General features: G+C 66.5%; 118 protein-coding genes and 2 pseudogenes (2 of these 120 running past the window's edge). 55 read left to right on the top strand and 65 right to left on the bottom strand.

The annotated features are described in order from the left end of the window. Window positions 1-849, bottom strand: partial view of a hypothetical protein gene (locus tag JOF42_RS02400; protein WP_307803511.1) — the 5' portion only. Its footprint begins 174 nt before the window's first position; the window shows 849 of its 1,023 coding nt (coding positions 1-849); the start codon lies at window positions 847-849; its stop codon lies off the left edge, out of view. Window positions 850-1,400: 551 nt separating this feature from the next. On the opposite strand from JOF42_RS02400, the gene dnaB reads away from it, so the two are divergent. Next, window positions 1,401-2,774, top strand: coding sequence for a replicative DNA helicase (gene dnaB, locus JOF42_RS02395; RefSeq protein WP_056311057.1), 1,374 nt, complete (start codon window positions 1,401-1,403; stop codon window positions 2,772-2,774). 152 nt (window positions 2,775-2,926) lie between these two features. Here dnaB and JOF42_RS02390 read toward each other — a convergent pair whose 3' ends face one another. Beyond that, a complete protein-coding gene (locus tag JOF42_RS02390) occupies window positions 2,927-4,279 on the bottom strand; it encodes an MFS transporter (protein ID WP_210096395.1) in 1,353 nt (450 codons plus the stop codon). 178 nt (window positions 4,280-4,457) lie between these two features. Next, the gene (locus tag JOF42_RS02385; protein WP_210096394.1) at window positions 4,458-4,913 is read right to left on the bottom strand and encodes a VOC family protein; all 456 of its coding nucleotides are present in this window, start codon (window positions 4,911-4,913) and stop codon (window positions 4,458-4,460) included. A 236-nt stretch (window positions 4,914-5,149) separates the two neighbouring features. On the opposite strand from JOF42_RS02385, the gene JOF42_RS02380 reads away from it, so the two are divergent. The 3 genes from JOF42_RS02380 to JOF42_RS02370 are packed head-to-tail and all read left to right on the top strand — an operon-like array spanning window position 5,150 to window position 7,286. Beyond that, a complete protein-coding gene (locus tag JOF42_RS02380; protein ID WP_210096393.1) occupies window positions 5,150-6,034 on the top strand; it encodes an NAD(P)-dependent oxidoreductase in 885 nt (294 codons plus the stop codon). A gap of 4 nt (window positions 6,035-6,038) precedes the next feature. Beyond that, the gene (locus JOF42_RS02375) at window positions 6,039-6,947 is read left to right on the top strand and encodes an NAD-dependent epimerase/dehydratase family protein (RefSeq protein ID WP_210096392.1); all 909 of its coding nucleotides are present in this window, start codon (window positions 6,039-6,041) and stop codon (window positions 6,945-6,947) included. A gap of 6 nt (window positions 6,948-6,953) precedes the next feature. Further along, window positions 6,954-7,286: an antibiotic biosynthesis monooxygenase family protein gene (locus tag JOF42_RS02370; RefSeq protein WP_210096391.1), complete on the top strand. Its 333-nt coding sequence runs from the start codon at window positions 6,954-6,956 to the stop codon at window positions 7,284-7,286. Between the two features lie 228 nt (window positions 7,287-7,514). On the opposite strand, the gene JOF42_RS02365 is transcribed toward JOF42_RS02370, so the two are convergent. Next, window positions 7,515-8,270 carry an SDR family oxidoreductase gene (locus JOF42_RS02365; RefSeq protein WP_210096390.1) on the bottom strand — a complete coding sequence of 252 codons (756 nt, stop codon included), beginning with the start codon at window positions 8,268-8,270 and terminating at the stop codon, window positions 7,515-7,517. Window positions 8,271-8,482: 212 nt separating this feature from the next. Here JOF42_RS02365 and JOF42_RS02360 point away from each other — a divergent pair, with 212 nt between their 5' ends. Then, entirely contained in the window at window positions 8,483-9,382 is a 900-nt protein-coding gene (locus JOF42_RS02360) for an RNA polymerase sigma-70 factor (protein ID WP_210099051.1), read from the top strand. Then, on the top strand, window positions 9,379-9,789 hold the full coding sequence (locus JOF42_RS02355; protein ID WP_210096389.1) for a sigma-70 family RNA polymerase sigma factor family protein: 411 nt from the start codon (window positions 9,379-9,381) through the stop codon (window positions 9,787-9,789). The genes JOF42_RS02360 and JOF42_RS02355 overlap by 4 nt, the downstream gene beginning before the upstream one ends. On the opposite strand, the gene JOF42_RS02350 is transcribed toward JOF42_RS02355, so the two are convergent. The 7 genes from JOF42_RS02350 to JOF42_RS02320 form a co-directional block, all read right to left on the bottom strand. After that, window positions 9,786-10,571: a DNA/RNA non-specific endonuclease gene (locus tag JOF42_RS02350; protein ID WP_210096388.1), complete on the bottom strand. Its 786-nt coding sequence runs from the start codon at window positions 10,569-10,571 to the stop codon at window positions 9,786-9,788. The two genes, JOF42_RS02355 and JOF42_RS02350, sit on opposite strands and share 4 nt — an antisense overlap. A gap of 102 nt (window positions 10,572-10,673) precedes the next feature. Then, on the bottom strand, window positions 10,674-11,570 hold the full coding sequence (locus JOF42_RS02345; protein WP_210096387.1) for an SDR family oxidoreductase: 897 nt from the start codon (window positions 11,568-11,570) through the stop codon (window positions 10,674-10,676). Window positions 11,571-11,663: 93 nt separating this feature from the next. Beyond that, entirely contained in the window at window positions 11,664-12,524 is an 861-nt protein-coding gene (locus tag JOF42_RS02340; RefSeq protein ID WP_210096386.1) for an SDR family NAD(P)-dependent oxidoreductase, read from the bottom strand. 55 nt (window positions 12,525-12,579) lie between these two features. Continuing rightward, entirely contained in the window at window positions 12,580-12,807 is a 228-nt protein-coding gene (locus JOF42_RS02335) for an RNA-binding S4 domain-containing protein (protein WP_210096385.1), read from the bottom strand. A gap of 79 nt (window positions 12,808-12,886) precedes the next feature. Further along, on the bottom strand, window positions 12,887-13,732 hold the full coding sequence (locus JOF42_RS02330) for a hypothetical protein (protein ID WP_245341413.1): 846 nt from the start codon (window positions 13,730-13,732) through the stop codon (window positions 12,887-12,889). A 66-nt stretch (window positions 13,733-13,798) separates the two neighbouring features. Beyond that, on the bottom strand, window positions 13,799-15,130 hold the full coding sequence (locus JOF42_RS02325) for a sensor histidine kinase (RefSeq protein WP_307803510.1): 1,332 nt from the start codon (window positions 15,128-15,130) through the stop codon (window positions 13,799-13,801). After that, the gene (locus tag JOF42_RS02320) at window positions 15,123-15,800 is read right to left on the bottom strand and encodes a response regulator transcription factor (RefSeq protein WP_210096384.1); all 678 of its coding nucleotides are present in this window, start codon (window positions 15,798-15,800) and stop codon (window positions 15,123-15,125) included. Before JOF42_RS02320 ends, JOF42_RS02325 begins: the two co-directional genes overlap by 8 nt. 159 nt (window positions 15,801-15,959) lie before the next feature. Between JOF42_RS02320 and JOF42_RS02315 the strand changes: the two genes are divergently transcribed. After that, complete coding sequence (locus tag JOF42_RS02315; RefSeq protein ID WP_210096383.1) at window positions 15,960-16,439, top strand: hypothetical protein; 480 nt, start codon at window positions 15,960-15,962, stop codon at window positions 16,437-16,439. Window positions 16,440-16,493: 54 nt separating this feature from the next. Here JOF42_RS02315 and JOF42_RS02310 read toward each other — a convergent pair whose 3' ends face one another. Both JOF42_RS02310 and JOF42_RS02305 read right to left on the bottom strand, forming a co-directional pair. Continuing rightward, entirely contained in the window at window positions 16,494-16,700 is a 207-nt protein-coding gene (locus JOF42_RS02310) for a CDGSH iron-sulfur domain-containing protein (protein WP_210096382.1), read from the bottom strand. Further along, window positions 16,697-17,737: an iron-containing redox enzyme family protein gene (locus JOF42_RS02305; RefSeq protein WP_210096381.1), complete on the bottom strand. Its 1,041-nt coding sequence runs from the start codon at window positions 17,735-17,737 to the stop codon at window positions 16,697-16,699. Before JOF42_RS02305 ends, JOF42_RS02310 begins: the two co-directional genes overlap by 4 nt. Window positions 17,738-17,882: 145 nt before the next feature. Here JOF42_RS02305 and JOF42_RS02300 point away from each other — a divergent pair, with 145 nt between their 5' ends. Next, window positions 17,883-18,062, top strand: a complete 180-nt coding sequence (locus tag JOF42_RS02300) for a hypothetical protein (RefSeq protein WP_210096380.1) — start codon at window positions 17,883-17,885, stop codon at window positions 18,060-18,062. Window positions 18,063-18,079: 17 nt separating this feature from the next. Here the strand turns inward: JOF42_RS02300 and JOF42_RS02295 are convergent, their stop codons facing one another. The 4 genes from JOF42_RS02295 to sigJ all read right to left on the bottom strand — a co-directional run bounded on the left by JOF42_RS02295 (window position 18,080) and on the right by sigJ (window position 21,840). Continuing rightward, complete coding sequence (locus tag JOF42_RS02295) at window positions 18,080-19,465, bottom strand: LLM class flavin-dependent oxidoreductase (RefSeq protein ID WP_210096379.1); 1,386 nt, start codon at window positions 19,463-19,465, stop codon at window positions 18,080-18,082. 145 nt (window positions 19,466-19,610) lie between these two features. Continuing rightward, the gene (gene pnuC / locus JOF42_RS02290) at window positions 19,611-20,342 is read right to left on the bottom strand and encodes a nicotinamide riboside transporter PnuC (RefSeq protein WP_210096378.1); all 732 of its coding nucleotides are present in this window, start codon (window positions 20,340-20,342) and stop codon (window positions 19,611-19,613) included. Further along, complete coding sequence (locus JOF42_RS02285; RefSeq protein WP_210096377.1) at window positions 20,339-20,866, bottom strand: GNAT family N-acetyltransferase; 528 nt, start codon at window positions 20,864-20,866, stop codon at window positions 20,339-20,341. Before JOF42_RS02285 ends, pnuC begins: the two co-directional genes overlap by 4 nt. A gap of 65 nt (window positions 20,867-20,931) precedes the next feature. Then, complete coding sequence (gene sigJ / locus JOF42_RS02280) at window positions 20,932-21,840, bottom strand: RNA polymerase sigma factor SigJ (RefSeq protein ID WP_210096376.1); 909 nt, start codon at window positions 21,838-21,840, stop codon at window positions 20,932-20,934. Between the two features lie 174 nt (window positions 21,841-22,014). Here sigJ and JOF42_RS02275 point away from each other — a divergent pair, with 174 nt between their 5' ends. Beyond that, a complete protein-coding gene (locus JOF42_RS02275; RefSeq protein ID WP_210096375.1) occupies window positions 22,015-22,782 on the top strand; it encodes an SDR family oxidoreductase in 768 nt (255 codons plus the stop codon). A 52-nt stretch (window positions 22,783-22,834) separates the two neighbouring features. Then, complete coding sequence (locus JOF42_RS02270; RefSeq protein ID WP_210096374.1) at window positions 22,835-24,184, top strand: HNH endonuclease; 1,350 nt, start codon at window positions 22,835-22,837, stop codon at window positions 24,182-24,184. 22 nt (window positions 24,185-24,206) lie between these two features. On the opposite strand, the gene JOF42_RS02265 is transcribed toward JOF42_RS02270, so the two are convergent. After that, window positions 24,207-25,124 carry a DUF808 domain-containing protein gene (locus JOF42_RS02265; RefSeq protein ID WP_210096373.1) on the bottom strand — a complete coding sequence of 306 codons (918 nt, stop codon included), beginning with the start codon at window positions 25,122-25,124 and terminating at the stop codon, window positions 24,207-24,209. A 151-nt stretch (window positions 25,125-25,275) separates the two neighbouring features. Between JOF42_RS02265 and msrB the strand changes: the two genes are divergently transcribed. Further along, complete coding sequence (gene msrB, locus JOF42_RS02260; protein ID WP_210096372.1) at window positions 25,276-25,764, top strand: peptide-methionine (R)-S-oxide reductase MsrB; 489 nt, start codon at window positions 25,276-25,278, stop codon at window positions 25,762-25,764. Then, window positions 25,761-26,306 (top strand): peptide-methionine (S)-S-oxide reductase MsrA, encoded by a 546-nt coding sequence (gene msrA, locus JOF42_RS02255; RefSeq protein ID WP_210096371.1) that lies wholly within the window; start codon window positions 25,761-25,763, stop codon window positions 26,304-26,306. The genes msrB and msrA overlap by 4 nt, the downstream gene beginning before the upstream one ends. A 23-nt stretch (window positions 26,307-26,329) precedes the next feature. Here the strand turns inward: msrA and JOF42_RS02250 are convergent, their stop codons facing one another. Together JOF42_RS02250 and JOF42_RS02245 are read right to left on the bottom strand one after the other, a co-directional pair. Further along, window positions 26,330-27,139 carry an alpha/beta fold hydrolase gene (locus JOF42_RS02250; RefSeq protein ID WP_210096370.1) on the bottom strand — a complete coding sequence of 270 codons (810 nt, stop codon included), beginning with the start codon at window positions 27,137-27,139 and terminating at the stop codon, window positions 26,330-26,332. Window positions 27,140-27,315: 176 nt separating this feature from the next. Continuing rightward, window positions 27,316-28,779 carry a catalase gene (locus tag JOF42_RS02245; RefSeq protein WP_210096369.1) on the bottom strand — a complete coding sequence of 488 codons (1,464 nt, stop codon included), beginning with the start codon at window positions 28,777-28,779 and terminating at the stop codon, window positions 27,316-27,318. Between JOF42_RS02245 and gvpH the strand changes: the two are divergent. Next, a pseudogene (gene gvpH / locus JOF42_RS18265) lies at window positions 28,778-29,053 on the top strand (gas vesicle protein GvpH); the annotation flags it as partial. The gene JOF42_RS02245 and the pseudogene gvpH sit on opposite strands and share 2 nt — an antisense overlap. On the opposite strand, the pseudogene JOF42_RS02240 reads toward gvpH, so the two are convergent. Then, window positions 28,973-29,266: pseudogene (locus JOF42_RS02240) on the bottom strand (Fur family transcriptional regulator); the annotation flags it as partial. The pseudogenes gvpH and JOF42_RS02240 sit on opposite strands and share 81 nt — an antisense overlap. 93 nt (window positions 29,267-29,359) lie before the next feature. On the opposite strand from JOF42_RS02240, the gene JOF42_RS02235 reads away from it, so the two are divergent. Beyond that, window positions 29,360-29,887, top strand: coding sequence for a hypothetical protein (locus JOF42_RS02235; protein WP_210096367.1), 528 nt, complete (start codon window positions 29,360-29,362; stop codon window positions 29,885-29,887). A gap of 17 nt (window positions 29,888-29,904) precedes the next feature. On the opposite strand, the gene JOF42_RS02230 is transcribed toward JOF42_RS02235, so the two are convergent. The 5 genes from JOF42_RS02230 to cycA all read right to left on the bottom strand — a co-directional run bounded on the left by JOF42_RS02230 (window position 29,905) and on the right by cycA (window position 35,029). After that, a complete protein-coding gene (locus tag JOF42_RS02230) occupies window positions 29,905-30,570 on the bottom strand; it encodes a histidine phosphatase family protein (RefSeq protein ID WP_307803508.1) in 666 nt (221 codons plus the stop codon). 211 nt (window positions 30,571-30,781) lie between these two features. Then, complete coding sequence (locus tag JOF42_RS02225) at window positions 30,782-31,711, bottom strand: DnaJ domain-containing protein (RefSeq protein WP_210096366.1); 930 nt, start codon at window positions 31,709-31,711, stop codon at window positions 30,782-30,784. A gap of 89 nt (window positions 31,712-31,800) precedes the next feature. Further along, a complete protein-coding gene (locus JOF42_RS02220) occupies window positions 31,801-32,454 on the bottom strand; it encodes an IMPACT family protein (protein ID WP_210096365.1) in 654 nt (217 codons plus the stop codon). A 31-nt stretch (window positions 32,455-32,485) separates the two neighbouring features. Next, entirely contained in the window at window positions 32,486-33,472 is a 987-nt protein-coding gene (locus JOF42_RS02215; protein WP_210096364.1) for an aldo/keto reductase, read from the bottom strand. A 96-nt stretch (window positions 33,473-33,568) separates the two neighbouring features. Further along, window positions 33,569-35,029, bottom strand: a complete 1,461-nt coding sequence (gene cycA / locus JOF42_RS02210) for a D-serine/D-alanine/glycine transporter (RefSeq protein ID WP_210096363.1) — start codon at window positions 35,027-35,029, stop codon at window positions 33,569-33,571. A gap of 145 nt (window positions 35,030-35,174) precedes the next feature. Here cycA and JOF42_RS02205 point away from each other — a divergent pair, with 145 nt between their 5' ends. Next, window positions 35,175-36,647, top strand: coding sequence for an MATE family efflux transporter (locus JOF42_RS02205; protein ID WP_210096362.1), 1,473 nt, complete (start codon window positions 35,175-35,177; stop codon window positions 36,645-36,647). 120 nt (window positions 36,648-36,767) lie between these two features. Beyond that, window positions 36,768-37,160: a hypothetical protein gene (locus JOF42_RS02200; protein WP_210096361.1), complete on the top strand. Its 393-nt coding sequence runs from the start codon at window positions 36,768-36,770 to the stop codon at window positions 37,158-37,160. A 29-nt stretch (window positions 37,161-37,189) separates the two neighbouring features. Here the strand turns inward: JOF42_RS02200 and JOF42_RS02195 are convergent, their stop codons facing one another. Beyond that, on the bottom strand, window positions 37,190-38,899 hold the full coding sequence (locus tag JOF42_RS02195) for an AMP-binding protein (RefSeq protein WP_210096360.1): 1,710 nt from the start codon (window positions 38,897-38,899) through the stop codon (window positions 37,190-37,192). A gap of 219 nt (window positions 38,900-39,118) precedes the next feature. Between JOF42_RS02195 and JOF42_RS02190 the strand changes: the two genes are divergently transcribed. Further along, window positions 39,119-40,915, top strand: coding sequence for a YhgE/Pip domain-containing protein (locus tag JOF42_RS02190; protein WP_210096359.1), 1,797 nt, complete (start codon window positions 39,119-39,121; stop codon window positions 40,913-40,915). A 161-nt stretch (window positions 40,916-41,076) separates the two neighbouring features. On the opposite strand, the gene ccsB is transcribed toward JOF42_RS02190, so the two are convergent. Together ccsB and JOF42_RS02180 are read right to left on the bottom strand one after the other, a co-directional pair. After that, entirely contained in the window at window positions 41,077-41,967 is an 891-nt protein-coding gene (gene ccsB / locus JOF42_RS02185; RefSeq protein ID WP_210096358.1) for a c-type cytochrome biogenesis protein CcsB, read from the bottom strand. Between the two features lie 132 nt (window positions 41,968-42,099). Then, a complete protein-coding gene (locus JOF42_RS02180) occupies window positions 42,100-42,567 on the bottom strand; it encodes an acyl-CoA thioesterase (RefSeq protein WP_210096357.1) in 468 nt (155 codons plus the stop codon). A 126-nt stretch (window positions 42,568-42,693) separates the two neighbouring features. On the opposite strand from JOF42_RS02180, the gene JOF42_RS02175 reads away from it, so the two are divergent. Both JOF42_RS02175 and JOF42_RS02170 read left to right on the top strand, forming a co-directional pair. Next, window positions 42,694-43,308: a ClpP family protease gene (locus tag JOF42_RS02175; RefSeq protein WP_210096356.1), complete on the top strand. Its 615-nt coding sequence runs from the start codon at window positions 42,694-42,696 to the stop codon at window positions 43,306-43,308. Beyond that, window positions 43,305-43,898, top strand: a complete 594-nt coding sequence (locus JOF42_RS02170; RefSeq protein WP_210096355.1) for a ClpP family protease — start codon at window positions 43,305-43,307, stop codon at window positions 43,896-43,898. The genes JOF42_RS02175 and JOF42_RS02170 overlap by 4 nt, the downstream gene beginning before the upstream one ends. Before the next feature lie 26 nt (window positions 43,899-43,924). Here the strand turns inward: JOF42_RS02170 and JOF42_RS02165 are convergent, their stop codons facing one another. Beyond that, window positions 43,925-44,281, bottom strand: a complete 357-nt coding sequence (locus tag JOF42_RS02165) for a helix-turn-helix domain-containing protein (RefSeq protein ID WP_210096354.1) — start codon at window positions 44,279-44,281, stop codon at window positions 43,925-43,927. 60 nt (window positions 44,282-44,341) lie between these two features. Next, entirely contained in the window at window positions 44,342-44,797 is a 456-nt protein-coding gene (locus JOF42_RS02160; protein ID WP_210096353.1) for an Lrp/AsnC family transcriptional regulator, read from the bottom strand. A gap of 111 nt (window positions 44,798-44,908) precedes the next feature. On the opposite strand from JOF42_RS02160, the gene JOF42_RS02155 reads away from it, so the two are divergent. After that, window positions 44,909-45,523 carry a LysE family translocator gene (locus tag JOF42_RS02155; protein ID WP_210096352.1) on the top strand — a complete coding sequence of 205 codons (615 nt, stop codon included), beginning with the start codon at window positions 44,909-44,911 and terminating at the stop codon, window positions 45,521-45,523. A 20-nt stretch (window positions 45,524-45,543) separates the two neighbouring features. After that, window positions 45,544-46,329, top strand: a complete 786-nt coding sequence (locus JOF42_RS02150; RefSeq protein WP_307803507.1) for a thioesterase family protein — start codon at window positions 45,544-45,546, stop codon at window positions 46,327-46,329. A gap of 9 nt (window positions 46,330-46,338) precedes the next feature. Here JOF42_RS02150 and JOF42_RS02145 read toward each other — a convergent pair whose 3' ends face one another. From JOF42_RS02145 to JOF42_RS02135, 3 genes are all read right to left on the bottom strand, one after another. Then, window positions 46,339-47,238 (bottom strand): helix-turn-helix transcriptional regulator, encoded by a 900-nt coding sequence (locus JOF42_RS02145; protein WP_210096351.1) that lies wholly within the window; start codon window positions 47,236-47,238, stop codon window positions 46,339-46,341. A gap of 126 nt (window positions 47,239-47,364) precedes the next feature. After that, entirely contained in the window at window positions 47,365-47,862 is a 498-nt protein-coding gene (locus tag JOF42_RS02140; RefSeq protein ID WP_210096350.1) for a MarR family winged helix-turn-helix transcriptional regulator, read from the bottom strand. Then, window positions 47,862-48,521 carry a GTP cyclohydrolase II gene (locus tag JOF42_RS02135; RefSeq protein WP_210096349.1) on the bottom strand — a complete coding sequence of 220 codons (660 nt, stop codon included), beginning with the start codon at window positions 48,519-48,521 and terminating at the stop codon, window positions 47,862-47,864. The genes JOF42_RS02140 and JOF42_RS02135 overlap by 1 nt, the downstream gene beginning before the upstream one ends. A 116-nt stretch (window positions 48,522-48,637) precedes the next feature. Here JOF42_RS02135 and JOF42_RS02130 point away from each other — a divergent pair, with 116 nt between their 5' ends. Beyond that, a complete protein-coding gene (locus tag JOF42_RS02130; RefSeq protein WP_210096348.1) occupies window positions 48,638-49,657 on the top strand; it encodes a zinc-dependent alcohol dehydrogenase family protein in 1,020 nt (339 codons plus the stop codon). A 41-nt stretch (window positions 49,658-49,698) separates the two neighbouring features. After that, entirely contained in the window at window positions 49,699-50,100 is a 402-nt protein-coding gene (locus JOF42_RS02125) for a (R)-mandelonitrile lyase (RefSeq protein WP_210096347.1), read from the top strand. Window positions 50,101-50,104: 4 nt separating this feature from the next. On the opposite strand, the gene JOF42_RS02120 is transcribed toward JOF42_RS02125, so the two are convergent. Next, complete coding sequence (locus JOF42_RS02120; RefSeq protein WP_245340696.1) at window positions 50,105-51,034, bottom strand: DMT family transporter; 930 nt, start codon at window positions 51,032-51,034, stop codon at window positions 50,105-50,107. Window positions 51,035-51,191: 157 nt separating this feature from the next. Between JOF42_RS02120 and JOF42_RS02115 the strand changes: the two genes are divergently transcribed. After that, window positions 51,192-52,028, top strand: coding sequence for a sulfurtransferase (locus JOF42_RS02115; protein ID WP_210096346.1), 837 nt, complete (start codon window positions 51,192-51,194; stop codon window positions 52,026-52,028). A 42-nt stretch (window positions 52,029-52,070) separates the two neighbouring features. Here JOF42_RS02115 and JOF42_RS02110 read toward each other — a convergent pair whose 3' ends face one another. Continuing rightward, window positions 52,071-52,979 carry a hypothetical protein gene (locus JOF42_RS02110; protein ID WP_210096345.1) on the bottom strand — a complete coding sequence of 303 codons (909 nt, stop codon included), beginning with the start codon at window positions 52,977-52,979 and terminating at the stop codon, window positions 52,071-52,073. A gap of 316 nt (window positions 52,980-53,295) precedes the next feature. Here JOF42_RS02110 and JOF42_RS02105 point away from each other — a divergent pair, with 316 nt between their 5' ends. From JOF42_RS02105 to JOF42_RS02095, 3 genes are all read left to right on the top strand, one after another. Then, on the top strand, window positions 53,296-53,946 hold the full coding sequence (locus tag JOF42_RS02105) for an acyl-CoA synthetase (protein ID WP_210096344.1): 651 nt from the start codon (window positions 53,296-53,298) through the stop codon (window positions 53,944-53,946). Continuing rightward, window positions 53,943-54,299, top strand: coding sequence for a hypothetical protein (locus JOF42_RS02100; protein ID WP_210096343.1), 357 nt, complete (start codon window positions 53,943-53,945; stop codon window positions 54,297-54,299). The genes JOF42_RS02105 and JOF42_RS02100 overlap by 4 nt, the downstream gene beginning before the upstream one ends. A 120-nt stretch (window positions 54,300-54,419) precedes the next feature. Continuing rightward, a complete protein-coding gene (locus tag JOF42_RS02095) occupies window positions 54,420-55,853 on the top strand; it encodes an MFS transporter (protein ID WP_210096342.1) in 1,434 nt (477 codons plus the stop codon). A 173-nt stretch (window positions 55,854-56,026) separates the two neighbouring features. Here the strand turns inward: JOF42_RS02095 and purB are convergent, their stop codons facing one another. Both purB and JOF42_RS02085 read right to left on the bottom strand, forming a co-directional pair. Further along, entirely contained in the window at window positions 56,027-57,409 is a 1,383-nt protein-coding gene (gene purB, locus JOF42_RS02090) for an adenylosuccinate lyase (protein ID WP_210099045.1), read from the bottom strand. Next, window positions 57,406-57,882, bottom strand: coding sequence for a low molecular weight protein-tyrosine-phosphatase (locus tag JOF42_RS02085; RefSeq protein WP_245340905.1), 477 nt, complete (start codon window positions 57,880-57,882; stop codon window positions 57,406-57,408). Before JOF42_RS02085 ends, purB begins: the two co-directional genes overlap by 4 nt. A gap of 231 nt (window positions 57,883-58,113) precedes the next feature. On the opposite strand from JOF42_RS02085, the gene JOF42_RS02080 reads away from it, so the two are divergent. Further along, the gene (locus tag JOF42_RS02080) at window positions 58,114-58,377 is read left to right on the top strand and encodes a hypothetical protein (RefSeq protein WP_210096340.1); all 264 of its coding nucleotides are present in this window, start codon (window positions 58,114-58,116) and stop codon (window positions 58,375-58,377) included. Then, window positions 58,374-59,684 (top strand): hypothetical protein, encoded by a 1,311-nt coding sequence (locus JOF42_RS02075; RefSeq protein ID WP_210096339.1) that lies wholly within the window; start codon window positions 58,374-58,376, stop codon window positions 59,682-59,684. Before JOF42_RS02080 ends, JOF42_RS02075 begins: the two co-directional genes overlap by 4 nt. Window positions 59,685-59,703: 19 nt before the next feature. On the opposite strand, the gene JOF42_RS02070 is transcribed toward JOF42_RS02075, so the two are convergent. Continuing rightward, on the bottom strand, window positions 59,704-60,108 hold the full coding sequence (locus JOF42_RS02070; RefSeq protein WP_210096338.1) for a phage holin family protein: 405 nt from the start codon (window positions 60,106-60,108) through the stop codon (window positions 59,704-59,706). Between the two features lie 58 nt (window positions 60,109-60,166). On the opposite strand from JOF42_RS02070, the gene JOF42_RS02065 reads away from it, so the two are divergent. The 4 genes from JOF42_RS02065 (at window position 60,167) to JOF42_RS02050 (ending at window position 64,805) form a co-directional block, all read left to right on the top strand. Further along, complete coding sequence (locus tag JOF42_RS02065) at window positions 60,167-61,234, top strand: histidinol-phosphate transaminase (RefSeq protein ID WP_210096337.1); 1,068 nt, start codon at window positions 60,167-60,169, stop codon at window positions 61,232-61,234. A 95-nt stretch (window positions 61,235-61,329) separates the two neighbouring features. Further along, window positions 61,330-62,457 carry a pyruvate dehydrogenase (acetyl-transferring) E1 component subunit alpha gene (gene pdhA / locus JOF42_RS02060; protein ID WP_210096336.1) on the top strand — a complete coding sequence of 376 codons (1,128 nt, stop codon included), beginning with the start codon at window positions 61,330-61,332 and terminating at the stop codon, window positions 62,455-62,457. Between the two features lie 11 nt (window positions 62,458-62,468). Continuing rightward, window positions 62,469-63,434 (top strand): alpha-ketoacid dehydrogenase subunit beta, encoded by a 966-nt coding sequence (locus tag JOF42_RS02055; RefSeq protein WP_210096335.1) that lies wholly within the window; start codon window positions 62,469-62,471, stop codon window positions 63,432-63,434. Between the two features lie 24 nt (window positions 63,435-63,458). Further along, the gene (locus tag JOF42_RS02050) at window positions 63,459-64,805 is read left to right on the top strand and encodes a dihydrolipoamide acetyltransferase family protein (protein ID WP_210096334.1); all 1,347 of its coding nucleotides are present in this window, start codon (window positions 63,459-63,461) and stop codon (window positions 64,803-64,805) included. Between the two features lie 379 nt (window positions 64,806-65,184). Here JOF42_RS02050 and JOF42_RS02045 read toward each other — a convergent pair whose 3' ends face one another. Next, window positions 65,185-65,946, bottom strand: coding sequence for a DUF8453 domain-containing protein (locus JOF42_RS02045; protein WP_210096333.1), 762 nt, complete (start codon window positions 65,944-65,946; stop codon window positions 65,185-65,187). Window positions 65,947-66,085: 139 nt separating this feature from the next. On the opposite strand from JOF42_RS02045, the gene JOF42_RS02040 reads away from it, so the two are divergent. Beyond that, a complete protein-coding gene (locus tag JOF42_RS02040) occupies window positions 66,086-66,700 on the top strand; it encodes a hypothetical protein (protein ID WP_210096332.1) in 615 nt (204 codons plus the stop codon). Between the two features lie 657 nt (window positions 66,701-67,357). On the opposite strand, the gene JOF42_RS02035 is transcribed toward JOF42_RS02040, so the two are convergent. Both JOF42_RS02035 and JOF42_RS02030 read right to left on the bottom strand, forming a co-directional pair. After that, window positions 67,358-68,215 (bottom strand): alpha/beta fold hydrolase, encoded by an 858-nt coding sequence (locus tag JOF42_RS02035; RefSeq protein ID WP_210096331.1) that lies wholly within the window; start codon window positions 68,213-68,215, stop codon window positions 67,358-67,360. 387 nt (window positions 68,216-68,602) lie between these two features. Beyond that, window positions 68,603-68,824 (bottom strand): hypothetical protein, encoded by a 222-nt coding sequence (locus tag JOF42_RS02030; RefSeq protein WP_210096330.1) that lies wholly within the window; start codon window positions 68,822-68,824, stop codon window positions 68,603-68,605. A gap of 259 nt (window positions 68,825-69,083) precedes the next feature. Here JOF42_RS02030 and JOF42_RS02025 point away from each other — a divergent pair, with 259 nt between their 5' ends. Then, on the top strand, window positions 69,084-69,797 hold the full coding sequence (locus JOF42_RS02025) for a GntR family transcriptional regulator (protein ID WP_245340902.1): 714 nt from the start codon (window positions 69,084-69,086) through the stop codon (window positions 69,795-69,797). After that, complete coding sequence (locus JOF42_RS02020) at window positions 69,794-70,471, top strand: GntR family transcriptional regulator (protein WP_210096328.1); 678 nt, start codon at window positions 69,794-69,796, stop codon at window positions 70,469-70,471. The genes JOF42_RS02025 and JOF42_RS02020 overlap by 4 nt, the downstream gene beginning before the upstream one ends. A gap of 481 nt (window positions 70,472-70,952) precedes the next feature. Here JOF42_RS02020 and JOF42_RS02015 read toward each other — a convergent pair whose 3' ends face one another. Continuing rightward, window positions 70,953-71,303 (bottom strand): SH3 domain-containing protein, encoded by a 351-nt coding sequence (locus tag JOF42_RS02015; RefSeq protein ID WP_210096327.1) that lies wholly within the window; start codon window positions 71,301-71,303, stop codon window positions 70,953-70,955. A 122-nt stretch (window positions 71,304-71,425) separates the two neighbouring features. Between JOF42_RS02015 and JOF42_RS02010 the strand changes: the two genes are divergently transcribed. Both JOF42_RS02010 and JOF42_RS02005 read left to right on the top strand, forming a co-directional pair. Further along, window positions 71,426-71,743 carry a hypothetical protein gene (locus JOF42_RS02010; protein ID WP_210096326.1) on the top strand — a complete coding sequence of 106 codons (318 nt, stop codon included), beginning with the start codon at window positions 71,426-71,428 and terminating at the stop codon, window positions 71,741-71,743. Then, window positions 71,731-72,147, top strand: coding sequence for a DUF1761 domain-containing protein (locus JOF42_RS02005; RefSeq protein ID WP_210096325.1), 417 nt, complete (start codon window positions 71,731-71,733; stop codon window positions 72,145-72,147). Before JOF42_RS02010 ends, JOF42_RS02005 begins: the two co-directional genes overlap by 13 nt. Window positions 72,148-72,243: 96 nt before the next feature. Here the strand turns inward: JOF42_RS02005 and JOF42_RS02000 are convergent, their stop codons facing one another. Further along, window positions 72,244-72,918 carry a GntR family transcriptional regulator gene (locus JOF42_RS02000; RefSeq protein ID WP_210096324.1) on the bottom strand — a complete coding sequence of 225 codons (675 nt, stop codon included), beginning with the start codon at window positions 72,916-72,918 and terminating at the stop codon, window positions 72,244-72,246. Between the two features lie 101 nt (window positions 72,919-73,019). Here JOF42_RS02000 and JOF42_RS01995 point away from each other — a divergent pair, with 101 nt between their 5' ends. The 5 genes from JOF42_RS01995 to JOF42_RS01975 all read left to right on the top strand — a co-directional run bounded on the left by JOF42_RS01995 (window position 73,020) and on the right by JOF42_RS01975 (window position 78,228). Then, complete coding sequence (locus JOF42_RS01995) at window positions 73,020-73,670, top strand: GntR family transcriptional regulator (RefSeq protein WP_210096323.1); 651 nt, start codon at window positions 73,020-73,022, stop codon at window positions 73,668-73,670. 463 nt (window positions 73,671-74,133) lie between these two features. Further along, window positions 74,134-74,682 carry a hypothetical protein gene (locus tag JOF42_RS01990; RefSeq protein ID WP_210096322.1) on the top strand — a complete coding sequence of 183 codons (549 nt, stop codon included), beginning with the start codon at window positions 74,134-74,136 and terminating at the stop codon, window positions 74,680-74,682. Window positions 74,683-74,834: 152 nt separating this feature from the next. After that, window positions 74,835-75,371, top strand: a complete 537-nt coding sequence (locus JOF42_RS01985; protein ID WP_210096321.1) for a signal peptidase I — start codon at window positions 74,835-74,837, stop codon at window positions 75,369-75,371. Beyond that, the gene (locus JOF42_RS01980; RefSeq protein WP_210096320.1) at window positions 75,368-76,024 is read left to right on the top strand and encodes a hypothetical protein; all 657 of its coding nucleotides are present in this window, start codon (window positions 75,368-75,370) and stop codon (window positions 76,022-76,024) included. Before JOF42_RS01985 ends, JOF42_RS01980 begins: the two co-directional genes overlap by 4 nt. Window positions 76,025-76,326: 302 nt before the next feature. Then, window positions 76,327-78,228: a hypothetical protein gene (locus JOF42_RS01975; protein ID WP_210096319.1), complete on the top strand. Its 1,902-nt coding sequence runs from the start codon at window positions 76,327-76,329 to the stop codon at window positions 78,226-78,228. A 592-nt stretch (window positions 78,229-78,820) separates the two neighbouring features. On the opposite strand, the gene JOF42_RS01970 is transcribed toward JOF42_RS01975, so the two are convergent. The 3 genes from JOF42_RS01970 to JOF42_RS01960 all read right to left on the bottom strand — a co-directional run bounded on the left by JOF42_RS01970 (window position 78,821) and on the right by JOF42_RS01960 (window position 81,301). Then, window positions 78,821-79,294 (bottom strand): GNAT family N-acetyltransferase, encoded by a 474-nt coding sequence (locus tag JOF42_RS01970; RefSeq protein ID WP_210096318.1) that lies wholly within the window; start codon window positions 79,292-79,294, stop codon window positions 78,821-78,823. An 82-nt stretch (window positions 79,295-79,376) separates the two neighbouring features. Next, the gene (locus JOF42_RS01965; protein WP_210096317.1) at window positions 79,377-80,639 is read right to left on the bottom strand and encodes a sensor histidine kinase; all 1,263 of its coding nucleotides are present in this window, start codon (window positions 80,637-80,639) and stop codon (window positions 79,377-79,379) included. After that, window positions 80,636-81,301, bottom strand: coding sequence for a response regulator transcription factor (locus JOF42_RS01960; protein WP_210096316.1), 666 nt, complete (start codon window positions 81,299-81,301; stop codon window positions 80,636-80,638). Before JOF42_RS01960 ends, JOF42_RS01965 begins: the two co-directional genes overlap by 4 nt. Window positions 81,302-81,446: 145 nt before the next feature. Here JOF42_RS01960 and JOF42_RS01955 point away from each other — a divergent pair, with 145 nt between their 5' ends. The 5 genes from JOF42_RS01955 (at window position 81,447) to JOF42_RS18260 (ending at window position 85,661) form a co-directional block, all read left to right on the top strand. Then, the gene (locus tag JOF42_RS01955) at window positions 81,447-81,977 is read left to right on the top strand and encodes a hypothetical protein (protein WP_210096315.1); all 531 of its coding nucleotides are present in this window, start codon (window positions 81,447-81,449) and stop codon (window positions 81,975-81,977) included. A 245-nt stretch (window positions 81,978-82,222) separates the two neighbouring features. Beyond that, complete coding sequence (locus JOF42_RS01950) at window positions 82,223-83,104, top strand: peptidoglycan-binding protein (RefSeq protein ID WP_210096314.1); 882 nt, start codon at window positions 82,223-82,225, stop codon at window positions 83,102-83,104. Further along, window positions 83,101-83,793, top strand: a complete 693-nt coding sequence (locus JOF42_RS01945) for an ABC transporter ATP-binding protein (RefSeq protein ID WP_210096313.1) — start codon at window positions 83,101-83,103, stop codon at window positions 83,791-83,793. The genes JOF42_RS01950 and JOF42_RS01945 overlap by 4 nt, the downstream gene beginning before the upstream one ends. Next, window positions 83,790-85,022 carry an ABC transporter permease gene (locus JOF42_RS01940; protein ID WP_210096312.1) on the top strand — a complete coding sequence of 411 codons (1,233 nt, stop codon included), beginning with the start codon at window positions 83,790-83,792 and terminating at the stop codon, window positions 85,020-85,022. Before JOF42_RS01945 ends, JOF42_RS01940 begins: the two co-directional genes overlap by 4 nt. A gap of 480 nt (window positions 85,023-85,502) precedes the next feature. Next, complete coding sequence (locus JOF42_RS18260; RefSeq protein ID WP_210099044.1) at window positions 85,503-85,661, top strand: helix-turn-helix domain-containing protein; 159 nt, start codon at window positions 85,503-85,505, stop codon at window positions 85,659-85,661. A 22-nt stretch (window positions 85,662-85,683) separates the two neighbouring features. On the opposite strand, the gene JOF42_RS01930 is transcribed toward JOF42_RS18260, so the two are convergent. The 8 genes from JOF42_RS01930 to JOF42_RS01895 all read right to left on the bottom strand — a co-directional run bounded on the left by JOF42_RS01930 (window position 85,684) and on the right by JOF42_RS01895 (window position 92,828). Further along, entirely contained in the window at window positions 85,684-86,823 is a 1,140-nt protein-coding gene (locus JOF42_RS01930; RefSeq protein ID WP_210096311.1) for an XRE family transcriptional regulator, read from the bottom strand. Further along, window positions 86,820-87,536: a hypothetical protein gene (locus tag JOF42_RS01925; RefSeq protein WP_210096310.1), complete on the bottom strand. Its 717-nt coding sequence runs from the start codon at window positions 87,534-87,536 to the stop codon at window positions 86,820-86,822. The genes JOF42_RS01930 and JOF42_RS01925 overlap by 4 nt, the downstream gene beginning before the upstream one ends. A gap of 99 nt (window positions 87,537-87,635) precedes the next feature. Continuing rightward, window positions 87,636-88,820, bottom strand: coding sequence for an ABC transporter permease (locus tag JOF42_RS01920; protein ID WP_210096309.1), 1,185 nt, complete (start codon window positions 88,818-88,820; stop codon window positions 87,636-87,638). Further along, complete coding sequence (locus tag JOF42_RS01915; protein WP_210096308.1) at window positions 88,817-89,491, bottom strand: ABC transporter ATP-binding protein; 675 nt, start codon at window positions 89,489-89,491, stop codon at window positions 88,817-88,819. The genes JOF42_RS01920 and JOF42_RS01915 overlap by 4 nt, the downstream gene beginning before the upstream one ends. Next, window positions 89,488-90,537, bottom strand: coding sequence for an efflux RND transporter periplasmic adaptor subunit (locus JOF42_RS01910; RefSeq protein ID WP_210096307.1), 1,050 nt, complete (start codon window positions 90,535-90,537; stop codon window positions 89,488-89,490). The genes JOF42_RS01915 and JOF42_RS01910 overlap by 4 nt, the downstream gene beginning before the upstream one ends. Before the next feature lie 48 nt (window positions 90,538-90,585). Next, window positions 90,586-91,563, bottom strand: a complete 978-nt coding sequence (locus tag JOF42_RS01905; protein WP_210096306.1) for a hypothetical protein — start codon at window positions 91,561-91,563, stop codon at window positions 90,586-90,588. 78 nt (window positions 91,564-91,641) lie between these two features. Then, complete coding sequence (locus JOF42_RS01900; RefSeq protein WP_210096305.1) at window positions 91,642-92,034, bottom strand: hypothetical protein; 393 nt, start codon at window positions 92,032-92,034, stop codon at window positions 91,642-91,644. 428 nt (window positions 92,035-92,462) lie between these two features. Beyond that, entirely contained in the window at window positions 92,463-92,828 is a 366-nt protein-coding gene (locus tag JOF42_RS01895) for a hypothetical protein (RefSeq protein ID WP_210096304.1), read from the bottom strand. 194 nt (window positions 92,829-93,022) lie between these two features. Here JOF42_RS01895 and JOF42_RS01890 point away from each other — a divergent pair, with 194 nt between their 5' ends. Continuing rightward, the gene (locus tag JOF42_RS01890; RefSeq protein WP_210096303.1) at window positions 93,023-93,580 is read left to right on the top strand and encodes a hypothetical protein; all 558 of its coding nucleotides are present in this window, start codon (window positions 93,023-93,025) and stop codon (window positions 93,578-93,580) included. Between the two features lie 385 nt (window positions 93,581-93,965). On the opposite strand, the gene JOF42_RS01885 is transcribed toward JOF42_RS01890, so the two are convergent. The 6 genes from JOF42_RS01885 to JOF42_RS01860 all read right to left on the bottom strand — a co-directional run bounded on the left by JOF42_RS01885 (window position 93,966) and on the right by JOF42_RS01860 (window position 100,906). Further along, window positions 93,966-94,370, bottom strand: a complete 405-nt coding sequence (locus JOF42_RS01885; RefSeq protein WP_210096302.1) for a hypothetical protein — start codon at window positions 94,368-94,370, stop codon at window positions 93,966-93,968. Between the two features lie 188 nt (window positions 94,371-94,558). Further along, entirely contained in the window at window positions 94,559-94,921 is a 363-nt protein-coding gene (locus JOF42_RS01880) for a hypothetical protein (protein WP_210096301.1), read from the bottom strand. Between the two features lie 57 nt (window positions 94,922-94,978). Then, on the bottom strand, window positions 94,979-97,087 hold the full coding sequence (locus tag JOF42_RS01875; protein ID WP_210096300.1) for a zinc-ribbon domain-containing protein: 2,109 nt from the start codon (window positions 97,085-97,087) through the stop codon (window positions 94,979-94,981). After that, the gene (locus JOF42_RS01870; protein ID WP_210096299.1) at window positions 97,077-98,126 is read right to left on the bottom strand and encodes a TniB family NTP-binding protein; all 1,050 of its coding nucleotides are present in this window, start codon (window positions 98,124-98,126) and stop codon (window positions 97,077-97,079) included. The genes JOF42_RS01875 and JOF42_RS01870 overlap by 11 nt, the downstream gene beginning before the upstream one ends. Window positions 98,127-98,149: 23 nt before the next feature. Then, complete coding sequence (locus JOF42_RS01865; protein WP_210096298.1) at window positions 98,150-100,141, bottom strand: TnsB C-terminal domain-containing protein; 1,992 nt, start codon at window positions 100,139-100,141, stop codon at window positions 98,150-98,152. A 27-nt stretch (window positions 100,142-100,168) separates the two neighbouring features. After that, window positions 100,169-100,906 carry a TnsA-like heteromeric transposase endonuclease subunit gene (locus JOF42_RS01860; protein WP_210096297.1) on the bottom strand — a complete coding sequence of 246 codons (738 nt, stop codon included), beginning with the start codon at window positions 100,904-100,906 and terminating at the stop codon, window positions 100,169-100,171. A 294-nt stretch (window positions 100,907-101,200) separates the two neighbouring features. Between JOF42_RS01860 and JOF42_RS01855 the strand changes: the two genes are divergently transcribed. The 3 genes from JOF42_RS01855 to JOF42_RS01845 all read left to right on the top strand — a co-directional run bounded on the left by JOF42_RS01855 (window position 101,201) and on the right by JOF42_RS01845 (window position 102,919). Further along, window positions 101,201-101,455, top strand: a complete 255-nt coding sequence (locus tag JOF42_RS01855; RefSeq protein WP_210096296.1) for a hypothetical protein — start codon at window positions 101,201-101,203, stop codon at window positions 101,453-101,455. 99 nt (window positions 101,456-101,554) lie between these two features. Continuing rightward, window positions 101,555-102,586 carry an antitoxin VbhA family protein gene (locus JOF42_RS01850; RefSeq protein WP_210096295.1) on the top strand — a complete coding sequence of 344 codons (1,032 nt, stop codon included), beginning with the start codon at window positions 101,555-101,557 and terminating at the stop codon, window positions 102,584-102,586. An 84-nt stretch (window positions 102,587-102,670) separates the two neighbouring features. Continuing rightward, on the top strand, window positions 102,671-102,919 hold the full coding sequence (locus JOF42_RS01845; protein ID WP_210096294.1) for an ABC transporter permease: 249 nt from the start codon (window positions 102,671-102,673) through the stop codon (window positions 102,917-102,919). A gap of 178 nt (window positions 102,920-103,097) precedes the next feature. On the opposite strand, the gene JOF42_RS01840 is transcribed toward JOF42_RS01845, so the two are convergent. From JOF42_RS01840 to JOF42_RS01825, 4 genes are read right to left on the bottom strand one after another with little or no spacing between them, the layout of a single operon-like run. Then, on the bottom strand, window positions 103,098-104,876 hold the full coding sequence (locus JOF42_RS01840; protein ID WP_210096293.1) for a DUF4209 domain-containing protein: 1,779 nt from the start codon (window positions 104,874-104,876) through the stop codon (window positions 103,098-103,100). A 22-nt stretch (window positions 104,877-104,898) separates the two neighbouring features. After that, window positions 104,899-105,879 (bottom strand): hypothetical protein, encoded by a 981-nt coding sequence (locus tag JOF42_RS01835; protein WP_210096292.1) that lies wholly within the window; start codon window positions 105,877-105,879, stop codon window positions 104,899-104,901. Further along, window positions 105,876-106,478, bottom strand: coding sequence for an RNA polymerase sigma factor (locus tag JOF42_RS01830; protein ID WP_210096291.1), 603 nt, complete (start codon window positions 106,476-106,478; stop codon window positions 105,876-105,878). Before JOF42_RS01830 ends, JOF42_RS01835 begins: the two co-directional genes overlap by 4 nt. Before the next feature lie 36 nt (window positions 106,479-106,514). Continuing rightward, window positions 106,515-106,970 (bottom strand): hypothetical protein, encoded by a 456-nt coding sequence (locus tag JOF42_RS01825; RefSeq protein WP_210096290.1) that lies wholly within the window; start codon window positions 106,968-106,970, stop codon window positions 106,515-106,517. Window positions 106,971-107,411: 441 nt separating this feature from the next. Between JOF42_RS01825 and JOF42_RS01820 the strand changes: the two genes are divergently transcribed. The 3 genes in view from JOF42_RS01820 to JOF42_RS01810 are tightly spaced (at most 43 nt apart) and all read left to right on the top strand, a layout consistent with a single transcriptional unit that may run on beyond the window. Then, the gene (locus tag JOF42_RS01820; protein ID WP_210096289.1) at window positions 107,412-108,218 is read left to right on the top strand and encodes a hypothetical protein; all 807 of its coding nucleotides are present in this window, start codon (window positions 107,412-107,414) and stop codon (window positions 108,216-108,218) included. A gap of 43 nt (window positions 108,219-108,261) precedes the next feature. Beyond that, entirely contained in the window at window positions 108,262-108,600 is a 339-nt protein-coding gene (locus JOF42_RS01815; protein ID WP_210096288.1) for a hypothetical protein, read from the top strand. Then, window positions 108,597-109,762, top strand: partial view of an SIR2 family protein gene (locus JOF42_RS01810; RefSeq protein ID WP_210096287.1) — the 5' portion only. The gene runs 205 nt beyond the window's last position; the window shows 1,166 of its 1,371 coding nt (coding positions 1-1,166); its start codon is at window positions 108,597-108,599; the stop codon falls past the right edge of the window. Before JOF42_RS01815 ends, JOF42_RS01810 begins: the two co-directional genes overlap by 4 nt.

Below are 109,762 nucleotides of genomic sequence, written 5' to 3'. Positions count from 1 at the left end.
ACCGACGGGCGGCGAGACGGGCGTGCCGCCCTCGGGTTCGGGCGCACTCGTGGCCGGAGCAGCGGGGGGAGCCACCGGCTGAGGAGTGGATGCTGAAGACCCGCCGGCGGCCTGCACACCCGCGGGCACAGGTGTCGCGGGCAGCGTCGAGATCGCGATGGCGGTGTCGACGGAGCCGCTCACGGCCGCGCCGGGAATCGACGGGCCGCGGTCGGGCGCCGTCGGGTCGAGGGATCCGAGTACCGGAGGAACGGTGTTCTCGACGACGTCGCCCACGATCTCCGTGGTGGTGTCGACGACGCCGACGACGTCATCCAGCAGTGTGTTGACGCCGAGTTCGTCGAGCAGGTGTCCGACGCCCGGGAGTGCTGCGAGAGCATCCTGCACCGGGGTGACGAGCTGAGAGGCCGGGGCATCGGTGAGAAGATCCGTCACGGGAGCGACGACCGCCTCAGCGGTGTCGGCGACAGCCTCCACGACGGGAGCCGCGGGAGGCCCGACGACGGGGACGTGGACGACGGCTTCAGAGACGTGTTCGACGACCGGGGGAGCGGCCTGCTGCACGGGGGCGACGACCTGCGTCACGACGGGGGCGACGACCTCGGTGACGACCGGCTTCACGACCTGCGTGACGACCGGCGAGGTCACGGCGGTGACGGTGTCGCCGACCGACGACACGGTCTGGCTCACGAGTGAGGTCACGCCGTCGAGCAGGGGAGCATCCGAGTTCTCGTCGGCGTGCGCAGAGGACCCTCCGGTGAGGACGGTGATCGCGGCCCACGCGATCGCGCCCAGGCCACCCCAGAGGGCGATGGCCGGTAGGCCGCGCCGGGTTGCCTGAGCGTTCACGTCGACTTCCCTCCCCCGAGAGACGATCGTTCGTCCGACGCACGTCGCGTCGATTGGGGGTGACGATACTCCCGGTATTCCGGCATGTCTAGAGTGATCTGCTCGAAAACGGCGACATCGCCCCCACATTTCCAGGGGTTGCGAAGTGTGACGCGCCCGGTGAAATCTCGGCTTGACTTTCCCCAAGTTCTACACATCCCGTACCGGATTCGATGAACCTTCAATGCTCAGTTGAAGCACTTTCCCATCCACAGGGTGGGGAAACTGAAAACCGCAGATCAACGCTAAAAAGAAAAATGCGATTCGACGTAGTCCACCGGGTTATCCACATGCGTTCTGCACAGACTCTCCGGACTTGTTCGCACGCTTTCCACAGAGTTATCCACAGGCTCTGTTGCGACCGAAAACCCTCGCTCGTAGCGTGGTCGAGCGACCCGATGTCGGAGGCTGCTGGTTCGCTGTGCAAGACGGCTACGAACGGCTTCGGCGGCGCAGTACGACACCACGGCAATGCCTCCGCCCCACCAGCTCGTCGCATCGAAGGGAGCACTGTGTCGATCGCTGACATCTCCGAGGATCGCCTCGGCGGCAAGCGTCCGCCCGAGCGGACTCCGCCGCACGACCTCCTCGCGGAGCAGAGCGCGCTCGGCGGAATGCTCCTCTCGAAGGATGCGGTCGCAGATGTGATCGAGACGCTCAGGGGCGCCGACTTCTACATCCCGAAGCACGAGCTGATCTTCGAGGCGATCCTCTCGCTGTACTCGCACGGAGAGCCGACCGACGTCGTGGCCGTCACCGACGAGCTCATCAAGACGGGTGAGCTCAGCCGCGCCGGCGGTGCCGACTACCTGCACACCCTCACCTCGATCGTGCCCACCGCGGCCAACGCCGGCTACTACGCGGGCATCGTGTCGGAGCGTGCCATCCTGCGTCGTCTGGTCGACGCGGGAACACGCATCGTGCAGCTCGGCTACGACGGTCAGGGCGACGCCACCGACCTCGTCAACAACGCGCAGGCCGAGATCTACTCGATCACCGGTTCGGAGACCACCGAAGACTACGTCCCCCTGCAGATCGCCGTCGACGCCGCCCTCGAGGAGATCGAGGCCGCCAGCGGTCGCGACGGGTCGATGACGGGTGTCCCGACGGGCTTCAAGGAGCTCGACGAGCTCACCAACGGCCTGCACGGTGGCCAGATGATCGTCGTCGCCGCCCGACCCGCCATGGGTAAGTCGACGCTCGCGCTCGACTTCGCGCGCGCGGCATCCATCGGTCACAACCTGCCCTCCGTCTTCTTCTCCCTCGAGATGGGCAAGAGCGAGATCGCGATGCGTCTGCTCAGCGCCGAAGGCCAGATCCCGCTGCAGAACATGCGCAAGGGAAACCTCGACCCTCGCGACTGGACCACGGTCGCGGCGACCCGAGGCCGCATCAACGATGCTCCGCTCTACATCGACGACAGCCCGAACATGACCCTGGTCGAGATTCGCGCGAAGTGCCGTCGTCTCAAGCAGCGCGAGGGTCTGCGCATGGTCATCATCGACTACCTGCAGCTGATGACGTCGGGCAAGCGCGTCGAGTCTCGTCAGCAGGAGGTCTCGGAGTTCTCCCGTAGCCTCAAGCTCATCGCGAAGGAACTCCAGGTTCCGGTCATCGCCCTGTCGCAACTGAACCGTGGTCCCGAGCAGCGTCAGGACAAGAAGCCCGCGATCAGCGACCTGCGTGAGTCCGGCTCGATCGAGCAGGACGCCGACATGGTCATCCTGTTGCACCGTGACTCGGTCTACGACAAGGACGTGCGTCCGGGCGAGGCCGACCTGATCGTGGCCAAGCACCGTAACGGTCCGACCGCGACGATCACCGTGGCCTTCCAGGGCCACTACTCGCGCTTCCACGACATGGCGCCGGGCGGCGACTTCAACTGAGTGGATCGCGTCCCTCGGGGACTCCACCGAGGAGCTGAGGCTGGTGATGCGTCAGGCCCTTTCGCCCCAGCCGACGGGACACAAGAGAGCGGCTGCGCAGAGGGAATTCTCGGCGCAGCCGCTCTCAGTCCGGTCGACGGCGAAGGGCAGTGTCAGCGGACCCGGTCTCGTTCTTCGGTCGCCGCTCGAGGTTCGAGAATCGCATTCACGCGGTCGCGCTCGGCCTTGCCCCAGGTCTCTCGGGTGACGAGGAGTCCGCAGAGTCCGATCACCCCGATGAGCATGTAGAACAGTGATCCGCCGACCCATCCGAACGTCGCGGCGAGCGATCCCGCGATGAACGGCGCGAATCCCGAGATGCTCGATGCGAGTTGGTACCCGAGAGAGACGCCCGAGTTGCGGGTGTTGGTGGGGAACAGCTCTCCGAACCACGCTCCCTGAACTCCCGCGAGCGATGCCCAGATCAAGCTGATGCCGATCACGTATGTGAGGACGATCAGCGCGGGGTCGCCACCGTTCGTGAGGAGGAACATCGGGAATCCGAATGCGATGACCGCGATCGTGGCAATGAGATACATGCGTTTGCGGCCGATCCGGTCTGAGATCCAGCCCGAGGTGATGACGGCGGGGATCGCGATGATGCAGGCGACGAGGAGCGCGATCAGCGTGGTCTGCTTCGCTTCAGGGTGATTGGCGTTGATGTTCGAGAGAAGGAAGGTCGCGACGATGTAGTACGCGCAGGACTCCACGATCCGTAGGGAGATGATCTGGATGATGACGCGCCAGTTCGTCCGGACGACCTGACTGAGCGGATTCTTGAGGATCTCTCCGGACTGCTTCGCCTGCTCGAAGTCGGGTGACTCCTCCAGCTTGAGGCGCACGAACAGGCCCACTGCGATCAGGACCGCGCTCGCCAGGAACGGAATGCGCCAGGCCCAGTCGTTCCCGATCTGCGACGACGCGAGGAAGACCACCGTCGCGAGTGCGATTCCGGCCGGGCTGCCGGCCTGGGGGATCGCGGAGTACTTGCCCCTGCTCCGCCACGGAGCATGCTCGAAGGTCATCATCACGGCGCCACCCCACTCAGCCCCATAGGCGAGACCCTGGATCAACCTGACGATGACCAGGATGATCGGCGCGACGAAGCCGATCTGCGCGTAGGTCGGCAGCAGGCCGATCACGAACGTCGCGGATCCCATCACGAGCAGAGAAGTGACGAGAACGGGCTTGCGGCCGTACTTGTCGCCCAGGTAGCCGCCGACGGCGCCGCCGAGGGGGCGTGCCAGGAAGCCGACCCCGAACGTGAGGAAGGCGAGCAGCGTTCCCATCACAGGGTCGCTGGAGGGGAAGAAGGCGGCGCCGAAATATAGGGCCGAAGCGGTTCCGAAGGCGAGGAAGTCGTAGTTCTCGATCATCGCCCCGGTGCCGGCTGCGATTGCCGTCTTCAGCTTCTGAGGCGAGCCGAGGGCGGCTAGCCGCTCCTGTTCAGCCGTGCGTTGAGTCATGCCTATCTCCTTTGATGTGGCTGTTCGTGTTCACCGCAGAATCCGTTCGACGAGCTTTCCGTCGACCATCTCTCGAAATTTCGGCACGCCGGTGATGCGTGTGAGGGAGTGTGCCACCCGGGCGCGGCTCAGGCTCAGCGCCCGGGTGGGAGGTCTGGTGGAGAGGTGCGGTCGACTGTCAGTCGGCCTGCGGATCTTGCTTCAGTTCGTGGATCTCGATCATGTTGCCCGCGGGGTCTGTGAGGAAGATCTGGTACCAGCCCTTGACCGACCAGATCCCCCAGTCATCGAACGGGATGCCGTTCTCGGTCAGCTGCGCCTTCACGGCTTCGATGTCGTCGGTGCGGAACGCGAAGTGGCCGTTGATGAGCGGGTTGACCTGGTGCCCCTCCTGTGCGGCGAGGTACGGCTGCCTCCGGGTCGCGTGCAGCTGGAGTTCGGTCGGATCGCCCGCGTTGAAGAACTTGGCGCCCTCGTCCCACTCGGCGTCGCCGTCGTCGCCGTCGTTGGCGCTCGTCGCGATCATCGGCGGAGACGGAAGCAGCTCAAGCCCCAACGCGTCGCGGTAGAACGCGGCGAGCGTTCCCATGTTGTCGGATGTCACGTTGACGTGGTGAAGTCTGAGGTTGGCCATTCGCGGTCCCTTTCGTTGCTTGGTGCGATCCTTCCAACCGCGATTGATCGTGTCCAATACCTAAACAGGTGTCTACTGATGAGCGTTCGAAGCTCAATCGCTCAGCGTCGATCAAGAGCAAAAATGTCGAAATCCCGGTCCGGAAAGGTATTGGACCGTCCTCTGTCGTGCGGCATATGGTGCAGGAAGCCGCGTATCTTGCGGTCCCTGACCAATGACGGAGAACAGGTGCGCTCGTGAGTGACGTGAAAGACCAGGATGATCTGAAGATCGGCTTCATCGGAATCGGGGCGATGGGACTGCCTATGGCCCGCAATCTTCACGACGCCGGATTCGCCGTGACGGTCGTCGACCCGTCTGAGCATCAGCGGGGTCGCGCTGAAGAGATCGGCATGACGGCTGCCGCGAGCGCTTCAGAGCTGGGCGACTCGACGCTCGTGATCATCATGGTGGCCAACTCTGCGCAGCTGCTCGGTCTCTTGGACGAGCAGGCGCTGTTCGGTAAAGGCAGCCTGCTCCGTACTGCGATCATCACGTCGACCGTCGGGCCTCCGGCTGTACACGAGTTCGCCCAGCGGGCCGCCGCACACGATGTCGAGGTGATCGACCTGGCAGTGACGGGTGGCGTCGCAGGCGCCACCGGTGGGACGCTCACGCTTCTCGCCGGCGCCCCGTCCGCCGCGATCGATTCCGCACGCCCCATCCTGGAGAGGCTCGGAACGGTCACGATCTGCGGCGATCGACCCGGCGACGGACAGGCGGTGAAGCTGGTCAACAATCTGGTGGCCGCGGTGAACCTCGCCGCCGTCGCAGAAGGGATTCGCTTCGCGGCGGGCCTGGGGCTCGACCCCGCGAACGTGGTCGAGATCATTCGAAACGGCGCCGCCGGTTCATGGATGCTGTCTGAGCGGGGCCCTCGAATGGCAGTGCCGCGAACGGAGCGCTCTTTCGACACCCACGCCGCCATCTTCGCGAAGGACACGGCATTGATCGGTGCCGTGGCCGAAGACCACGGCACGAAGGTTCCCCTGCTGGGCGTCGTCGAAGCCCAGTTCGCCCGTGCGGTCGAGGCCGGCTGGGCGAACGAGGATGACACGTGCATTGTGGACCTCGAGTTCTGAATCCATGAAGGTCTTCATCACCGGCGCCGGGGGCTTCATCGGCGGCAGCGTGGCGAGAGTGCTGATCGATAGCGGACACACGATCCGAGGACTCACGCGAAGCGAGGCTGGAGCGGAGAAGCTTGCGGAGCAGGGCATCGAACCGCTGATCGGGTCGTTGGACGATGCGAAGATCCTCGCGGACGAGTGCCGATCCGCCGATGCGGTCATCAGCGCTGCCGACGCGGATCATGCGGACTCGGTCACCACGATGCTGCGTGCTCTCGAGGGTTCGGGCAAGTCCTTCGTCCATACGAGCGGATCGAGCGTGGTCGGGGACGACGCGCGGGGCGAGCGAGCGACCGACTCGCTCTTCGACGAGGACACGCCCTTCATCGTCCAGCCACGCAAGGCTGCACGCCATGCGATCGACAATGCCGTACTGGCAGCATCCGAAGGAGATGTCCGGAGCGCGGTCATCTGCCCGAGTCTCGTTTACGGGACCGGGCGGGGATCGAATCCGGGGAGCATCCAGGTGCCGTTCCTTGTCGAGCAAGCCATGAAGGCGGGAGTCGTTCGAGTGGTCGGCACCGGTCGGAACAGATGGTCGACGGTGCACATCGATGATCTCGCCGACCTCTATAGACGCGTACTGCTCGACGCTCCAGCAGGAGCGTTCTACTTCGCGGAGAACGGCGAATCGTCGTTCGCGGAGATCGGTGCTGCCATCGCCGACCGACTCGGCCTCGGTGAGGTCGAGTCCTGGGACGCTGATGACGCGGCCGAGAAATGGGGCCCGGCCCGAGCGTACTTCACGTACGGAAGCAACAGCCGCGTCCGAGCGAAGCGTGCCCGCCGAGAGCTCCGATGGGCTCCGGACCACGGTTCGGTTCTCGAGTGGATACACGATTCGACATCGCTGGAAGGAAGGTAGCAACCCATGATCCTCGAAGTCGCAGACATTCGTGCACCTGAAGGTGCATCAGCAGAATTCGAGGCGGCGATCCGTCTCGGGTTGGAGAATGTCCTCTCGACCGCGGACGGCTTCGTGAGCTATCGGCTCCTCGCCGGCCTCGAGAGCCCGGACAGATATCTCCTTCTCATCACCTGGCAGACGATCGAGCATCACACGATCGGATTCCGCAACTCGTCGCTGTACGACGACTGGAGCAGCATCGTTCGACCGCAGTTCGCGTCCGCGCCGCAGGTGGAGCATTTCACCGCTGTGCTCGATTCAGGTTCCGAGGCCGGCGCGCCGGCTCCGGAGAGCTGATCGCCGACCGTCGAAGCCGGGGGATGGACGGGACGCCCCCACCACGGGGGAGGCGGCAGAAAGGGCGCCCCATCCGATGCCGTCATATGGGCGGCACCCCAGCTGTCGCGTTACAGCGCGACAGAGCTGTGACGCAAGCGTGACACCAGCGCGCCCCGCGCGCAAGCCCTATTGTCGATCGGTATGCCGGGTCAACGGCAGGGCCGCGATGACCCGGCACGGCCGTGACTACCTGCGCGGCGGGTTCAGCGGCAGCCACTCCTCGAGCGTGGTCTCGAAGATGTGGGCACCCTCGACCGGGATGAGCGTGCGCTCCTCGATCTGCGCACCGTAGTAGGGGGCGCTGTCGTCGCGGACGACCGTGCGAGGATCCCCACGGAAGGCGAGCGCGCGGCGCGCGAACTCATCCATGCCGAATGTCTCGGGTCCGGCGATCTCGATGTCACCGGTCGGCTCGCCTGCGGCGGCGCGCGCGACCGCGGTGGCCACATCCTCTGCCGCGATCGGCTGGATGAGCGCCCCGGGCAGAGTGACGGTGTCGCCCTCGGTCGAGATGTCGGCGATGCTGCCGACGAACTCGAAGAACTGCGTGGCGTGCACGAGCGAGTAGGCGATGCCGGACTCACGGATCAGCTTCTCCTGCGCGACCTTCGCGGCGAAGTACGCGATGTTCTGCGGGCGGTTCGTGCCGACGATCGTGAGGGCGACATGATGCGTGACGCCTGCCTCGGCCTCGGCGGCGAGCAGGTTGCGCGTCGAGGTCGTGAAGAACTCGAGCACGTCATCCGGGGCGAACGAGGGCGAGTTCGACACATCGACGACGGCGTGAGCGCCGACGAGCACGTCGGCAAGGCCTTCACCCGTGAGCGAGTTCACGCCGGTGTTCGGCGACGCGGCGACGGCCTCGTGGCCGTGCTCGGTGAGCTTCGCGACGACTTTCGAGCCGATGAGGCCGGTGCCTCCGATGACGACGATCTTTGCCATGTCCAAGCCTTTCGTGGGGAGACGCCGGGAGTGGCGTCTGTCAGGTATGACCGGACAGCGCCGGTGTGTGTGACGGGTGTCGGCACATCCGTCACAGATCGATCTCCTCATCGGTCATATCTGTGAGGACGGGGCGCCCACGGTGTCGGTCGGGAGGGAGCGGGTGGATGCTGGAACCATGCACGGAGAGTGCGAGGAGTGACGTGGCAGCGATGAGAGACGAGCCCGGCGCGCGGAACGGCGACCTCTCCGCTGCCGTGGATGTCTTCGCGGCGCAGCGACGGCGACTGTTCGGCATCGCGTATCGGATGCTGGGAACGGTGTCCGATGCGGAGGACATCGTGCAGGACACCTGGATCCGCTGGCAGAACACCGACCGGACCCAGGTGCAGGAGCCCGCGGCGTTCCTCACCACCATCACCACGCGACTCTCGATCACTGTGCTGCAGTCTGCGCGTGCGAAGCGCGAGACGTACATCGGACCGTGGCTGCCCGAGCCGGTGAACACCGAGGACGATCCGGCGCTCGGGGCCGAGCGCGCTGAGGCCCTGCAGTTCGCGATCCTCTTGACGCTCGAGAAGCTCACTCCGACCGAGCGTGCGGCGTACATCCTGCGTGAGGCGTTCGACTATCCCTATCCACGCATCGCCGAGGTCATCTCGTCGAGTGTGGTGAGCGCCCGACAGCTGGTGAGCCGTGCTCGTGCGCACCTGACGTCTGAGCGGCAGGCCGCCGTCGAGCCCGTCCACCAGCGCCGTCTGCTCGCGGCATTCCTGGCAGCTGCTCAGAAGGGCGACTCGCAGGAGCTCGAGAAGATCTTCGCCGACGACGTGGTCAGCTACACCGACGGCAACGGGGTGAAACTCGCCGCCCGGGTTCCCGTCAGCGGTCGCGGACGAGTGGCGACCTTCGTAGCGGCGTTTGCGCACCACTTCTGGACGGGTAAGTCGCTCGACTGGGTCGAGATCAACGGCCAGCCGGCGGCGACCCTCAGCGAGAACGGCACGGTCACCACCGTCGTGACCGTCACGGCCACCGAGAACGGCATCGAGCAGCTGCTCTGGGTGATGAGTCCGGAGAAGCTCGGCCACGTCACCGCGGTCGGCGCATGACCCGCAGGCAGTACCCGGCGTGGTTGCGCCGGAAGCGACGTGGCGCGGCCGACCGAGACGACATGGAGGCTTTGGCGATCGCACTGGCCGCCGGCGACCGGGCCGGCATCCGCGCGGTGCTGCACTCCCATGCGGTGCTGATCGTCGACAGCGGTGGCCTGATACCGCGGTCGGCGGTCCCCATCGGTGGCCGCGTCGCGGCATCCGCGGGGCTGGCGGCCTTGATGACGCCTGAGACCTCGGTCGTGACGACGTCGATCAACGGGGTCCCCGGGCTGGTTTTCGAGAGAGGCGACACGGTTTTGGCCGCGGTGACGGCCGAGTCGCGGTCAGGGCTGCTGACGAGTGTGTGGGTGGTCTGCAATCCCGAGAAGCTCCGGCACTGGAACCGCGGCCCCCGCCTCTAGACGACGATGTCGGCCGCGGAGGTGAGCGACCGCCAGCCCAAGGGCCGTGCGGATCGCCGCGGGAGCACGTCGGCATCGGCGAGCGGCCCGACATCGACGCCCGTGATGCGCGCGATCTCGGCGATCGGCACCTGGAACGTGCGGAAAGCACCCAGCGGTGGCACGGCGAAGCGGCCGTCCCGGGCGTCGACGAGCTCGGTCTGGTCGAGCACGAAGCCGGCGGCGGCCAGTCCATCGGCACCTTGCCAGGCGGCGATCTTCCAGAATCGAAGCGGGATGCGGATGCCGCGATACGCCGGGTCCTGATCGCCGAGCACCGGTGCTGTGAACACCGAGAGGCGCTGGTCGGTGCTCTCGGCGTACTCGATCACGTGGTCTTCGAGACCCAGCCAGAGCTCCTTCGACTGGTTGAACCCGGCGGCCTGCGGAGCGGCGTTCGGGTAGAAGAACGTCGCCTCCGTGGCGGCCCGGGCATCGCCGACCTCACCCCACCCGGGGTCGCGCCGACGCACGAGGTGTCCGCGGTCGAGATCGTTGCGCGCGTACACGTCAGCGCCGGTCTGCTGGTCGGCCTCCACCCGGGGGTCGAGCCGCCATTCGCCGGTGCGCGGCAACCCGCGCAGCAGTGCCCCGTCGATGTTCACGCCCGTAACGGCGGCCAGCCGACGAGCGGGATCGAGCAGCACCGTGAAGCGCGGGTAGGTCAGCTCGGTGGAATCCTGCGCCGGAGCGGGCAGGGGAACGCGCGTCGGAAGGAAGTCGAGATCGTAGCCGTCTGCCATACCGACATATTGCCTCCCGCCGCCGACATCTCTCCAGGGGTTGCCGAACGCGAGAACGCCCCCGCCCGGTCGTCTCGGGAGGGGGCGTTCGTGGTCAGCGGCTCAGGGGGTGGGCATGCCGCCGTTGACGTTGAGAGTCTCACCCGCGACGTAGCTCGACTCGGCGGAGGCGAGGAACACGTAGGCGGGGGCGAGCTCGGCGGGCTGCCCCATGCGGCCGAGAGGGGTGTTCTCACCGAACTCCGCGAGCTTCTCCTGAGGCTGTCCGTCGGTGGGCTGCAGCGGCGTCCAGATGGGCCCGGGCGCCACGGCGTTCACACGGATGCCCTTCGGTGCGAGCTGCTGGGCGAGGCCCTTCGTGAACGCGTTGATGGTCGCCTTGGTCGAGGCGTAGTCGACGAGGATGTCCGACGGCGAGTACGCCTGGATCGACGTGGTGTTGATGATCGCGGAGCCGGCAGGCAGGTGCGGGAGCGCCGCCTTCGTGATCCAGAACATCGCGTACACGTTGGTCTTGAAGGTGTCGTCGAACTGCTCGTCGGTGATGTCGGTGAGCGACTCCTGGTAGACCTGCTTGCCACCGTTGTTCACGAGGATGTCGAGGCCACCCAGCGCGCCGACCGCCTCGGCGACGAGCGTGCGGCAGTACTCGGGGTCGCGCAGGTCGCCGGGGATCTGCGCCACGGTCGCGCCGGCCTCGCGGAGGATGCCGGCGATGCGCGCCGCATCCTCTTCCTCCTCCGGCAGGTACGAGAGTGCGACGTCGGCACCTTCACGTGCGAAGGCGATGGCCGTGGCTGCCCCGATGCCCGAGTCGCCGCCGGTGATGAGCGCCTTGCGTCCGGTCAGACGACCGGTGCCGCGGTAGCTCTCCTCGCCGAGGTCGGCCCGGGGAGCGAGGTCGGCATCGAGCCCTGGCTCGGGCATGTGCTGCTTCTGCGGCTCGATGTCGGCGTAGAGCTTCGCGGGATCTGTGAAGGTGTACTGGTCACGAGACATGAGGGTCCTCTCGGTCGTCCGTGCGGGGGAGGTCCCATCGTGCGCCCGTGGTCGCCGGCCCGGCTACCGCCTTGCGCGCCCCGGTTCTGATCGCTATGCGGTGGCCACCCAGCCTGCGGTGAGGCCGGTGACGGCCGAGCCGTCGAGGTCCGCGAGTTTGATCGCCGTGAATGCGGTCGCGGCGGCCGACGTCTGCACGCGGAAGGCCGGGTCGTCAGAGGTCAGGGTCGAGAGGATGACCGCGGCGACGTCGTCGGGAGTCTGGGCGTTGCCCGGCGCGAAGGCCTGGCGGGTGCGCGCGAGGTAGCTGTCGATCGCGGGCAGGTAGTCGTCGTCCGCGCCGGTCACCAGCGCTTCGCGGTCGGCATCGGAGTTGGCGACGAACTCCGTCATCACCGGGCCCGGCTCGACGACGCTGACCGCGACTCCGAGGTTCTTCATCACCGGATGCAGGCTCTCCATGAATCCCTCGACCGCGAACTTGGCCGCGCAGTAGACCTCGTTGAAGGGCTGCCCGACGACACCGCCGACGCTCGTGACCGTGACGAGGCGACCTCGCGACGCACGCAGGTGGGGGAGAGCTGTCTTGGTCACATCGACGACGCCGAAGAAGTTGACCTCCATCGCGGCGCGCACCCGGTCGAGGCCCATGGCCTCGATGGTGCCGAGCGCGCCCGCGCCGGCGTTGTTGATCACGGCATCGAGATGCCCGTGCTCGGCGATCACGGCATCGATGGTGGAGATCACGTCGTCGTGGTCGGTGACGTCGAGCGAGCGGATGTCGAGGGCGACGCCCGCCTCGCTCGCAGCCGAGCGGAGCGCATCCGCCTTGCCGAGATCGCGCATCGTCGCGATGGTCGTCCACCCGGCGCCGGCGAGTGCGACGGCGGTGCTGAGGCCGATGCCCGTGGAGGTTCCGGTGACGAGGACGACGGGCGTGCTGGTGTTGGTCATACGTGAAGTATGCGCGCCGTTCGATATGGCCGGGCTGGGCGCGGTCGCCGATCGCTCAGGGGCGGACGCGCACCGTTCGTCCCTCGAAGGTGACGAGGTCGCCGTCGTGCAGCTGACGCCCGCGGCGGCGATCGACCTCGTCGTTGACCTTCACGAATCCGTCGATCACGACTTCCTTGGCGTCTCCGCCCGAGTCGAGCAGCCCCGAGTACTTCAGGAACTGACCGAGGCGGATCATCTCGCCGCCGATGGAGACGTCGTCGATCGGACCGGAATTCGTCATGTCTCCGATGGTATCCGCCTGACATGCGTCGAGCCGCCGACCCCGAAGGGCCGGCGGCTCGAGGAACGACGCGGCTCGCTCAGTCGTCGGTGTCGGTTCCGACGACGGCGAACTCGGCGCTGAAGTCGATGTCGATCGAGCGGTTGTCGCTCGTGAGCACCGATGCGTCGTACGGGCTGGCGCCGTCGCTGTCGACGTCGAGGTCGGTGATCATGCCGTCGGCTTCGGCGAGTGCGGCCTTCACGAGTGCGCGGATGGCGGTCTCGTCGAGCTTCTGCGTCGGGGCGGAGTCGTCGTCCTGCTCGGTCGAGGTGACGGTGGTCCCAAGGTCGGCATCCACCCGCACCTCGGTCTCGCTGCCGTTCGCGGCGGTCAGCTGCACCTCCCACGTTCCGTCGCGCTTCGCGTCGATCGAGGTGACGTCGCCCTCGGCGGCGCCGCGGGCGGCATCCGCGATCGCGACGAGCTCGTCGGCCGAGTCGGTGCCGATTCCGGTGACGGGGCCGCCGCCCTGGGGCGCGTCGCCCTGGTCATCGCCCCGGTCATCGCGGTCTCCACCGCGGTCATCGCCGGGCTGTCCGCCTCGGTCGTCATCGCCGCGGGGGCCGTCCGAGATCGATCCGCGGTCGTCGTCGTCACCGAAATCGTCGCCGACGGCCGCTCCGATCGCCACACCGCCACCGAGGAGCACCACGGCCGCGGCGATCCCGCCGCCGATCAGGAGGGCACGCTTGCGTCCGGGCTTCGCGGGTGCGGCGGCGGGGGCTGCCGGGGCGGATGCCGGGTCGGAGGCGAGCGGAGCGACAGGCACCGTCTCGGCCTCGGATGCCGGAGCGGGGGCCGGCGGTGCGGGGGGAGCCGGGGGAGTGGTGCCTGCGGGCAGGTTCTCGGGCGTCTGGTCGGGAGTCGAGTTCTTGTCGTTCATGATCCGATGCTCTCGCGCGGGTGCTGAAGCCACCCTGAAGCCTCCTGAAGAGGTCTTCAGGAACCGTCAGTCCGAGAGCGGCAGCGCCACCACGAACCGGGCGCCGCCCCAGCGCGAGGCATCCACAGACACGGTTCCACCGCTCGCCGTGGCGATGCCCTGAACGATGGCGAGACCGAGCCCGCTGCCGCCGGCATCCCTGCTGCGGGCCTCGTCGAGTCTCACGAAGCGCTCGAAGATGCGCTCGCGCTCGTCGACCGGCACTCCCGCGCCGTCGTCCTCGACGGTCACGAACACCCAGGTATCCTGCGGGATCACGCTGATCGCGACGCGCCCGGCGCTGTGCCGCGCCGCGTTGTCGGCGAGGTTGCGCAGCAGCTGTCCCAGCAGCCGCGGGTCGCCCTCGACGCGGGCCGCATGGATGCCGGAGCCGTCGACATCGACTCCTCGCGCCCTCAGCCGGCGTACCTCGCCGAGAGCCAGATCGTCGAGGTCGATCGACTCGTCGTGCGTGCCGCCGCCCTCGTCGAGGCGTGCGAGCAGCAGCAGCGACTCGACGATGCCCTGCAGTCGAAGACCCTCGTCGGAGACGACATCGGCGAGCTCGTCGATGCTCGTCGTGGCGGGGTGCGTCTGCGCCAGCTCGGCATGCTGCCGGATCGTCGCGAGGGGCGATCGCAGCTCGTGCGAGGCATCCGAGACGAAACGTCGCTGAGCCGTCGCCGAGGCGTCGAGCCGGTCGAGCATCCTGTTCATCGTGGTCGCGAGGGCAGCGATCTCGTCGGATGACGGCGGCACCTCGACCCGGTTGTGCAGGCGTTCGGCGGTGATGCCGTCGACCTCCTCGCGGATGCGCGTGACCGGCTTCAGTGCACGGCCCACCACGAGCCAGGTCGTGACGGCGACGAGCACGAGCAGCAGGGGCAGGGCGATCGCGAGCAGCAGGGCGACCGTCGACAGCGTCTCGTCGTCGTCCTCGATCGGCACGGCGAGGACGAGGGTCTGGTCGTCGCCGATGTCGTCGGACACGACCAGCATCGGCTTGCCGTCGATCCTCACCGTCCGCGGATCATCCGTGATGGGCAGCGCGCTCGATCCCAGGTCGTCGCGGGCATCCTCGCTCGCCGAGCGGATCGACCCGTCGGACCCGATGATCTGCACGAGTTCGTCGTCGAGGGTGTCGATTCCCCGGCTGCCACCGGGGCCGCCACCGGGTCCGTCGAGACGCTCGGTCAGCTCCTCGAGTCGCTGCTCGGCGGCGCGCTCAGCGCTGGCATGGATGCTGGAGCTCAGGATGCCGTAGAACGAGAACGCCCCGATCAGCAGCGCGACAGCCACGACGAGGGTCGCGCCGAGCGTCGTCCTGGCCCGCACGGACTTCCACGGACGGCTAGCCACCGTCGGCCGCCAATCGGTAGCCCGCGCCGCGGATCGTCTCGATGGCCTCACGTCCGAAGGGTTTGTCGAGCTTGCGGCGCAGGTGTCCGACGTACACCTCGACGATGTTCGGGTCTCCGTCGAAGTCGTCGTCCCACACGCCCTCGATCAGCGAGCGCTTCGACAGCACCTGACCGCGGTGGCGCATCAGATGCTCGAGCACGGCGAACTCACGGGCGGTCAGGGTGACCGGCGTCTCGCCGCGCCACACATGGTGGGAAGAGGGGTCGAGCCGCAGATCGCCGGCTTCGAGCACGGCGGGTCGTGCGACGGCACCGCGCCGGACGAGAGCGCGGATGCGCGCGACGAGGATCGCGAACGAGAACGGCTTGGTGACGTAGTCGTCGGCGCCCGTCTCGAGGGCCTCGACCTGATCCCACTCGCCGTCCTTCGCGGTGAGCATGAGCACCGGGGTCCAGTTCTCCTCGGCGCTCAGCGCCTCGCACACCTTCCAGCCGCTCATGCCCGGCATCATCAGGTCGAGCACGATCGCGTCGTATCGGGTCTCGCGCGCTCGCCACAGCCCGTCGACACCGTTGTTCGCGACGTCGACCGCGAAGCCCTCGGCCTCGAGCCCCCGGCGGACGGCGTCGGCCAACCGCACCTCGTCGTCAACCACCAGGATCCGCATTCACCCAGTCTGGCGGGCGCACGCTGAATCCGCGCTGAAGCGAGGGCGGACCCGCGGGAGAGGAGGGTTGGCCCGCGTGCCCGCCTGTGGTTGCATGAGGGGATGACCGGAATCCGGGGGGACAGGTCGAGAGGCGCGCGTCTGCTTCTCGTCATCGCCATGACGACTTTGCTCACAGGGTGCGCGATCGCGGGCCCGACTCCGCTCGGGGCGTCGCCGTCCGCGAGCCCGAGCCCGACTCCCACGGCGGCCTGCCCGCAGGTCGAAGGGGTCGATCTGCCGCCGGACTGCGCGCCGTACGACCCCGACAACGCGATGGCGCAGAACGACCGCTACCGCGATCGGATGGAGCTCTCGGCCGAGAGCCGAGACGCCGCCGAGAAGCCGGCGAATGACGTCCGCACCGGACTCGAGACGCTCCGCACGGCAGGAGACCTGTCGGTCGAGGCGGTGCAGGCGGTGTTCGCGGATGCCGGTCTCGCCGACGTCCAGACGCTGGGCGACGAGCGCGCCGTCGCGTTCGGTGCAGCGGCTCCGGAGGGCGGCTGCATCTTCGGCGAGGTCTCGGCCGAGCTTCTCACGGTCGAGATCGGCGGAGTCATCATGGACGGCGGATGCCTGCCCGCAGTCGGGCACTGATCTCGCGACCGACGGACCGACCGACGGCGCGACCGACGACCGACGACCCGAAGGTCAGGCGTCGGTGCGGAACCCCGACGCCTTGTGAGTGCCGTCGCAGAACGGCTTGATGGTCGAGAGCCCGCAGCGGCACAGCGCCACGGTGCGCCGCGTCACCTCGATCGGCTCGCCGTCGGAGGTCTCGAGCACGGCGGCACCGCGCACGAGCAGCGGCCCGTCCGGGTAGGCGGTGATCGTCACGGCATCCTGGTGCGCGCTCATCGTGCGTCCCGCTGACGCAGTGACGATTCGCCGCGCATCCATGAGTCGAGCATGTGACCCGCGGCCCAGCCGTCGACCGTGAGGCAGGCGGATGCTCCGAACATGATGTCGGCCAGCAGCTCGGGGCGGTCCTCCGCCAGCCCACCCGCGAGGTCGCGCGCCGCGATCTGCTCATGCACGGCATCGGCCTCGACGTGCTCGTCGAAGTAGTCGGTGACATCCTCCGTGAATCCGAGGCGCCGGAGGCCGTCCGCGTAGAGCCGGTTGGGGATCGACGAGGTCATCTCGAACGCGGCGAGGTGCCCGACGATCGCCCCGACGAGGCGCCGGTTGAGGCCGAACATCGACATCGAGTTGAGCGAAGCGAGGGTGATCGCCGGCACGTCGTCGACGTACCCGCCGTAGGTGTCATCCAGCCCGGCGCCGCGCATCGCACGGGCGAAGATCGTCGCGTGCACCCGGTCGGGGCGCCCGGCGCCGTACTCGTCGGACTGGATCTCGACGAGCGCCGCCTTCGCGCGACCGCTGAGGCGGGGGATCGCCCAGGAGTGCGGGTCGGCCTCGCGCAACGTGTAGATCGAGCGCTGCATGAAGAACTCGTGCATCTGGTCGTCGGTCGCCTTCTTCGCGACGTACCGCGACAGGCTCGGACCGGTGTCGGCGTCAGCGAGGGCGAAGAGGGCTCGGCCGACGGCATCCACGGTCGGTTCGGGCAGATCGGGCATCGGAACGGTCGCCCGCAGAGCCCGCTCGAACGCCTGCTCGAGAAGGCCCCGCGCGGCGACGACGCCCGCATCCCACTCGAGACTCGGGTCGAGGTCCGGGAGCGAGCCGTACGACGAGGCATAGAGCACGAACAGTGCGAGCTGGATGTCGTCGTCGCGCACCACATCGGCCGTCGCCGCCAGAGCGGTCGCGACCTCGGCGCCGAGACCGACGTCGTCACCTCCGGTCAGGCGACGGATGACGGCGTCGCTGAGCGGTCCACGCGCGGTGACGCCATGAAGTGCGGAGGGGGTGAGTGCTGGCGCTGACATGGAAGAGCTCCCAAAGATCGGATGCTCTCACTCTCACCCCGGTTCCTCCCGTGCGGGAAGGGGATTGACGGAACGCACCGTGTGGGGGATGGTGCCCTCAACGGTCCGGATCTGCGACGTCTGTCGAGCCGCCTAGGCTGGAGCCATGAACAAGAACTCGCTCTGGACCATCGTCGGCGTCATCCTCGCCGTGGTGATCGCCTGGTGGATCGTCAGCGCGCTGTTCTCGATCCTCTGGTTCATCGCAAAGCTCGCGATCGTGCTGGTCGTGGCCGCCGTGGTGTTCCTCATGCTCCGAGGCCTGTTCAGCTCGAAAGCCGAGTGACGCACCCGGAGCGCTGATCAGGCGACGGGAGCGTTCGCCCCCACGCGGTAGCGCGCGGCACGATGCGTGTCCTGCACGCGGTCGCCCTTGCCCTGCAGCTTGTTGCGGAGCGTGCCGGGCGCATACTCCTCGGGGTAGACGCCGCGCTCGCGCAGCACCGGGATGACGTGCTCGATGACGTCCTGCCACGTGCCGGGGGTCACCGCATAGGCGAGGTTGAAGCCGTCGATGTCGGTCTCGGCGACCCACGATTGCAACTCGTCGGCGATCTCGACGCCCGATCCGACGATGGTCGGGCCGAGCCCGCCGATCGCGTTGTGGCGGCCGAAGTCGCCGACGGTCCACTCGCGTCCGAGGTCGGCCTCTTCCTTCAGGTGCTGCAGCACCGACTGGATCGCGTTCGACTCGACGTTGCCCACGGGCTCGTCCTCCGCGTACTGCGACAGGTCGACGCCCATCCATCCCGACATGAACGTCAGCGCGCCCTCGGGGCTCGCGTACGAGAGGTACTCGGCGTGCTTCGCCGCGGCATCCTCGCTCGTCGCCCCGGTGATCACGGTCAGCAGCGTGTAGATCTTCGCGTCGTAGCGGTCGCGACCGGCATCCTCCAGCGCGTCGCGGATGCGCTTGACGGTGCCGGAGAGCACCTCCTTCGAGGGGGCGGCGACGAAGATCGCCTCGGCGTTCTCCGAGGCGAAGCGCACGCCGCGGGGGCTGGCTCCCGCCTGGTAGATGACCGGGGTGCGCTGCGGCGACGGCTCGGAGATGTGGATGCCGGGAACGCTGAAGTGCTTGCCCTCATGGCCGATCGGGTGCACCTTCGCCGGATCGGTGAAGATGCCGCGCTCGCGGTCTTCGACGACCGCGTCGTCTTCCCACGAGCCCTCCCACAGCTTGTAGAGCACCTCGACGTACTCGTCGGCGTGGTCGTAGCGGTCGTCGTGAGCGAGCTGGTCGTGCTGACCCATGTTGCGGGCGGCGCTGGGCAGGTATCCGGTCACGACGTTCCATCCGACGCGTCCGTTGGTCAGGTGGTCGAGCGTGCTCAGTCGGCGGGCGAACGGATACGGATGCTCGAACGCGGTGCCCGCCGTGATGCCGAAGCCGAGGTGTTCGGTGACCGCGGCCATGGCGCTCACGAGCAGGATCGGGTCGTTCACCGGCACCTGCGCGCCGTTGCGGATCGCCGCCTCGTTCGTGCCGCCGTACACGTCGTACGTGCCGAGGACGTCTGCGATGAAGATGCCGTCGAAGGTCGCGCTCTCGAGAAGCTTGGCGAGGTCGGTCCAGTACGAGATGGTGTTGTACTGGCGCGAGCGGTCGTCAGGGTGCCGCCACAGACCGGACGACTGGTGGGCGACGCAGTTCATGTCGAAGGCGTTGAAGCGGATCTGACGGGTCATGCGGTCAAGCAAACCCGTCGATCGGCCGCCCGGCCACCCTGCGCGACATGCGCCGACACATTCGGACCGCTGCCCCCACGCCTTCGAATCGCTCACTTTGCAGTGTCGACCCGGTCTGAACTGCAAAGTGAGCTACTCGAAAGGGTCAGTGGTGATCGCCGTCGACGGTCTTCACCGTGGAGGTGATCGGCCGAGGATCGGGCATGATCGTCTCGACCTGGGGTTTCGCGTTCGCCTGCGCGCGGCACCAGACGACGAAGCCGACCGCGGTGAAGACGCCGTAGAACACGTACATGAGCCCGGTGGCGTAGAAGCCCGAGCTGAACAGCAGCGGCACGCCGACCACATCGACCGCGATCCAGATGAGCCAGAACTCCGTCCAGCCCTTGGCCATGCCGTAGGTGGCGAGCAGGGATCCGACGAAGGTCCACGCGTCCGCCCACACGGGCTCCCACGAGCCGAGCGCACGGAAGAGGGGAGTGAGGGCGATCGTGCCGATCACCATGACGAGCACCAGGCCGATGCGGGCGCTGTTCGGTGCCCATCGCGGCGTCACACGGCCGCCGTTCGACGAGGCCTGCCGCCAGCGCACCCAGCCGTAGATCGCCACGACGATGAACATGACCTGGCGGCCGGCCTGGCCGAGCAGATGTGGCAGCTCGTGGTCGGGGTTGAGGATGGAGCCGAGGAAGACCGTGAGCAACAGCAGGTTGCCGACGATGCCGACCGGCCACGCCCAGATCTTGCGCTGCATGCCGCCGAGTGCGCTGGCGAGGCCGAAGACGTTGCCGACCACCTCGCGCACCAGCAGCACCTGACCGCCCGGAAGCACCCACTGCGAGTTGAAGGCGTCGGCGAGCCAGAGCAGGGCGTTCATCGGATCTCGTCGGGGAAGGGACGCTCGTCGAGCACCAGTTGCAGGAACGTGAGGTCGAGCCAGCGGTCGAACTTGGCGCCGACCTGCGGCATCCGCCCGACCTGCATGAAGTCGAGGCGCTTGTGCATGATGATCGAGCCCGTGTTGCTGCTCTCGATCGCGGCGACCATGACGTGCTTGCCGAGTGCGCGGGCGCGGTGGATGAGCTCGATCATGAGAGCCTTGCCGATGCCTCGGCCGCGCTGACCGTCGCGCACGTAGACCGAGTGCTCGACGGTGTGGCGGTAGCCGCTGTGCGGGCGCCAGTCGCCGAACGTCGCGTAGCCCAGTACCCCGGTGTCATCGACGGCGACGAGCACGGGATAGCTGCGGGCGGTGCGCTCGGCGAGCCAGGCGGCGCGGTCCTCGACCGTCACAGCCTCTTCGTTCCAGATGGCGGTCGTGGTGAGCACCGCATCGTTGTGGATGGCCGTGATGGCCTCGAGATCGGCGGTCTCGGCATCCCTGATCTGGTGATCGCTCATCGGGTCTCCTGCATCTGCGCTCGGGTGCGCACTGGACGACGGTAGCAGGACGCAGGGGTGGGGGCTCAGCCGGGCAGCCAGGACGACAGTTTCGCGGGGTTGAGCACGATCCACAGCTGGGTGATCCTGCCGGCGGCGACACGCAGATTCATGACCGAGACGACCTCGCCATCTTCGCGGAAGACGAAGCCGAGCCCGTCTCCGAACTGCTGCTGCTCCATCACCATGGTGGGGCGCTTGGCGGCGATGCCCAGCAGGAAGCGCGCGACATTGTCGGCGCCGCTCACGACGTTGCGGGCGGCGCTGACCACGCCGCCGCCATCGCTGCGCAGTTCGACGTCGGGGGCCAGATAGCGCAGCAGTGGTGCGATCTCACCCGAGTTCGCCGCCTCCTGGAAGGCCCGCACGACTCGGTCGTGTTCGGCCCGTGGAACCGCGGCGACCCTGTTCTCGCGGACGTGTCGACGAGCGGATGCCGCGAGCTGGCGCACTGCGGCGGAGGAGCGGCCCACGGCCTCGGCGATCTCGTCGAACGGCACGGCGAAGACGTCATGCAGCACGAAGGCGACGCGCTCGGCGGGTGTCATCGCCTCGAGCACGACGAGCAGCGCGGTGGAGACGTCGTCGTCGAGGGTGATTCGATCGAGGGGATCCTCCGACCTCGATGCCGTGCGCGACCCGATCGCTCCGGCGAACAGCTCGGCCGGAACAGGCTCAGGCAGCCACGGCCCGACGTACTGCTCGCGCCGGCGCCGGGCCGAGCCGAGAAGGTCGAGGGCGACGCGTCCTGCGACGGTCGTGAGCCAGCCCGCCGGATTCGCGATTGCATCGCGCTCGGCTTCGGTGAGCCTGTACCAGCGCAGGTAGGTCTCCTGCACGACATCCTCGGCATCCGCCAGCGTTCCCGTCATCCGATAGCCGAGAGCGAGAAGGCGTCGCCGTTCACGGAAGACGTCGTCGAGGTCGTCGTCCATGGGTGCCTTTCGATGGTGCGCTGGCGCGCAGGTGCCTTCGCAGGATATGACGATGCAGATCATCCGGGTGTGAGCCTCACACTTGCTGTCGGTGTCTCGTCATCATTTGCAGACGGAGCGCAGCAGGAGCACGCTGGGTGCGCACGCGCGCTGTCGGAGCAGAGAGGGAATGGCATGAGGATCGCTGTTGCAGGAGGAACGGGTGTGGTCGGTCGGCACACTGTTGAGGCCGCGCAGGCCGCGGGTCACGACGTCGTCGCGCTCTCGCGTGCGACCGGTGCCGACGTGGTGAACGGTGTCGGTCTCGATGAGGCGCTGCACGGTGTGGATGCCGTGATCGACGTCACGAACACGACCACCCTCTCGGCCGCGAAGGCGGTCACGTTCTTCGAGACGGCCACCCGCAATCTGCTCGCCGCAGGGGAGAGGGCGGGCGTCGGGCATCACGTCGCGCTGTCGATCGTGGGAATCGATGGGATCGACGCCTCCTACTACGCGGGCAAGCTCGCGCAGGAGCGCGCGGTGGCGGCGGGGTCGGTGCCGTTCACGATCGCGAGGGCGGGGCAGTTCCACGAGTTCGCCGGTCAGCTGCTCTCGGGGATGTCGGGGCCGGTCGCGGTCATGCCGAAGCTGCTCATGCGCCCGGTGGCGGCGCGCGAAGTGGGGGCGCACCTGGTGCGGGTTGCCGAGGTCGGTGCGATCGGGCGGGCGCGCGATCTCGTCGGGCCGCGCGACGAGGTTCTGGTGGACGTCGCCCGACGACAGTTGGCGTTCGACGGGGTGCGGCGGCGGGTGCTCGGGGTGCGGTTGCCCGGTGCGTACGGGAGGGGTCTCGCGTCGGGATCGTTGCGCGGCGGGACCGATTCGCTGCAGGGGGAGATCACCTTCGATGAGTGGCTGCGTAGCGAGGACCATGTACGCGGGGTGAGAACCCGCCGTTGATCGCATGTCGGCATACCGACCGAGATTCGAACATATCTTCTAAACTGTAGTTATGTCGAATCCCCGCCTGGCGCCGCTGCTCGAGGCCATCGAGCGCCTCAGCGATGCGTGGGCGGATGCGGAGAGGGGTGTCGATCTTTCTCGGGGCGAACTGCTCGGTGCGCATCGCGCGGTCGGCGAGATGCAACGGTGTCTCGACGGGCTCCACGCCGAACTCGCCGCCGCGATCGCTCACGAATCACGACCGGAACTCGGACCTGAGGGGCTGGCGAAGCAGCACGGATACCGGAGCGCGGCGGCGATGATCGCCGCGACGACCGGCGGGGCGCACGGAGATGCGAAGCGCCTGATCACGGTCGGTCAGGCGGCAGCGCCGCGCACCAACCTGCTGGGCGAGGCGCTGCCGGCGAAGTACCCCGCGCTGGCGACGGCGCTCGCCGCGGGGGAGATATCCGTAGCCGCCGCTGCGGTCATCGTCGCGCTGCTCGAACGCGTGCGCCTGAAGGTCGGAACAGTGCGGGTCGAAGAGGCCGAGCGCCTGCTCGTCGAGCGCGCCGCCGGGATGACACTTGACGACGTGCGCACTCTCGTCGCCCGAACCGAGGCCTGGCTCGACCCTGACGGGGTGGCCCCGAAAGAGCGAGAAGCGCGCGATCGTCGATCGCTCACCATGTTCGAGCGCGATGGGTCCTTCCACCTGAACCTGCAGACCGACATCGCCGCGAGCGCCCCCATCAAGGCGGCGATCCAGGCCTACGTGACGGCGACCTTCCAGGCGCGGATCACGGCGCCCGACCCGGGTGCGCCCGACGCGGACCATCGCACGGTGGCGATGATCCAGGCCGACGCGCTCGCGGCCATCTGCGAGCACGCGATCGCGTGCGACAACGGGGGAATGCCTGCGACCGGAGCGACGGTGGTGGTGCGGGTGAACCTCGACGACCTCACCGCAGGACTGGGGACCGCGGTGATCGACGGCAGCGACCAGCCCGTCAGCATCACCACCTGCCGCCGAATGGCTGCGGGTGGCGGGATCATCCCGGTGGTACTCGGGTCTGAGGGAGAGATCCTCGACTGGGGCCGCGAGAAGCGTCTGTTCACGCGAGCGCAGCGACTGGCCCTCGTCGAGCGGGATGGCGGATGCGCGATGTGCAGCCTCCCGCCGCAGATGACGAAGGCGCATCACCTGAGGTGGTGGCAGCGCGATACGGGGCCGACCGACCTGAACAACGGAGTTCTGTTGTGCGAGTCCTGTCACCACCGCATCCATGACAACGGGTGGGACATCCGCATCGAAGGGATCGGTGTCGCGGCGCGAGTGTGGCTCATCCCACCGCCGCACGTGGATCCGGCAAGGACTCCCCGCCTCGGCGGGAGGGCCCGCTATGACATCGCTGCCTGATGCAGCATATGTCGTGCGTGCGTCAGACGTGCACGTCGGCGGGCGATTCCTCGCCCTCGTGGAAGTTCGGCTTCTTGCCGATGAGGCGACCGATGCCCAGGATGATCCCGACGATGATCAGACCGGCGATGAGGCCGGCGATGGCCGAGAACAGGGTGTCGCCGATCCAGACGATGACGCCACCGGCCGGCTCGAGGAAGTGCTCGATGCCGTGCAGGATGTCCGCTCCGAAATGCACGCCGACCTCACCGAGGTTCACGAGCAGCAGGTGTCCACCGACCCACAGCATCGCGACGGTGCCGAGGATGCTGATGAAGCGGAAGACGGCGGGCATCGAGCGCACGATCCGGGTGCCGGTGTGGCGCACGCGCTGCGAGGGGTTCTTCGCCATCTTCAGACCGATGTCGTCGATCTTCACGAGCAGGGCCACCGCGCCGTAGACGACGCCGGTCATGATCAGGGCGATCACCGCGAGGATCGCGAGGGTGGTCCAGATGTCGAGGCCGGCCTCGAGGTTGGCGAGCGAGATCAGCATGATCTCCGTCGACAGGATCAAGTCGGTGCGCACCGCACCCCAGACGAGCTTGTTCTCGTTCCGATCGCTCTCGTCGGCGTGGCCGTGCTGCACACCGAACCACTCGAGCACCTTCTCCGCACCCTCGAAGCACAGGTACGCGCCACCGAGGATGAGGAGGTACGGAAGCACCCAGGGCGCGAAGGCGGTGAGCAGCAGGGCGATCGGGATGATGATGACGAACTTGTTCGCCAGAGAACCGACGGCGATCTTCGCCACCACCGGCAGCTCGCGTGCCGGAGTGATGCCCTGCACATACTGCGGGGTCACGGCGGCGTCATCGATCACGACACCCGCAGCCTTGGCAGACGCCTTCATCGCCGCGCTGAGAATGTCATCGACGACCGCGAGCAGTCCAACAGACATGTGCGTCTCCCCTGTGTGTATATCGGGGAGCAACTCTATCGGCTCGGCGAAAACTCACAGCCCGCTCACAGTCCCGCGGGACCAAATCCGGGGTGCCGCTGGTTCTTCTCTATGACGCTGCAGCCAGCTGCGTCGGACAAGGAGTCAGATCATGTCGAACGAGTACAGCAAGACCCCCGAGGCCGTCAGCGACCTCACGCATCTGCAGTACGAGGTCACGCAGGAGGATGCCACCGAGCCGCCCTTCCGCAACGCGTACTGGAACACCCACGACGACGGCATCTACGTCGACGTCGTCTCGGGACAGCCGTTGTTCGCGTCGACCGACAAGTTCGACAGCGGCACCGGATGGCCGAGCTTCACGAAGCCGATCGAGGCCGACGCGGTGACCACCCGCACCGACCGTACCCTGTGGATGAAGCGCACCGAGGCGCGATCCAGCGGAGCCGACAGCCACCTCGGGCACGTCTTCGACGACGGACCCCGCAACACCGGCGGGCTCCGCTACTGCATGAACTCCGCCGCCCTCCGCTTCATCCCGGCTGACAGCCTGGAAGATGAGGGGTACGGTCGCTACCGTCACCTCTTCGCCGGCCAGGACGCCGACACCGCCACCCCGAACTCTGAGGAGAACTCATGACCGACACCGGAACCATCACCCGCACCCCCGGGACCGAGACCGCCGTTCTCGCCGGCGGTTGCTTCTGGGGCATGGAAGACCTCATCCGCCGCCAGCCCGGAGTGCTCGACACCCGTGTCGGCTACACCGGCGGCAGCAACGACCACGCGACGTACCGCAACCACCCCGGCCACGCGGAGGCCGTCGAGATCGTGTTCGATCCCACGAAGACGACGTATCGCGACATCCTGGCGTTCTTCTTCCAGATCCACGACCCGTCGACCAAGGACCGTCAGGGCAACGACATCGGCTCGAGCTACCGCTCGGCGATCTTCCCTCTCACGCCGGAGCAGGAGACCGTCGCACGCGACACCATCGCCGACGTCGACGCCTCGGGCCTGTGGCCGGCCAAGGCCGTCACGACGATCGAGCCCGAGGGCCCGTTCTGGCAGGCCGAAGAGGAGCACCAGGACTACCTGATCAAGTACCCGAACGGCTACACCTGCCACTTCCCGCGTGCGGGATGGGTGCTGCCGAAGCGCGAAGAGAACGCGACGGTCTGACCCTGACCGTTCCTCGTCGGGTCTCAGGACTCGGCGAGGAACGTCAGCGCGGCCTCTTTGAAGGCACGGGATCCCGGCGCGTTGAAGTGATTGCGATCGGGGATCTCGAAGAACTGCCCCTGAGGTGCAGCCGACGCAAGGGCACGGGAGCCCTCGATGATCGCATCCTTCGACCCGGTCGCGAACAGGATCGGGCTCGCGGGCGCGTTCGACGGATCGGGATCGATCGTCCGTGAGGACCGCATCCCCTCGGCCAGCGCGACGAGCGCGCCGAGGTCGTTGCCGGGCACGCGCTCGGTCAGGGTGATGTAGTTCTGCGTCGTCGCATCCGACACGGGCGTGCCGTCTGCCAGATACGCGCGCACCTGATCGAGATCGAGGCGGGCGAGCGGGATGCCGTCGGGAACCCCTCCGAGCACGGCGCGTCCGATGCGGTGCGGCAGATCGCGTACGACCTCCCAGCCGACCCGGGCGCCCAGCGAATACCCGACATAGAGGGCTTCGTCGACGAGGTACGTGTCCATGACCGTCTCGACATCGGTGGCCAGGGTGCGGATGCCGTAGGCGTCGGGCTGATGCGGCTTCTCACTGAGTCCATGGCCCCGCTGGTCGAGGGCGAGCACCCGGTAGCCGGCCTTCGTGAGCTCGCGCACCCAACCGGTGAGCACCCAGGTATCGCGGGCGCTGGACGCGAATCCGTGCACGATCACGACCACCGGGGCGTCGAACTCGCCCCACGTGTACGTCGCGAGGCGAGTGCCGTCTGCGGCATGCACCTGCTGGGGTTCGGGCATCTGGGTCAGGTCGGAGAGAGGAACAGCCACGGCATCCATTGTCCTCCTGCGCTGACCGTGCATCGCGCGAGGCGGCGCGCATCCCGAAACAGGAAGAACGCCCGAGATCAGGAGAATCCGGAAGGATTCGTCCTGATCTCGAGCGTTCGTCCTGTTTTCAGCAGGGCTCAGAGCCACCGCGAAGCGGAATGCCGACGCAGATCAGCGGATGCGACTCAGAAGCGCGCGCGCAGCGCGTCGCCCAATGCGGCATCCACGTTCGTCCAGTACTGGAAGAAGCGCTCGCGGATCGCGTCGATCGTGATCCCCTGGCCCTGACCGGTCAGCGTCTCGAGGAAGCGTGCGCGCTGCTCGTCGTCGAAGACCGTGCGGTACAGCGTTCCTGCCTGGCCGAAATCGTCGTCGTCCAGGTGCAGCGTCGCGGCGGAGCGCATCAGCTCGCCGTCCGACTCCCAGCTCGCCTCGACACCCGCCGCCGGGTCGGCGGTCGGGCCGCCGGCCGCGCCGTACGAGTTCGGCGTGTACACGCGGTGCTCGGCCGGGTTGAACTTGTACTGCATCTGGCCCTCGTGCATGTAGTTGCGGGTCTCCGCGGCATGCGCCTGGTTGACCGGCAGCTGGTTGTAGTTCGCGCCGATGCGGTAGCGCTGAGCATCCGCGTAGGCGAACGCGCGAGCCATCAGCATCTTGTCGGGGGAGATGCCGGTTCCCGGTACCTGGTTGCCGGGCGAGAAAGCGGCCTGCTCGATCTCGGCGAAGAAGTTCTGCGGGTTGCGGTCGAGCGTGAACGTGCCGACCTTGATACGCGGGTAGTCCTTCTTCGACCAGGTCTTCGTCAGGTCGAACGGGTTGAAGCGGTAGGTCTTGCCCTCGTCGTACGGCATGATCTGCACGTAGACGTCCCACGAGGGGGCGTCACCACTCGCGATCGCGTCGAAAAGGTCGCGACGGTAGTAGTCGGCATCCGACCCGGCGAGCTTCTCGGCCTCTTCGGCGCTCATCGCCTCGACACCCTGCTTCGACAGGAAGTGGTACTGCACCCAGAAGCGCTCACCGGCGGCATTGATCCACTGGTAGGTGTGCGATCCGTAGCCGTTCATGTGGCGCCAGCTGCGCGGCAGGCCGCGGTCTCCCATGAGGTACGTGACCTGGTGCGCGGACTCGGGGGAGAGGGTCCAGAAGTCCCACTGCATGTCGGCGTCGCGCAGACCCGAGTCGCCGAGACGCTTCTGCGAGTGGATGAAGTCGGGGAACTTCATGGCGTCGCGAAGGAAGAAGGTCGGTGTGTTGTTGCCGACGATGTCGAGGTTGCCCTCGGGCGTGTAGAAGCGCAGCGCGAAGCCGCGCACGTCGCGCCAGGTGTCGGGGGATCCCTGCTCGCCGGCGACCGACGAGAAGCGCAGCAGTGTCTCGCTGACCGCTCCGGGCTGGAAGGCCGCGGCGCGGGTGTAGGCCGAGACGTCCTCGGTCACGGTGAATGATCCGAATGCTCCGCCGCCCTTGGCGTGCGGGTTCCGCTCCGGCACGCGCTCGCGGTTGAACGATGCGAGCTTCTCGACCAGGTAGCGGTCGTGGAGAACGGTGGGACCGTCGGCTCCGACGGTGAGCGAGTGCGCGTCGCTGGCGACGGGGGTTCCCGTCTGGGTCGTGGTGGCGGGCGTGATCGATGGGTCGGTCATGGTGTTCTCCTTCTGCGCGCAGGTACGCCGAATACCCCGGTGGACCGGGAGCGGACGACGGATGCTACTGCGCGGCGTTCTGGCAGCTGGGGCACAGGCCCCAGAAGGTGACTTCGGCTGTTCGGACGGTGAATCCCCCCGCCGAAGACGGGGTGAGACACGGCGCTTCGCCGACGACGCAGTCCACATCGCCGACCGCACCGCACTGGGTGCAGACGACGTGGTGGTGGTTGTCGCCGATGCGCCGTTCGTAGAGCGCCGCGGAGCCTGCCGGTTCGATCCGGCGGAGCAGGCCCGCCGTCGTCAGGTCCGCGAGGATGTTGTGCACCGACTGGATCGACGTGGTCGGAAGCACGGCGGACACGGCACGGTAGACCCGCTCCGCATCCGTGTGGGCCATGGATTCCATCACCTCGAGCACAGCGACACGGCCCGCGGTCGCCCGCAGTCCCGCATCGCGAAGCGCGGAGTCGAGGTCGGTGTCCATGCCTCGACTGTACCTTCTGTTTTTAGTTATTCAAAAGATCGGCGTGTCGGCGGAGGCGGTTGCATGGTCCGTGCAGACACGTAGCGTGGAGGGATGGATACGAGACGAGCGACGACGATCGGACTGATCCTGGTGGCGGGCGCGGCGCTCGCCGGATGCGCGGCGGAGCCCTCGGGTTCAGCCACCGGATCGCCGTCTCCATCGGCCTCGACACCCGCGCCCACCGTCAGCACGGATGCGGCGGACGCCGACGAAGCCCTGCTCCCGATTCCGGTCGACGAGATCCGGGAATGGGCCGAGACGGCGGTTCCCGGATCGGATGCCGAGGGGGCCGGCCCGATCCTCTCGGGGTGGCTGAGCGAGAACACCTCGGCTCATCACACGGCGGACCTGAAGTCTCAGGAGGCGGGTGCCTATCAGGCGCAGCTCGCCTGCCGAGGCGACGGCGTCATCACGCTGACGGCCAGCGGCCTCGACGAGGAGCCCTCTGCGGACCCGATCGTCTGCGAGAACGAGACGATCGCATTCGACATCACCACGACGGCCACCGGGATGCGGATCGCGATGGACCTCGAGGGTGCTCCCACGATCTATGCCCTGTCGCTGCAGCGATTGGGCTGAACCCCGATCGGTCGGCGTCAGGACTCCGACGGCGCGAGAGGCAGCTCGAGGCCGTAGTTCCAGGTCAGGATCGCGGGCTGCTCGCGGTAGAAGCTCAGCACCGACACCGACCCGGCATCCAGCGTGATCTGAGCACCGAAGCGAGGGGCGAGCCGCAGGTAGACGGCGGTGAGGATGCGGAGGAAGTGCCCGTGCGCGACCAGGGCCACGTCACCCTCGGCCAGCGCCGGCAGGACCCGAGTGAGCACGCGGGATGCGCGGGCCGCGACTTCCTCGACGGTCTCGCCGGGTGTGGCGCCGCGGATCACACCGTGGGTGAAGGCGCTCCAGTCGTAGCCGAGCTCCTCACGGATGTCCTTCGTCGTGCGACCCTCGTATCCGCCGTAGTCCCATTCGACGAGAAGCGGATCGACCTCGGCGTGCAGACCGGCGAGCTCGGCCGTGCGCCGAGCGCGTTCGAGAGGTGAGGACAGCACGAGTGAGAAGTCGTAGTCGGCGACCAGCTGTCCTGCACCGCGGGCGAGATCTTCGCCTCGGGCCGTGAGCGGGATGTCGGTGAGCCCCGTATGCAGGCCCGCCTTCGACCATTCCGTCTCTCCGTGGCGCAGAAGCACGAGCTTTCCCGAGGGATTGTCGGGCGCAGGACGATCGGGCAGGGGGTCGTACTCGGGGAGCGCAGGCACACCGCAACCGTAGTCCGGACGCCTCCCGGGGCACAGCCCGGCCCGATCTGCGGACGTCGTCCCGTTCTGCGGGCAAAGGGGCGGCGTTCGTCCGCAGAACGGGGCCGGACCCGCGAAACGGGACGGGTGGATGCCGAAACGGGACGGGTGGATGCCGAAACGGGACGGGTGGATGCCGTGGCCGACCGGGCCGTGAGAGGGCGGAACCGGCTCAGACGAACGTGACGGTCTGCTGCAGGCGCGTCCGCACGTCGAACAACTCATTGCCGCCGATCGCCCGGGCGCCGGGCACGCCCTGGCGCAGCACCATCGCGAGCGCGCTGCGCCGCACGACCACGACGGGCACTCCACGACTGCTGCCGAGCGGCGTGACGGCCTGCGACAGGTCGTCGTCGGGGAGCACGATGATCACTCCGCCGAACTTCACCCGCGCGGCCTTGGCCACCGTGCGCATGCGCGAGAGCGCCGCGGTGACGGGTGCGCGGGTGCCCAGGCTCGGGCCGGTGATCTCACCGCGTCGGAAGCCGACGACGCCGCCGAAGTCCTCCGACATCACGCCGTACAGGCCCGACGGGCTGAGCACCACGTGGTCGAGCTTGTCGTCGGCATCCGCGCCTGTGGCCACGTCGTGCCAGACCGTGAAGCCCATGCCGAGCGCACTCACCGTGCGGGCGGTCGCCTCTTCTGCCAGCGCATCGGCGAGCAGTCGACGCAGGTCTCGCGGGGCCGAGCGGACCAGGGCGGGGTCGTACGGGTCGGGCACCTCGACGCCTCGGCCAGCCCATTCGCGGATCAGCGACAGGTAGCGCTCCCGCCGCCAGCCGCCCGGGTGGCCGTAGGAGCGTGCCCGGGGGCGCGTGTCGGTGCGCGTGGCCGACTGCGGGCGCCATCCGCTCCACTCCGGCTCCGACGGGATGCCGGGATGCGCACCGCTGCGGCGGTCGTACGCGGCGCGGCTCTCGGCGGTGCCGACGAGCTCCCACGCGCGCTGCACCTGGATGAACACGGCCGCGTCGCCTCCGGTGTCCGGGTGCGTCTCGCGGAGGCGGAGCCGGTACGCACGCCGCAGCTCGACGTCGTCGACCGACGGGTCCACCCCGAGGATCTCGTAGGCAGAAGCCGAGAGCGGGCTGTCGAACATCGCTCTCCTTCCGAGATCGCGGCATCCAGAATATCCGGCTGCCGTTGTGGATTCGCCTGATCACCGCGGGTGCGCGAGCGCTCGGGCGATCAGACGGGCACGTCGATGATGCGCTCGCCGCCGATCACCGGCACGACGGCTCCGGCGGACGCCGCCGCGATGTCATCCGCGAGTCGATCGAGCTCGTCTGCTGGTACCCAGGCCTCGAGCGTCGCCAGCGCACCGTACCGGGTGTCGCCGAGTGTCGCGCCATGATGCTGCACCCAGTCGCGCAGCAGGTTGTCGAAGCGTCCTGCATCCGCATGCGCGACGTTGATCGTGACCTGGGTGAGCGACTGCCGGTTCACGAGCGCCGCGAGATCCAACGCCTCAGACACCGCCGACGAGTACGCCCGCACCAGACCGCCGGCGCCGAGCTTCACGCCGCCGAAGTAGCGAGTGACCACCGCCACGACATCCGTGAGCTCGCGGCGGCGCAGCACCTCGAGCATGGGCACCCCGGCTGTGCCCGAGGGCTCGCCGTCATCCGACGACCGTGCCTGATCGCCGAGCAGACCGGTCACCATCGCGGTGCAGTTGTGTCGGGCATCCCACCACTGCTTGCGGAGGCGGGCGATCACGGCATCCGCCTCCTCGACCGACCCGACCGGCTCGACGGTCGCGATGAAGCGGGACTTCTTGATGACGAGTTCGTGCTCCACGGGCGCGGCGATCGTCGCCGGGTAGCTGCGGGGCGGAGTCATCCGCCTCAGACTACCCAGCGCCGGCGCCTGCTCAACGGTCGACGAACGACATCTGCTGCGGGTTGTAGCGGTCGCCCTGCACCCCGACGCGCGCCGCGAGCTCGTCGAGATCGGCCATCTCGTCGGCCGAGAGTGCGACGGCCGTCGCTCCTGCGTTCTCGGCGATGCGCGAGGTGCGCCTCGTGCCGGGGATGGGGACGATGAACGGTTCGCGGGCGAGCAGCCAGGCGAGCGCGATCTGGCCCGATGAGGCCTCCTTCGCCTCCGCGAGTGCGGTGACGTGACCCACGAGGGCCTGATTCGCGGCGCGGTTCGCCTCGCTGAAGCGCGGGATGGTGCCGCGGATGTCTCCGTCCGAGAAGGAGGTGGTCTGGTCGACCGTGCCGGTGAGGAACCCCTTGCCCAGCGGACTGAACGGCACGAAGCCGATGCCGAGCTCGGCGAGCGTGGGGAGCACCTCATCCTCGGGGTCGCGGGTCCACAGCGAGTACTCACTCTGCAGTGCGGTGACCGGCTGCACCGCGTGCGCGAGGCGGATCGTCGAGGCGGATGCTTCGGAGAGTCCGAAGTGACGCACCTTGCCCTCGGCGATCAGCTCACCGACCGTGCCGGCGACGTCGTCGATCGGCACTTCCGGGTCGACGCGGTGCTGGTAGAAGAGGTCGAGCACATCGGTGCGCAGGCGCCGCAACGACTCCTCGGCGACGCGACGGATCTGCTCGGGCCGGCTGTCGAGCCCGACGCTCTTGCCGTCTTCGATGCGCCAGCCGAACTTCGTCGCGATGACGACCTGGTCGCGGATCGGCTCCAGCGCCTCGCCGACGAGCTCCTCGTTGACGTAGGGGCCGTAGACCTCCGCCGTGTCGAAGAACGTCACTCCCTGGTCGAGTGCCGAACGCAGTACGGCGATCATCTCGTCGCGGCTGCCGGGATTCGGGCCGTAGCTCTGCGACATCCCCATGCAGCCGAGGCCGACGGCCGAGACCTCGAGTCCCTGTCCGAGTGTGCGAGTGTGCATGTCGAGTCCTTTCGTTGCGACTGACGCTACGCTCGCTCGCGGCGCTGAGGGAGGGCCTGTCGGAACCTCTCTCAGAGCCGCGTGAGTCGCCCCCGACTACTCGACCGAGTCGTCGCGCAGGTACGCGATGTGCTTCGCGTGACGCGTCAGGTGGTTCTGCGTCCTGCGCACGAACAGCCAGGCCACGAGCAGCAGCACGAACCAGATCGGCGTCACCAGCAGCGCGGTCAGCGTGTCGGGCTGCGTCGTGAGTGCCCACAGGATGAACACGAAGAACGCGAGCACCACGTAGACCATGAACACTCCGCCGGGCATCCGGAAGGTCGACGCGGCCACCTTCTCGGGGCGCCGGCGCCGGTAGACCAGGTAGCTGCAGAGGAAGATCGTCCAGACGAACATGAAGCACACGGCCGACACCGTCGTGACCATGTCGAAGGCCGTGCCGATGTCCTTGCCCGCGTAGAGCAGTACGACGCCCGAGAGCAGCAGGATGCACGACAGGAACAGTGCGTTCTGCGGCACGCGGCGCTTCGAGAGGCGGCCGAAGATGCGCGGGGCGTCGCCGTCCTTCGCGAGACCGAACACCATGCGCGAGGTCGAGTAGATGCCCGAGTTCGCGCTCGACATCGCCGAGGTCAGCACGACGAGGTTCACGACGGTCGCGGCGATGCCCAGGCCCGCGAGGGCGAACATCGCGATGAAGGGGCTCTCGCCGGCGACGTACTCGGTCCACGGGGTGACGGCCATCAGGATGACGAGCGCGCCCACGTAGAACAGCAGGATGCGGATCGGGATGGCGTTGATCGCCTTCGGCAGGTTCTTCTCGGGGTCCTTGGTCTCGGCCGCGGCCGTGCCGACGAGCTCGACACCGACGAACGCGAACACCGCGATCTGGAAGCCGGCGACGAAGCCCATGAAGCCGTGCGGGAACATGCCGCCGTGGTCCCACAGGTTGGCGAAGCTCGCCGTGCCGGCGTCGTGCTGGAAGCCGGTGAAGATCATCACGAGACCCGTGATGATGAGCGCGACGATCGCGACGATCTTGATGAGTGCGAACCAGAACTCCATCTCGCCGAAGGCGGCGACGGTGGGCAGGTTCAGGGCGAGCAGGATGACGATCACGAGCACGCCGGGGATCCACAACGGGATGCCGGGGAACAGCGCATCCGTGTATCCGGCGATCGCGATCACGTCGGCGACTCCGGTGACGACCCAGCAGAACCAGTACGTCCATCCGGTGAAGAAGCCGGCCCACGGGCCGAGCAGGTCGCTCGCGAAGTCGCTGAACGACTTGTACTTGAGGTTCGACAGCAGCAGCTCGCCCATCGCCCGCATGACGAAGAAGAGCATGAACCCGATGATCATGTAGACGAAGATCACCGAGGGGCCTGCGACCGAGATCGTCTTGCCGCTGCCCATGAACAGGCCGGTGCCGATCGCCCCGCCGATCGCGAGCAGCTGGATGTGTCGGTTGCTCAGCGCCCGCTTGAGGTGCTGCTCTTCTCCGTCGGCGGTTCCGTCCACCCCGACGGATCCTTCCGTGTTCTGTGCCGTCATCGTCGAACCTCCGGTGTTCCGTGCCGCGTCCCGCTGCGGCATCCTTCCGACCGTACTTGCCGATCGGGTATGGCAGTTAACCGAATCGATTCGATATCCTGGTTCGACCCCCGATCATCCCCCAGTTCTGCGAGCCGCTTCCTCCATGGCCACCTCTCTCACCACGGGCCGCCCGTGGCGTGTCATCCTCTCGTTCTCGATCCCGCTGCTGCTCGGCAACGTCGTGCAGCAGATGTACCAGTTCGCCGACGCCGTCGTCGTCGGCCGCCACCTCGGCGTCGAGTCGCTCGCGGCCGTCGGTGCCACGGGAAGCCTGCTCTTCCTGCTGATCGGCTTCGCCTGGGGCCTCACCAGCGGTTTCGCGATCCCGATCGCCCAGGCGTTCGGCGCGGGCGACGGTGCGGCGGTGCGACGGTCGGTCGCGACCGGCGTGATCCTGACCGGCGTCACGAGTGTCGTGCTGACGATCGTCGCGCCGTTGATCGCCGCCCCCGTGCTCGCGCTGCTGCAGACGCCGGCCGAGCTCATGCCCGAGGCGACCACCTTCACGCAGATCAGCTTCATCGGCGCGAGCGCGACGATGTTCTTCAACTACCTCTCGGCGATCATCCGCGCGATCGGCGACTCCCGCACACCGCTGATCTTCCTCACCGTGTCATGCGCGCTCAACGTCGGTCTCGTCGTGCTCATGGTCGGCCCGCTCGAATGGGGCGTCGGCGGAGCTGCGCTCGCGACCGTCGTCGCCCAGGCGGTCTCGGTCGCACTCTGCCTCGAGTTCGTGCGTCGCCGCCTGCCGATGCTGCACCTGCGCCGAGCCGACTGGCATGTCACGCGCGAGGACTTCCGGGAGCACCTGCGGCTCGGGCTCCCGATGGGCTTCCAGGCATCGATCATCGCGATCGGGACGCTCGTGGTGCAGGTCGCCCTCAACACCCTCGGCTCCGAGGCGGTCGCCGCCTACACGACGGCCTCCCGGGTCGACGGCCTGGCCGTGGCGTTCCTGTCATCGCTGGGCCTCGCGTCGTCGATGTACGCGGCGCAGAATCTCGGCGGACGCCGCCCCGACCGCATCCGCCGTGGTGTGATCGAGGGCACCTGGATGGCGATCGGCGCCGGTGTCGCGCTCGGCGCCCTCATCATCGCGTTCGGTGCGCCCATGGTGCGGCTGTTCGTGGGCGAGGGGTCCGACGAGGTCGTGCGGCTCGCGCACCTCATGCTCATCATCAACGGATGCGGCTACTGGGCGCTCGGGGTGCTCTTCGTGCTGCGCGGCGCGCTGCAGGGGCTCGGCCACACGCTCATCCCCACGGTCACCGGGGTGGTCGAGCTCGTGATGCGCGTGGGCGCGGCTCTCGTGCTCGGCGCGATGATCGGCTTCGAGGGCGTGGCGCTCAGCAACCCCCTGGCCTGGCTCGGCGCGATCGCCCTGCTGGTGCCGGCGTACGTGCGCGCCCACCGCGACCTCGGCCGCATGCCCGTCGACCCGATCGAGTCGACTGAGACGTCGACGATGGCGATCATCGGACCGACCGACGGCTCGATGGTCGTCGATGCGGTGGTCACCCAGCCGGTGCGCGTGATCAAGGCGTCGCGGTTCGCCCGGTTGAAGCGCCGCTGAACAACTCGTCACAGTTGCGGAACATCATCCTTGAGATGGATGCCCTGTATGCCGACACTTCGTAGTGTTGGTCATACGGAGAGTCCGTCTGACCGGGGGGTCGTGATGACGTCATCAAGAATGGCAAGCGAACTGGCATCGATACTGGTGCCGATCGGAGTGGTGGGGGCCGTGCTCGCGGCGCTGTGCGCGATCGTCGCCGGAGTCGCGATCATGCGCGGCGCGGCAGGACTCGCCGGTGGAGCCGTGGGTCTGTGGATCCCGAGCGCGATGCTCAGCTCGACGGCATCCTTCGCGAGCCAGTGGATGCCGCTGCTCGTGTCGGGCGTCGTGCTCGCCGCGATGCTCGTGATCGGCGCCGTCGTGCGCGCGATCGTGAGCGCCGGAGAACCGGCGCGTCAGGCCGCACGAACCGCACGGGCCGAGTCCCTCGCCGATGCGCCCGAGCCGCAGCCTGCTCCGCGCGCGACGACGGCACCGAGCACCGGATCCCAGCCCGCACTCGCCGGCTGAGCTCGCCGGCTGAGCCCGCGGGTGCGGCCTCAGCGGTAGTCGCGGTCGCGGTGCTGTGCGGCCTCGTCGCCCGAGGTCACGCGCTCGGCCTCTCTGGCGCGCAGCTCGACGCGGCGGATCTTGCCCGAGATCGTCTTGGGCAGCTCCGGGACGAACTCGATGATGCGCACCCACAGGTGCGACGAGAGCCGGTCGTGGGCGTACGCGAAGATCGACCGGGCGGCGTCCGCCTCGGCCTCCACCGCATCCGTGCGCAGGCACACGTAGGCCTTCGGTACCGCCAGTCGCGTCGGGTCGGGGCTGGGGATCACCGCGGCCTCGATCACGAGATCGTGCTCGAGCAGCACCGACTCGAGCTCGAACGGCGAGATCTTGTAGTCGGAGGCCTTGAACACGTCGTCGGCCCGCCCGATGTAGGTGAGGTAGCCGTCGGCATCCCGCTGGGCGATGTCGCCGGTGTGGTGGTAGCCGCCGACGCGCGATTCGGCCGTCTTCTCGGGGTCGTCGTAGTACCCGGCCATGAGCCCTGCGGGCGGATGCGCGAGGTCGAGCGCGATCTCGCCCTCACTCTCCGCGAGCTCGCCGGTCGCCGGGTCGAGCAGCACGACCGGGTAGCCGGGCAGTGGGCGACCCATGGATCCGACCTTCACGACCTGGCCGGGGGAGTTGCCCACGCACGCCGTCATCTCGGTCTGCCCGAACCCGTCGCGGATCGTTCCACCCCAGGCTTCACGCACCCGATCGATGACCTCGGGGTTCAGTGGTTCGCCCGCTCCGACGAGCTCGCGCGGCGGGTGGGTGAGCCGGCCGAGGTCGGCCTGGATCAGCATGCGCCACACCGTCGGCGGGGCGCAGAACGTCGAGACGTGGTGCGTGTCCATGACCTGCATGAGGGTGTTCGCGTCGAAGCGGTCGTAGTTGTAGACGAACACGGTCGCCTCGGCGAGGAACGGCGAGTAGAAGCTCGACCAGGCATGCTTCGCCCACCCCGGCGACGAGATGTTGAGATGCACGTCGTCGGGTCGAACGCCCAGCCACCACATGGTCGACAGGTGCCCGATCGGGTACGAGACGTGGGTGTGCTGCACGAGCTTCGGGCGACTGGTCGTGCCGCTGGTGAAGTACAGCAGGGCCGTGTCATCGGCGGGAGTCGCGGCATCCGGCTGGAACGTCGTCGGTGCATCGGAGGACTCGTCGAACCGAGCCCATTCGGCGGGGATGCCGTCGCCCACGCCGATGCGCAGCACGTCGGCGTCGATGTCGGCGATGCGCTCGGCGAGCGAGCCCAGGGTCACGATCGCACGGGCGCGGCCGTGCTCGACGCGGTAGGCGAGGTCGGATGCCGAGAGCAGCGTCGAGGTCGGGATCGACACCGCGCCGATCTTGGTGATCGCGAGCATCACCTCCCACAGCTCGATCGTGTTGCCGAGCATCACGATGACGTGGTCGCCTCGACGGATGCCGAGGCCGGTCAGCCAGGCGGCGACCTGGTCTGACCGTGCGGAGAGGTCGCCGTAGCTCCACGACTCGAGACTGAGGTCGGCCGAGACGATCTGCACGGCCGGGCGGTCGGGGGTCTCACCCGCGATGACGTCGAACCACTCGAGGGCGAAGTTGAACTCCGTGGGCGTCGGCCAGGCGAATCCTTCGCGAGCCGCCTCATAGTCCGTGGCATTCGCGAACAGGAAGTCGCGCATCTCTCGGATCGCGGTCGTGGCTGCGGTGGCGCTGCGGCTCATTCGGGGCTCCCTTGCTCGACGGACCACTCCATCTTCGAGCATGTCCGCGATCACCGCTCGCCGACGCACAGTCGACGACGGTTGTGGTATTCCGACAAGAAACTGAATCCCACCATCGATGGAACGTGGTTCCATGCGGCAAACCTGTGCGGAGCCTGCGAAGAGCGCCCATACACTCGCCGGTGGCAACGACGCCACTGACCCCGGGAGTCCTCAATGATGAGTGCAAAGCCCCACGCGCACGGAATCGGCATGCGCATCGCCGTGATCGTGCTCAGCCTGCTGCTGGCCGCGATGGTGATCCTGTTCTTCCTGACCACAGGCAAGATCGCCGCCGGAGCCGCCGAGCTCGCCGACGGCACGACCACGGCGCGCGACGGGTCGGCCGACCTCGCGGCCGGAGCCGTCGACCTGTCGTCGGGAGCCGACAAGCTCGCCTCCGGAACAGAAGACCTCGCCGCCGGCGCCACCAGCGCGCATGCGGGCTCGGAGAAGGTGGCGGCCGGTGCGCAGAGCGCATCGACCGGGGCCGCCGCGCTCGCTGAGGGCGCGGACACGCTCGCGGCCGGTGCCTCGAACGCCGCAGATGGTGCGGCGCGCCTCAGCTCAGGTGCACAGTCTGCGCTGTCGGGTGCTGATCGGCTCGAGGCGGGACTCACGAAGGCGGATGCCGGCGCGCAGACCGCACTCGACGGCGCTCAGCAGCTGTCGGACGGCGCGAAGGCCGTCGATGCCGGGTCGAAGAAGGTACTCGACGGCGCCCAGCAGGTCGCGGCGGGCGCCCAGCTCGCCGACGAGGGAGCTCAGTCGCTCGTCGGCGGCGCCCGCGACCTCACGGCAGGTGCGCAGGCCGTCGATGCCGGTACGCAATCGGTGCTCGACGGCGCGAAGAGCCTCGCGACCGGGGTCGCCGGGGCGCACCAGGTCGCCGGCCAGGTGCTCGGCGGTGCGACGCAGCTCAACTCGTCGCTCGCGGCTGCGGTCACCCCGCAGCTGCAGGCCCTCGCCAGCCCGGCGACCGCGAAGGCGATCACCGACGCCGCCCACGGAGCGCCGGCGAATGCGCAGCAGCTGGCTGACGCTGTGGCGCAGATGGCCGCCGCGGATCCGGCGAACACGCAGCTGCACGACCTCGCGGCTCTCGCAGCGGGAGTGGATGCGCAGGTCGACGGCATCGCGGGCGCTGCCGCCGCCGCGCCTCTGCTCGCCCAGGGCACCATCCAGGCCGCGGCCGGGGCTCAGCAGGTCGCCGGCGGTGCGAACGCACTCGTCAACGGCGACGCCGCGAAGGGGTGGCCGGGCACCGTCGCGCTCGTCGATCCGACCAAGGGCGCCCCGGCGTTCGTCTCGGGGGTGCAGGCGCTCAAGACGGGCACCTCCGGTGTCGCCTCGGGCGCTGCGAAGCTCGAGGCGGGTGCCGGTCAGCTTCAGAGCGGCACCTCGAAGGTCTCGGCGGGTGCCGCGGGCCTCGCCGACGGCGCACAGCCGCTGAGCGCGGGAGCGACCCGACTGTCCGGTGGCGCGCTGAGGCTGGCCGCGGGCCTCGAGCCGCTGAAATCAGGAACCGCAGACCTCTGGGCCGGAGCTGATCGCCTCGCTGCAGGGCTCGACACGCTCTCCGCCGGGGCCACGTCTCTGCATGACGGCACCGTGCGGCTCAGCTCGGGAGCGACGACTCTCGATGAAGGGGCCACAAGGCTCGCGGAGGGCACCGCGACCCTGAAATCCGGCGCGTCGGAGCTCAGCACGGGCGTCGGCGAGCTGTCGGCCGGAGCGGCGACGGTCGCCGCGGGAACAGGCGACCTGGCCGACGGCGGAGACAGACTCGAAGCCGGCGCCTCCGACCTCGCCGACGGAAACGGTCTGATCGCCGACGGGTCAGGGACACTCGCGACGGCCACAGCCGGTGCCGCACCCTCGATGCTGCCGTGGATGCTCGGCATCGCGCTGGTCGGACTCATCGCCCTGGGCTTCTGGATCGGCCACCGCGTCAGTCACAGCCGCGCGACGGACTGAGTCCGTCCGGGCGTGAGCCCGTCGCACCGCGCTCCCGGAAGGAGATCTCTCGTTCAGAAGGACCGGATCCACAGGACGGTCCTGTGAAGCGAGAGATCTCCTTCCGGGCGCACGTCCCGGTGGCTTCGCCGCAGCCACTCGGTGGGTGGCACAGCGCAGCCTCACGAGATGCCCGAATAGGCGTGGAGTCCTTTGAAGAAGATGTTCACGACCGTGAAGTTGAAGAGCACGGCAGTGAAGCCGATGATCGACAACCACGACGAACGCGCACCCCGCCACCCTCGAGTGGACCGGGCATGAATGTATCCGGCGTACACGACCCAGATGATGAACGTCCACGTCTCCTTCACGTCGAAACCCCAGTAACGGGTCCAGGCGCTGTGCGCCCAGATCGCCCCCGCGATCATGGTGAAGGTCCAGAGGACAAAGCCGTACGTAGTGCACCGGTACGCGAGAGATTCCAGCCTTTCGCTGGACGGTACAGTGCGCAGCGCTCGGGCCAATCTTCCGTTCGCGGCTGCGTGTGCGGCGGCTTCACGTCGAGCCTGGAGGAGCTGAACGACAGACAGCGATGCGGCGATGGCGAACATCGCCGTGGCGAGCGACGCCACGAGTACGTGGATGACGAGCCACACCGACTTCAGGGGCTCAGCGAGCGGGGTCACCTCGACATAGAAGCCGGCCGTTGCGAGTCCGAGCAGAGCGACGACCAGGCCGGTGAGGAATGTGCCCAGGAAGCGCAGATCGATCCGGATGAGACATACGAGGTAGACCAGCACGATCAGGAGCGTTCCGGTCATCGCGAATTCGTAGAGATTCGACCAGGGCACCCGCCCGCTGGCGAGACCTCGGAGAAGCGCCCCAGCAAGATGGCACCCGAAACCCAGGACTGTGAGCGAGGTGCCTATTCGTGCATGGATCGAACGCGTGCGGAGATCAGAAGCGGTCTCATCTGAGCGTTTTGCAAGGTCGAAACCGTAAAACAGGAATGCCAAGACGTAGATCGCGATCGCTGTCCACACGCAGAGAAGGGATAGCGTATCGGCGCTCATGATCGGACCAGATTAGGAGCACGCCGTCGCCCACGGCGTGCGCACAGCCACGCAAAGGCCGGTATTCCAGAATGGAATTATCGAGATATCGTCGCGGCCGAATTGGCGAGATCCGCAGATCCGAGTCGCCGCCTATGGCAGGCGGATGGTCCCCGTGGCGATGCGCTCGGTCGGCATCCGATCGCGGTTGTAGGTGATCTCGTTGTAGCCGTGCGGCGTGGGCATCCCGTCGTCATCCAGACTCACGAAGACGATCTTCTCGATCGTGAGGATGCGCTTGCGGGTGATCATGTTGCGGGCGACCGCCCGCATGGTCAGAGACGTGGTGCCGAAGTGCGTCGCCTGCAGACCGATCTCGATCAGGTCGCCCTGCACGGCCGACGCCTCGAAGTTGATCTCCGAGATGTGCTTCGTCACCGCACGGTAATTGCCCAGCTGCACGATCGCGTAGATCGCCGCCTCCTCGTCGATCCACTTCAGCAGGCTCCCGCCGAACAGCGAGCCGTTCGCGTTGAGGTCTTCGGGGCGCACCCATTTGCGGGTGCGGAAGTTGATGCCGTCCTCGGACCACTGCCACTCGGGTGTCTTCTGCTTCGCCATGCTCCGAGGGTAGGAGCCTCGTGAGTCGGGGGTGTTACGCGGGGATTCCGGAGCGATCTGCCTCAGGCGGATCTGCTCCGGGCGGATACCGCCGCGCACGGCCTCGCGGCGGCGGATGCTGAGGTCATGAGCGAAGAGAACCCCATTCCGCAGTTCGGCCCCGAAGCCCGACGAGCGCTGTTCCACGAACGCGTCCTGGTGCTCGACGGCGCCCTCGACGACGACAACGGTACGCTGCTGATGACGCAGCTGCTGACGCTCTCGGTCGAGGATCCGACCACCGACATCGCCCTCTGGATCCACTCGCCCGGCGGGTCCGTCCCCTCCATGCTCGCGATCCGCGACCTGATGAGGCTCGTGCCGAACGATGTCTCGACCCTCGCACTCGGGCTCGCGTGCAGCGCCGGGCAGTTCCTGCTGTCGGCCGGCACGAAGGGCAAGCGCCGGGCCCTGCCGCACGCACGGATCCTCATGCACCAGGGGTCGGCGGGAATCGGCGGCTCGGCGGGAGAGATCGAGACGCAGGCCGACGACCTGCGCCACATGCGCGACACGGTGCTCGGACTGATCGCCGACGACACCGGACAGTCCGTGGATCGCATCTTCGAGGACTCGTTGCACGACCGCTGGTACACGGCGACGCAGGCGAAGGACTACGGGTTCATCGACGAGATCGTGGGCTCGCTCGCCGACCTCATGCCGCGCCGCCGTGCCCGGGTCGGGCTGGGGGTGAGCGCATGAGCGGCTACACGATCCCGAACGTGATCGCGCAGCATCCGCGCGGCGATCGGGCCATGGACGTCTACTCGCACCTGCTCGCGGAGCGGGTGATCTACCTCGGCACCGGGATCGATGCGGGAGTCGCGAATGCCCTGATCGCGCAACTGCTGCATCTGGATGCCGACAGTCAGGATTCCGGCATCCAGTTCTACATCAACAGCGAGGGCGGCGACCCCGGCGCGGCGCTCGCGATCTACGACACGATGCAGCACATCCGCCCGCCCGTGGCGACGACCTGCGTCGGGCAGGCGATCGGACCCGCCGCGCTGCTCGTCTCCGCTGGAGCACCGGGGCAGCGAGCAGCACTCGCGCATGCTCGGATCGTCCTGCATCAGCCGGCCGGGCAGTCGCGGGGGGCGATCCCTGACCTGATCCTGGCGGCCGACGAGGTCGTGCGCGTGCGCTCGGATATGGAATCGATCCTCGCCAGGCACAGCGGACGATCGCTGGCCGAGCTGCGCACCGACACCGACAGGGATCGCGTCTTCACGGCATCCGCTGCCCTCGACTACGGACTGATCGACACGGTGCTGGGGGAGCGGGCCGGCTGACCACCCACCGCGAAGGACACGGCCCGTCAGGCGGCGAGGGCGAAGGCCCCGCGCGAGGCAGGCACCGCAGCGGATGCCGGAGCCGCCGTGACCTGACGCAGCTCGTCGGCGACGGCGCTCGTCAGCTCGATGAGCGAGGTGTCGAGGGCGCCCGCGATCGCGGCGATCATCTCGCTCGACGGCTCCTTGAGTCCTCGCTCGACCTCAGAGAGGTACTGGGGCGAGACTCCGGCGTTCTCAGCCGTCTCGGTCAGCGTCTCATCGCGCCCGTGTCGTCGTCGACGCAGCTGGTCGCCGAGCATCTGTCGCCACAGCGGTTCGGGCTCGCTGGGGCGAGGGCGGGCAGGACGAGGTGCGCGGGAGAACGGGACGAGGTCGGCCATGCCTCACGATAATCCGCCGTCAGCGGATGATTCGAGTCGTTCTGCTCTGAGCAGAACGGCTCAGCCCAACGGCAGAGCCCCGTCGTCGACGACCTTGCGCATCACGAGCGTCGAGCTGAGGCGCTGCACGCCGGGGAGGGCGGTGAGCTGCTCGTCGTACAGGCGCTGGAAGTGTTCGAGGTCGGCGGCGACGACGCGCAAGAGGTAGTCGGGGTCGCCGAACAGGCGGTGCGCGAGCGTGATGTTCGGGATGCGGGTCACGGCCTCCTCGAACGGGATGATCGAGTCGCGGTTCGCCTCCTTCATCGTGACGAAGACGAGGGTCTCGAAGCCCAGACCGAGAGCCTGGGGCGAGAGGGTCGCGTGGTATCCGGTGATGACTCCGGAGCGCTCCAGTTCGCGCAGTCGGCGGTGGCAGGGAGAGACGCTGAGCTGCACCCGTTCCGCGAGCTCGGTGATGCTCAGGCGTCCGTCGCGCTGCAGCTCGGCAAGAATCTTCCGGTCGATCGCGTCCATGCTCAAGATTCTTGCGCAGAATGGCTCCCGCTGTGCAAACAACGCAAACACCTTCCGTCGCTTCCCTCCTAGAGTTGCCTCCGCACACGGGAACGACGAAAGAGAACAGTCATGGCCATCACCGCGATCACCGCCTTCTGGGGTGTCTCGATGCTCTTCGTCATCACCCCCGGTGCCGACTGGGCCTTCGCGATCTCGGCCGGCCTGCGCCGTCGCGCAGCTCCCGCCGTGCTGGGGATGCTGTCGGGCCACGTGCTCGCCGTGATCATCGTCGCGGCCGGAGTCGGAGCGCTCGTCGCCCGGTATCCGCTCGCCCTCACCGTGCTCACCGTCGCCGGTGCGCTCTACCTGGTCTGGCTCGGCATCGGCACCCTGCGTGCACCCGCCGTGATCCGCGAGGGAGCCGAACTCGTCGAGGCCTCGCCGGGCCGATGGATGCTGAAGGGATTCGGCATCAGCGGACTGAACCCCAAGGTCACGCTGCTCTTCCTCGCGATCCTCCCGCAGTTCACTGCACCGACCTCGGCGTGGCCGGTCTCGATGCAGATCGTGATGCTCGGCGCCGTGCACCTGGTCGGCTGCGCAGCCGTCTACTTCGCCGTCGGGTTCGGCGCAGGGTCCGTGCTGCGCGCTCGTCCGACCGCGGCGCGCATCGTGAGCATCGTGTCGGGCCTCGCGATGATCGGGATCGGTGCGGTGCTGCTCGTCGGACAGCTGTTGCGATGACGCCGTTCTACGATCCGATGGTGACCGCATACTTCGAGCGCCTCTCCGCCACCGCCTTCCATGCCACCGAGGCGGTGCAGGGAGCGTGGAACACCTCCGAGCAGCACATCGCACCGACCATCGGACTGCTGGCACACCTCGTCGAGACCGACCGCGATGCGCGGCGCGACGACCCGCTGGTCCTGGCCCGCGTCTCGTACGACATCCTCGGCGTCCTGCCGATCGATGCGGTCGACGTCGAGATCCGAGTGATCCGTCCGGGGCGCACGATCGAACTCGTCGAGGCGACGCTGAGCCACGCCGGTAGGCCGGCGGTGATCCTCCGAGCCTGGCTGATGCAGACCGCCGACACGACAGCGATCGCGGGTGGCGCGCTGCCGGTCATGCCCCCGCTCGACTCGCACGCCGAGTGGCAGGCCGGCGCGGTGTGGCCGGGTGCCTTCGTGCGCTCGGGCGACTTCCGTCACCGCGAGGATGAGCCGGGCCGCGCCTCCGCGTGGGTGCGACCCCATCACCCGCTGCTCGCCGATGAGCGGGTCAGCCCGACGGCACGCGCCCTCGGGGTCGTCGACCTCTCCAACGGCATGACTCCGCGAGTTCCGATCGGCTCGGCGTTCTTCCCGAACGTCGACCTCACGGCCCACCTGTTCCGCGAACCGGACGAAGGCTGGATCGGGCTCGACACGACCGTGACGTTCGGCGCCAACGGGGTCGGCGTCACCCACTCGGTGCTGAACGACGAGGCAGGGCCCTTCGGCGTCTCCGTGCAGAGTCTCACCGTGCGACCGGTCGCGCCGCGCGACTGAACGCAGGCGTCAGGCCCCGGCGCGATCCGCCACCGCGGAGTCTGTGCCGGAAGACGCGGATGCCGCAGCATCCGTCGCCGCCCAGCTCGCGAGCATCCGCAGCTTCTCCTCGGACGCTGACCCCGGCTCTGCCGTGTACGTCGACATCTGCAGCCCCGGATCAGCCGGAAGCTCGAACGCCTCGTAGGTGAGCTCCATCTCGCCGACGACGGGGTGGTTGATCCGCTTGACGCCGCTGCGGTGGAAGCGCACGTTGTGCGCGGCCCACAGGGTGCGGAATCGTTCGCTGCGGGTCGACAGCTCTCCCACGAGATCGGTGAGCTTGCGGTCGAACGGATTGCGCCCGGCCTCGCCCCGCATCGCGGCGACCAGCTCCTGCGTATTGCGCTCCCACTCGGGGTAGAACTCCTGCGCCGCAGGGTCGAGGAAGGCGAAGCGGGCGCTGTTCGGCACCTGGGTCGTGAAGAGCGGCGCATAGAGCGCGCGGCCGAGCGCGTTCGCGGCGAGGTAGTCGAAGTAGTTGTTGCGCACGATCGCGGGTGCCTCGGTCATCGCGTCGAGCAGGCGCAGAATGCTGGGCCGCAGCGTCTCGACCTTCTTGCGCGGCTTGCGGGTGACCGGTGACGCGTTCGCCGTGCGGGCGAGGTCGAACAGGTGCGCCGTCTCGGCCTCGTCGAGCTGCAGGGCCCGGGCGAGCGCGTCGAGCACGCTGTCGGAGACACCGGACAGATCGCCGCGCTCGAGTCGGGTGTAGTAGTCGACGCTGACGCCGGCGAGCAGCGACACCTCTTCGCGCCGGAGCCCCGGAACGCGGCGGTTGCCGCCGTACGCGGGCAGGCCTGCCTGATCGGGAGTGATGCGGTCGCGCCTCGACGAGAGGAATTCGCGCACCTCGTTGCGGGTGTCCATGTCTTCGACGGTACGCCCCCGTGCCGGACGAAGGGAGGTACTGGCAGTACCGGGGAGGGCCGTCACTGCCCCCGATCCAGGGAGCGTCGTGCTCGAGGCTTTCAGTCGGGAGGCCTCTGATCGGACTCAGAGGGCCGCAGTCACGCCCGGGAGCAGCTTGGTCAGGATCGTGCCGAGCTGCTCCCGCTCGTCCTCGGTGAGCGGATCGAACACGAGCTCGCGGATCTGCGCCACGTGAACGGGAGCTGCCCCTCGGAGCAGCTCGCGACCGGCATCCGTGAGCGCGGCCGTCAGCGTGCGCTTGTCGCTGCTGCAGGAGGTTCGCGTGACCCAGCCGCGCTCCTCGAGCGAGTCGATCGCGTGACTGAGCCTGGACCTGCTGAGTCCGGCGATCTGCGCGAGCTCTGTCATCGGGATGGGCCGTTCGTCCTGCCCGGCCAGAGAGACGAGGATCGCGTAGTGCGCGTGCTTGAGACCCGTCTCAGCCTTCAGCGCCCGATCGAGCACCTGCGGCAGCAGCTGCACGAAGCGGATCGTCGGCAGCCACGTCTGCATCTCGGCATCGTCGAGGCGCCGCTCGCTCACGGCGCTCACGGGGCGCTCGCTGACGACGGCTGCGCTCATCACGCGGCGGACAGATCGAGCGTGTGCGAGGTGTGGTCGCGCTTGGCCTCGAGGTATCGGTGGTTCGCGTCCGAGAGGTGCACACCGGTGCGCACCTGCTCGGTGACACGGATGCCGAGCGACTCGAGCTGGGCCGCCTTGTCGGGGTTGTTGCTCAGCAGGCGGATGCTGTCGGCCCCCACCGCCTGCAGCATCTGCGCCGCGACGGTGTAGTCGCGCTCGTCCTCGCCGCGGCCGAGCGCCACGTTCGCCTCGTAGGTGTCGAGGCCTGCGTCCTGCAGGGCGTAGGCGTCGAGCTTGGCGTACAGGCCGATGCCACGACCCTCCTGGCGCAGGTACAGCAGGAACCCGCCCTCCTCGGCGATGCGCTCGACGGCCTCCCGCAGCTGCGGACCGCAGTCGCAGCGCTCGGATCCGAAGACATCGCCGGTCAGGCATTCGCTGTGCGGGCGCACGAGCGGAGCATCCCCGCCGTCCGCCATGCGCTCGAGGGCGCCCTTCCAGTCGCCGAGGCCCAGGAGCAGGTGCTCGCGGCCGTCGACCAGACCGTCGAAGGTGACGACATCCGCCGCGGTGGAGAAGCCGTCGGCGAAGCGCATCGGCACGCGCACCCGCGTCCGCTCTGCAGCCACCGGGACGACGGTTGAAGTTTCAATCATGTGGGGTGAAACGCGATATGCCGGTGTCTATTCCCGTGAAAGGAGTTTTGTCAGAACCTCCCGAGCCGGCTCGATGAGGCGTTGACTGGAGTCACAAGACCGAAGGAGCACCACTCATGCGTGGAGTAGTCATGTACGCGCCCGGCGACGTTCGCGTCGAGGATCGCGAGAAGCCGACCATCACCCGCCCGACCGATGCCGTGATCCGGATCGCCGCGACCTGCATCTGCGGATCCGACCTGTGGCCCTACCGGGGCGCGAACGAGGTCGATCACGACCCGATGGGTCACGAGTACGTCGGTGTCGTCGAGGAGATCGGCGCCGATGTGAAGACCGTGAAGGTCGGCGACTTCGTCGTCGGGTCATTCATGGCCTCGGACAACACCTGCGAGATCTGCCAGGCCGGATACCAGTCGCGCTGCGTGCACGTCGTGCCGATGGGTCGCTACGGCACACAGGCCGAGTACTCGCTGATCCCGCACGCCGACGGCACGCTTGTCGCGACGCCGGGGCAGCCCGACGCCGATCTGATCCCGTCGCTGCTCGCGGCATCCGACGTGCTGGGCACCGGCTGGTTCGCCGCCGTCGCCGCCGAGGTCGGGCCCGGCAAGACCGTCGCCGTCGTCGGTGACGGGGCGGTGGGTCTGCTCGGCATCCTCGCTGCTCGTGAACTCGGCGCCGAGCGGATCATCGCGATGAGCCGTCATGCCGACCGCCAGGCGCTGGCACGCGAGTTCGGCGCGACCGACATCGTCGAGGAGCGCGGAGACGAGGGCGTGGCCCGCATCAAGGAGCTCACGAACGGGCTCGGCGCGCACTCGGTGATCGAGGCGGTCGGCACGCAGGAGTCGATGATGCAGGCGATCCGCGCCACCCGAGCCGGCGGTCATGTCGGATTCGTCGGCGTCTCGCACGACGTCGCGCTGCCCGGTGAGGAGATGTTCTACTCCGCGGTGCACCTGCACGGCGGCCCGGCTCCGGTGCGCCGCTTCCTCCCCGAGCTGATCCAGCTCATCTGGGACCGCGAGATCGACCCCGGCAGGGTGTTCGATCTCACGCTTCCGCTCGAGGAGGCCGCAGAGGGCTACCGCGCCATGGACGAGCGCCGCGCCACCAAGGTGCTGCTCACGGTCTGAGGCCACCCGTGACAGCCCGACCCCGCGACAGAGGAGACGACATGCACATCGAAGACCGCAACCCGACCGTGAAGAACCCGCCCGAGTGGTTCACCGGCGACGTCTGGCTCGACCCGATCATCGCCCCGCACGACGCGGACCAGCGGATGTCGGGAGGACTGGTCCGGTTCGCGCCCGGCGCCCGCACGGGGTGGCATTCGCACGCGCGCGGCCAGTACCTGCGCGTGACCGAGGGCATCGCGCTCTGCGGCACCCGCGACGGCACCGTCGTCGAGGCCCGGCCCGGCGAGACGATCTACACGCCGCCGGGGGAGGAGCACTGGCACGGTGCCGCCGAGGACTGCTTCATGCAGCACCTGGCGCTGCTCGAGGGGGCGGATGACCCGAGCACGACCACGACGTGGCTCGAGCACGTGAGCGACGAGGACTACCGCCGGCGCTGAACCGCTACTCCGGCTGAGGTGCTGGGGCCGGCTCCGATTCGGGAGCCGGTTCCTGCTCGCGGCGGCGCACGAGCTTGAGCTCGCTGGCCAGGATGCCGAGCACGACGAGTGCGCCGCCGATCAGCGCCGTGACGGGCAGGCGTTCGCCCGCGATGCGCCCGATCGCCGCTGCCCACACGGGCTCACCCGCGTAGATGATCGTGGCGCGCGTCGGCGATACCGACTTCTGCGCCCAGTTCATCGTGAGTTGGATGATGCAGCTCGCCGCCCCGAGCCCGACAGCGCAGCCGACCCAGATCCAGGAGAACTCGGGAAGCCCCTCGCCGACCACCGGCATCGTCAGGATGCCGAGCACGCCCGCGGTGAGCAGTTGGATGATCGTGATCCGGCCGAGGTCGATCCTGCCGGCGAACACGCTGATCAGGATGATCTCGGCCGCGATCGGCAGCGTGCTGATCATGGTGAGGATCTCGCCCGACCCCAGCGTGAGGGCGAACGCGTCGGGGCCGGCGATGAGCATCAGCCCGAGGAAGGCGAGCCCGGCGCCCACGAATGCCATGGCCGGTGGGCGCTTGCGGAACACCGCCCACTGGGCGAGCGGCACGAGCGGGATGTACATCGCCGTGATGAAGGCCGACGTGCTCGAGTCGATGGTCTGCAGTCCGACGGTCTGCAGTCCGTAGCCGAGGTAGATCATCACGCCGATCGCGACCCCGGCTCCGATGTCGCGCCAGCGGATGCCGCGGAGCGCCCTGCGGAAGATGACGACACTGATCAGACCGGCGACCAGGAAGCGGATGCCGACGAAGAACCAGGGCCCTGAGTGCTGCATCGCCCAGTGCACGAGCAGGAACGTGCTGCCCCACACGGCCGTGACGGCGATGAGGGCGACCTCCTGCCGACGCAGGCTCATCCAGCGGAATCGAGTGGACATGCTGTCCTTTCCCGACGCGGCCCGGACGAGCTTATCGCCGCGCGCGCATCCGCTTCGAATCATCCCTCTTCCGCTTTCGAATCGCGTGACCGGCCCGATGTGACGACGGACTACGGTCAGGCGCGCGATTCCAACGGCGTCTCGATAGCCTCGCCTCATGAGCAACTTCGTGAGCGTCGACGAACTGAATGAGCTGCGGGCGTCCGAGACGCCGGTCCGAGTGATCGACGTGCGCTGGCGACTCGACCGTCCTGACGGGCACGCCGACTATCTCGGGGGTCACATCCCGGGAGCCGTCTACGTTCCGCTCTCCACCGAGCTCGCGACGCACGGTGAGCCGTCGGAGGGGCGCCACCCGCTGCCCTCCACCCGGACGCTGCAGGATGCTGCGCGCCGCTGGGGCGTCAACCAGGGTGATGTGGTCGTGGCTTACGACGATGCCAAGGGTCTCAGCGCGTCGCGCGCCTGGTGGCTGCTGCGACAGGGCGGCGTCGATGTGCGCGTGCTCGACGGCGGCATCCGCGCCTGGACGGCAGCCGGCCTGCCGGTCGCGACCGACGATGTGCAGGTCGAGCCGGGTGACGTCGTCCTCGACGAGATCGGTGCCGACGCGATCTCGATCGACGAGGCGGCCTCGTTCCCCGAGGCCGGCGTGCTGCTCGACGTGCGGGCCCCCGAACGCTATCGGGGCGACCACGAGCCGCTCGACCCCGTCGGCGGCCACATCCCCGGCGCCCTCAACGTGCCGATGGCGGCTCACCTGAACGCCGAGGGCAAGATCCTCGACGTCCACACGCTTCAGGCCACCTTCGCGGCTGTCGGCGTCACCGAGGGAACCCCGGTCGCGGCGTACTGCGGCTCCGGCATCACGGCGGCGCACACCGCACTGGTGCTCGACGAGGCCGGTATCGAGGCGAAGGTCTTCCCGGGGTCGTGGAGTCAGTGGTCGAACACGCCCGGTCGCCCTGTGGCTGTGGGCGAGCAGCCCGGCTGAGCGTCAGCCTTCCGGGTGGGGTGGTGTCGATCGAAGGAGTGGTCAGCGCCCGTCGGCGTAGCTCCAGGAGACGCCGAGCAGCCCGGGGCCGAAGGCTCGGCGCACCTGGTGCACCGAGTTTCGACCCTCGAGCGACAGCTCGGTCGTCTTGATGCCCGCCGGCGTCTCGGCGCGCTCCTCGATGCGGTCGGGCAGGGCATCCGGGTGGAACCGGGTCCAGACCAGCAGCTCGCGGCACTGCCGGGCGACGGCGTGACCGGTCTCGCGCTGCGGCGGATAGCCCGGTGGGTACTCGACGGACCACTCCACCATCGACGTGCTCGGAGCGGTCAGTGGCACGTCGAGCTCGAACAGCACGCCGTGCACCTCGCCGTTCGGATGCGAGTAGCGGGCCGCGATCCTTCCTCCCGCCACGGCGCTGATGATCGGGGCGGGAGTGCTCACGCCCGGGGTCATCTCGAGGAAGGGGATCGAGGAGACCGTCCCGACGGTCGACTGTACGATGCTGCGCGTGATCGAGTACGACACGTTGCCATCGGCATCCACATCCGTGACCGAGTGCGTCGTCAGCTCGCGAGAGGTGTCGGGGTACTCGGCGCCGAGGGCGGCGAAGGCATCCTTCACCGCCTGCTCGAGCTCCTGCTCGTCGAGCGGGAACTGATTGGGGCCGAGCGGTCCGGTGCGGTTCGTGGTGCCGAGCAATGCCGTGAGGGATCCGGGCTCGAGGTGCAGCAGCTGCTCGATGTCGCTGAGGGCCGCCATCGACTGGGCGCCTTCGGGGCGACGGGCTCCGGAGCGCCAGTAGCTGAGCGTCGCCATCGAGACGCTGTTTCCTCGGGCGCGCAGCTGTTCGTGCAGTCGCGCCAGAGTCAATCCACGTGCATTGATCGCGTCACGGAACGACGCTGCGAATACATCGGCATATCGGCGAATGCCACTTTCCATACTCATCACAGCACCCCCTCCGGTATGTGAAGAACCGAGCCCTACAGTGAGCTTACGACCACACCGGCATCGCGTAGGGGACGAGGTGCTATTTCTGGGGTCAGCTGGGCAGAGCAGTCGTGGGCAGGGTGCCCGACCTCACGACCGATCGGCCTATAACGCAGTGTCGCCCCCGTCGCTGCGTTCTGTCGCGGGGCCTGATGATCGATCTGGGGAGATCCATCGGGCCCCGCGAACACTTCTCGGCCCTCTCGCTTCGGCGTTCGCCCACTCCGAACCCCCGCGTAGACTGGGGTGAACACCCCGGAGGACCTCGATCGTCATGTCTGCCCCTGCCCGCGCGTTCACCGTGCGTCACGTCCAGTTGCTGCGCGCGCTCTTCGCCGCCGCCGCAGCCGTGATGATCACCTTCTCGCCCGACCACTCGGCGGCCGTGGGGCTCTCCGTCTTCAGCGGCTACGTGCTGACGACCGCTCTCGTGATGATCGTCGCCGCCTGGCTCGTCTTCCCGGCCGGCCACCGCTGGCCGTCGGTCGTTCTGGCGCTCCTGGGCTTCGCCGCGGGGATGACGGCGGGAGTGCCTGCCTGGCGCACCGACGACGTCTTCTTCGTGGTCGTGATCGCGTGGGCGGTCGCCACCGGAATCGTCGAGCTGGTCGTCGGCCTGCGCGGACGCCGTTCGGGCGACCCCACGGCACGCGACTCGATCACTCTGGGTGCCTTCGGCCTGCTCCTCGCCGTCCTCCTGCTCGCGATCCCCGCCGGCTTCGTGCAGCAGTACACGATCAAGGGCGCGGGCGAGTTGGAGCTCACCGGCATCATCCTGGGCGTCGGCATGTTCGGCGGGTACGCCGCCATCGTCGCCGTCTTCCTCGGCATCGCCGGACTCACCCCGCAGCGCGCCGATGCCGTCGCCGATGCCTCAGCAGCCGAGAACGACCCTGCCCCCGCCGGGCACGGAGGAGACCGATGAGCGACGAGAAGCCCACCCGGCGCGACATCCTGCGTCCGCTGCACCTGCTGGGCATCGCCCTCGGATGCGGTGTCTTCGCCGCCGTCGTGACCCTCGTGGCGACCGGTGCCTTCACCTCACGGGTGAACACCGCCATCGCGAACGGCACCTACGACGGCCTCACCCCGATCGCTCTCGGCCTCGTGGTCGGCGGCGGAGCGTTCATCGTCACGCTGCTGTTCCTGGCGATGCTGATCCTCGTGGTCGATCCGGCCGAGGTCACCAAGACCGTCGACCGCCCCGTGCTCTACGAGCCCGAGACGCCCGACGAGCCCGACTCCGACAAGCCGGGGCGCACGTCCTCCTCGTCCTGACTCGCACCGTTTCCTAGACGCACCGTCTCCTGACTCCCGGCGTCATCTCCGCAGTCGCGCGACCGGGGCCCTCCGACATCCGTCCGGAATAGTCCAGGCGTCCGACCGCTTGTGCCTGTAGTGACTGCCTCGATCGACCGCGCCTCCGTCGGACTCCGTTCCGCGCGCGGCCCCGTGCTCGGGGCGCTCATGCTCGCGACCGGCCTCATCGCGATCGACGCGACGATCCTCGCGACGGCGGTGCCCAGCATCGTCCGCGATCTCGGCAGCTATCAGCAGTTCCCGTGGCTGTTCTCGGTATACCTGCTCGCGCAGGCGGTCAGTGTGCCGATCTATTCGCGCTTCGCCGACACCGTGGGTCGCAAGCCGATCATCCTGCTCGGCATCGGGCTGTTCCTCCTCGGGTCTCTGCTTTCGGGGTTCGCGTGGAGCATGACGGCGCTGATCGTCTTCCGCATCATCCAGGGTCTCGGCGCCGGGGCCGTCGCGCCGATGTCGATGACGATCGTCGGCGACATCTACACGGTCGCCGAGCGCGCCAAGGTGCAGGGCTACATCGCCTCGGTCTGGGCGATCTCGTCGGTCGTCGGTCCCGCACTCGGCGGGATCTTCGCCCAGCTCGACGCGTGGCGCTGGATCTTCTGGGTCAACATCCCGCTGTGCCTGATCGCGGCGTGGATGCTGCTGCGCAAGTACCACGAAGAGAAGCAGACGCAACGGCACAGCATCGACTACGCCGGAGCCGTCCTTCTCACGGTCGGACTCACGGGGCTGATCCTCGGGATGCTGGAGGGCGGCAACGCTTGGGCGTGGGTCTCCGCGCCGAGTGCGATCTGCTTCGGCCTCGGAGCCCTGGCGTTGATCGCGTTCGGGCTCGTCGAGAGGCGGGCCGCCGAGCCGATCGTCGACCTGCGGCTGGCCGCTCGTCCGCTGATCCTCACGACGACGATCGTGTCCCTGGGCATCGGAGCGCTGATGACCGGCGTCACGAGCTTCGCGCCCGCCTACCTCGAAGGGTCGATCGGCATCGCCCCGCTGCTGTCGGGGCTCGCGGTGGCGGCCCTCACGCTCGGATGGCCGCTCGCCGCGGCGAACGCGGGGCGCCTGTATCTGCGCATCGGGTTCCGCCGCACCGCCCTCACGGGCATGTCGATCACGGCCGTCGCGGCGATCGCTCTCGCGGTGGTCTCGCCGTGGCCGAACCCGTTCTCGATCGCGGCCGTCGCCTTCGTGCTCGGCTTCGGCCTGGGGTGGAGCGCCGCGCCCACGCTCATCGCCGCCCAGGCCTCGGTCGGCTGGGGTGAGCGAGGGGCCGTCACCGGCATGAACGCCTTCGCGCGGTCGGCGGGAAGCGCGCTCGGAGTGGCCGTGTTCGGGGCGATCTCGAACTCGGTCATCGCCCAGGGCGCCGGCCCCGAAGACCCGGCGACGATCATCTCCGCATCCGTCTGGGTGTTCATCGCCGCCGCGATCGTGGCCGTGCTGACCTTGATCGCGGCCGTGTTCATGCCACGCGACTCCGCCGGAGCGCACTCCGGCGAGCCGCGCCCGTAGCGGTTCGGGACTGGCCTGGCGGCGTCGTCACTTCGGTGCGGGTGGCTCCGGTGCGTGGGTCGCTCCGGTGTGTGGTGGCTCCGGTGGGTGGTCACTTCCGCATCCGGTTCCGCTGTTTGCGTTGCGCTTCTGACCCCGCATAGCGTCTCGCGACGCGCCTACGACCCCGCACCCTATTTCGCGAGCTGCTCGGCGATGCCGGTGTAGGTCGCGGGGGTCAGTGCGAGCAGGCGCTGCTTCGCGGCATCCCCGATCTCGAGTCCCTCGACGAAGGCCGCGAGGTCGGCCGCACCCACGCGGTGTCCGCGCGTGAGCTCCTTGAGCAGGGCGTAGGGGTCGGTGATCGACGAGCGACCGGCGACGACCTCGGCGCGGATGACGGTCTGGATCGCCTCGGCGAGGACCTCCCAGTTCACGTCGAGGTCGGCGAGCAGCACGTCGCGCGACAGCGAGATCGCGTTCAGGCCGCGGCGCAGGTTGTCGATCGCGAGCAGCGAGTGGCCGAAGGCGACGCCGATGTTGCGCTGCGTCGTCGAGTCGGTGAGGTCGCGCTGCAGGCGGCTCGTGACGAGGGTCTGGCCCAGGGACGCCAGCAGTGCACCCGAGATCTCGAGGTTCGCCTCGGCGTTCTCGAAGCGGATCGGGTTGATCTTGTGGGGCATGGTCGACGAACCGGTTGCACCGGCGACGGGGATCTGCGCGAAGTAGCCGAGCGAGATGTACGTCCAGATGTCGGTGGCGAGGTTGTGCAGGATGCCACCGGCGTGACGCACGCGGTCGTACAGCTCGACCTGCCAATCGTGCGACTCGATCTGCGTGGTCAGCAGGTTGAAACCGAGGCCCAGACCCTCGATGTACTCGCGAGAGATCGTCGGCCAGTCGGCGTCGGGGTCTGCAGACAGGTGCGCCGACCAGGTGCCGGTCGCACCCGAGAACTTGGCGAGGTAGTCGGATGCCGCGATCTGGCCGCGCACGCGCTCGAGACGCCAGGCGAAGACAGCGATCTCCTTGCCCATGGTCGACGGCGTGGCCGGCTGTCCGTGAGTGCGCGAGAGCATCGCGGCGTCGGCGTGCTCAGCGGCCAGTTCGCGCAGCTTCGCGATCACGACGTCGAGGGCCGGCAGCCAGACCTCTTCGACCGCGCGCTTCACGGTGAGTGCGTACGACGCCGAGTTGATGTCCTCACTCGTGCAGGCGAAGTGCGTGAGCTCGGCGATCGAGTCGAGGCCGAGGGTCGACAGGCGGTCGCGCACCAGGTACTCGATGGCCTTCACGTCGTGCTGGGTGACGGCTTCCTTCTCGGCGAGCCAGTCGATCTCGGCCTGACCGAAGTCGCGGTAGAGGGCGCGCAGGCGCTCCTTGTCGGCATCCGACAGTGGACTCGTCTCGAAGAGTGAGCGGTCGGTGAGCGCGATCAGCCACTCCACCTCGACCTCGACCCGGGCGCGGTTCAGGCCCGCCTCCGAGAGGAAATCGGCGAGGCCGGTGACGGCGCCGCGGTAGCGACCGTCGAGGGGGCTCAGGGGCTGAGGCGGGAGCGAAGGCTGGAAAGTCAGGGGAGTCCTCCTGATCGGGCCCCGGGCGTGCGGGGCGTGCGGGGCTGGCGAAGAGCCGGCTCGAGCTGGCGGAACAGCCCGCGAGTCGCCGTCTCAATCATACCGAGCACCGAATCGAACATCTCGGCGCCGGCGTAGTAGGGGTCGGGCACATCCTGGCTCGGGGCTTCAGGGTCGAAGGCGAGCAGCAGTGTGACCTTGCCCTCTTCGTCTTCGTTGTGGGCCCACTCGCGCAGGATGCGCTCATGCGTGCGGTCGAGGGCGACGACGAGGTCGTTCTCCGAGAAGGAGGCGAAGGTGAACTGCTTCGCCCGGTGCTGGGAGCCGTCGTAGCCGCGTCGCGCGAGGGAATCGAGCGTCCGATGGTCCGCACGCTCACCGAGATGCCAGTCGCCCGTACCGGCGCTGCGCGAGACGATGCGCGAGCCCAGCCCCTGCCGCTCCGCGAGATCGCGGAACACCACCTCCGCCATCGGAGAGCGGCAGATGTTCCCCGTGCACACGAAGATCACGCGGAAGGGATCCGGGGATGTCACCGTCCTATTCTGCCGGTCGGCGGCGGATCGCGCGACGCCCGGCTCGTGGCCCCGGCGATCAGCCGACATGTTCTGCACCGATGCCGACGGCGACGGACTGCTCACGAACCCCGCGATTCCGGGGCTCCTCGCCCTCGACAGGCTCCACAGATCTCGGATGCTGGGCGCATGTACACGTTCGCACTCGCACAGACCGGCGCGGCAGAGATCACGTGGGCGAAAGCCCGAGCCGCATATGAAATCGACACAGCCGTCGACGCACTCGACGATGCCCGCGCGTCGCTCATCGGCCTCGCCGCCGACACGCGATGGGACTCCGACGGGGTGCGCGCGATGCGCGATGCGATCGCCGACTTCGAGCGGCGCACGGGCGTCGAGGCTTCGGCGGCCCGCAGCCGGGCGAGCGAGGTGGCGAGGATCGACGCATCATGACCGGGCTCACGATCGACCACGGCGGGGCGATCGCGGTCGACCCCGACGCGCTGCGAGACGTCGCCCATCGACTGGATGCGACCGCTGCCCTGTACGCCCAGGCGCGGACGGCACTCTCCGAAGCGCATCGCATCATCGTCGACACCCCCGGGTTCACCGAGTACGTCGACACCGTCGCCCTGTGGGCCGCAGGGGTGCGCGCGGCCACCCTGCATTCGGAGTGCCAGGAGACAGCCTCGAGCACGCTGCTGATGGCAGACGTCTACGAGTACGTCGAGCTGCGGGCCGAGGCCGAGATGCTCGCGCACAGTGATCCGTCCACAGCCCAGAGGCTGATGGTTCAGGCCGACGGGCTCGCCGCTCATGACGAGCGCGTCGCCGCGAGGGCGGACGAACTCATCGCCGAGTGGGTGACGACACGATTCGAGGGGCTCGACGGCAACCCGTTCCTCCCGTCGATCTACGACCAGCTCTTCGGAACCGCGGCCTTCGTGGGGGCCGCATCGGGGCTGGGCAAGGTCCTGCCCGGTGAGACGCTCTGGGCGAGAGGCGATGCTGTGCGCGTGACGCCGGTCAAGACGTCCTCGCCCGGTGGAGCGCCGTCGGGGCTCGCGGGGAGCCTCGGCCGCATGCCCGTCACAGACGGGGCGCAGATCGCCGTCGAGAAATACTCCTTCGCAGACGGCCGAGCGAAGTACGTGGTCTACCTCAAGGGCACGCAGAGCATCGGGTGGGGGGACAAGCAGCCCTTCGACATGAAGTCGAATGCCGAGCTCTACGTAGGCGGCAGCATGCCGGCCTCCTACCGATCGACACTCGACGCGCTCGAAGCGGCCGGCGCGCGGCCGGGTGATGAGGTCGATGTCGTCGCGCACTCGCAATCAGGGATGATCGCCGCGCACCTGTCGATGGAGAGCGAGTTCGACGTCCCGATGCAGATCACCGCCGGCAGCCCGGTAGAGCCGACCCTCGATGACGATCAGACGATCGTCCAGCTGCGGCACACCGACGATATGGTCAATTCGCTCGCGGGCGGCGGGTCACCCGAGGGCACCGGGTCGCCTGACAGCGTCGTCATCTCGAACCAGGGAGATCCGGAAGACACGCTCGGCGACTTCGTGCTCGACGCGCATCAACTGGATTCGTACATCGAGACGGCCGAGGAGGCCGATGCCGCGGGTGATCTGCGGATCGAGGCGCTCGACGAATTCTGGAAGGAACTCGACGAGGCCGAGGTCATCGAGCGCACCGAGTACCACGCCGAGCGGGTCGACAGTCCGGCGCGCACACACAGGTCCCGTGGCTGAGACGGTGTGTGGGAGGGCGTCAGTCGCGGCGCTGCTTCTTGCTCTGCGGGCGCAGGATGAAGCCGAAGACGCCGTTGATCAGCGAGATGATGAGCGCGGCGAGAACGCCCCACCAGAAGCTGCCGACCGTGAGGCCCCAGCCGAACCCGCTCGTGATCCATGCGGTGAGCCACAGCAGGAAGCCGTTGATCACGAACCCGATGAGGCCCAGCGTGATGATGTACAGCGGGAAGGCGACGATCTTGACGATGGTGCCGATGATCGTGTTCACGAGCGCGAAGATCGCGGCGACCGCGAGCAGGGTCAGCACCAGCTGCAGGGTCTCGCCCGGCGCGAACGCCTTGATCTGCACCTGCAGGGCGGGGATCAGCGTCACGACCCACAGGGCGAACGCGTTGACGACGACTCGGATGATGAAACGCATAGTCCGCCCAGTCTCCCACGACGGCGCCAGAGGGGCTTTGGAATCTAGACTCATGCTTGTGACCGACCCGATCCTGCCCCGCATCCGTCCCGCCATCGCCGCCCTCGCGCCGTACCGCCAGGGCAAGCAGGCAGGGCCCGACGCCTTCAAGCTGTCGAGCAACGAGAACCCCTTCGAGCCCCTTCCCTCGGTCGCCGCAGCCCTGCAGCACACGACGCCGATCAACCGTTACCCCGACGCGACGGCCGGCAGGCTCCGCGAGCGGCTCGGCGCACGCTACGCCGTCGAGCCCGACCAAGTGCACGTCGCCGCGGGCAGCGTGTCGATCCTCCAGCAGCTGATCCTCGCTACCGTGTCGGTCGGCGACGAGGTCGTCTACGCGTGGCGCTCGTTCGAGGCCTACCCGAGCCTGCCGCTCGTCGCCGGTGGCACCGGGGTACAGGTCCCGGTGACGGCCGACGGACGCCACGACCTCGACGCGATGGCGGATGCCGTCACCGACCGCACTCGCGCGATCATCCTGTGCACGCCGAACAACCCGACGGGTCCGATCATCACGAGCGACGAGTTCGCGACCTTCGTCGAGCGCGTCCCCACCGACGTGCTGATCATCCTCGACGAGGCCTACGTCGAATTCGTCACCGCCCCCGGCGCGGTCGACGGTCTCGAGGAGCGCGTCTTCGAGCGGCATCCGAACGTCGTGGTCCTGCGCACCTTCTCGAAGGCCTACGGACTCGCGGGCCTGCGAATCGGATACGCGATCGGCCACGAGAAGGTCCTCGACGCCGCCCGCACCACCGGCATCCCGCTCTCCGTCACCTCCGCAGCCGAGAACGCGGCCATCGCGAGCCTCGACGCCGAGGACGAGCTGCTCGAGCGCGTCGCCGTGATCGTCGAGCGACGCACCCGCCTGCTCGAGGGACTTCGTGCGCAGGGCTGGGACGTGCCCGATTCGCAGGCCAACTTCGTGTGGCTCCCCACCGGTGAGCGCACTGTCGAGGTCGCCGCGGCGTTCGTCTCGGCCGACCTCATCGTGCGTCCGTTCCCGGGCGACGGCATCCGCATCTCGGTTGGCGAAGAGGAGTCGGTCGGGCGGGTTCTCGAGGTCGCCTCGACCCTGCTCTGAGGGACTCCATCCCGCCATTTCTCCGGTTTCCCGGCAGATGCGAGGACGTCCTAGGTATGCGTGACCGGGCATGCGCGCGGCGGTAGCGTGGCACCGTGACCTCGTCAGAGACTGAACTCGTCCGCGTCCTCGATCAGGACGGCCGCTACACGCCGAGCGCGGCTGCTGAGCAGTACCTGCCGCTGATCGAGGCGATCAGCGATGTCGAACTCGAGCAGTTCTACCGCGACATGGTGGGCATCCGCGCGATCGACACCCAGGCGACCAACCTGCAGCGTCAGGGGCAGCTCGCCCTGTGGCCGCCGAGCCGCGGCCAGGAGGCCGCTCAGGTCGGATCCGCCCGCGCTGCCCGTGCGCAGGACACGATCTTCCCCTCATATCGTGAGCACGCTGTGACGCGCATCCGCGGGGTCGACCCCGTCGACATCATCAAGCTCATGCGCGGTGTCTCGCACGGTGGCTGGGACCCGACGGACCCCAAGAACGGCAACACCCGCCTCTACACGCTCGTGCTCGGCTCGCAGGTGCTGCACGCCACCGGCTACGCCATGGGGCTGAACTTCGACGGACGCTCGGGAACCGGCGACCTCGACACGGACGAAGCCGTCATCGTCTACTACGGCGACGGCGCATCGAGCCAGGGCGACGTGCACGAGGCGATGGTGTTCGCCGCCAGCTACCAGTCGCCGACGGTCTTCTTCCTGCAGAACAATCACTGGGCCATCTCGGTGCCGGTGTCGACGCAGTCGCGCGTGCCGCTCGTCGAGCGGAGCGCCGGCTACGGCATCCCCAGCGTCCGGGTCGACGGCAACGACGTGCTCGCCAGCTATGCCGTGTCGCGCGTGGCGCTCGACGAGGCGCGCAGCGGCAAGGGACCGCGTGCCATCGAGGCCGTGACCTACCGGCTCGGCGCGCACACCACCAGCGACGACCCCACGAAGTACCGCGGCTCCGACGAGGAGCAGTCCTGGGCGCAGCGCGACCCGATCGACCGCATGCGTGCGTTCCTCGAGAACAGGGGAGCGGCAGGGCAGTTCTTCGCCGACGTGGATGCCGAGGCTGCCGACGCCGCGGAAGACCTGCGCGCCCGGAGCGTCGAGCTCGGACCGCCGACCGCAGACAAGATCTTCGACCACGTCTACAGCGAGCCGCATCCTCTGATCGCGGAGCAGAAGGCCTGGCACAGGCAGTACGAAGCATCGTTCGAAGGGGACGGCAAGTGACTCTCGAGACGATGCCTCTCAGCAAGGCACTCAACGCGGGCCTCCGCAAGGCCATGGAAGACGACTCGAAGGTCCTGCTCATGGGGGAGGACATCGGCAAGCTCGGAGGTGTCTTCCGCGTCACCGAGCACCTGCAGCGCGACTTCGGTGACAAGCGCGTGCTCGACACCCCTCTCGCCGAGTCGGGGATCGTCGGCACGGCGATCGGACTCGCGATGGCAGGGTTCCGTCCGGTGATCGAGATCCAGTTCGACGGGTTCGTGTTCCCGGCGTTCGACCAGATCACGACGCAGCTCGCCAAGCTCACCAACCGCCACGAGGGCAAGCTCAGCCTGCCGATCGTGATCCGCATCCCGTACGGCGGGCACATCGGCGCCGTCGAGCACCACCAGGAGAGCCCCGAGGCGTACTTCGCGCACACTCCCGGCCTTCGCGTGGTCTCGCCGTCGACGCCGAACGACGCCTACTGGATGATCCAGGAGGCCATCGCGTCGAACGACCCGGTGATCTTCATGGAGCCGAAGAGTCGCTACTGGCAGAAGGGCGAGGTCGAGCTCGACGGCTCGGCGGCCCCACTGCACTCGTCCCGCGTCGTGCGCACGGGCTCAGACGTCACGCTCGTCGGACACGGCGCCATGGTCACGACGCTGCTGCAGGCGGCCGCGCTCGCCGAGGCCGAGGGCACCAGCTGCGAGGTCGTCGACGTGCGTTCGCTGTCTCCCGTCGACTACGAGCCGATCCTGAACTCGGTGCGAAAGACCGGACGCATGGTCTACGCGCAGGAGGCGCAGGGGTTCACGAGCATCGGCAGCGAGGTGGCCGCGACCGTCATGGAGCGCGCCTTCTATGCGCTCGAAGCCCCCGTGCTGCGGGTCTCGGGCTACGACACCCCCTTCCCGCCCGCGAAGCTCGAGGGCACCTACCTCCCGGATGCCGACCGCATCCTCGAGGCCGTCGACCGTTCCCTGGCCTACTGACCTCGCCGTTCCGAAAGGACCGAAATGAGCACCCAGAACTTCAACCTCCCCGATGTGGGCGAGGGCCTGACCGAGGCCGAGATCGTGGCGTGGAAGGTCGCGCCCGGTGACACCGTCGCCATCAACGACGTGATCTGCGAGATCGAGACGGCCAAGTCGCTCGTCGAGCTGCCCTCGCCGCACGCGGGCGTCGTCGGTGAGCTGCTCGCGGCCGAGGGCGCGACCGTCGAGGTCGGATCCCCGATCATCACGTTCGTGACGGAAGCCGCCGCGGGCGCCGCCCCGGCGGTCGCGGTCGCACCCGCACCCGAGGAGGGCGGCGGCTCTGTGCTCGTCGGGTACGGAACGGGTGGTGGGGCGACGTCTCGCCGCAAGCGTCCGGCCGAGCGCCCGGTGCGCTCGTCGGTCGGCGTGATCGCCAAGCCCCCGATCCGCAAGCTCGCCCGCGACCTGGGCGTCGACCTCACGACCGTCGTGCCGACCGGCGCCGATGGGGAGGTCACCCGCGACGACGTCGTGACCCACGCACAGCAGGCCAGCGTGTTCCGCAACATCGAGACGCCCGAATGGGGTGCCGTGCGCGAGGAGACCGTTCCCGCGCCGCAGAGCGCCCCGTCGGGCCTCGCCCGGGGAGTGTCGGCTGCGCCAGCATCCGCCCCCGTGTCCGACGACCGCACCGAGTCGATCCCGGTCAAGGGCGTGCGCAAGGCCACGTCGTCGGCGATGGTGCAGAGCGCCTACTCCGCCCCGCACGTCACCGTGTGGAAGGAGATCGACGCCAGCCGCACGATGGAGCTCGTCAAGCGGCTCAAGGCATCGCCCGACTATGCCGACATCCGTGTCTCGCCGCTGCTGATCATGGCTCGCGCCGTCATCTGGGCCGCCCGTCGCACGCCGATGGTGAACGCCGCCTGGATCGAGACCGAGGGCGGCGCCGAGATCGCGGTGCGCCACTACGTGAACCTCGGCATCGCCGCGGCCACGCCGCGCGGCCTGCTCGTGCCGAACATCAAGGACGCGCAGGACCTCAGCATGAAGGACCTCGCCCGCGCCCTCAACCGCCTCACCCTGACGGCCCGCGAGGGCAAGACGAGTCCCGCCGATCAGCAGGGCGGCACGATCACGATCACCAACATCGGGGTGTTCGGGATGGATGCCGGCACGCCGATCATCAACCCCGGCGAGGCGGGAATCGTGGCCATGGGCACGATCAGCCAGAAGCCGTGGGTCGTCGACGGCGAGGTGCGCCCCCGCTGGGTCACCACGGTCGCGGGTTCGTTCGACCACCGCGTGATCGACGGCGACGGCATGAGCCGATTCATCGCCGACGTGGCATCGGTTCTCGAGGAGCCCGCGCTGCTCGTGGAGTGACTATGAGACGTCCCTGAAGGTGCTTTTTCTTCAATCGAAGTTGGACCACTTTGACGAAGGTGATCCGGTTCGGCGTAGTTGATCCCGGTGTTTACGGGGATCGCAGGCTGGGAGGCTGTGAGATGGAACGTAAGGGACCTCGCGCGACACCAGCCATGCATTCTTCGAAGTGGCCGGATGGACCTTCAGCGGACCCTGCGGGTGAAGCTGCCCGCCGGTTTGCGCTCAGGCTTCGTGAAGCTATCGGGGAGCGGTCGGTCCGTTCGGTCGCCCGAGATGCTGGCCTCAACGAGGGCACGATCCGCAAGATCCTGTCGGGTCAGTCGTGGGCTGACTTCCATACGATCTGGACTCTGGAGTCGGCGCTTGGCACGGAGCTTTACACCCGCTGAGTGAGCCGTTCGACGCGGCGTCGGTCCCGTAGACCGGTGGCCCGACTAACTGAGATTCGTGGTTCGACGTTGACGGTAGTCTGCTTGCCGCGGATTGTCTGCTTGACATCGCGGACCTCGTGGGCCACCGCATCAATGTACTTTCCGATGCGGAGCAATGGGTCCGCCACCGCGAGGGAGCGTCGCCACGGTTCGACATCGAGGGGAAAAGCCTCCTGGAACACACGCCCTTCTGAGTCTGTGTAGGCGACCTCGACCGTCCATGCTGGTGCCGGCTCGTCTGAGACGCCGAAGATGCTCTCGTCGTCGAGGTAGTACTTCAGTGGGCGACTGGACGTGAGGGAACGAAGAACAGAAGTGCCGTCCGTCATTCGATTCAGGTCTGCCAGGCTCTTTCGCCAGGCTTCGTTATCAGGCTCCGACGTGGGGCTGAACGGGCGGTCGGCGGTCATAGTGATGTTGTGCGCCGGCGTGCGGCCGTCGTTGCGGATCACGACGAGGACCGAGGTGCCAGTCGTCCCTCCGTTCCTTCCGACCGAAGAGCGAAACTCGTAATCCACGACCACGTACGGGCGCGTGAGCGCGATGTTCGACTCGGCCATCGTGTCGTTTGACGCGGCGAGAAGCCGATTCGATGCGATGAGCTGGCGGAGTTGGCTGCCGGCGATGAGGAGCGCGACGATGGCTGCGAGGGCTGCGATTACGGTGCCGATGCCCTGTACGGCGGCCCAGAAGACTGCTTCGGTCATACCCCTGTTGTACAGGTGAGTGCCGACATCGCAGACCGCGGGAGATGTCGGTGCCCGGTTGCACTCTCGAGCATGTTCGGCCGGAGGAAGGATTCGCCGGCTTGGGTACCAGCAAACGACTCGCACCGCTCTACGACGCGTGCGGCAGCTGCAGGACGAGTACCTCCAGTGGTTGTACGAGGAGATCGAGCATGAGGACCGCTCTCCGACTCTCGATGAATATCTCGCAACCTCGCCGTCGTTCTACGGGCTCCCGTATACGGATAGGGAGCTCCTCAAAGCGGGGTCGCGGCTCCGAGACGCCGGTTTCATCACAGGCCCGGAAACCGACAAGTGCGACGCGACCCTGCGACCCGCGTTGACGGATAAGGGCAGGCGCACCATCGAGTTGAAGCATTCCGTTCATGATGAAGCACCCAGTGCTCCCTCCATCCACAATTATGTTGGGACGAACGCGAACGTCAACTTCGGCAACAACGTCACCCAGAACATGACGGTGAGCGCCCCGTGGACGGACGAGGCGCGGGCGTTTCTCGACGCGGTCGCACAGGCCGCGCCGACGCTGTCAGAGGACCTGCGGGCAGACATCGAACTGCACGTGGAGGACGCACGTCAAGGCATCGCCGAACAGCAGCCGTCGAAGGTGAAGGCGGCCATCGAAGGCATCCAGAGCTTTCTGAGCGCGGCCACGTCCGGCGCACTCGGGAGCATCCTAGCTGCCCAGGTCCCCGCTCTGCTTTCGCTCCTTGGCTAGGTGTTCGAGATGAACCGGAGGCACAGTCCAGCGCGAACCTCGCTCTGAGGCGCGGGCGAGTCGTCAAGGTCTGCTCATGAAGGGACATCAATCTATGTACCTGCGCGTTTTGAACGTCGGCGATGGAGCATGCAGCGTCTACGTTGCCAAGGCAGGTGGAACACTTCGTCGTCGATTGCGGTGCGACGTCGAGCGGTCGCGGCGTTCCCAATGCGAGTATCCTGTCCGAAGCCTTGCGGCACTCGTCTCGTGGCTTCCAAACAGTCCTGATCTCGCACTTCGACGCCGATCACTGGGCAGGCATCAGGGCCTACCCCGACCAGTGGATCGAACCTTCGGCACCTCAGCCCCCACACCCGACGCACGCGCAACGGCAACCGGCAACCGGGTTCGGGGCACCCGGGATCGATCCCTGGGAGCCGGAGCCCCGACCTGGGGATATCGCCTGAATCGCCCGCGAAGTCCATGTCTCGCCCGGCGTCGCCGCGCATCAACTCCGCCGACGTCAGAAGCTCGAGTGCTGGCAGTACGTCAGCGCTCACGCCAACCTCGCCGAGTAGACCGCGACGGTGCTCCCTGTGACCCCGCCGTGCCGAGCCATCAGACCCCGCGACGAGGTCTTAGGACTCCTTTAGCAACACGTCCTGAGTCGCGTTGCTAAAGCGTGTCGGGCTGTTGGAGCGCTGCATCGATTACTAGGTCCGGGTGCGTCCACAGGAGCGCGCCGCCAGCCTCGCTAAGCACCGTTCGACGAGCGTGCGGGATTCGCGCGGCGAGCAGCAGGCCGTGATCGGGTGAATGCACCCGATCACGGGCACCGAAAAGTACGGTGACAGGAACCGTGATCTCATCTAGATCAACTGGCCAGGGTGCGGTCGCCATCATGGTATCGGCGACGTAGCCGCCGTGTCCTGCAAAGCCCTCCGCGAGAGCGGCTCGATAGAGAGCGTCGAAATCGCGTGCGGTGTAGACGGCGCGGTCCTCCACATCGGAACCGTCCAGGACCATGGTCCGCATGGCATCCGGAGTGAAAGAGCCCAACAGATCCCGCGCGACGTCCGGTGCGCTCTGTACGAGATCGGGCAGAGCGCGTGCGGCCTCGGGGAGTAGCGCGCGCACGGATGGATGCGCGACTTCGTCTGCGGGTGAGGCGAGAACAAGGGTCTGCGCCCAGCCTTGAGCGGCCGCTGCCAAGCCGAACAACGCGCCCTGCGAGTTCGCGATGATGGGAACCGTCGGGGTGGCAACGCCAAGGACCGCAGCGACGAAGGCGCGATAATCCGCTGCCGTTGATGCCGGAGTGCGTGCCGGGTCAGGATCGGAACTGCCCATGCCCGGACGATCCATTGTGATTAGCCGAATCCCGCGGGTATCGAGAAGGTCGTCACCAAAGATCATCGACTTACCGCTTCCGGCCCCGGCAATGAACAAGATCGGTGTCCCATCCTCCGGACCATGGATGAGGCCAGTCAACGACCGGCCAGACGGGCGACTCACAGAATGAAGAGAGGGCATCATCTGATTCTAGAGCGGACCATATCCCCGCGTCATTTGGGAAGCGCCTGAGAGTGGTGTGAGATGCAACATCCGCGTGACGCATGCCGTGTTCGAGTCACGCATCTCTACAAAGGTAGTCATCACCTTGGCAGGTGGTGGAACCTACCAAACCTCAAGGATCCTGGCGAGGCGGTGCGTAATGTGCCGCAGAGTAGGAGGCGAGGGCACGGCAACTCAACAGAGAACGGCGGGGTGCGTAGGGTGAGCGCTGCGGCGGACCGCCGAGAGCACGCGCTCCACGGGGTGCGGTGCTGCGGCACGCGCGCGGGTTGCACAAGGGTGAGGCTCCTGGTGTGGGGCCGTCGGGACCGACCGGGCCGTTGGGCTCGGGCGCGGGCCGCTCAGTCAGGATCCGGAGATCTCGCCGAGGCCGCTGGCCGCGATCTGCTTCTCTTCCTTCGCTAGCCGGCGCTCGACCGTCGAGATGTCTTCCGCGGCGGGGAGGTTCTTCGGCTGGATTCCGCGTTCACCCAGCATGTTCCGTAGGCTCTTGCCGTTTTGCACGTGCTCGTCGGTGATAGGGCGCTCGCCCTGTACGTCGTTCGTCTCGACGTTGAGTTTCGTCATCTCGTTGAGGGGCGACTTCGCGGCGATGGAGAGTGTCGGCAAATATTCCGCGAGCGGCGAAGGTCACCGGAATCGCTGCCATGGTCTATCGCTCTCGTCGCATGCGGCAGGCTCAGCGCGACTCGCGCCCGCCGTGGGTTGAACGTATCAGGCGCCAGTGGGGCGGCATTGCGCTCCGCACTCGACCAACATGCGGGATCGGTGGATCAGAGCGCATGAAGTATGTAGCATATTACCGAGGAAAGGCCCTGTGATCCACATGCCATTTGAGAACTCACAGCCAGCGGTGATGCCGCGGCGTTTTCTGCGCGACCACATCTACCGCGAACTCCGCAATGCCATCATCTCCGGGCAGTTGGTTCCCGGCGAGAAGCTGCGTGTGGATGAGATCGTTGAGCAGTTCGGCGGGTCACGGTTCCCGGCGCGTGACGCTCTGTCGCGACTGGCAGCGGACGGTCTGGTCATCGTCCGGCCGCAGAGCGGCTCTGTTGTCGCCCCGCTGGACGTGCGGGAATGTGACCGCTCGCTCACGGTGCTGCAGGCGCTGTTCGCTGCCGTCGTCCGCGGTGCCGTGCCGTTGCTCGATGAGGGGGATCGTCACGCCCTGAGCACGTTTCGAGTGTCCGCGTTCCGGGACGACGCGGACCCGGTCGTCGCGGAGGAGGCAGCCGCCGACTTGTTCGACGTGTTCTTCCATCGTTTCGGCAATGATGTGATGACCGCAGCGCGCGATGAACTGCTGCCCGTGGTGATCCGCACGTATCGGGCCCTCTCAAGCGAGCTCGCCGACGAGGTGAGTGCGCTGCGGGCCGTGCTGCGCCAGCTCATTGACAGGGCCAACGCCGGCGACAGTGATGGTGCCGCTCAGGCTATGTCCGACTACTTCGAGGGTCTGCGTGATGCGATGACGAATGCCAGTTCGACTGCACTGGAGGCGTCTATGACTCACCAGTTCGAGGAGGAGCGCTCTTGATTCGTGCATCGCGGGCGACCTCGGAACGAACACTGCTGCGCGACCAGGTGTACCAGCGCCTGTTCGACGCGATTGTGGACGGCTCTCTGGCGCCCGGAGAGCATCTCAAGGACGAGGATCTCATCACCCGATTCGAGGTGTCGCGCGCGCCGCTGCGCGAGGCCCTGCAGCAGCTGCGCGATATCGGCTTCGTGGAGATGGTCCCAAACCGGTACACACGGGTGGCCCCTGTGGATCTCGGGCGAGTGAGCAAGACCATAAACCTGATGCTCGTCTACTACGAACTCGCCGTGACAGTCGCCGTGCCGGATCTCACGGAAACGGACCTGGCGGACCTGGATGCGATCTTCGAGGAACTTTCCATCGCGATAGACGTAGGCGACGTAGGGACGTTCAGCGACGTTCTCTACGAGTACTTCTACCGCTTCGCTACAGCCTCGGGCAATGATGTGCTGCAACGCAGCATGACTCGGCTCACCCCGCACCTCGAACGGTCCATGACCCCTCGAGAAGGTCTGATCTCGATGTCTGAGATCAGGGGTTTCGTCGAACGGGTCCACCGCGCCGCGCAACGCGGTGACGCGACGGCAGCCGCGGAAGCTGTCCGCGACATGGGCGAGGTCTCTCGGCGCACGTTCTTGGAAAAAGTGCGCCCCAACGATCTGCTCGCCTGAGTCTGTCGGCTCGAGGAGGGTTCGCTGAGCGAGCTCGCGGTCAGGAGACGTAGAGTCTGAAGAGCACCGTGGTGAGTGGTCCTGGTAGTCGCCGAAAGGTCCCCGCACCTCAAAGCCCAGTTTCGTGCACAGAGAGCGTGCGGGGGTGAAGCACTCCTCGACGCCGGTCTCCACATAGATGTCTGTGACTCTACGCTCGCGACACGTTCCGACAATAGTGCGAAGGATTGAGCTGGCAACACCCTCCGCGCGCCTGCTTGAGCGTCCGCATCGACATCACCTCCACGCTCGTCTCTGTGAGCTGTGCGACGGCGCCGGTGCCCAGGAGAGTCAAGGCGGTGCTGTCCGACCGGGGCTACGGTGACCCGAACTGGATCTACGCTCCCTCGCTGTGGGTCAAGATCTCCTAAGCGGGGACCTGCTGGCCGTGTGGCAGTAGCCAAGAGGGCCTCGCCGAGTCGGCGAGGCCCTCATGGCTTTCTCAGGGGTGTGACGCAGGGTCCAGGCAGCTCAGCGGCACCCAGCCCTCGCTCCCGTCGCCCCCGCGGCACCAGGCCCACCCGTGGTGGTCGTTCCATTCGTCCATCTCGACCATCGCGCCCGCGTGCACCGCGAGTTCTCGCGTGTCGAAAGGGATGAGCACCGTGGCGGTGGGTCTCTCGGAGCTCAGATGAGCGTGAGGCACCCAGCCCACGCCGCCCTCCGCAAGGACAAACACATACTTCGGCCAGACGCGGTCATGGTCTCCGACGTAGACGCTGTCACCGACATCGAGGCGGATCGATGGGTGATGCGGGGGAATGTGCATGCTGTTCGCGATGAATTTGGCCACACCTATAACTTATAGGTAGCATGTCACTTATGTCTGGGGGCGCTTACTGGGAGCAGCGTTCCCGCAATGTGGTGGGCGAATCGCCCCCCCCTGACGCTCCCCGCTTGTCAGGGAGTCGCAGTATGCACCTGTATGAAGTTGACGCGTTCACCGAGCGTGGATGGTGGATCGTCGATGTCCCGGACGTGAAAGCGCGCACGCGCGCATCGACGCTGTCGGACGTGGACAGGGTAGGGCGGGCGCTGCTCGCATCCACGATGAACGTGGATCCTCACTCATTTCGACTCGACATTCGCATCCTCCGTGCAACGCCGCACGGAGTCGCGCGCACGCGCTGGCGACCCCAACCCCCCGCGCTCGGCCGCGCAGGTGCATCGCCGCGCAGCGGTGTGCAGAGCCACACCGTCACGATGAATCAGGAGGACACGTGGAGATTGTGATCAATGCGGGGGCGGTGGCCGCTGCTGTCGCTGTCGCCATGCTGATTGGGGCGATCTGGTATTCCCCGCGCGTCTTCGGGCGCTACTGGATGAGTGTGTCGGGAGTGGATCCTGACGATACTCACTCCGCCGTCGCGTTGACGGTGGTCTTTGCAGCCGTCACGGCGACGGGGCTCGCGGCGACGACCTATATCGTCTGGAAAGGGTTCGGTGGGTCGTTTCTGGCGGTCTCGGTCGGGGTCGCAACGGTCGCGTGGGCTGCGTTCACCGCCTCGCGGATGATGACTCATTATCTGTTCGAGAACCGGGCGCCGGGCATGGTGGCGCTCAACGTCGCCAATGAGCTCGTCACGTTGCTGGGGATGTCCCTTGTCATCGGCGCGTGGGTGCCGGCGGGGATCTGAGCGCCTCGCGCGCTGGGCGATTTCATGAACACCCCGCATCTCACCACCAATACCTGGCCTGGCACCGAGGCGCCGGGGTCGGCAGGTGGTCCGAGCTCAGCGAGCGACAGCCTGCGTGAGTCCGGTGAGGGGGAGCCTGTGGATCTCTTCGAGGGCGAGTTCGGCGAGGACGTTGTCGCTGGTGGTGATCCCTTCCTGGAATCTCTCCCACCCGTCAGCGAGGAGAGCCCAGTCAGGCGTGCGGTCAGGGAGAGATGCACGGTATCCGAAGACCACGGGCATCAGTGTGGTGTGCGCGATGTTCACGAGGACGCGATTCGAACAGTTCTGCAGCAGCACCTCGTACACCTCGAGCGTCGCGTTGAGGTGGGCGATGGCGTCCACGCGTGACACGGCATCGCGGGCGGCTGCGGCGTGACGGAGAAGTGCATGGCGACCGTCGCTCGTCAGCTCTGGGACCGAGATGCGCACGACCCCGCCCATAATCGCCCCGAACGCTTGAAGACCCTGATCGACATCAGCGACATCGGGGCTGGCGACGCGGGTGGAACTCTGCGCGTGGATGACGACGAGACCTTCGTACTGGAGCCGCTTGAGGGCATCGCGAATGGGGGTGCGCGACACGCCGAGCCATTCTTGGAGGGCCGCATCGTCCAGGATCTCGCCAGGCGTGAACGTTCCGTCGAGGATCGCGTCTCGGATGTGGTCGTGGACCTCGTCGCTGAGGAGGCGTCGACGGACTTCTGGCTTGGAACCTGCGGCGATGGGCATCGGTGGCCTCCGAAAGCGGGGTGGGGGCAGTGAGTACCGTGCAAGGGCACACTACGTGTGATGCTAATATACCAGAACGCCTGCTTGTCGAAGGGAATGGCATGCACAACACTGCGCCCTTCGGTGTCATCCGTCGCCCCCAGACGTTGCGCGAGATCTGTGTGGAGCGCATCGAGGGCGCTATCGTCACGGGCGCGTTCGCTCCGGGGGATCGCCTCAACGACCGGAACCTTCAGGAGTGGCTGGGGGTCTCACGAACCCCGATACGGGAAGCGATGCTGGAGCTCGAGCGTCGAGGTCTCATTGAATCCAAACGGTCGTCGTACACCCGAGTGGCGATGCCTGACCCGTCCCATACGCTGCCTCTGACGCAAGCGTTGGCGGCCGCGCTGGGCGGTGCGGTGCGCGTGACGCTCCCGGTGATGCGGGAAGCAGAACTCGCCGGGGTGACAGCTCAGCTCGGCGATGTCCGCGACGCTGTAGCTCAGCGCTGTGCAGACACCTACCGACGTTCGCGGGATGACCTCATCACGGTCCTCATGAGAGCATGCCCCAACAGGTTTCTGATTGACGCCGTCAAATATGCCCATAGCCGACTCCGATTTCAGGAAGTCCTGAGCCACGCCGAGTCTGCGGCCGACTGGGGCCGCCTCCTGCGCGGATATCAGTCTCTGGAGCGCGCTGTTCATGAGCATGACGCGGTGTCGGCCGAGCTGGCGATTGAGCTGGCGTTCGCGCTGGACTCTGCCTGAGGCGGCAAGAGCGAAGTGATGCACGCGCAGGGCTGTGCTCGCCGCGACATCATGCCGCCGCCGCGGTGTCAGCACTCGCTGGGCCCGGTTGTGGTGCGGGCCGATCTGCGCTGATCAACATAGTGGCGGGTCGAGCGGTGTCCTTCCTGACTCTTTTAGCATGTAACATGTCAACGCTCACCCATTTACTACGGGAGCCTTCGGGTGGGCGGGGTCGTCAACGAGCAATCGATGATCTCGAAGCGGCGGAACTTTCGGGAGTTCCGCCGCTTTTCCGCTGTCTGGGGGAGGGGGTTGGCGCACGAGGTCGGCTTTTGCTCACTGATGTTTTAGAGCCTTAGCAACCTAGAGTTGCAGACTAGAAGGTGACATGTTAGTGTGGGTGTTGCCCGAGACGCAGAGCTGAAGCATCTGCTCGGGACAACCTCCCGCCCAGTGGGCGCTAAACGCAAAAGGACTCATCATGGCTCAGACCATCAATCGCAAGCGCGCCGTCATCGCCGGTGCGGCAGCCCTCCTGATCGCCGGCGTCAGCGTCGGTGGCGCACTCGTCACGACCAACTCGACGATCTTCGACAATGTCTTCGAGACCGAGGCCGTCCCGGCGAACCCGGGCGAGCTGCTCGTTGACGGCCCCGCCCTCAGCCACTCGTACACGGGTGCTGTCGACGGTGAGCTCGCGTCCGAGTACTACACGCTGACCAACACCAGCGCCACGCAGGACCTGAAGTTCAACCTCAACACCCGCGTGCAGCCGGGTGGATCGATGGCGGACGAGCTCGCAAGCGAGCTGTCGACCCGCATCGGCGTCGCTGGTGTCACCACCGCGACCGGCACCCTGAAGGACATGAACATCGCCGGTGGCGACCAGATCACCGTTCCCGCAGGCAGCTCCATCGTCCTGCGCCTGGACGTCTTCGTCGAGGACAAGGACGCGTTCATCGCCGCCGGACTCGGTGACGACTCGCAGGTGACCGTCGACTTCCTGTTCGACTCCATCTTCCTGCCGTAATCCCCACGTCGGTAGGACGGCAATCACTCCCCGATTGCCTGGCTGCATCATTCGAGCTCTGCGCTCGAAGCAGCAGGGTCCAGGGCGGCTCACCAGTGAGCTGCCCTGGATCCCCCCCACTCATCTCATCGGCTCGACCCGAATCGGACGCCATGAACACTTTCATTTTCGCTGTGCGGATGCTCGCCGCACTCACACTTGCCGCCTTGGCAGCCCCCTTCGTCTGGCAGTTCGCAACCGGTGACTACTACATGACCGTCACCGGCGAATCCATGCGACCGACCTACGAGGTCGGCGACGTACTCGTCGTTCAGGAGCCCACGGGCAACGAACTCACCACTCCCGGGGCCATCGTCGTCGTCGCATTCACTCCCGGGGACAAGAGCACCCAGTACGTGCACCGCGTCCTTGAACCGAGCGCTGACGGGGCGATCCTCAAGGGCGACAACAACGACACCCCAGACCCCAACCCCATCACCGAAGACCAGGTGATGGGAACGCCCCGCCTCGTCCTTGCCGGTGACGCAGCAGTCGTCTATCGCGCTACTCAGCATCCGCTGATCCGCTTCCCGCTCGCTGCTGTTGCTCTCATCTTGCTGGTTGTCCCGCTGCGCCGCCGCAGGAAAGAAACGGACACAACCGCCGCTGTCACGTCGCCCGCCGACCTCACCGATTCCGTAAAGGCATGACCGTGAATCTTCCTCCCGCACTCGTCCGCACTCTGAGCGTGACCGCGGCCAGTGTCCTCCTGACCCTTGCAACGGTGTTTGTTCCCAGCGCTGCACATGCGGAGGACGCGTCAGATCTCACCGTCACACCGGGCTCGGCGCTATTCGAAGTCGTGCTCGAACCCGGAGTGCCGCAGGCGCGCATGCTCACCCTGACAAATTCCGGTGCGTCCCCGCTCGCTGTCTACCTGACAGCAGAACTGGACGAACCTGCCAGCACAAGCCCGCGGTTCACCGAAATCGGACTGCAAACCGACGTCGTAGGCAGCTGTGCCGATGCAGTGTTCGACGCGGGGCGCCTCACCGCGATGAACAACGTCGACGGGCTCCACCAGACAGTTGTTCCGGCCCACTCATCCGTGAACGTGTGCGTGAACGCCGCGATTGCTGACTCAGGTGCAGAGCGCACAGCGAGCACAACGGTCGTCCACCTCCAGTTCCACGCTATGGAGCGCAGCGATGGTCTCGCCGAGACCGGTGCTGAACCGCATGCCCTGCTTCTGTGGGCTCTTCTACTCACCATGCTCGGGCTGCTTCTCGCGAGCCTGCGGCGCCGCGACCGGTCCCGTGACTCGGACGCGTCGGCCCTCATTCAGAACGGACCCCAGTCATGAGCTCGTCCCGACTCAGACCTTTCCTCACCACCCGCACCCAGCGCCGGATTTGGGGAGTGCTCGCTGCGGTATCGATCCCTGCCGTCGCTGCCCCCCTTGCGGTGGGTGCCCTCGTGACATCCGAATCCACGATCTTCGACAACCGTTTCGACATCTCCGGGTACACCGGATCCGATGTCGCGCCGCACCGCCTCAGCGTCACCGGCATCGACGCCTCCGCAGAACTCTCTGACGCCGAAGAGGGTGTCCTCAGCGTCGATCTGCTTCGGGACGTCGACAACGTGGAGGCCGCCCTCCCGCGAGTGACCGACGGCGACATCATCGCGCTGAGGATCGATGTGCCCGCGCAGCTGACAGTGAACAACACCCCGGCCCCCACCACCACGCCGGGATATGCAGCGAACTGGTGCGCACCCTCGCAGGCGCCCACCTTCGCGTTCCTGGACACCGTCGAGTGCCTCATCAGCGACGGCTCCACACAGCTCCTGCTGCACGCGAACCGCGAGCTCACCGCTCAGGACTGGAACGCTCTTCAGGTGGACATCGGAGTGACCGCAGACCCGCTGCTGTATGTGGCAACCGAACCGTTGACAATGGCGCTCACCTTGCCGACGGACGGAGAGACGATCCTGCCAGGCCGGCAGGCGGACACCCAGGTGACCTACGACGTTCCCCCCTCTCCACTCGGGCTTCACAACGTGAGCGCTGTCAGCTCCGGTGGGGCCGGAGGGTGGTTCGAGAAGGAAAAGGGTCTGCTCTCCTTCTCCGTCGCCGACCCGTCGTATGCCGGGGAATCCGTGAGGATGCTGGCTGGGGAGAGCTTCAGCGTCGACATCGACCTGTTCTCCGCCCCGGCGGCAGCGAACACCGGTGCGCTTCAGTTCGATGCACGCCCCGGCGAGGATGTGTGTGCCCAGGCGGCATCGGATGCCTTCCTCGAAGGCTTCGACATTACTTGTGAAACGACGGGCGCCGACCCGGCAAGGGACACGGGTCGTGTGGTGACGTTCACGAAGACCAGCACGTCTCCGTCTGATGGTCTCTCGCGCACCACGTTTACCCTGCCGCTGAAGGCTGCGGTCACGGGGACGGCCGAACTGAATGGACAGAGCACGGTCAGCCTTGACACCAACATGGCGACGCCGGTCGCTGGGCCCGTCTCCGCCGATTTCGCGACAACACTGTATGGTGCCTCCACGCTTGGTGCGTACAACCTGACCGTGACGAACGAGACCGGGGCGGACACGGACTGGCGGCTCGGAGACCAGGGCAAGATGTCTCTGGTGATCACGGACGCGGAACAGCGCGTGTACCTCAAGCGTGGCGACACGATCTCCTACAACCTGTCTACGCCTTCTGTCCCCGACGAGGTTGGGGGTTTGGCTTTTGATGTATCCAGGCTCGGTGACTGCACATACGGCACGGAGCTGCTCCCGGGGCTTCAGGTTCAATGCTTCATCCCCGACGGTGAGCCGTTGGTCCGCACGATGAGCGTTAATCTCGTGTGGCAGGGGAGCAACGGCTGGGTCAACATCCCCGCCGGCACGTCTTTCACCACCTATCTTCGGTACTCGTATGTCGGACTGGCGCACATTGATGGTTCCGTGGACGTGTCCACGCGCGTCACCGGCCTGCAGCCGACGGTGGGTGTCGTATCCGCTGGGTTCGACCTGCGACTGCAGAAGGTGAACTCGCTCGGTGTCTTCAACGCGAATATGCGAAACGCCGCAGACGACCGGAACTGGTACCGCGGTGAGCGCGGCACCTACACGTGGGACATTGTCCGCTCGACCGGCGACGTGTTCGACATGCGCCAAGGCGAGAAGTTGACCTGGCTGGTCGTGCTCGACACCGGTCTTGACCCGTTCGGATCGCTGACCTACGACTCATCGCCGACCGAAATCATCGTCGGGCCGTGCGCACCAGGAGCCGACCCGAACGCCTACCCCGGGTACAGGGTCTCCTGCGAGACGGGGGATCGCCCCGGAACCATCGTGCTGTCCCTCGAACGGACGGGTGCGGACGTCGTCAGTGGTGTACTCCCGTTCGAGACAGTCACTGTTCCTCTCGTCAACCAGTACACCGGCCCGAACACCGACGAGTTCTCGAGCTCCATCACCATGTCGTCAACCCTTGACGAGTTGAGCCCGTTCAACCGGCAGTACATTCAGAGCGCGGTCACCCAGCCCTACTCGCGACCGTAGGAACGCGAACGCGCCCACTACCTCGAAGATCTTCGGGATGGTGGGCGCGTTCGTGTTCCGGGTGCGCTACACGGGAGTGGATGCCGAGACCGAATGTGGGGATCGCTCCCGCGTGCGAGCGGCGCTACGCTCGCTCGCTCCAGGCGCGCGGCGTGTGGGCGGATGGTGCGCACTCTCAGCCCGGCCACTCTTCGGGACGAAATCCGGGCCGAGTGTTCGTTCGACGCCAGGGAGATCGGCGAATGCGAACCCGGGATACGTGGGGCAGTGCTCTACAGGGCACTGCCCCGGCACTGTTGTGTTGACGATGGGGAGAATCGGTGCCGACCTTCCACGGTGACCGTGACACTCCTGAACACCTACGCCGGGCAAAGCACAGATCAGTTCTGGACGTCCGTGACGATGACGTCGCCGTTGTACGAGCTAAGCCCGTTCAACCGTCAACACCTCCAATCCCAGGTGCAGGAGCCGGGAGGGCGCCCGTAGCCCTGGAACGCGAAAAGCCCCGTCGAGTCACGCCTTGACGGGGCCTTTCGCGCTGGTACTCACATCGGCCGGGTTTGGCGAGCGCGCGCAGTCTTGAGGTCGGGAGTCAAACGCGTAGCGTCATGAAGACCGTGTTCGAATCCTCGACGTAGTCGCCGAACGGTCCGCATTCCACGAAACCGAGCTTCGCGTACATCGCACGGGCAGGCGCGAAGAAATCCTCGACCCCGGTTTCCAAAAAGATCACCTCGATGCCTCGTTCGCGGCATACATCACGAATGGTGCGCACGATCTGGCTGGCGACGCCACGGCCGCGTGCCTCCTCGACTGTGCGCATCGACTTCAGCTCGACGCTCGTTGCCGTCAGGCGTGCGATAGCGCCGATTCCGAGAAGCGTCCGAGTCGCCGCGTCCCTCGCCGACCACAAGGTCACATACGGAGACCCAAGAGCGGCGGCGTCGAAGACATGCACGCTGTCCGCAGGTGACGTCTCGTAATTGTCACGGACGTTCGCATCGATGAGCGCGCGAATGTCCTCGGACGCAGGGGTGTCCTCAACGACCAGGAGGCCAACGGTCATAACGTCTTCCTTTCGGTTCGGCAGAGTTGCCCCGAGCGCGAGATTGGTCGGCGGCCGAGCGGAACCGATCAGGAGCGTGGTGTCACACTGACATGTTACTCGTGTAGTTCGTGGATGTATCCGGTTCGCTATCCCGCCTGGATAACGCAGGTAGGGCGACGAATGCAATCACGCCGCCCGCTGTTCGAGGGGTGAGAGTGAGCGTTCCTTGCTGGTGCTCGATGGCGGTGGCGGCGATGGCTAGTCCCAGACCATGTCCACGTCGCTCTGTCTCTACACGCCCGGAGCCTCGGGCGAAAGGTTCGCGAAGCGCGTCCAAGCGGGCCGAGGCGAGTGCGGGTCCGGTGTTCTCCACGCGGATCGTCGGGCCGGACGCCGTTGGCGTGACGAGGACCTCGACGTATCCACCCGGAAGGTTATGGCGGATGGCATTGAGTACGAGGTTCATGAAAGCCTGTCTGAGGAGCGCTGTGTCACCGACGGTGACGGTGCGCCGCGTCACGACGCGCACCTCGATACACGCTGCGTCCGCTTCATCCCGCGCGGTCGCCACGACCTCATTCATCAGCGCGCCGAGATCCACCGGGTCTTCACCAACACTTCTCGTCCCGATGTCGGCGAGCGACAGCAACGCTTCGATGATCTCCGTGTTGCTCTTGTTCGTGGCAAGTACGCGTGCCGCGACCTCGCGGAGTTCCGCCGCACTAGCTTCGGGGTCAGCCAACGCCACTTCGAGCAACGTCTGGGTGGTCGCCAGGGGCGTGCGCAGTTCGTGCGAAGCGTTCGCCGCGAACCTCTGGTGGGATTGGAAGGCATCATCGAGCCGACCGAGCATCATGTCGAATGTGTCAGACAGGTCGCGAAGTTCATCGTTGGGTCCTTGGAGGCCAACACGGTGGCTGAGGGTGCCGGTGCTGGCGAGCTGCGCGGCGTGGTTGATGGCCTGCAGCGGTCGCAGCATCCGGCCGGCGATGAACCACGCGGCCACGGCGCCGGCAGCGATAAGGATTGTCAGGACAACGAGTGAGACGATGAACGAGACGTTCAGGATTCCTGCAGGGTCCCGGAGCACGATTCCGTCCGCGCTGACGGCCACGGAACCCGCTCCTGCGGGGAGGGACTCCTCCACCTCACTGAGTGGAACTGCCTCGGTCACCTCCCCGCGGGTGGCGACCGCTGGTGTGTAGACCGGGATGGTTCGCATGAAGACGGTCACGACGAGAACGATGGTGATTCCCGCGATCCCGAACAGTGTGGTGAACGCGACGGTCAGCCGTGCCCGGAACGTGAAGCGCCGACGCCAGGCGCGCACGATGCTCGTCGAGATGCGGTCGTCGTCGCTCACGCTGAGGCTCCGAAGCGATACCCCGCGCCGACGACCGTGTGTATGAGGCGCGGTTCCGAGAGGGCCTTGCGCAGGTTCGACAGTGTGACACGGACCGTGTTCGTGAATGGGTCGGCGTTCTCGTCCCATGCCTTCTCCAATAGCGTTTCGGCGCTGAGCACACCTCCGTCAGCAAGCATCAGGAGCTCCAGCACCGCGAACTCCTTGTTCGTCAAGCGGAGGAGTCGACCATCCCGATATGCTTCCCGACGGAACGCGTCGAGTCGTACTCCGTGAGCCTCCAGCATCGGGGGATGTGATGCCCCCGCCCGCCGCCCGAGGGCGCGCAGACGCGCGACGAGTTCCGGGAACGCGAACGGTTTCACGATGTAGTCGTCCGCTCCTCGCTCGAAGCCGGCGACCTTCTCTCCTAGAGAATGCGCGGCTGTGAGCATCAGCACGCGGCAGCGGGGGCGGTGCTCAGCGATCCACCCGCAGACCTCATCGCCGTGGACTTCGGGTATGTCTCGGTCCAGGATGACGACGTCGTAGTCGTTCACCGATAGGTACTCGAGCGCGGCGGCACCGTCGTGGACCATATCTGCAGCGATCATCTCTCGACGAAGCCCCGTTCGGATCGCCTCGGCCAGATATGTCACGTCTTCGACGATCAATGCACGCATGACAGCTCCAGCTTTTCGGGTTATCACCAGTGAAGCACTCCCCGCATAAGAGTGAGGTAAACCCTGGACTGAACGCCACCTTTACCCGCCTCTTGGTGAACTTTCTTCACAGCAGCGAGCCCGCTGTCGAACGAAAGGAAGCACCATGTTCATCAATCGCACGGGACGTCGTCGGCTCACACCCGCGGCACTCATCGCCGTCCCGCTCCTTGCCCTCTCGCTTGCCGCTTGCGCCCCGTCCGGGAACTCGGAACCGCAGCCGAAGGGAGGCGGCAGCTCGCAGAAGGACGGAGAAGAACTCAGCGCCATGATGACATGGCAGCTCGACTTCGCAGAGTGCATGCGTGAGCAGGGCGTCGACTACGCCGACCCGAAGGAGATGGGCGGCGGGATGACATCGTCGTCCGCTATGGGAGGGGACGCCGCGGCGATGGAGGCCGCCTCGGCGACCTGCTCGGAGAAGCTCGGCGACCCGCCCGCATTGTCCCCCGAGGAGAAGAAGACGGTCGACGGCAAAGTGCTGGAGTGGGCGCGCGATGCTGCCGAATGCTACCGCGAGCACGGGTACGACGTGCCCGACCCTGACAGCGTTAAGACGATGACCTTCCCCGCCGATGCGCCGCCGGAAGTAGCGGAAGAGTGCGGTGGTGGCGCCGTCACTCGGCCCGTGCAGTGAAAGGCCGGCGCACGATGACCTTCACGGAGCAAGACACGACGGATGATATTCCCGAGCAGCCACCCGCACGACGGCGACATCGGTGGATACTGGGTGTGATCGGAGCGGCAGTCGCGATGGGAACCGCGTTCGCGTGCGTCGCTTACGCGACTGCCCCGACACCGGAGTCATCATCTACGGACGCACGACCGCACAGCGTCTCGGTGGAAGAAGGCACCCTCTCCGGCACTCGAACCATTCCGGGCGTGCTTGACTTCGCCCACACGAGAGACCTGTCCTCCGAGGTCCGCGGCACATTGACGAGCACCCCGTCGCCCGGCGCTGTCATCGGCCGCGGCGAAGTTCTGTTCTCCGTCAACAACCAAGGTGTGTTTCTCTTCGACGGGGCGCTGCCCGCTTGGCGACCCTTCGAGTCCGGGATGGACAATGGGCCCGACATCCAACAGCTCGAAAACACCCTCCGGGCTGCGGGCCACTTCGACGCAGAACCAGACCAGAAATTCACTTGGAGCACGGTGGAAGCGATCTACTCATGGCAGAAAGCCACGGGCCAACCCGAGACCGGGAGGATCGAATTCGGGCGGGTCGTCTTCACGGAGTCCAGCATTCGCGTCGCGGAGGTTCTCGCTCCTGTCGGAAGCCATGTCGGCGCAGGCGTCCCCGTACTCAGCATCTCCGCACTCGAGCAGGCGGTCACGGCTGATGTGAAACTCGCCGATCAAAGGCTTGCCGTGGTGGACGTGACCGTCGACGTGCAACTTCCGGGCGGCGTCACCACCGCCGGGGTGATCACGAGCGTCGGTCAACCGACCGAAAGGGAAGCGAACGGCTCCACCACAGTGGTCATCCCGGTTGCCATCACCCTCGTGAACGCGGAGGACGCCGTCGGTATCCAGAAAGCCAACGTCACGGTGAACGTTCCTTCGGAGACCCGCGAAGGGGTCTTGTCCGTCCCGCTGGAGTCTCTGATTGCCCTTCCCGGTGGCGACTTCGGAGTGGAGATCATCGATGCAGACGGCGACACCGATCAGGTGCCCGTCACGACGGGGCTGTTCGCTGGGGGGCGAGTAGAGATATCCGGTCCCAAGATCGCAGCCGGCGTCAACGTCGTGGTCCCGAGCACATGACCCCCGTCATCGAATTGCGCGGCGTCGAGCGTTCGTATGGCGAACCACCAGTGCACGCGTGCGCAGGCGTCGACCTGGCGGTACATGCCGGAGAGCTTGTCGCCATCGTCGGCCCCAGCGGTTCCGGCAAGTCCACTCTGCTGAACCTCATCGGCACATTGGACAGACCAACGGGAGGGGTCGCCCGCATCGGTGGTGCAGACGTACAGGAACTCAGTGACCAGGACCTGTCGGCGTTGAGGGCTCACAAGATCGGGTTCGTGTTCCAGCAGTTTCACCTCAGTGACGGCGTGAGCGCAGTAGACAACGTCGCCGATGGCATGCTCTATCTCGGTGAGCCGCGAAGCGTCCGCCGTGGTCGGGCCAAGATCGCGCTGGATCGAGTGGGGTTGAGCCACAGGCGCGACCATAAGCCGCACCAGCTGTCGGGCGGCGAACGCCAACGTGTCGCAATAGCACGCGCAATCGTCAGCGACCCGACTCTCCTCCTCGCCGACGAGCCGACCGGAAACCTTGACTCGGAGTCGGGCGCCGCCGTCGTGGAGCTGCTGCAACGACTGCACCGTCAGGGAACGACCGTGGTCGTCATCACCCACGATGTCGAACTCGCCGCTCGATTCCCCCGGCAGATCACTATCAAGGACGGTCGGATCGTCGACGACACTTCACGGCCAGGAGTTCGCGCATGACAACAGAACACGAGGAGATCATCGACTCCACAGACGCGCCCGCGGGGGCGCGTCTGCGATCCAAGCTGCGCGCCGCCGACATACTGCAGCTCGGCGGTGTCGGGCTGCGAACCCGGCCTCTGCGGGCAGTGCTGTCCGCGCTCGGTATCGCCATCGGAATCGCTGCGATGATTGCTGTGGTGGGCATCTCCACGTCCAGTCAAGCGCAGTTGAACACTCAGCTGGAGGCGCTGGGAACGAACCTGCTCACCGCCGAGGCGAACACCGGCATGCTCGGGGAGGACACAAAGCTCCCTGAGAGCACCATCGGAAAAGCCCGGCAGATGCTCGGCGCGGAAGGCGCCAGCGGTACCGCGAAGCTCTCCGCCAACGTATACCGCAGCGAACTCATCAATGAGTCCGCAACCGGTGGCATCACGGTGCTCACCGCCGACCTCGATCTGCTCGATGTGACGGCGACAAGAGTCGCCAGCGGAGCATGGCTGAACGCATCGACAGGGCAGTTCCCAGCGGTCGTATTGGGGGCGACGGCTGCAGGCCACCTCGGCGTGCACACCATCGGGACCAACGTGTGGATGGGCGGGCAGTACTTCGCGGTCGTCGGTATTCTGGAACCTTCCGCATTGGCGCCCGAGCTCGATCTGAGCGCCCTCGTCGGCGAAGGGATCGCGCGCTCCGAGTTCGAATGGGATGGAAGCCCCTCGACGGTCTACCAGCGGGTTGCGGAGGATCTCATCGAGCAGGTCCGCGAACTGCTCCCTGCGACTGTCAATCCGCAGGCGCCGGAGGAAGTGGCGGTGTCCCGGCCATCCGATGCACTCGCCGCGAAGTCCGCTGTAGATCAGGCTTTCACGGGACTTCTCGTCGGCCTCGGCTCAATCGCATTGCTAGTCGGCGGTATCGGTGTCGCGAACACCATGATCATCTCGGTCCTCGAACGGCGACGCGAGATTGGGTTGCGGCGGGCGCTGGGTGCAACGAGGGCACACATCCGTGCGCAGTTCCTTGCGGAGGCGCTGCTGCTCTCCGCTCTTGGCGGCGTGATGGGCTCGCTCCTGGGGGTCATCGTCGTTCTCTCTGTCGGCGCTTTGAACGGATGGCCGTTCGCGGTGCCACCTGAGTTGTTCGGCGCGGCCGTGGGAAGCACTCTCGCCATCGGGGCCATCGCTGGGCTGTACCCGGCTGCCCGTGCGGCGCGGACTCCGCCGACCGCAGCCTTGAGCATCTAAGAGAGGCCTGGCGCCCGCAGTCGAACAATCGGCTGCGGGCGCCAGGCCATCGATGTGTCCGTTGTTAGAAATCTGTGGCGGTGTTCTCGTTCCGGCGACGAGTCGTGACAGCAATCGCGATCCCGGCGACGACGAGCACGACGGAGTTTGTCCGGTCATTGGAGCACCCCGTCATTTCCACGCTGGATCTGTTCGACGCATGGCGTGGACGTCACTGGGACCGAATGCACGAGATGATCTTCCCCGCGGCCGCTGCAGCGGTTGTGTCTAACGGGAGGGAGAGGAAGCATCGACGGTGGCCGCGGCGTCGTTGAGGTTCCGGCGCCGAAGCCCCCTCAATGGAGATTGACGCACGCGAGTCATAGCCCGGACGCCCGAAAGTTGCTGAAACGAACTCCGTCGCCGAGGGGCCGGCAATCGGGCGGAGGGCCCACAGTTAAAGGGGCTGTTGCACCGGATCGCATAGTTTGACGATCTCAACTGGCTGGGTTTTTCGGCGACCTCAGTGTTTGCCTGGCTCGGGATGCGGGCGTCGACGAGGGGACGATCCGCAAGATCCTGTCGGGGCAATCATGGGCCGATTTCCACACGATTTGGAGTCTTGAATCGACCTTGGACACGTCGCTCTACTCGCGCTGAGGACGAGGCTGTGTGCCTCGCATCACGGAACGATGGAGAGCTGCGGGCGAGTGTCTGACTCGCCCAGCATCAGCCGTAGGTGAGCGGGGGTCCAGGCGAGTTCTGCGGCAAGCGTTGGGATGGTGATGCCGACCTCGCTGGCAAGCTCAACGGCGCGGGACAGTAGGAGGGGCTGTTCGCCAGGGAACTTCGCGACCGGTTCGACGGTTACCGCCATCTGATGCAGGCGGATGTAGCCGCGACGTGCTGAGGCTTCGGAGATCTTCCCGAGTTCACGGCTGCGCAGCACGATGGAGCTTGGCTGCACTCCCCAGCGGTTACTCATGGTCAGGACATGGTTCATGTCGAGTCGGGACTCGAGTTCCGCATCCAGCATGCGGGCCGGGGTGAGGAACTCCGCCGCGAATCGGTCTGCTTCCCGTTCCAGATCGAGGGTGCCTGAGGTGCGTCCTCCGTGGAGGATGATGTGCCCGAGCTCATGAGCGATGCTGAACCGGTGGCGGTACACGTCGTCAGCGCGGTCGGGGGACAGGATCATGAGGGGGCGCCCGAGCGAGGTCGTCGAGAACGCATCGATGCGCGCGACCTCGGTTTCCACCATGGGCACGAGCACGGTGATGATCCCTTTCGCTTCCACAAGTCGCAGCATCTGGGGGATGGGGCCATCGCCCAGCGACCATGCGGCACGCAGCTGCTGGGCGGCCGTCGCTGGGTCAGTGGAGAAGGTGCCGGGTGCAATCTCGCCGCCTGCGAAACCAGGGATGTCGACCGGAGGGAAGCGAACGTGGCTTTCCAGAGCGTTCGCCAGTTCCCACACGTGCTCCGCGTAGGAGATGGCCTTATTTCGTTGCTTTGCGGCTGTCGCCCGCAGGCTTCGGAAGAAGACGCCAGCGGATTCCAGTCGCGCCTGTGGTCGTCCGGCAGCGAAGTAGCCGACTGGGACGCGCAGGAACGTGGCGAGTTTCTCGATGTGTTCCGGTCTCGGGGCAAACGATCCCGACTCGTATTGGCCAACGGCTGCGGGGGAGACGCCGATAGCGGCCGCAACGTCCTGCTTCGTCTTCAACGCCAGCTGACGTGCTTGGCGCAGACGTCCGGCATCAAACGCTGCAGCGACTGCCTCAGCGCTCGCGGTGGGACCGGTCGGGCTCAGCGGTTTCACTCGGCTCCCTCTTCTTCTTCAGGTCGGCGGACCAGGCCCATGTCGATGTCGACGGAGCCGGGGGCCGAGTCGAAGCGTTCCGCGACGACGGAGACGGTGCTGGTCAGCTCGCCGGCGCCAAGGCGCACAGGGATTTCTTCGTAGTGCACCCAGTACACATCGTCGTTGCGGTCAATGTAACCGTCACCGATGTAGATCCGTTCCAACCCACCGCTGGCGGATGCGACGAACGCGGCGAGCACGACGCTCTCGTCCGCGGAGGCGGGGGCGGCGATGCCTTCGTCCTCTTCCTCGTCTAGCCACTCAGCGAGCGGGAGGACGTCACCGGTGACGCGTGCGACCTGCGACATCGAGTCGTCGCGGAACTGCGACCAGCGGATCTTCAGCTGATCGTGACGGGATCCAGACCTGGATGCACATTTGACGGCATGGATGGTGGTGCCGTTGACGATGGGCAGTGGATGCCGAGCACCCTTCGGCTTGAGGGCGCGGATCCCTTGGGCGCTCGAGAGCTGCTCGACGAGGTCGATGGCGAGCACCTGCCAGAACGTCGCGCCGTACGCTTCGTCGGTTGTCAGTCCGCTCGCGGCCTTCGTGTCGCTCGAGCGGTTATGCGCCTCGTGGCCCGCTCGGATAAGTGCTTTCGCTACCGCCGGTCCTGCGTCCCCAAAACGCTGCTGAAACCATGCGCTGTCACCGATACTTGCATCCATGCCGTCCCCATCTCATCAGATTATGTCACCCAGCTGACGCTATGAGTTTAGAACCAAACACGATTCCGTCACAAGTCCTATTTCAGATGCACCCGGGATTCACCGGCGGAACGCTTCAACGGGTTCGATCTTCGTAGCGCGGATCGCTGGATACAACCCGGCGATAGACCCGATAGCCACGCCCATCACTGGCCCAGCGACGAGTGACCATGGCTCTATGACCGCTGTCCACTGTTGGCTCAACGCGATGACAGTCACTGCGGCCATCGCCAGGGCCGTTCCGACCAAGCCACCGAGTAGCCCGCGCACGGCCGACTCGCCCAAGAACTGGATCGCGATGTGTCTCGGTAGGGCGCCGAGTGAGCGTCGAAGGGCGATCTCGCGGGTGCGAGCGATGACCCCCAGTAGGGAGACATTCGCGATTCCGACGCCACTGACGAGTACGCAGATTCCCGCTAGCGCGAAGAAAAGCGCCTGGGTGGATCCGTTCACCCTGTCCTTGACGACCGTCGGCTTCGGCGGCGGAACAATCTGGTACGCGGTGAGTTCCGCAGGGTTCAAGGCCACAGCGAGTTGGTCGGCGACCACCGTCGATGCTCCCACCTCGGTGGCAACGACCATCGTCTCCCGCTGCCCTGGGGCGGTGAAGTGCTCGCGGGCGAACCCCGCCGGGATGATGACGCTCGTCAGGGCGGCACTAGAGCCGGTCGTGTTGTCAACAACTCCGATGACGGTGACTCGAAGGTTGTTGAGCACGACCACGGGTTGGTCGGCGACGTTGTCGATGCCGAGGTCGCCGGCGAGCTTCTCTCCGATGACGGCGACGGGTTGGTCTTGATGGAAGTCATCGAACGTGCGACCGCTCGAGACATCCGCGCCCACGAGATCGAAGTAGCCGGGCGTTACCGCCAATAGGGGAGGTTGCGATGATCCTGGGTCGATGGAGGGCGGATTCACGCTGACGGTGACGCCCGGGACGTTCCACCAGCGTCCGGTCGCGGTGACACCGTCGATCTGGGACACGCGGCTGTCCGCGTCTGCGGCGAAGAGAAGCTCAGTGCCTGTTCCGCCGCTGCGCGGTGTCACAGTGATCTGTGTGGCTTCCACCTTCAGGAACTCGTCACTGATCTGACCGTTCGCGCTGGCGGTGACACCGAGAACTGCAACGAAGGATGCGACACCGATGGCGATTCCGACAATCGTCATCCCGGACCGAGACGAGCGCTGCACGACGCCGGCCATCGCCTCGTTCAGCAGCCTCCGACGCACGGGACGGCCGCTCACGACTTCTCACCTAGCGTGCCGTCGAGCATGTGTAGTGTTCGGTTCCCGTAACGTGCGACCTCAGCGTCGTGCGTGATCAGCACGACGGTTCGCCCCGCATCGTTGAGCTCGTCGAACAACGCGAGAATGGCGTTGGCCGTGACGCTGTCGAGGTTTCCTGTTGGCTCATCGCACAGAAGCACCGCGGGATTGGCGGCCAACGCTCTGGCGATGGCGACTCGCTGTTGTTGTCCACCGGATAGCTCTGTGGGTAGCCGACGTTCGAACGAACCGAGACCCACCGCTTCCAGGGCCTCCGACGCCCGACTACGAGATTCACGCTCAGACGTTCCGTTGTACAGGTCGCTGAGCATCACGTTCTCCAGGCATGTGCGCTGTTCAAGCAGGTGAAAAGACTGGAAGACGAATCCGATGTCGGTGCCTCGTACACGCGCCCTGTCGTTCTCCGAGAGGAGCGTGACGTCCTGACCTCTTAGCGTGTAGGTGCCCGCCGTGGGTTTGTCGAGCAGTCCCAAGATGTTCAGCAGCGTGGACTTCCCTGACCCGGATGGGCCCACGATGGTCACAAAGTCACCCTCGTCGATGGTGACCGAGGATGTTGCTAGAGCGTGCACCTCGGGCGGTCCAGCGTAGACACGAGACACCTCACGCAACTCGACGACAGCCGTCATTGCACGCCCACGACGACCAGATCACCGACGTCGAGGTCCCCTTCGCTGGCGGTCACTCGGGCTTGTCCGCCACCCGTGTCGTCGACGGTCACCGTCACCCTGTGGGTATCGTCTCCGTCCCTGATGAGCACGTAAGTTCCACCGGTCGCATTCGAACGAACGGCGGAGAGCGGGACGAGCAGGCCAGTCTCGGCCTCCGCGCTGGCCTGAACGGTGATCTCTACCTTGCCGTCGATTGCCCCCGCTGACAGCGCGGCGTCCGGTTGGATGACGACCGTGGCGCGGCTGATCCCATCCTCTCCTGACACCAGCCCGCCGACCGCTGTGATGGTGCCCTCCTGTGCGCCTCCAATGGCACTCCCGGTCACAGACACGCGGTCGCCGACGGCGAGAAGCTGCGACATCGCATCCGTGACTTCCGCGGTCACCGTCGGATCAGACGTCGTCGCTCGAATCAGTGGGCTCTCGACACCACCGCCGAGCGGGGATTTGATGCTGAGCGCCGTCGCGGTGGCGACCGGACCGAAGACGAGCTCGGACTGGAGAGCGGCGCTCTCCGCAGGAACCTGGTACCCCACGGCCTTGTAGAGAGCGCGTAGCGCGTTGGTTGTACCTGCACCCCACGTCCCGTCGGGCTCGCCTTTCAGCCAAGGACGCAGTGCTTCCTGGAGGCGGCGAACATCCTGCCCCTTGTCGCCCGGGCGCAGGTCGCGCAGCAGCGGAATCGCTCCCTGCAGGTAGATGACGGGCCTGTCGTTCACCTCTGCGATGACCGTGCCTGCGCTGAATTGCGCACCAATGGCGACGGGGAGCTCTGTCACGACGCCAGCGCCGGCCGGAGTGAGTTCTATGACGCTACCGAGAGCAACGACGCCAGGCAGCAGGATCGGATCCGCAATGGTGCCCTCCTCGACCGCAACAGTCAGCTCGCTGGGCGACGGGGGTGCCGCATCGGCAGCGACTTGCGCGGGCGATCTCACAAAGAAGCCGGCTGCGCCCCCGATGGCTGCCGACACGAGAGCGGTCGCCAGCAGGAGGACTCCCACACGGCGAGTGGGTGTCATCCGTGCCGCTGGTCTTCCGTTCGTCGCCATCTATTCACCCAAGAGTGTGTTGACCGCGTCGAGGCGCTCACGTTCCGCGTCGAGCGCGGACTGGAACTTCTCAGGTTGCTTGTCGATGGCCTGCTGTTCGTAGTCGCCGAGGACGAAGTAGAACGTGTCGGTCCAACGGCTGGCATTCGTGCATTCCACGTCGGCCGTGGCGGCCGCGATGGTGTCGGCGGTGATAGCTCCTGCATTGGCGGTGGGAGCCTCTTCGAACCGTGCGTAGTCGAACCCGGCGTCCTTCATGCACGCCGACCACGTGCGTGCTTTCTCTTTCACGGCGTCGTGGCTGAACGCCAGGCCGTAGATGTCGGAGGTCACGTCGCGCAGGTCTACGAATGACACTCCTACCTGGTCTTCCACCGCACCGTAACACCCCTTTTCCGGAGGCGGATTCCCCGAGCCGTCGGTGGGAATAAGGTCCTCGGAGAGTGCTTCGTCAGCTCCTCCTTCGCCGAGGATCATGCCCTGTTCTGGCCCGTACATCGCGGCTGAAAGCTGTGCGGCCTCAGTCGGGTCATCGGGCATCACGGGGTTCAGATTCTCTGCGCTGGCCAGATAGATGCCGGCACCATTGGACCAGTCGCCGCCGGGAGGGGCCGCATATCCGTACTCCTTGGCTTGATCCAGCGGCAAGGTTCCCAGCCTCCCGCCCCACTGGTAGATGAAGGGGTCTTTCGGGTCCTCGCTCACCTGCTGGATGTAGTCGCCGCTGAACGTTGCGGACAGGTTGTAATCCGAGAGGCACCGATTCAGCAGTTCGGCAGTTCCCTGTTGCAGTTGCTCCCGCTCAGAGTTCCCCATCGCGAACGAATCGAAGGGCAAAGCGCCCAGGGCCTGCGACGCGGACAGCTCTGCCGGGACCTCAGGCGTCGTCCATCCTTCCTCTGCCGAAGACCCTCCTGAGCAACCTGTGACGAGGAGGACGGTGAGGACGATGGGCGCTGCGGGCGCGAGGCGTTTCATGGGTACTGTGCGGTCCTGTTCTGGTGGTGATGATGAAACGTGGGACCGGGCGTAGCGCACGTCCGGTCCCACGTGGGGTCAAACTCCGGAGTAGCCCGACCAGGACGAGCAGCCGAGCTGCGTGCCGTTGTTGATGGAGCAGGCCTGGACCCGGAACTCCCAGCCGGGCAGCACCCACACAGGTCGCGACTCGGTCTGTCCGGCGCCCTTGGTGTTGTCGATGTTGTTGCTGGAGGTGTTTCCGCGGAGGTTCCACCACGTGCGAGAGCCCCACCCGTCGTTGTAACGGTCTGTGCTGGAGATCGTGTCCGTGGACGCGTTCCAGTAGCCGGTCGCGCGCGGCTGCCCGCCGGACGAGTAGGTCGCCTGCGCGTCCGCCATCGCTGCCACAGACGGCGCGACAATAAGAGCGGCCGAAACGGCCGTTGCGGCGGCGAACTTCGCCAAGCGCTTCTTCGTGCTCAACTTCATTTTCTCTCCTCAAGGGATGCGAGGCCTGGATCATTATTGATCAGGTTCACCTCGGTTCCCTCTGAGTGTGAGATGCGGCGTTTCAGGTGTCTGTCCCCCGTTCGGTGGACACCGTTCACCCCCTTTGGCCGCTACAGGAAAGACCTGACAGATGTTGCGGATCCGCGTCTTTCTGGGCTTTCGGGGCGTCTCAACCACGGCGGCTGTGGCGACTACTGACAATCGCGGTGTCGGCCCCACCCGAGGAGAAGTGGTGGACCGGACCTCGACGCGTGAGATTGTCTGTAAGGAGTTCGCGTTTCGGGCAAAGGGGTGGTGGTGATCGCGCTGTTCCCGAGCGGTTCCTGAGACGTTGCGCCTCGAGCGCAAGAGGTGCGGCCGCCGGCGCCCGTCGGCTGCCCGGGGTCGCAACTCCACCTGGCCCGGGACTAAAGCGCGTCGCCGTGCGGATCGTCGAGATAGGTGTCCTCGCGCAGCAGAAACCACACCCCCGCCACGGCGAGAACACTAAACAGGGCTAGGGCGGCCGTGTACGCGAAGGTCGGGACGATCCATCCTGCCGCGAGCATCCCTGCCAGTAACCCGGCGCTCAGACTGCCGGCCAACGTCCAGGGCCTCCACCGGCGTGTCTCGCCGCGAAGATGAGTGCTCGCGCCGAGCACCCCCAATCCCGTGCCCGTCGTGACGATGAGGAGAAGATGGGATGTTGCGCCCGAGTCATTGAGCGCCATGATCCAGATGCACGCGAGTAAGAAAAGGGCGACAGGTGACGCGAAGCGAACGTAAAGAAGCATGGAAGCCCTATGCGAGACACTCGAGTGCGGTCATCATCCTGAGTGGAGTTCCATTCGGGCTCGGCGCGGACCTGAATTCGCCGCCGGAATCGGTTGGGTGGCTGACTCCGGGCGTACTGTTCACGACAGTGGTCGCATTCCAGCTCTTGTCGGCGGTTCTCCTGGGCTGGCTCCATCGCCCAGGAGTGCGACTGGTGCTGGCCCTCTACTACACGGGCGGGGGTTTCGGTGGCGTTGCGGTGTCTCTGGCCGTGATGCAGAAACCGACCGTGGGAACTTTCGTCGGCATCGCGATGAGTATCGGCGTTTCATCCGTGGCACTCACGGCGATTTACGCACTCCTGTACTGGGACCGGATCACTTCTGCGCACACCGATGTCGCCGTGTTCCTGGGCAGCACTCACGTGCTAGCACTCGTCGCGGCGGTCGCCGCGACGAGTGCTACGTGGGATCCCGACCCTTCGGACTGGGCACGCGCGCTGCTGCAAACCGCGCAATTTAGCCTGACCGTGCTGGCATTGCCCCTGTCGGCGGGGATATGGGTTCGGCTAGCCCTTCGTCAGCCCACATCCGAATTCGAGTTCGAGCTGGAAGTTGTAGTGGAAGTCGAAGTTGAGCCTGACCCCGCTCCCGTGCCTGACCCCGCTCCCGTGCCTGACCCCGCTCCCAGGCCTGAACCCTCACCCGCGCCCGGGACCGAACCCATGCCTGAACCGCATCGAAGCTCGAGCCGGCCACGGTCAGAGTCCTGACGCCGTTGACTGAACCGACCAGACAACTCGCGCTTGCAGCCTGGATCCCGGCACTTTCAGCCACAGTGCTCGCCCTCGCGATATGGCTTGGGCGTCGGCGGGTGTAACACGCTCCGCTAATCGCCTCCAGCCCGTCCGGCAGCAGCGCTTCTCAGCGTGGAACGGATGCGTGTCCGTTGAGGCCACTCGACTATGCCCGCCTTTGCTCGCGAGCCAGCAATTTGGTCAGCAACGGCGTCTCGTTAGCCACGGGCGACGCGATGAACGACGAAGACCGTACCGGCAATACTTCATCAACGGCCCCAGGCGAGACCGCGCTCCAAGTGCTCGACGATTCTTCGGCTCGAGGGGCGCCATCGTCGGATAGCGTCCACACCTGAATAAGCTACCGCTCGGTGGGTTCACTCACCGCAAGGTCACGCGCTTCACTCCGGCTCGCCGCGTGGATCCGCATCGTCACTCGCTCGTGACCAGCATCCGACAACTCCCTGACCTCATCCGGTGGCATCTCGGTCGGCCCATGGACGCTGACAGGCACACCGGCGGTCGCTCGCCCCACCACCTCGACAACGTCGTCCCATGTCCCATCGTCGTCCGGCTCGGGCTCCGATGGGCATCGCTCGAGATCGACTTTCACCGGGCCCATGTTGACACCCGTGCGAATGACGAGATCATCACCGGTGACGGTCATCACCAGATCCGTATTTCGAAACGGCGGGGAGGAAGAGAACGGAGCTGTCAGACCATCGATGGTCAGCGTGCCGAACGCGGCGTGCATGATCGTGGACACTCTCACCCGTTCTCCTCACTCCTCGCAACGATCCTGACAGTGACTGCGTCCCTGTCAAAGACGCAGCGAGGGATGAGTAGGACAGCGCGAAGCCAGCTTGCCGCGCTCTTCTGCGCAGAGGCAGCCATGTACGCGCCGTGCCCAACCGGGCCCGCGGAGGACATGCCAGAACTCTGAGAGTTCACAGATCAGTGACGGACTTGCACGACGACGTCGAAGCGGAGTCCGTCGTCGAGTCGTTCGCTATCTCCGGACATCGCATGGGCCCAGTAGTCGAATTCGATGAACCACCTGTCGTTCAGTTCGTTGGTCTCTCGCTGACGCTTGATCTCGCGCTGGATCGTGGGCAACATCTCGCTGACGAAGTCAGCGGCCACTGTCCCGTCGCCGACAGGAACGAACATGGTGTGCCCAGGCGCAGTCAGCCAGTTCTCGTCAGAAGGCGGAAAGCGCACCCGATCCGGGTATGCGACGCCGAGGGCTTCAAACATCGCCCAACCGAGGAGGAACGAAGCCTCCCCGGCTGGGGTGTCAGATGTGATGGTGGGCATGGTGGCAGCTTTCTGTGGGCGGGGCGTGTTCCCTATCCATGCGCGGCCTTTGTGTATCTAGTGGTCGAGAGCCTTGGCGCAGGCCGGGCACCCGTCGCCCTTCGAACGCTTCATACCGTGGGCGGTCCACCCGAACCCGCATGTCGAGCACTTCCACTGGATGGACTTCTTCGTGCCGGCGACGACGCTCTGCGGGGTGAATGTGTTGTTGTCCCAGTCCCAGTCGACAACGAGGTCGGGTCGTGTGGTCGCCATGTCGTTCCAGCCCACCCAGACTCTGGCGTTTGAACAGAACGGGCACCCGGTCCGCCCGATGACGCGGTTTGAGCCGGTGGCACACCACTCGTGGCCGTGTTCCTCGCACCGCCACCAGACTCTGCGCCGCACCGTCGCGAGAGTGTTGTCCGGGGTGAGGGAGCCGTTCTTGGCGGGATGGAACTGACGGGCGAAGTCGGGCCTGGTGGTCCGCATACAGTTCTGCTCGTCGATGACGTGTCCGGAGCACACGTTGCAGCCATTGCCGCGAGCCTGGGTGAGAACCGGCGCGAGGTAGTGGTGACCTTGCGCCTCGCACCGCCACCACACCTTCTTCTTGGACCCGGCGAGGACGTCGGCGGGTGTGAGGTTGCCGTTTCTCGTCGGATGCCAGCGTGACGCGGTGTCGGGGTGCGTGACCGCGAGGTTCGTACTGGGGTGCGCCTTTGACCGGGCGCAGTATCCGCAGCGGCGATTGTGAATGACGCGGTTCAGGATTGACGCCTGATAGTCATGGCCCTTCTCCGGGCACCGCCACCAGGCCATATGGGCGGAGCCCGCGACAAACTGTTCCGGAGTGTGGTCACCGTTGAGCTCAGGGTGCCAGGACGCGGCCGCCTCCGGGTGAGTGAGCGAGAACGCGTTGACCGAGGGAGCAACCGCCTTGCTCGTGCAGTAGCTGCACCTGGACCCCCTCTTACGCTTGGACAACGGCATCTTGTACTCGTGCCCCTCTTCCGGGCACCGCCAGAACACTGAGCGCTCCGACCCAGCCATTACGTCTTCGGGACGCAGCGAACCATTCTTCGTGGGGTGCCATTCGGACACGAGATGGGCGTCCGTATCGGCAAGGGAGTTGAAACCGCGGAGCAGGCGGCGGTTAGAACAGACTCCGCATCCCATACCTGTCTTGCCCTTCATCAGCTGATTCGGCACTTGAATGAACGAGTGCCCGAACGCGCAGATGTAGTTGTACCGCTTGGACGGTTGACGTGCGCTGTCGTACTTCGACCGGGTTTCCGCAGAGGAGACGTACTGAGTCAGGTGGAGATGGCGGCCGCGCGGGTAGGCGGAGCTACGCAGCTGCTCCAATTCCGCTCTTTCGTCGACGTTCTCTGGCTTCGCGGTGCAGATGAAGGAGTGAGGGTTTGTCTGGTCCTGATGCCCGGCAGCGCGGACGAGGAGCCAGATGGCGTCGATGAGCACGATGCAGTCTTCAGAGCCGACGATGTCCGTGACGTACGAGGAGAGCCTGGAGTAGCGGACACTCGCAGCGGTTGTCCGGAGGGCGTAGGCGTCGAGGGACGTAGGGTGAAAGATTCCTCGAGCCAGGTGCATCGCGATGACGAAGCGGTCAGCCGGACGCTCGGGGCCCGCGCAGGTCTGCGCCCAGTCGTCCACACACGCCAGAATCTCGGCAAGACGATGAGAGTCCAGGAGGCCCCGTCGGCGCAGCCGTCGATATAGTCGGTCAGCTCGGAGTGCGTCCGCGCCGGCCCGGCACTGCTCTTCGGGCGCGGTACCGGGCCCCACCCACATCATGTGCTTCCGGCAGACGCGCGGGCCGTCGTGCGGGATCTGCTCGATGCGCTCGCCCGGGGTGCACCTGACGCAGCCGAACCGGTTATCGAGGCCGGTGGTGCAGTTCACGCAGGGGGTGCCGTCCGCGTGGGTGGGGAGCGACGAGCGGTTCCGAGTGAAGTGCCCGGGCCGCAGGCCAGCCGCGGACTCAGCGATGACCTCGAGCGCCTCGGCATGCGCCATGCCGGTCGCGCGCACGGTGGGCTTCACCCACGCGCCCCAGGTGAGGTCGGTAACAAGGTTTGCAGAGCGCAGGCGCCGAAGGTAGTTGTCGACCGTCTCGAACGAGCCGGGCCGGACGGGGAATGGCCAGGTGCGTTCAGGCAGCATGAGATGCCTCCTCGGCGACGGCGTTGGCCTCCGAGAGCAGACGCTCGCTTGTCAGGTCGAGCGGGATGCTCGCAAGCAACTCCTTCGTGATGAGCTCGGCGTCCGGGTTTCCGTCTTCGATGAGGTCCAGGGCCGCGGTCGTCAGGAGCCGGGATAGGGCGGCGATGGAGCCGCGCGTCCGCGTCCACAGGTAGGCGGCGTGTTCGAGCAGAGCCTGCGGCGGTTGCGCCAACAGTCCGAGCTGTTCCTCGAAGGCCACGATGACGCCTGCCCATAGCTGCCGTCGCTCGCTGGTGGTGATGTCGAGCTTGCCCAGGTGCACGGGGGTGCAGCGGGAGGCGAACTGGGCGCCGAGTTCGTCGTTCGTGAACTGACTGTTATCCAGGTCGAAGCCGACGTACATGGGGACGGCCTTGACGGCGTTCATCAGGTTCTTAATGGCCTGTGCGCTTTCAAATCGTCCCGTGGTGTTCGACTGCGCGAGGTTCTGAATCTCGTCGAAGACCACGAGAGACGTGTGCGACTTGGCGAAAAGGTCGGTGACCAGCCGCGTGCGCTCCTCCAAAGTCTGACGGGGCACGACCGGCGCACCGAAGAAGTTCAGGATGCGTCCCATCAGCATCTTTCCGGTGCAGTTCGGCGGAATTTCTACGTACACCACGGAAACGTGTCCGTCCTCCTTCCACCGCGGGTGGCGGTCGATGTGGCGGGCGTGGGCTTCGCCCATGACCCAGACGGCGGCGGTGGTCTTTCCGGTCGTGGGGTCGCCGTCGAGGATGATGCCGGTCCGTCCAACCGGCCGGTGTGCGACGCGCGCTGCGCGCCGGTAGGCCAGCCTCAGCTGCTGGAGGGCTGGGGTGATGATGACGATGGAGTCGGCGATGCGGCGGCTACGCTCCTCATCAAATGCGCGCCGCTTGGCGCGCGTCCATGACTTGTACTCGTTGAGGCTGACGGGGGTGGGGGTGTTGTTACTGACAGATTCGAGGAGCTCGAGCAGCTGCTCGCGCTGGTCGAAGTGACCGCTGGGGTTGGACATAGTCGTACCTTTCGTGATGGGCGTCAGCCGATGTCCAACTTCGCGAAGTTCGCGAAGTCGTGGCTGCTGTCGGTGTCGGAGGTGAGGATGTTGGCGAGAGTCTCTGTCGCTGTCTTCTCCTTGTTCTTCTTCTTTTGTTCGAGTGCGGCCGCGGTCGCGCGGTCTGTGGATTCGGTCATGGCTTCGTTGCGGAAGCGCACCATCATGTCGTCGGCTTCTTCATCGCTGAACGTGAGCGTTTCGAGGGTCTGTCGGTGGGCTTCGAGGCTGATGGCTTCGGCGAGCGGACGTGACCGGCCCCGCTCCTTGGTCCAGTAGCAAGTAATCCACCCAGCGTCGTCGGAAGAGCGGAGCCAGATGCGGTGCTCGTCGCTGGGGTCATAGCTGACGACGACCTTGGGGGTGGAGTTGTCCGACCGCTTGCGATTGCGGAGCGGGCCGAGGTGCGGGCTGTCGTACATGCGTCCGTTCATCTCGATGCCGTCGGACTGGACCGTGCGCTCGTCCCTGGGGAGCAGAGCGATGAAGTCCTCCTCCTGATAGGCGAGGACGAAGTGTCCGGTCAGCTCCACGCACGCGGCGTACATCGAGTTCGGGGAGTGGCTCCAGTTCTCCCGATAGTCGTCTTCGAGCCCCTCGTGGCGACGGTTCTGCCACACGATGGCGGTCCATCTATCGAGGAGTTCGGATAGTTCAGCCAAGGTGAGCAGCGGTCCCTTGGCGACGTCCTTGCCACGCTTCAAAACATCGCCGCCGGTGTATCCCGGGACGAACTGGCAGAACTTCGTCTTCACCGTGAGGAAGAAGCGCTCGACGATTGCCTTCGCCGTGGGGTCGTGGATGGGGGTCTGGGTGAGGGAGATGCCGTACCTGTCGCATCCGGCACCGAAGACCGTGCCGCGGAAGTCCTGGCCGTTATCGATGAGGATGCGCGACGGGAAGATGTAGGGACGGTAAGAATCGAAGGTTGTCGACTGCTCCTTGGTCAGGTGCTTCGACCAAGGCATCTGGGGGAGCCCGAGAGCGTCGTAGTCCTTCGCCCACGGCCGGAGCTTGCGGGGCACGAGCGCGTTGGCGAGAAGCACTGCATGGTCGATGGCCTTCGGCGAAGCCTCCGTGAGATTCAGCCCGACGACACCGCGGGTGCGCTTGTCGACCAATGCCGTGAGGTGAGGCCGGCCGATTTCGCCGTTCGGCATGCGAACGAGGATGTCGAGTTCGGTGGCATCCATCTGGCATTCATCTCCCGGCCCGAACACCTGGCGCGGGCGGTGCATACGCTTCGGGGATAGTGCCGCCGTCTCTCGCCTCTTGGCGGGGATGGTGGGGTTCTGGTCCCCTCCCATGTGCTTGACAAGCCGCTCCACGGTGGACAGCGACGGCGTCTTCGGCCGGTCTGCGGGGTCGGGAAACTGGTCCATCAGCGCCGCCTTGAGCTCCGCACGGATGGCGGTGTAGGTCACCGTCGACTTGCCTTCGTAGCTGACGATGAGCTTCGCCAGCGCCGTCTGCACATCGTCGGGCACCCGCGCGAATGCCTTCTCCTTGCGTCCCTCCCGCCGGTCGACGAGGCCAGAGACTCCCTTCTTCTCGAAGGCGGCGAGGCGACGCTTCAACGTGCCAAGGGGTACCTCGAAGCCGGCCTTGGAGAGCGCGAGGACCGTAGAGTCGAGTCGCTTCGTCTTCGACACGTGCGTGGCGAACTCGGGGAGTGGTTCGCCACCGTCGGCGGGAGTGCCGTCAATGAGCTGTTGCAGGTAGGGGATAATTGCGCGCTTGGTGTCGTCGAGACCGTCGAGGACCTCGTCGATGGGCTTCGTATCGATGGGGTCTGAGGTCGCCAGTGCCTGGCCGGGCGGCAGCAGGAGGGCGAGCTGGAGATGGTGCATGACCTGGTAGTCGCCGGTGAGGTCGTCGCGGAGGCGGTAGCTGCCGTTGGCGAAGCTGACGAGTGTGAAGTCGCCGGCGTCGAGGTGAACGGTCTGTCCGAGGGCGATGGTGCGCTGAGCAATCATGGTGGTTCTCCTTTGGGTGGGGTGGGGTTAGGCCGCGGTGAGGGGGGTGTGCTCGGTGAATGCCCGAGTGAGGTCGAAGGTGAGTTCCCGACGCCACATGAGGTGGAAGAGGAATGGCATCAGCTCGCCGGGCTTGTCGGTCATGAGAGCGCGGCGCAGGGTTCCGAAACTCTCGTTCGTCTTCGCGGTACGAAGGATGTGCTCCTCCACGGCGGGGGTTGGCGTGTACCGGTGGTGGCGGTAGCGGCCCATCATCTCCAGGTTCAACCGGACGATGTCGCTGAGCTGGTCGATGAGCGTGAACCGCCATCCGATGACCTCACACACCCGGGCAGTGTTCGCGAAAGCCTGCTCGTGCTCCGGCTTCGTCAGCCCCTTGGGGTGCACGTCGACGAGGTGCCGGACGCCAGACGCCTCGACGGCCAGGTAGTCGGGATAGTGAAAGGTCCCGTCGGCGAACGTCATGAGCATCGGCTGCGCGTCGACCTTGACGATGTCGTAGAGGTGGTCGATGAGCATCATGCCTGCGTACTCGGCCATCGACTCATGGAAGACGCTCTTGCGGGCGCCTGCGCACCAGTAGTGGCCCTGGTATGGTCGCTGACCCTTCCACTTCCCGGGCTTCCTGGTCCGCTCGCCAGGCGCGACGGTGCGTGCGGTCACGGGGTCGTTCGCTCGAATGGTGTGGGTGACGCGCTTGGCGTCGAACCACTGGATTCGGTCGTATCCGTCGCCGGGAGTTTTGGGGAGTGTCGTGTACTTCATGCCTCTCCCATGCACCTCGCCTTCACACGCGAGGCTGAAATGGGCCGAAACAGCCAGTTCTTAGGTCTTTTCGCTCGCATGCGAGCTTTTAGGTAGACTTTTCGCGTGTCAGATCCGCGATATGTGCCGAGAGACTTCCTGATTGAGCCTCGGGACTTCGGGCGACGCCCGTTCCCTGAATGGTGGCGAATCGGGGAGGACTGGAGTCTTGAGCGGAAGGCGCAGCTCGACGCGTCCATCTCGCAGCATCAGATCTCGTACGGCGTTCGAGAGCTGTACATGCAGAAGCCTCGCGTGACGAAGATCACCGACCTCGCGGCGGAGTTGGAGATCGAGTACAACCGCCTGCAGAAGATGCTCGGCGGTCTGATAGTCATGCAGATGGTGGACCTCGCCCGACTCCGCCTGCTCGTCGGAACCCGCTTGGACTATTGGATGATGCGCGGGGAGGCCGCCGAGTACGTCCGAGCGATGGAGCGGGAGTTTCATCGCATGAAGGAGCGGCAGGCGCAGGCGGAGCGCTGGGCGGAGCGCGCAGCCGCTCCCTAGGTCGGCATCCACGCCGTTCTCCAACACACCGAATAGGTCACATGCGGAATTCTTTCCGCAAATCGGCTAAGATGCAACCACTTCTTCTGAGGAGGGTTGATGAAGGCGCTTGAGTACGCATCGGACATCGTCCTGCCGGACGAACACGTCGTCGTCTGTGGCGACTGGCACGGCAGTGTTGGGTGGGCGCGGATAGTGGCGGGGGCGCTTCCAGCCCTCGCGCCCGACGTGACGACGATGTTGCATCTGGGGGACTGGTGGATGCCGCCGGCGGAGATCGACGAGATCTTCGCCGAGACCGGCATCACCCGTATCTACGTGACCAACGGCAACCACGAGCCGTGGGATGAGATCACCCCGCTACTCAACAAGCATCCCGGCGCCGCGGTGCGGGTTTCCGACCTCACCTGGCTGCTCCCGCGCCCTGCGCGCCTGACCATCGGTGGTCGCCGGGTTCTGTCCTTGGGTGGCGCCGCTTCTGTCGACCGTCAGTCCCGCATCGAGGGACTGACCTGGTGGCCCGATGAGGCCGTGAGCGAGGGGATGGTTGCCGAGGCCGTCGCCGGCGGCCCCGCGGATCTGATGCTCACCCATGAGTCCCCGGCAGGCACCCCCGTCCGCCCTGTCCGCGAGATCCTCCGGACAAACCCACACAGGTTCCCGGAAGTCGTTCTGGCCGAGTCTGCGGCATCCCGCGCACGGATCGGCGAGGTGTGGGACGCGGTCCATCCCGAGCTTCTCGTGCACGGGCACCTTCACGCACCTGGAGGCGGCAAGACCGAAGACGGCCGCCGAGTGGCGAGCCTCGGCCGGGAAGGGCAGGAGGGAAACCTCGGGTTCCTCGACATGCGCACCTTGAGGATGGCGACGCCGAACCTGCGCATCATCCGCGGGCTCGCGGACCGGTGGGAGGACAACTACCTCGAGCGCGAGCGGCGCGCGAAGAGGGTGGCCCAAACTCTGGACTCGTGGGCTCTGGACGGGCTATCCCCGACGCCCGACGCTCTCCGTGACGCCCAGAACTATATCGACGGTCACCGCACTCTCGACGAAATCATCGAAGACGTCCGTCGACGGCACACGCGTCACCCCGAAGAAAGCTCAGAGGACGAATCGGAAGACAGTCCATGACCGAAGTCGAGCAGCCGAACCCATGGGCGAAGTTCAGTTCATCGGCCTCTGCTACACCGCAGCTTCCATCGCACGCGCTCTCGAGTGGACAATGTGCGTCACCAGTTTCTCGCCGAAGCGTTGCTGCTGTCAGCGTTGGGTGGGGTGATGGGCTCGGTGTTGCGCGCCGCGGTCGTGCTCGTGGTCGGCTTGTTGAGTGGGTGGCCTTTCGCGATCCCGCCAGGGCTTTTCGGAGCAGCGGTCGGGAGCACTATCGCCATCGGTGCGATCGCCGGTTTGTACCCCGCGGCGAGAGCGGCGCGCACACCACCGATGGCGGCGCTGAGTGTCTGAGGATGCGGCGACGGCCGCTGCGGTAATGCCCGTCGCCGTCCGCCTTTCATGCGCCAGTGACGGCCAGACCCGTCCGTTCAAGGGACTCACTCGTACACGCCGTTGTCGCCAGCCCCCTGTCCGTCGAACTCGAACACCCGGTGAGGGGGTGTGGGAGAAGTCGAGTGGGGCACTGATCTCACTCGGTCTGCGGGTGTGCGGGCACCCGATTCTCGTGCGCGAGATGGTCGAGTTCGGGGTTGGAGAACGGGGCGTCGACAAGCCTCCACAGCAACCACCATGCGTAGAAGCACCGAGCGGACGACGTGGTGACCTCGTCGAGGAGCCCGTGCGCGACATCATTGCGCAGGTTCGCGCCACCGTCCCCGCAGAACAGCGCGCGGATCGCGAACGCGACGTCCGATGTGAAGACGGGCACCATCATGCGGTGCCCCACAAGAGACGACAGGCCGTTCTCGGTTTCCATTCCAGTCCTGCCAATCACACTTGTCTTGGCGCCAGCATCGCCGAGGTGATGTCGAACGATGGCTTCGATCTCGGGGGCGGCAAGCTGCGCAGCGGTCACAAAATCGCCCGAGAAACCGTAGTACAGGGCTTTCGCCACCATCAGATCGTGGTGGGGCGGGACGAGCGGGCTGTCGTGCGCGGACCGAACGAACTCGGCCAAGGGGATCACCTGAGTTGCGCTCAACTCCGCCCACTGCGGTGCGAGAAGCTGGTTCACGACGGAGACAATGTGCAGGGTGTGCGCGTCCATCATCGCGTTCCAGATGTTGCGGGGGATATCGTACACCGGCTCAGTGTTTCTGTGGTCGGAACGGTTGACGATGCGACCACTGGGGTCGATGGTGACGCGCGCGACATCGAACGGAATCAGCCGGTTGTGCACTCGCGTGGTGGCATCGACGAGGAACTTCTCGTAGTCGATGAGAGGGACACCGTGCAGGAAGACGGCGATGGCGAGCTCGCCGGGCTGGTCGCTTACAGCGTCGAGGAACGATGCTCGAACCGTTCGAAGGTCAGGCAGCGCCACAGTGCTGGCTCGCATCAAGCTAACCGTGGCCCTGTGGGCGCGCCGGCCGAGGACGTTGAGATCTGCGGAAAGGGATGACAGCCCGCGGGCGTCGCGGGCACCTGATGGCACCCGGGTCAGGGTGTCCATCGCCAGTTCGACGTTATGTCGGGCGTGATGGACACGCTCAGGGGTCGGCCTGCGAAGAAACTCTTCGGCTTCAACCCGCAGCGATTCCACCACGTCGATGAGCCGGTCGTCAGCGGCATTGCTGTCCCCGCTGATTCGCAGCCACTGCGAAGCTTCCTCGGTGTAGATATACGCCCCAGGGTCGTGCGCGACTCGTATCAAGGTGTCTGCGATGGCCGCGCCGTCGGAAGCGGCTCGGCGCGCAAGCCGCAGGAGGCGGCCGAGGTTGAGTGCTTCTGTCGCGTTCTCTGAGCGATGGAGGCGTGTGAGAATTGCCCCATCCAGGCGAGCGGCGGCGGCGTCGGTTGCTGCGCGGAACTGCTTGGCGACGGTGAACGCCCGTTGTATGTCGCCGTAAAGACGGGCGTCGAGGTCTGCGGTGGTGACCGCATCGCTGAGCGCATCGATCATCGTGATGGTCTGCGCAATGCGGGTCGCGCCCGCGCTGTTCAGAGAGATCAGGTCCAGGGCGCGTACACGCAGGTGGGCATCGGCAGTGGTCCTCGTGATCGCTTCAAGGACCTGAATCTGGTCACTGGTGAGGGCATTCGGTCGCGGGTCTGTTTTCGCCCAGAGCGCTTGGTAGGGCTCAATGCGATCCTCGGATCGGAGGACGAAGTTGCGGACCGCGTCCGTGATCTCGCAGACCGTGATCAGATCAGCGCTGAGGTCAGAGATGTCAATGTGAGTTGTCAGTGCGAGAAGACCAGCGGCGTGGGCGTGGGCAACTGCATCGGACCAGCGGCTGTCGGTCATTCGTCTATCCGCGGGCTTCGGATCATTTGTCGTCCCACAGCGTGTAGCCCACGACGCCGGCGGGGATGAAATCGAGGGGCTCGGTGAGCTCGTTCTCCATGCCGACGATGCGCCCAGTCGCGATGGAGATGAGAAGGGTATCGACGTACGGGGACGTCGGGTCTGTGACCCGCAAGCCGATGACGTCGCGGCCTGCACGGTCGACGGTGCGTCCGAGGACGGTGACACCACCGGCATCGATGAGCAGATCGATGAGTGTCGCGTGCTGCTCGTCCGTGAGAGTCCAGTAGCTCAAAAGACGCCCGATGGCGACGAGCATTGCTCCGGATGACACGGTCGGGTCTGTTCCAAAGCTGTTCAAGGCCTCTAGAAGGTCGGCCTCTGTGCTACCGGCCAGCGCGATGACTTGGGTGGGGGCGTCGAACTCGGCTGCGGGAGTGACGACCTCGCTGATGATCTCACCGGGCGCGTACGGGCTGGCCCTGATCCCTTGCGGGCGCTCGTCATCTCCCCAGTACGATTCCCCGGCAACAATCGTGGTTGTGGATCCGTCCTCCACGGACCAGTGGAACGTTACATCTTGCGGGACGACTTCGATCTGTTCCTTGGTGATGTTGATGTCCCATCCCCACATCAGGGAGTGAACAGCACTTGTCTGTTCGGGACCCACGGTGTCGTCGAGGCGAGTGTGAGCTTCGGCGACGACATCGCCGAGCGGCTCGGCGTTCCCGTATGTGAGAGGCGGCGGGGTGAAGGCAACAGCCGTCTGCGTGGGGGCAAGGACGCTGACAGCAACCACCACGAGGGCAATCGTCGCAGCGACGGCGGTGGACAGTCCCGCCCACGCGCTGGCGCGGCGACGGGACCGGCGAGGCGTCAGCTCCCCGCGAATGATGCGCTCGCGAATCGCGATGTCTGATGCTCGCAGCGGTGTGTGAACGGCATCCGGCATCGGGTTCGCAGCCCGGAAGAGCCGGTCGAGTTCGTCGTCCTGGGTGTTCACGCCTCGGCCCCTTTCAGTTCGAGCTGCTCGCGCAGCTTCGTGCGCGCTCGGGTCAGTGTCGTCCACACAGAGCCTTGGCTACAACGCAGCACCTCGGAGATCTCCCCGGCGGTGAGGCCATCCCAGTAGGTCAGGACGATCACTTGCCGTTCGCGGGCGTTGAGGTTCTTGAGCGCTTGCCTTAGTGCGAGGACCTCTAAGGGATGCAGGCCGTTCGATGAGTGGGTGAGGCCCCGCGTCAGCGCCTCCAACACGCGGGCTCTCGAGAGCCTCCGACGCCCGGCGTCGCGGAGCTTGTTGTCGGCGACTCTCAGGAACCATGTGAGACCCATCGGCTTCGCGGGATCGAGTTTCTTCCACGCGACGACGAACACCTCCGCGGTGAGTTCGTCTATTTCTTCGGCGTTATCGACGAAGCACGCGATATGGCGTCGGATCCGCGCCCAGTACTCGTCGAACAGGATCCGGAACGCCACCTCTTTGTTGCGTGGTGACCCGGTCTGGCCGATGGAGGGCGTGGGTTCGAACGAGGGGACGTCTGCGCCCGCGTAGGCGAGACGGACACGTCCGAAGAGGTTCGACCACACCACAGTGTTCACCTCCTCACGTCCATCACACACCAGGGTATCGAGCCGTCAGAGTGTGCAGAGCAGCCCGACGGTGCCACTGCCCACGGTCGCGGAACCGTTCGGGAACGCGGTGCCGAGCACTGTCCCGGCGGAGTCTCGTGCCTGCACCTTGCCACTCGAACGGCCGTTGGCGATGGAACCCACACTCCGAAGCCCCGCGGTGCTGACATTGGTGCAGATCGCGAACGTGAGTTTCGTACCGGTGAGGGCCGTTCCCGCGTACGCGCAATAGGTTCCTGTCGCGCATGTGCCGACGGAACGAGCGAAAGGCGACTCGGCGGTTACGGTCATCCCGAGGGCAGGCCAGACCGCATGAGTCGCGCTGAGCGCTACGCCGCCAGGGACCTCATCGAGGGCGTATTGCACGTCGGGGTGCAATGGGGTGATCGTCGCGGACGCGGTCGCGGGCGAAGCTGCCAAGGCGAGGCCGATCAGGACGATGGCAATGAGGAACTTCTTCATGGGTATCTCCGGGCGTTGGGCGGGGGAGCCGGGGGGTCTTTGACCCAGTCTCTTGTTGCGATGGGGCCCACTCACGTTGCCTATTGGTGGTCACTGCCCATTCCTTACAGACTTTTTCCTCGCTCTCGACGTGAGGCCCGAGAACCACGTCTTTCCGGGCATGCGAGCCGGTTGGGCTCACGATTCCGCTCAGTAAGGATTCAGTGACCCACGCCAATAGGAGCGCAGATGCTGTGCCACGACACGGATACGTTCGGAGGCGTTGTCCGCTCACCTGACTATCGGAGGAACCGCGTTGTCTGACGCTCACCCGATCTTGGAGTTTCTTGATCAGCACGCCTGGGACATCGTTATCGCCGGTGTATCCCTGGTTGTCAGCGTGGGGCTGGGAACACTCTTGTCCCGAGCCCGCGACGCGTTCACCCGACGGGAGACCGACCGATGATTCTGCTGATAAAAGCGCTCTGGGCACTGGGCGGGGTGGTGCTCGGTTTGCCCGTGACGGCGGCGATGGCCGAACTTCCGAACCACACCGGTGGTCGAGTCTCCCTCGCCGTCGCACGAGATAACGCCCGCCAAGCGACGATTCCTCGACGTCGCCGCAAGGCCCCAACCGTTTCGAGAAAGCAGCCTTCAGATCCGTGGGACGAGTTCCTCGGCTGGGCTCTCGGCGTCATCGTCGCGGTGTACCTGTACGCCCTGTGGGCCGTGACGATTGCCGTGACGATGTTCTGGGTGAGTGTCGCGCTCCTGGCGGTGGCGATCACTGTCTTCGCCACCCTGTATTTCCGGCGCGCTTTCGGCGGAGGTAGGACGGCTGGGCTTCTCACCATGACGTTGGCGTATGCGGTGGTCGGCGTTCTTGTGGCGCTCTGGCTTATCGAACCGCCACTGCATGGCGTACTTCCCGCTGCCCTGGAAGCTCTGAAAAGCGATGCGGAGGGAGGTATCTTCCCGTACCTCTTGCCACTGGGAGCGCAACTGCTGGGTGCGCTCGCGTGTTTCGCTGTCCTGTTGTCCTCAATCGCCGTCTGCCTCGCGAACATCTCGGCCGTCCTCATGGAGGTCCAGGCGGTGGGACATCGGTTGCTCTGGAAGCCCCTTTTCCGCGCAACGCGCGGGACTACCGCACCCAACGTGGGCTGGTGGTTCGCAGTCCTAGCCGCGTTCGCCCTCATCTTCTCCAGCGGCCTGGCCACCGAGTGGATGATGAACCTGCAGTCCATCCCCGTCGACGGCGCCTCGTAGGTCGAGAGCTGCGCTGACCGTCGCGGCGAGAATGCAGGCGGCCGTGAAGATCATCCCGAGCGTCACGATCCCCGAGCTTTCGAGCGGGGACATCGGAGTGAAGGCGTTCAGCACACCGGCGAGCCCGCTCATGATGAACAGGAAGAACGCGAACGATACGAGAACGTTCGTCCGATCCGTGCTGTGGCGTCGAGTCACGACGACAGTGATGAGCGAGAGTGCGAGAGTGATCCAGGTCAGCATGGTGCTGTTCTCCTTCAGTGGGGACGCCCTCTACCCTGCGGCGACGGTGACGCGTGGACGCTCGAGTTTCGTCGTCCGACGGTCGCTCGCCCCCTCAGGCGGCGCCCAGGACGTGGCGTACGCGATGATGGTCGCATGATGCAGGTGACACGCACGGCCGGCTCCCGCACCGCATACGTTCTCGGCGCGGGCTTTTCGTACGCGGTGTCCGAGTTGATGCCGATGACGGATCGACTCGGTGCGGCAGTCGCGGAAGAGCTTGGTCTGAGGGGCAGCGTTCAGGTCCCGGACTTCGCGCAGAGCGGGATCACCTTTGAGACTTGGATGTCGTGGCTGGCTGAACAGCAGCCCTATCAGTCGGAAGCCGAGCACCACGAAGATCTGGCCCTGTATTCACTCTTCACGCATGCTCTCGCCACGGTACTCGATGGCTTCGAGCAGGGGGTCCTTGCAGACGGGCTCCCGTCCTGGCTTCACACCTTCGTCGATCTGGTGCATTGGCAGCGCGACGACATCCTTACCTTCAACTACGACACGCTTCTCGAAACCGCTTTGGAAGCACAACTCCGTGTGGACACAAAAGGGCGCGTGCATGCCGGGTCAGTCGTGGCGGGCTTCCCCAGCAGCAAAGCACTGATGTTCAACGACGGCCGCGGGCACATCGAAGAGCGTGACACATTCGCCCTCTACAAGCTCCACGGGTCCGTGGACTGGTTCGCCGTATCGGGAGACCGCTCCGCTGCGACGCTCGACCGATTCGCGACCTCAGACTTCGCGAACCTAGGTGTGCGGGAAATGGCGATTGAGGGCCGGGACGTCTTTCTCGTTCCGCCTACGTCGACGAAGAGTGGCTACTTCGACAATCCCAAGACGCGTTATATCTGGCGCAAGGCGCGCGCGGCGCTGCAGGATGCGGATCGGGTGGTTCTCATGGGGTATTCGCTGCCGTTGACGGATGCCGCAATGGCCCGCATGTTGTGGAGCGTGCTGCCGATGGGGTCTCAGGAGATCGTCATCGTGAACCCCTTCCCCGAGGACGTTCGTTCTCATCTGAAAGCGCTCGGCGTGCGGGAGGACAGAATCCGACACGTTGCTGGAGTCGCGGAGTTCGTCGCAGCGGAACTCGAAGCGCGTAGCGCAGACGTCGCTCGGGCGCTGTCGAGCGCACTGCCCGAGCGCCCTGTCATCGTGGCATGGAGTGAGCACGAGGCCGGCGCGATCACCTCCGCTACTTTCGATACCGTTTCCGGGACTCTCTATCTCGCGGTCGACGCTCTCGACCAGTCCCGTCGGGGGATTCT

The sequence above is a fragment of the Microbacterium phyllosphaerae genome (assembly GCF_017876435.1).
Lineage (GTDB): Bacteria > Actinomycetota > Actinomycetes > Actinomycetales > Microbacteriaceae > Microbacterium > Microbacterium phyllosphaerae.
The sequence above is the reverse complement of the archived record's forward strand: the minus strand, read 5'-3'. Positions and strand labels throughout refer to the sequence as shown.

Excerpts from the sequence above, each read along its gene's own strand:
- JOF42_RS02365 (WP_210096390.1), bottom strand. The coding sequence starts at position 8,270 with ATGGCAAAGATCGTCGTCATCGGAGGCACCGGCCTCATCGGCTCGAAA.
- JOF42_RS01870 (WP_210096299.1), bottom strand. The coding sequence starts at position 98,126 with ATGTCCAACCCCAGCGGTCACTTCGACCAGCGCGAGCAGCTGCTCGAG.
- JOF42_RS02110 (WP_210096345.1), bottom strand. The coding sequence starts at position 52,979 with ATGAGTATGGAAAGTGGCATTCGCCGATATGCCGATGTATTCGCAGCG.
- JOF42_RS02085 (WP_245340905.1), bottom strand. The coding sequence starts at position 57,882 with ATGGCGGAGGTGGTGTTCCGCGATCTCGCGGAGCGGCAGGGGCTGGGC.
- msrB (WP_210096372.1), top strand. The coding sequence starts at position 25,276 with ATGTCGAACGAGTACAGCAAGACCCCCGAGGCCGTCAGCGACCTCACG.
- JOF42_RS02250 (WP_210096370.1), bottom strand. The coding sequence starts at position 27,139 with ATGGATGCCGTGGCTGTTCCTCTCTCCGACCTGACCCAGATGCCCGAA.
- JOF42_RS02295 (WP_210096379.1), bottom strand. The coding sequence starts at position 19,465 with ATGACCCGTCAGATCCGCTTCAACGCCTTCGACATGAACTGCGTCGCC.
- JOF42_RS02055 (WP_210096335.1), top strand. The coding sequence starts at position 62,469 with ATGCCTCTCAGCAAGGCACTCAACGCGGGCCTCCGCAAGGCCATGGAA.
- JOF42_RS02335 (WP_210096385.1), bottom strand. The coding sequence starts at position 12,807 with ATGACGAATTCCGGTCCGATCGACGACGTCTCCATCGGCGGCGAGATG.
- JOF42_RS01865 (WP_210096298.1), bottom strand. The coding sequence starts at position 100,141 with ATGATTGCTCAGCGCACCATCGCCCTCGGACAGACCGTTCACCTCGAC.
- JOF42_RS01960 (WP_210096316.1), bottom strand. The coding sequence starts at position 81,301 with ATGCGTGCATTGATCGTCGAAGACGTGACATATCTGGCCGAGGCGATC.
- JOF42_RS02370 (WP_210096391.1), top strand. The coding sequence starts at position 6,954 with ATGATCCTCGAAGTCGCAGACATTCGTGCACCTGAAGGTGCATCAGCA.
- JOF42_RS01985 (WP_210096321.1), top strand. The coding sequence starts at position 74,835 with ATGAACACTTTCATTTTCGCTGTGCGGATGCTCGCCGCACTCACACTT.
- JOF42_RS01940 (WP_210096312.1), top strand. The coding sequence starts at position 83,790 with ATGACAACAGAACACGAGGAGATCATCGACTCCACAGACGCGCCCGCG.
- JOF42_RS01970 (WP_210096318.1), bottom strand. The coding sequence starts at position 79,294 with ATGACCGTTGGCCTCCTGGTCGTTGAGGACACCCCTGCGTCCGAGGAC.
- JOF42_RS02310 (WP_210096382.1), bottom strand. The coding sequence starts at position 16,700 with ATGAGCGCGCACCAGGATGCCGTGACGATCACCGCCTACCCGGACGGG.
- JOF42_RS02265 (WP_210096373.1), bottom strand. The coding sequence starts at position 25,124 with ATGTCTGTTGGACTGCTCGCGGTCGTCGATGACATTCTCAGCGCGGCG.
- JOF42_RS02340 (WP_210096386.1), bottom strand. The coding sequence starts at position 12,524 with ATGACCAACACCAGCACGCCCGTCGTCCTCGTCACCGGAACCTCCACG.
- JOF42_RS02375 (WP_210096392.1), top strand. The coding sequence starts at position 6,039 with ATGAAGGTCTTCATCACCGGCGCCGGGGGCTTCATCGGCGGCAGCGTG.
- JOF42_RS01820 (WP_210096289.1), top strand. The coding sequence starts at position 107,412 with ATGATTCTGCTGATAAAAGCGCTCTGGGCACTGGGCGGGGTGGTGCTC.
- JOF42_RS02145 (WP_210096351.1), bottom strand. The coding sequence starts at position 47,238 with ATGGACACCCGCAACGAGGTGCGCGAATTCCTCTCGTCGAGGCGCGAC.
- JOF42_RS02320 (WP_210096384.1), bottom strand. The coding sequence starts at position 15,800 with ATGCGGATCCTGGTGGTTGACGACGAGGTGCGGTTGGCCGACGCCGTC.
- JOF42_RS01900 (WP_210096305.1), bottom strand. The coding sequence starts at position 92,034 with ATGAAGTTGAGCACGAAGAAGCGCTTGGCGAAGTTCGCCGCCGCAACG.
- JOF42_RS02385 (WP_210096394.1), bottom strand. The coding sequence starts at position 4,913 with ATGGCCAACCTCAGACTTCACCACGTCAACGTGACATCCGACAACATG.
- sigJ (WP_210096376.1), bottom strand. The coding sequence starts at position 21,840 with ATGGACGACGACCTCGACGACGTCTTCCGTGAACGGCGACGCCTTCTC.
- JOF42_RS01860 (WP_210096297.1), bottom strand. The coding sequence starts at position 100,906 with ATGAAGTACACGACACTCCCCAAAACTCCCGGCGACGGATACGACCGA.
- JOF42_RS01850 (WP_210096295.1), top strand. The coding sequence starts at position 101,555 with ATGAAGGCGCTTGAGTACGCATCGGACATCGTCCTGCCGGACGAACAC.
- JOF42_RS02235 (WP_210096367.1), top strand. The coding sequence starts at position 29,360 with ATGGATACGAGACGAGCGACGACGATCGGACTGATCCTGGTGGCGGGC.
- JOF42_RS02390 (WP_210096395.1), bottom strand. The coding sequence starts at position 4,279 with ATGACTCAACGCACGGCTGAACAGGAGCGGCTAGCCGCCCTCGGCTCG.
- JOF42_RS02135 (WP_210096349.1), bottom strand. The coding sequence starts at position 48,521 with ATGATTGAAACTTCAACCGTCGTCCCGGTGGCTGCAGAGCGGACGCGG.
- JOF42_RS02180 (WP_210096357.1), bottom strand. The coding sequence starts at position 42,567 with ATGGCGAAGCAGAAGACACCCGAGTGGCAGTGGTCCGAGGACGGCATC.
- JOF42_RS02245 (WP_210096369.1), bottom strand. The coding sequence starts at position 28,779 with ATGACCGACCCATCGATCACGCCCGCCACCACGACCCAGACGGGAACC.
- JOF42_RS01945 (WP_210096313.1), top strand. The coding sequence starts at position 83,101 with ATGACCCCCGTCATCGAATTGCGCGGCGTCGAGCGTTCGTATGGCGAA.
- JOF42_RS02225 (WP_210096366.1), bottom strand. The coding sequence starts at position 31,711 with ATGTTCGACAGCCCGCTCTCGGCTTCTGCCTACGAGATCCTCGGGGTG.
- JOF42_RS02170 (WP_210096355.1), top strand. The coding sequence starts at position 43,305 with ATGAGCGGCTACACGATCCCGAACGTGATCGCGCAGCATCCGCGCGGC.
- JOF42_RS01880 (WP_210096301.1), bottom strand. The coding sequence starts at position 94,921 with ATGCCCACCATCACATCTGACACCCCAGCCGGGGAGGCTTCGTTCCTC.
- JOF42_RS02200 (WP_210096361.1), top strand. The coding sequence starts at position 36,768 with ATGGCAAGCGAACTGGCATCGATACTGGTGCCGATCGGAGTGGTGGGG.
- JOF42_RS02030 (WP_210096330.1), bottom strand. The coding sequence starts at position 68,824 with ATGACGAAACTCAACGTCGAGACGAACGACGTACAGGGCGAGCGCCCT.
- JOF42_RS02220 (WP_210096365.1), bottom strand. The coding sequence starts at position 32,454 with ATGACTCCGCCCCGCAGCTACCCGGCGACGATCGCCGCGCCCGTGGAG.
- JOF42_RS02080 (WP_210096340.1), top strand. The coding sequence starts at position 58,114 with ATGTACACGTTCGCACTCGCACAGACCGGCGCGGCAGAGATCACGTGG.
- JOF42_RS02315 (WP_210096383.1), top strand. The coding sequence starts at position 15,960 with ATGACGACTTTGCTCACAGGGTGCGCGATCGCGGGCCCGACTCCGCTC.
- JOF42_RS02190 (WP_210096359.1), top strand. The coding sequence starts at position 39,119 with ATGAGTGCAAAGCCCCACGCGCACGGAATCGGCATGCGCATCGCCGTG.
- JOF42_RS02305 (WP_210096381.1), bottom strand. The coding sequence starts at position 17,737 with ATGTCAGCGCCAGCACTCACCCCCTCCGCACTTCATGGCGTCACCGCG.
- JOF42_RS01990 (WP_210096322.1), top strand. The coding sequence starts at position 74,134 with ATGGCTCAGACCATCAATCGCAAGCGCGCCGTCATCGCCGGTGCGGCA.
- JOF42_RS02175 (WP_210096356.1), top strand. The coding sequence starts at position 42,694 with ATGAGCGAAGAGAACCCCATTCCGCAGTTCGGCCCCGAAGCCCGACGA.
- JOF42_RS02035 (WP_210096331.1), bottom strand. The coding sequence starts at position 68,215 with ATGCCCTCTCTTCATTCTGTGAGTCGCCCGTCTGGCCGGTCGTTGACT.
- JOF42_RS01825 (WP_210096290.1), bottom strand. The coding sequence starts at position 106,970 with ATGAAGAAGTTCCTCATTGCCATCGTCCTGATCGGCCTCGCCTTGGCA.
- JOF42_RS02045 (WP_210096333.1), bottom strand. The coding sequence starts at position 65,946 with ATGACCGAAGCAGTCTTCTGGGCCGCCGTACAGGGCATCGGCACCGTA.
- JOF42_RS02345 (WP_210096387.1), bottom strand. The coding sequence starts at position 11,570 with ATGTCTCGTGACCAGTACACCTTCACAGATCCCGCGAAGCTCTACGCC.
- JOF42_RS02130 (WP_210096348.1), top strand. The coding sequence starts at position 48,638 with ATGCGTGGAGTAGTCATGTACGCGCCCGGCGACGTTCGCGTCGAGGAT.
- JOF42_RS02355 (WP_210096389.1), top strand. The coding sequence starts at position 9,379 with ATGACCCGCAGGCAGTACCCGGCGTGGTTGCGCCGGAAGCGACGTGGC.
- JOF42_RS01915 (WP_210096308.1), bottom strand. The coding sequence starts at position 89,491 with ATGACGGCTGTCGTCGAGTTGCGTGAGGTGTCTCGTGTCTACGCTGGA.
- JOF42_RS02000 (WP_210096324.1), bottom strand. The coding sequence starts at position 72,918 with ATGCCCATCGCCGCAGGTTCCAAGCCAGAAGTCCGTCGACGCCTCCTC.
- JOF42_RS02270 (WP_210096374.1), top strand. The coding sequence starts at position 22,835 with ATGTCGAATCCCCGCCTGGCGCCGCTGCTCGAGGCCATCGAGCGCCTC.
- JOF42_RS01995 (WP_210096323.1), top strand. The coding sequence starts at position 73,020 with ATGCACAACACTGCGCCCTTCGGTGTCATCCGTCGCCCCCAGACGTTG.
- msrA (WP_210096371.1), top strand. The coding sequence starts at position 25,761 with ATGACCGACACCGGAACCATCACCCGCACCCCCGGGACCGAGACCGCC.
- JOF42_RS02165 (WP_210096354.1), bottom strand. The coding sequence starts at position 44,281 with ATGGCCGACCTCGTCCCGTTCTCCCGCGCACCTCGTCCTGCCCGCCCT.
- JOF42_RS02155 (WP_210096352.1), top strand. The coding sequence starts at position 44,909 with ATGGCCATCACCGCGATCACCGCCTTCTGGGGTGTCTCGATGCTCTTC.
- JOF42_RS02100 (WP_210096343.1), top strand. The coding sequence starts at position 53,943 with ATGAGCGACGAGAAGCCCACCCGGCGCGACATCCTGCGTCCGCTGCAC.
- JOF42_RS02215 (WP_210096364.1), bottom strand. The coding sequence starts at position 33,472 with ATGCACACTCGCACACTCGGACAGGGACTCGAGGTCTCGGCCGTCGGC.
- JOF42_RS01955 (WP_210096315.1), top strand. The coding sequence starts at position 81,447 with ATGTTCATCAATCGCACGGGACGTCGTCGGCTCACACCCGCGGCACTC.
- JOF42_RS02075 (WP_210096339.1), top strand. The coding sequence starts at position 58,374 with ATGACCGGGCTCACGATCGACCACGGCGGGGCGATCGCGGTCGACCCC.
- JOF42_RS01875 (WP_210096300.1), bottom strand. The coding sequence starts at position 97,087 with ATGCTGCCTGAACGCACCTGGCCATTCCCCGTCCGGCCCGGCTCGTTC.
- JOF42_RS01895 (WP_210096304.1), bottom strand. The coding sequence starts at position 92,828 with ATGCTTCTTTACGTTCGCTTCGCGTCACCTGTCGCCCTTTTCTTACTC.
- ccsB (WP_210096358.1), bottom strand. The coding sequence starts at position 41,967 with ATGAGCGCCGATACGCTATCCCTTCTCTGCGTGTGGACAGCGATCGCG.
- JOF42_RS02330 (WP_245341413.1), bottom strand. The coding sequence starts at position 13,732 with ATGAACGACAAGAACTCGACTCCCGACCAGACGCCCGAGAACCTGCCC.
- JOF42_RS02360 (WP_210099051.1), top strand. The coding sequence starts at position 8,483 with ATGAGAGACGAGCCCGGCGCGCGGAACGGCGACCTCTCCGCTGCCGTG.
- JOF42_RS02160 (WP_210096353.1), bottom strand. The coding sequence starts at position 44,797 with ATGGACGCGATCGACCGGAAGATTCTTGCCGAGCTGCAGCGCGACGGA.
- cycA (WP_210096363.1), bottom strand. The coding sequence starts at position 35,029 with ATGACGGCACAGAACACGGAAGGATCCGTCGGGGTGGACGGAACCGCC.
- pnuC (WP_210096378.1), bottom strand. The coding sequence starts at position 20,342 with ATGAACGCCCTGCTCTGGCTCGCCGACGCCTTCAACTCGCAGTGGGTG.
- JOF42_RS02105 (WP_210096344.1), top strand. The coding sequence starts at position 53,296 with ATGTCTGCCCCTGCCCGCGCGTTCACCGTGCGTCACGTCCAGTTGCTG.
- JOF42_RS02115 (WP_210096346.1), top strand. The coding sequence starts at position 51,192 with ATGAGCAACTTCGTGAGCGTCGACGAACTGAATGAGCTGCGGGCGTCC.
- JOF42_RS02205 (WP_210096362.1), top strand. The coding sequence starts at position 35,175 with ATGGCCACCTCTCTCACCACGGGCCGCCCGTGGCGTGTCATCCTCTCG.
- JOF42_RS01905 (WP_210096306.1), bottom strand. The coding sequence starts at position 91,563 with ATGAAACGCCTCGCGCCCGCAGCGCCCATCGTCCTCACCGTCCTCCTC.
- JOF42_RS02050 (WP_210096334.1), top strand. The coding sequence starts at position 63,459 with ATGAGCACCCAGAACTTCAACCTCCCCGATGTGGGCGAGGGCCTGACC.
- JOF42_RS02025 (WP_245340902.1), top strand. The coding sequence starts at position 69,084 with ATGCCATTTGAGAACTCACAGCCAGCGGTGATGCCGCGGCGTTTTCTG.
- JOF42_RS02300 (WP_210096380.1), top strand. The coding sequence starts at position 17,883 with ATGAACAAGAACTCGCTCTGGACCATCGTCGGCGTCATCCTCGCCGTG.
- JOF42_RS01840 (WP_210096293.1), bottom strand. The coding sequence starts at position 104,876 with ATGACCGACAGCCGCTGGTCCGATGCAGTTGCCCACGCCCACGCCGCT.
- JOF42_RS02285 (WP_210096377.1), bottom strand. The coding sequence starts at position 20,866 with ATGAGCGATCACCAGATCAGGGATGCCGAGACCGCCGATCTCGAGGCC.
- JOF42_RS02070 (WP_210096338.1), bottom strand. The coding sequence starts at position 60,108 with ATGCGTTTCATCATCCGAGTCGTCGTCAACGCGTTCGCCCTGTGGGTC.
- JOF42_RS01980 (WP_210096320.1), top strand. The coding sequence starts at position 75,368 with ATGACCGTGAATCTTCCTCCCGCACTCGTCCGCACTCTGAGCGTGACC.
- JOF42_RS02140 (WP_210096350.1), bottom strand. The coding sequence starts at position 47,862 with ATGAGCGCAGCCGTCGTCAGCGAGCGCCCCGTGAGCGCCGTGAGCGAG.
- JOF42_RS02125 (WP_210096347.1), top strand. The coding sequence starts at position 49,699 with ATGCACATCGAAGACCGCAACCCGACCGTGAAGAACCCGCCCGAGTGG.
- JOF42_RS02120 (WP_245340696.1), bottom strand. The coding sequence starts at position 51,034 with ATGTCCACTCGATTCCGCTGGATGAGCCTGCGTCGGCAGGAGGTCGCC.
- JOF42_RS02275 (WP_210096375.1), top strand. The coding sequence starts at position 22,015 with ATGAGGATCGCTGTTGCAGGAGGAACGGGTGTGGTCGGTCGGCACACT.
- JOF42_RS02195 (WP_210096360.1), bottom strand. The coding sequence starts at position 38,899 with ATGAGCCGCAGCGCCACCGCAGCCACGACCGCGATCCGAGAGATGCGC.
- JOF42_RS02350 (WP_210096388.1), bottom strand. The coding sequence starts at position 10,571 with ATGGCAGACGGCTACGATCTCGACTTCCTTCCGACGCGCGTTCCCCTG.
- JOF42_RS02010 (WP_210096326.1), top strand. The coding sequence starts at position 71,426 with ATGCACCTGTATGAAGTTGACGCGTTCACCGAGCGTGGATGGTGGATC.
- JOF42_RS01925 (WP_210096310.1), bottom strand. The coding sequence starts at position 87,536 with ATGGATGCAAGTATCGGTGACAGCGCATGGTTTCAGCAGCGTTTTGGG.